This window comes from Microbacterium sp. 01T413_2 (genome assembly GCF_056398985.1).
Genome location: NZ_JBFTQL010000004.1, coordinates 1 through 115,343, shown reverse-complemented (window position 1 = coordinate 115,343; position 115,343 = coordinate 1). Strand labels below are relative to the sequence as shown.

The 115,343-nt window shown below is 70.4% G+C and carries 97 protein-coding genes, 1 tRNA gene and 1 pseudogene (1 of these 99 running past the window's edge); 55 read left to right on the top strand and 44 right to left on the bottom strand.

The features are described 5' to 3' along the window. The 6 genes in view from AC1DMN_RS04485 to AC1DMN_RS04460 are tightly spaced (at most 48 nt apart) and all read left to right on the top strand, a layout consistent with a single transcriptional unit that may run on beyond the window. Positions 1–166, top strand: the 3' portion of a protein-coding gene (locus AC1DMN_RS04485; RefSeq protein WP_477383918.1) for a sodium:solute symporter family protein. It extends 1,280 nt beyond the left edge of the window; 166 of the gene's 1,446 nt are visible here — the last part of the coding sequence; its start codon lies beyond the left edge, outside the window; its stop codon occupies positions 164–166. Positions 167–183: 17 nt separating this feature from the next. Beyond that, positions 184–1,329: a CaiB/BaiF CoA transferase family protein gene (locus AC1DMN_RS04480; RefSeq protein ID WP_477231114.1), complete on the top strand. Its 1,146-nt coding sequence runs from the start codon at positions 184–186 to the stop codon at positions 1,327–1,329. Beyond that, positions 1,326–2,840: a carboxyl transferase domain-containing protein gene (locus tag AC1DMN_RS04475; protein ID WP_477231060.1), complete on the top strand. Its 1,515-nt coding sequence runs from the start codon at positions 1,326–1,328 to the stop codon at positions 2,838–2,840. Before AC1DMN_RS04480 ends, AC1DMN_RS04475 begins: the two co-directional genes overlap by 4 nt. Before the next feature lie 48 nt (positions 2,841–2,888). Next, complete coding sequence (locus AC1DMN_RS04470) at positions 2,889–3,359, top strand: FAS1-like dehydratase domain-containing protein (RefSeq protein ID WP_477231059.1); 471 nt, start codon at positions 2,889–2,891, stop codon at positions 3,357–3,359. Continuing rightward, entirely contained in the window at positions 3,356–3,757 is a 402-nt protein-coding gene (locus tag AC1DMN_RS04465) for a MaoC/PaaZ C-terminal domain-containing protein (protein WP_477231058.1), read from the top strand. Before AC1DMN_RS04470 ends, AC1DMN_RS04465 begins: the two co-directional genes overlap by 4 nt. 1 nt (position 3,758) lies before the next feature. After that, a complete protein-coding gene (locus AC1DMN_RS04460) occupies positions 3,759–4,895 on the top strand; it encodes a UDP-N-acetylmuramate dehydrogenase (RefSeq protein WP_477231057.1) in 1,137 nt (378 codons plus the stop codon). A 69-nt stretch (positions 4,896–4,964) separates the two neighbouring features. Here the strand turns inward: AC1DMN_RS04460 and AC1DMN_RS04455 are convergent, their stop codons facing one another. From AC1DMN_RS04455 to AC1DMN_RS04440, 4 genes are read right to left on the bottom strand one after another with little or no spacing between them, the layout of a single operon-like run. Continuing rightward, positions 4,965–6,662 (bottom strand): glycoside hydrolase family 36 protein, encoded by a 1,698-nt coding sequence (locus AC1DMN_RS04455; protein ID WP_477383916.1) that lies wholly within the window; start codon positions 6,660–6,662, stop codon positions 4,965–4,967. A gap of 8 nt (positions 6,663–6,670) precedes the next feature. Beyond that, the gene (locus tag AC1DMN_RS04450; RefSeq protein WP_477231055.1) at positions 6,671–7,513 is read right to left on the bottom strand and encodes a carbohydrate ABC transporter permease; all 843 of its coding nucleotides are present in this window, start codon (positions 7,511–7,513) and stop codon (positions 6,671–6,673) included. Continuing rightward, on the bottom strand, positions 7,510–8,436 hold the full coding sequence (locus AC1DMN_RS04445) for a carbohydrate ABC transporter permease (RefSeq protein ID WP_477231054.1): 927 nt from the start codon (positions 8,434–8,436) through the stop codon (positions 7,510–7,512). The genes AC1DMN_RS04450 and AC1DMN_RS04445 overlap by 4 nt, the downstream gene beginning before the upstream one ends. Positions 8,437–8,487: 51 nt before the next feature. Next, positions 8,488–9,834 carry an ABC transporter substrate-binding protein gene (locus AC1DMN_RS04440; protein ID WP_477383914.1) on the bottom strand — a complete coding sequence of 449 codons (1,347 nt, stop codon included), beginning with the start codon at positions 9,832–9,834 and terminating at the stop codon, positions 8,488–8,490. Positions 9,835–9,963: 129 nt separating this feature from the next. Between AC1DMN_RS04440 and AC1DMN_RS04435 the strand changes: the two genes are divergently transcribed. Further along, positions 9,964–12,087: an alpha-galactosidase gene (locus tag AC1DMN_RS04435; protein WP_477231052.1), complete on the top strand. Its 2,124-nt coding sequence runs from the start codon at positions 9,964–9,966 to the stop codon at positions 12,085–12,087. Between the two features lie 2 nt (positions 12,088–12,089). After that, positions 12,090–13,475: a hypothetical protein gene (locus AC1DMN_RS04430; protein ID WP_477231051.1), complete on the top strand. Its 1,386-nt coding sequence runs from the start codon at positions 12,090–12,092 to the stop codon at positions 13,473–13,475. A 70-nt stretch (positions 13,476–13,545) separates the two neighbouring features. Here AC1DMN_RS04430 and AC1DMN_RS04425 read toward each other — a convergent pair whose 3' ends face one another. The 3 genes from AC1DMN_RS04425 to AC1DMN_RS04415 form a co-directional block, all read right to left on the bottom strand. Beyond that, positions 13,546–14,595: a LacI family DNA-binding transcriptional regulator gene (locus tag AC1DMN_RS04425; RefSeq protein ID WP_477231050.1), complete on the bottom strand. Its 1,050-nt coding sequence runs from the start codon at positions 14,593–14,595 to the stop codon at positions 13,546–13,548. Between the two features lie 81 nt (positions 14,596–14,676). Continuing rightward, a complete protein-coding gene (locus AC1DMN_RS04420) occupies positions 14,677–15,621 on the bottom strand; it encodes an aldose 1-epimerase family protein (RefSeq protein ID WP_477231049.1) in 945 nt (314 codons plus the stop codon). After that, the gene (locus AC1DMN_RS04415; RefSeq protein WP_477231048.1) at positions 15,618–18,536 is read right to left on the bottom strand and encodes a DUF5107 domain-containing protein; all 2,919 of its coding nucleotides are present in this window, start codon (positions 18,534–18,536) and stop codon (positions 15,618–15,620) included. The genes AC1DMN_RS04420 and AC1DMN_RS04415 overlap by 4 nt, the downstream gene beginning before the upstream one ends. A gap of 85 nt (positions 18,537–18,621) precedes the next feature. On the opposite strand from AC1DMN_RS04415, the gene AC1DMN_RS04410 reads away from it, so the two are divergent. Together AC1DMN_RS04410 and AC1DMN_RS04405 are read left to right on the top strand one after the other, a co-directional pair. After that, the gene (locus AC1DMN_RS04410) at positions 18,622–19,509 is read left to right on the top strand and encodes an AraC family transcriptional regulator (protein ID WP_477231047.1); all 888 of its coding nucleotides are present in this window, start codon (positions 18,622–18,624) and stop codon (positions 19,507–19,509) included. 47 nt (positions 19,510–19,556) lie between these two features. Next, complete coding sequence (locus AC1DMN_RS04405) at positions 19,557–19,955, top strand: VOC family protein (protein ID WP_477231046.1); 399 nt, start codon at positions 19,557–19,559, stop codon at positions 19,953–19,955. Positions 19,956–20,104: 149 nt separating this feature from the next. Here AC1DMN_RS04405 and AC1DMN_RS04400 read toward each other — a convergent pair whose 3' ends face one another. From AC1DMN_RS04400 to kynU, 3 genes are all read right to left on the bottom strand, one after another. Next, on the bottom strand, positions 20,105–21,307 hold the full coding sequence (locus tag AC1DMN_RS04400) for a pyridoxal phosphate-dependent aminotransferase (RefSeq protein ID WP_477383912.1): 1,203 nt from the start codon (positions 21,305–21,307) through the stop codon (positions 20,105–20,107). A gap of 164 nt (positions 21,308–21,471) precedes the next feature. Then, entirely contained in the window at positions 21,472–21,921 is a 450-nt protein-coding gene (locus tag AC1DMN_RS04395; RefSeq protein ID WP_477231044.1) for a hypothetical protein, read from the bottom strand. A gap of 114 nt (positions 21,922–22,035) precedes the next feature. Continuing rightward, entirely contained in the window at positions 22,036–23,364 is a 1,329-nt protein-coding gene (gene kynU / locus AC1DMN_RS04390; protein WP_477383911.1) for a kynureninase, read from the bottom strand. Between the two features lie 101 nt (positions 23,365–23,465). On the opposite strand from kynU, the gene AC1DMN_RS04385 reads away from it, so the two are divergent. Next, complete coding sequence (locus tag AC1DMN_RS04385; RefSeq protein ID WP_477231042.1) at positions 23,466–23,936, top strand: Lrp/AsnC family transcriptional regulator; 471 nt, start codon at positions 23,466–23,468, stop codon at positions 23,934–23,936. Here the strand turns inward: AC1DMN_RS04385 and AC1DMN_RS04380 are convergent. From AC1DMN_RS04380 to aceB, 6 genes are all read right to left on the bottom strand, one after another. Continuing rightward, positions 23,923–24,678 (bottom strand): methyltransferase family protein, encoded by a 756-nt coding sequence (locus AC1DMN_RS04380; RefSeq protein WP_477231041.1) that lies wholly within the window; start codon positions 24,676–24,678, stop codon positions 23,923–23,925. The two genes, AC1DMN_RS04385 and AC1DMN_RS04380, sit on opposite strands and share 14 nt — an antisense overlap. Before the next feature lie 22 nt (positions 24,679–24,700). Continuing rightward, positions 24,701–26,308 (bottom strand): HD domain-containing phosphohydrolase, encoded by a 1,608-nt coding sequence (locus AC1DMN_RS04375; protein ID WP_477231040.1) that lies wholly within the window; start codon positions 26,306–26,308, stop codon positions 24,701–24,703. After that, positions 26,308–27,072: a hypothetical protein gene (locus AC1DMN_RS04370; RefSeq protein ID WP_477383909.1), complete on the bottom strand. Its 765-nt coding sequence runs from the start codon at positions 27,070–27,072 to the stop codon at positions 26,308–26,310. The genes AC1DMN_RS04375 and AC1DMN_RS04370 overlap by 1 nt, the downstream gene beginning before the upstream one ends. Before the next feature lie 88 nt (positions 27,073–27,160). Continuing rightward, positions 27,161–27,625 carry a ribonuclease E activity regulator RraA gene (rraA, locus tag AC1DMN_RS04365; protein WP_477231038.1) on the bottom strand — a complete coding sequence of 155 codons (465 nt, stop codon included), beginning with the start codon at positions 27,623–27,625 and terminating at the stop codon, positions 27,161–27,163. Between the two features lie 109 nt (positions 27,626–27,734). Further along, positions 27,735–29,330 carry an isocitrate lyase gene (locus AC1DMN_RS04360; RefSeq protein ID WP_477231037.1) on the bottom strand — a complete coding sequence of 532 codons (1,596 nt, stop codon included), beginning with the start codon at positions 29,328–29,330 and terminating at the stop codon, positions 27,735–27,737. Between the two features lie 44 nt (positions 29,331–29,374). Beyond that, entirely contained in the window at positions 29,375–31,060 is a 1,686-nt protein-coding gene (aceB, locus tag AC1DMN_RS04355) for a malate synthase A (protein WP_477383907.1), read from the bottom strand. Between the two features lie 162 nt (positions 31,061–31,222). Here aceB and AC1DMN_RS04350 point away from each other — a divergent pair, with 162 nt between their 5' ends. From AC1DMN_RS04350 to AC1DMN_RS04320, 7 genes are all read left to right on the top strand, one after another. After that, positions 31,223–32,674 (top strand): helix-turn-helix domain-containing protein, encoded by a 1,452-nt coding sequence (locus AC1DMN_RS04350; protein ID WP_477231035.1) that lies wholly within the window; start codon positions 31,223–31,225, stop codon positions 32,672–32,674. 479 nt (positions 32,675–33,153) lie between these two features. Then, positions 33,154–34,134: an ABC transporter substrate-binding protein gene (locus tag AC1DMN_RS04345; protein ID WP_440733554.1), complete on the top strand. Its 981-nt coding sequence runs from the start codon at positions 33,154–33,156 to the stop codon at positions 34,132–34,134. A 55-nt stretch (positions 34,135–34,189) separates the two neighbouring features. Further along, complete coding sequence (locus tag AC1DMN_RS04340) at positions 34,190–35,755, top strand: sugar ABC transporter ATP-binding protein (RefSeq protein WP_477231034.1); 1,566 nt, start codon at positions 34,190–34,192, stop codon at positions 35,753–35,755. After that, positions 35,752–36,852 carry an ABC transporter permease gene (locus tag AC1DMN_RS04335; protein WP_440733552.1) on the top strand — a complete coding sequence of 367 codons (1,101 nt, stop codon included), beginning with the start codon at positions 35,752–35,754 and terminating at the stop codon, positions 36,850–36,852. Before AC1DMN_RS04340 ends, AC1DMN_RS04335 begins: the two co-directional genes overlap by 4 nt. After that, positions 36,852–37,871: an ABC transporter permease subunit gene (locus AC1DMN_RS04330; RefSeq protein WP_477231033.1), complete on the top strand. Its 1,020-nt coding sequence runs from the start codon at positions 36,852–36,854 to the stop codon at positions 37,869–37,871. The genes AC1DMN_RS04335 and AC1DMN_RS04330 overlap by 1 nt, the downstream gene beginning before the upstream one ends. Before the next feature lie 45 nt (positions 37,872–37,916). After that, positions 37,917–39,431 carry a sugar ABC transporter ATP-binding protein gene (locus AC1DMN_RS04325; RefSeq protein ID WP_477231032.1) on the top strand — a complete coding sequence of 505 codons (1,515 nt, stop codon included), beginning with the start codon at positions 37,917–37,919 and terminating at the stop codon, positions 39,429–39,431. 1 nt (position 39,432) lies between these two features. After that, the gene (locus AC1DMN_RS04320) at positions 39,433–40,458 is read left to right on the top strand and encodes a LacI family DNA-binding transcriptional regulator (protein ID WP_440733549.1); all 1,026 of its coding nucleotides are present in this window, start codon (positions 39,433–39,435) and stop codon (positions 40,456–40,458) included. A 91-nt stretch (positions 40,459–40,549) separates the two neighbouring features. Here the strand turns inward: AC1DMN_RS04320 and phoA are convergent, their stop codons facing one another. The 3 genes from phoA to AC1DMN_RS04305 all read right to left on the bottom strand — a co-directional run bounded on the left by phoA (position 40,550) and on the right by AC1DMN_RS04305 (position 43,901). After that, the gene (phoA, locus tag AC1DMN_RS04315; protein ID WP_477231031.1) at positions 40,550–42,427 is read right to left on the bottom strand and encodes an alkaline phosphatase; all 1,878 of its coding nucleotides are present in this window, start codon (positions 42,425–42,427) and stop codon (positions 40,550–40,552) included. Between the two features lie 190 nt (positions 42,428–42,617). Next, positions 42,618–43,274 (bottom strand): amino acid deaminase, encoded by a 657-nt coding sequence (locus AC1DMN_RS04310; protein ID WP_477231030.1) that lies wholly within the window; start codon positions 43,272–43,274, stop codon positions 42,618–42,620. 63 nt (positions 43,275–43,337) lie between these two features. Beyond that, on the bottom strand, positions 43,338–43,901 hold the full coding sequence (locus tag AC1DMN_RS04305) for a TetR-like C-terminal domain-containing protein (RefSeq protein WP_477231029.1): 564 nt from the start codon (positions 43,899–43,901) through the stop codon (positions 43,338–43,340). Between the two features lie 95 nt (positions 43,902–43,996). Here AC1DMN_RS04305 and AC1DMN_RS04300 point away from each other — a divergent pair, with 95 nt between their 5' ends. Next, a complete protein-coding gene (locus AC1DMN_RS04300) occupies positions 43,997–44,695 on the top strand; it encodes an MBL fold metallo-hydrolase (RefSeq protein ID WP_477231028.1) in 699 nt (232 codons plus the stop codon). 433 nt (positions 44,696–45,128) lie between these two features. Here the strand turns inward: AC1DMN_RS04300 and AC1DMN_RS04295 are convergent, their stop codons facing one another. Then, the gene (locus AC1DMN_RS04295) at positions 45,129–46,622 is read right to left on the bottom strand and encodes a helix-turn-helix domain-containing protein (RefSeq protein WP_477231027.1); all 1,494 of its coding nucleotides are present in this window, start codon (positions 46,620–46,622) and stop codon (positions 45,129–45,131) included. Positions 46,623–46,731: 109 nt separating this feature from the next. Between AC1DMN_RS04295 and gabT the strand changes: the two genes are divergently transcribed. From gabT to AC1DMN_RS04270, 5 genes are all read left to right on the top strand, one after another. Continuing rightward, positions 46,732–48,105, top strand: a complete 1,374-nt coding sequence (gene gabT, locus AC1DMN_RS04290) for a 4-aminobutyrate--2-oxoglutarate transaminase (protein WP_440733543.1) — start codon at positions 46,732–46,734, stop codon at positions 48,103–48,105. A gap of 123 nt (positions 48,106–48,228) precedes the next feature. Beyond that, a complete protein-coding gene (locus AC1DMN_RS04285; RefSeq protein ID WP_477231026.1) occupies positions 48,229–49,629 on the top strand; it encodes a flavin monoamine oxidase family protein in 1,401 nt (466 codons plus the stop codon). Further along, positions 49,629–50,513, top strand: coding sequence for a universal stress protein (locus tag AC1DMN_RS04280; protein ID WP_477231025.1), 885 nt, complete (start codon positions 49,629–49,631; stop codon positions 50,511–50,513). Before AC1DMN_RS04285 ends, AC1DMN_RS04280 begins: the two co-directional genes overlap by 1 nt. A gap of 56 nt (positions 50,514–50,569) precedes the next feature. Further along, positions 50,570–52,033 carry an NAD-dependent succinate-semialdehyde dehydrogenase gene (locus AC1DMN_RS04275; protein WP_477231024.1) on the top strand — a complete coding sequence of 488 codons (1,464 nt, stop codon included), beginning with the start codon at positions 50,570–50,572 and terminating at the stop codon, positions 52,031–52,033. Positions 52,034–52,118: 85 nt separating this feature from the next. Continuing rightward, entirely contained in the window at positions 52,119–53,480 is a 1,362-nt protein-coding gene (locus tag AC1DMN_RS04270) for an NAD-dependent succinate-semialdehyde dehydrogenase (protein ID WP_477383905.1), read from the top strand. 110 nt (positions 53,481–53,590) lie between these two features. Here the strand turns inward: AC1DMN_RS04270 and AC1DMN_RS04265 are convergent, their stop codons facing one another. After that, positions 53,591–54,238, bottom strand: coding sequence for a hypothetical protein (locus AC1DMN_RS04265; RefSeq protein WP_477231023.1), 648 nt, complete (start codon positions 54,236–54,238; stop codon positions 53,591–53,593). Positions 54,239–54,298: 60 nt separating this feature from the next. Continuing rightward, positions 54,299–54,901 carry a TetR/AcrR family transcriptional regulator gene (locus AC1DMN_RS04260; protein WP_477231022.1) on the bottom strand — a complete coding sequence of 201 codons (603 nt, stop codon included), beginning with the start codon at positions 54,899–54,901 and terminating at the stop codon, positions 54,299–54,301. A gap of 52 nt (positions 54,902–54,953) precedes the next feature. Here AC1DMN_RS04260 and AC1DMN_RS04255 point away from each other — a divergent pair, with 52 nt between their 5' ends. Beyond that, a complete protein-coding gene (locus tag AC1DMN_RS04255) occupies positions 54,954–55,577 on the top strand; it encodes an NAD(P)-dependent oxidoreductase (protein ID WP_477231021.1) in 624 nt (207 codons plus the stop codon). Between the two features lie 68 nt (positions 55,578–55,645). Then, entirely contained in the window at positions 55,646–57,370 is a 1,725-nt protein-coding gene (gene poxB, locus AC1DMN_RS04250) for a ubiquinone-dependent pyruvate dehydrogenase (protein WP_477231020.1), read from the top strand. Positions 57,371–57,418: 48 nt separating this feature from the next. On the opposite strand, the gene AC1DMN_RS04245 is transcribed toward poxB, so the two are convergent. Together AC1DMN_RS04245 and AC1DMN_RS04240 are read right to left on the bottom strand one after the other, a co-directional pair. After that, on the bottom strand, positions 57,419–60,241 hold the full coding sequence (locus AC1DMN_RS04245) for a hypothetical protein (RefSeq protein ID WP_477231019.1): 2,823 nt from the start codon (positions 60,239–60,241) through the stop codon (positions 57,419–57,421). An 81-nt stretch (positions 60,242–60,322) separates the two neighbouring features. Next, complete coding sequence (locus AC1DMN_RS04240; protein ID WP_477231113.1) at positions 60,323–62,185, bottom strand: HSP90 family protein; 1,863 nt, start codon at positions 62,183–62,185, stop codon at positions 60,323–60,325. A 257-nt stretch (positions 62,186–62,442) separates the two neighbouring features. On the opposite strand from AC1DMN_RS04240, the gene AC1DMN_RS04235 reads away from it, so the two are divergent. From AC1DMN_RS04235 to rplA, 5 genes are all read left to right on the top strand, one after another. Beyond that, positions 62,443–62,515, top strand: a tRNA-Trp gene (locus tag AC1DMN_RS04235). A 39-nt stretch (positions 62,516–62,554) separates the two neighbouring features. Then, complete coding sequence (secE, locus tag AC1DMN_RS04230) at positions 62,555–62,830, top strand: preprotein translocase subunit SecE (RefSeq protein ID WP_045250801.1); 276 nt, start codon at positions 62,555–62,557, stop codon at positions 62,828–62,830. Between the two features lie 55 nt (positions 62,831–62,885). Continuing rightward, complete coding sequence (gene nusG / locus AC1DMN_RS04225) at positions 62,886–64,007, top strand: transcription termination/antitermination protein NusG (protein WP_477231018.1); 1,122 nt, start codon at positions 62,886–62,888, stop codon at positions 64,005–64,007. A gap of 258 nt (positions 64,008–64,265) precedes the next feature. Further along, entirely contained in the window at positions 64,266–64,697 is a 432-nt protein-coding gene (gene rplK / locus AC1DMN_RS04220) for a 50S ribosomal protein L11 (protein WP_477383903.1), read from the top strand. A gap of 11 nt (positions 64,698–64,708) precedes the next feature. Continuing rightward, positions 64,709–65,398, top strand: a complete 690-nt coding sequence (gene rplA / locus AC1DMN_RS04215; RefSeq protein ID WP_440733532.1) for a 50S ribosomal protein L1 — start codon at positions 64,709–64,711, stop codon at positions 65,396–65,398. A gap of 96 nt (positions 65,399–65,494) precedes the next feature. Here the strand turns inward: rplA and AC1DMN_RS04210 are convergent, their stop codons facing one another. Further along, complete coding sequence (locus AC1DMN_RS04210) at positions 65,495–65,968, bottom strand: DUF1772 domain-containing protein (protein WP_477231017.1); 474 nt, start codon at positions 65,966–65,968, stop codon at positions 65,495–65,497. A 56-nt stretch (positions 65,969–66,024) separates the two neighbouring features. On the opposite strand from AC1DMN_RS04210, the gene AC1DMN_RS04205 reads away from it, so the two are divergent. Further along, on the top strand, positions 66,025–66,591 hold the full coding sequence (locus AC1DMN_RS04205; protein ID WP_477231016.1) for a TetR/AcrR family transcriptional regulator: 567 nt from the start codon (positions 66,025–66,027) through the stop codon (positions 66,589–66,591). An 18-nt stretch (positions 66,592–66,609) separates the two neighbouring features. Here the strand turns inward: AC1DMN_RS04205 and AC1DMN_RS04200 are convergent, their stop codons facing one another. The 7 genes from AC1DMN_RS04200 to idi are packed head-to-tail and all read right to left on the bottom strand — an operon-like array spanning position 66,610 to position 72,216. After that, positions 66,610–67,503, bottom strand: a complete 894-nt coding sequence (locus tag AC1DMN_RS04200) for a prenyltransferase (RefSeq protein ID WP_477231015.1) — start codon at positions 67,501–67,503, stop codon at positions 66,610–66,612. Then, on the bottom strand, positions 67,500–67,865 hold the full coding sequence (locus tag AC1DMN_RS04195) for a lycopene cyclase domain-containing protein (protein WP_441977179.1): 366 nt from the start codon (positions 67,863–67,865) through the stop codon (positions 67,500–67,502). Before AC1DMN_RS04195 ends, AC1DMN_RS04200 begins: the two co-directional genes overlap by 4 nt. After that, a complete protein-coding gene (locus AC1DMN_RS04190) occupies positions 67,862–68,191 on the bottom strand; it encodes a lycopene cyclase domain-containing protein (RefSeq protein ID WP_441977180.1) in 330 nt (109 codons plus the stop codon). Before AC1DMN_RS04190 ends, AC1DMN_RS04195 begins: the two co-directional genes overlap by 4 nt. After that, positions 68,191–69,738 carry a phytoene desaturase family protein gene (gene crtI / locus AC1DMN_RS04185; RefSeq protein ID WP_477231014.1) on the bottom strand — a complete coding sequence of 516 codons (1,548 nt, stop codon included), beginning with the start codon at positions 69,736–69,738 and terminating at the stop codon, positions 68,191–68,193. Before crtI ends, AC1DMN_RS04190 begins: the two co-directional genes overlap by 1 nt. After that, the gene (locus tag AC1DMN_RS04180) at positions 69,735–70,613 is read right to left on the bottom strand and encodes a phytoene/squalene synthase family protein (protein ID WP_477231013.1); all 879 of its coding nucleotides are present in this window, start codon (positions 70,611–70,613) and stop codon (positions 69,735–69,737) included. The genes crtI and AC1DMN_RS04180 overlap by 4 nt, the downstream gene beginning before the upstream one ends. Further along, complete coding sequence (locus AC1DMN_RS04175) at positions 70,610–71,665, bottom strand: polyprenyl synthetase family protein (RefSeq protein WP_477231012.1); 1,056 nt, start codon at positions 71,663–71,665, stop codon at positions 70,610–70,612. The genes AC1DMN_RS04180 and AC1DMN_RS04175 overlap by 4 nt, the downstream gene beginning before the upstream one ends. Continuing rightward, a complete protein-coding gene (idi, locus tag AC1DMN_RS04170; RefSeq protein ID WP_441977205.1) occupies positions 71,662–72,216 on the bottom strand; it encodes an isopentenyl-diphosphate Delta-isomerase in 555 nt (184 codons plus the stop codon). The genes AC1DMN_RS04175 and idi overlap by 4 nt, the downstream gene beginning before the upstream one ends. Positions 72,217–72,289: 73 nt before the next feature. On the opposite strand from idi, the gene AC1DMN_RS04165 reads away from it, so the two are divergent. Then, positions 72,290–72,850 (top strand): MarR family winged helix-turn-helix transcriptional regulator, encoded by a 561-nt coding sequence (locus tag AC1DMN_RS04165; RefSeq protein ID WP_477231011.1) that lies wholly within the window; start codon positions 72,290–72,292, stop codon positions 72,848–72,850. A gap of 53 nt (positions 72,851–72,903) precedes the next feature. On the opposite strand, the gene AC1DMN_RS04160 is transcribed toward AC1DMN_RS04165, so the two are convergent. Beyond that, positions 72,904–73,584 carry a LysE/ArgO family amino acid transporter gene (locus AC1DMN_RS04160; protein ID WP_477231010.1) on the bottom strand — a complete coding sequence of 227 codons (681 nt, stop codon included), beginning with the start codon at positions 73,582–73,584 and terminating at the stop codon, positions 72,904–72,906. 71 nt (positions 73,585–73,655) lie between these two features. On the opposite strand from AC1DMN_RS04160, the gene AC1DMN_RS04155 reads away from it, so the two are divergent. Together AC1DMN_RS04155 and ligD are read left to right on the top strand one after the other, a co-directional pair. Continuing rightward, on the top strand, positions 73,656–74,546 hold the full coding sequence (locus tag AC1DMN_RS04155; protein ID WP_477383901.1) for a LysR family transcriptional regulator ArgP: 891 nt from the start codon (positions 73,656–73,658) through the stop codon (positions 74,544–74,546). A 68-nt stretch (positions 74,547–74,614) separates the two neighbouring features. Beyond that, positions 74,615–75,676: a non-homologous end-joining DNA ligase gene (gene ligD / locus AC1DMN_RS04150; protein WP_477231008.1), complete on the top strand. Its 1,062-nt coding sequence runs from the start codon at positions 74,615–74,617 to the stop codon at positions 75,674–75,676. A gap of 9 nt (positions 75,677–75,685) precedes the next feature. On the opposite strand, the gene AC1DMN_RS04145 is transcribed toward ligD, so the two are convergent. Continuing rightward, on the bottom strand, positions 75,686–76,729 hold the full coding sequence (locus AC1DMN_RS04145) for an ATP-dependent DNA ligase (protein WP_477231007.1): 1,044 nt from the start codon (positions 76,727–76,729) through the stop codon (positions 75,686–75,688). 40 nt (positions 76,730–76,769) lie between these two features. Continuing rightward, positions 76,770–78,233, bottom strand: a complete 1,464-nt coding sequence (locus tag AC1DMN_RS04140; RefSeq protein ID WP_477383899.1) for a phytoene desaturase family protein — start codon at positions 78,231–78,233, stop codon at positions 76,770–76,772. Between the two features lie 60 nt (positions 78,234–78,293). On the opposite strand from AC1DMN_RS04140, the gene AC1DMN_RS04135 reads away from it, so the two are divergent. Further along, positions 78,294–78,797 carry a hypothetical protein gene (locus AC1DMN_RS04135; protein WP_477231005.1) on the top strand — a complete coding sequence of 168 codons (504 nt, stop codon included), beginning with the start codon at positions 78,294–78,296 and terminating at the stop codon, positions 78,795–78,797. Between the two features lie 42 nt (positions 78,798–78,839). On the opposite strand, the gene AC1DMN_RS04130 is transcribed toward AC1DMN_RS04135, so the two are convergent. Further along, on the bottom strand, positions 78,840–80,072 hold the full coding sequence (locus tag AC1DMN_RS04130; RefSeq protein WP_477231004.1) for an acyl-CoA dehydrogenase family protein: 1,233 nt from the start codon (positions 80,070–80,072) through the stop codon (positions 78,840–78,842). 125 nt (positions 80,073–80,197) lie between these two features. Further along, on the bottom strand, positions 80,198–80,869 hold the full coding sequence (locus AC1DMN_RS04125; protein WP_440733516.1) for a TetR/AcrR family transcriptional regulator: 672 nt from the start codon (positions 80,867–80,869) through the stop codon (positions 80,198–80,200). A 198-nt stretch (positions 80,870–81,067) separates the two neighbouring features. Here AC1DMN_RS04125 and sucC point away from each other — a divergent pair, with 198 nt between their 5' ends. Together sucC and sucD are read left to right on the top strand one after the other, a co-directional pair. After that, positions 81,068–82,234 (top strand): ADP-forming succinate--CoA ligase subunit beta, encoded by a 1,167-nt coding sequence (gene sucC, locus AC1DMN_RS04120; RefSeq protein ID WP_477383897.1) that lies wholly within the window; start codon positions 81,068–81,070, stop codon positions 82,232–82,234. Positions 82,235–82,262: 28 nt separating this feature from the next. Continuing rightward, a complete protein-coding gene (gene sucD, locus AC1DMN_RS04115; protein ID WP_477231003.1) occupies positions 82,263–83,165 on the top strand; it encodes a succinate--CoA ligase subunit alpha in 903 nt (300 codons plus the stop codon). A gap of 68 nt (positions 83,166–83,233) precedes the next feature. Here the strand turns inward: sucD and AC1DMN_RS04110 are convergent, their stop codons facing one another. After that, positions 83,234–84,184, bottom strand: a complete 951-nt coding sequence (locus tag AC1DMN_RS04110) for a GlxA family transcriptional regulator (protein WP_477231002.1) — start codon at positions 84,182–84,184, stop codon at positions 83,234–83,236. A gap of 70 nt (positions 84,185–84,254) precedes the next feature. Between AC1DMN_RS04110 and AC1DMN_RS04105 the strand changes: the two genes are divergently transcribed. Continuing rightward, complete coding sequence (locus AC1DMN_RS04105) at positions 84,255–85,010, top strand: MBL fold metallo-hydrolase (RefSeq protein WP_440733512.1); 756 nt, start codon at positions 84,255–84,257, stop codon at positions 85,008–85,010. A gap of 175 nt (positions 85,011–85,185) precedes the next feature. On the opposite strand, the gene AC1DMN_RS04100 is transcribed toward AC1DMN_RS04105, so the two are convergent. Further along, complete coding sequence (locus AC1DMN_RS04100) at positions 85,186–86,607, bottom strand: NCS2 family permease (protein ID WP_441977193.1); 1,422 nt, start codon at positions 86,605–86,607, stop codon at positions 85,186–85,188. A gap of 158 nt (positions 86,608–86,765) precedes the next feature. Between AC1DMN_RS04100 and AC1DMN_RS04095 the strand changes: the two genes are divergently transcribed. From AC1DMN_RS04095 to AC1DMN_RS04035, 13 genes are all read left to right on the top strand, one after another. Next, the gene (locus tag AC1DMN_RS04095) at positions 86,766–88,004 is read left to right on the top strand and encodes a cell division protein PerM (protein ID WP_477231001.1); all 1,239 of its coding nucleotides are present in this window, start codon (positions 86,766–86,768) and stop codon (positions 88,002–88,004) included. Between the two features lie 55 nt (positions 88,005–88,059). After that, positions 88,060–88,689 carry a phosphoribosylglycinamide formyltransferase gene (purN, locus tag AC1DMN_RS04090; RefSeq protein ID WP_441977195.1) on the top strand — a complete coding sequence of 210 codons (630 nt, stop codon included), beginning with the start codon at positions 88,060–88,062 and terminating at the stop codon, positions 88,687–88,689. A 22-nt stretch (positions 88,690–88,711) separates the two neighbouring features. Beyond that, entirely contained in the window at positions 88,712–90,319 is a 1,608-nt protein-coding gene (gene purH / locus AC1DMN_RS04085; RefSeq protein ID WP_441977196.1) for a bifunctional phosphoribosylaminoimidazolecarboxamide formyltransferase/IMP cyclohydrolase, read from the top strand. Positions 90,320–90,409: 90 nt separating this feature from the next. After that, positions 90,410–92,035 carry a DNA-3-methyladenine glycosylase 2 family protein gene (locus AC1DMN_RS04080; protein ID WP_477231000.1) on the top strand — a complete coding sequence of 542 codons (1,626 nt, stop codon included), beginning with the start codon at positions 90,410–90,412 and terminating at the stop codon, positions 92,033–92,035. Further along, complete coding sequence (locus AC1DMN_RS04075; RefSeq protein ID WP_477230999.1) at positions 92,032–92,538, top strand: methylated-DNA--[protein]-cysteine S-methyltransferase; 507 nt, start codon at positions 92,032–92,034, stop codon at positions 92,536–92,538. Before AC1DMN_RS04080 ends, AC1DMN_RS04075 begins: the two co-directional genes overlap by 4 nt. A gap of 107 nt (positions 92,539–92,645) precedes the next feature. Further along, positions 92,646–94,025: a serine hydrolase domain-containing protein gene (locus AC1DMN_RS04070; protein ID WP_477230998.1), complete on the top strand. Its 1,380-nt coding sequence runs from the start codon at positions 92,646–92,648 to the stop codon at positions 94,023–94,025. Continuing rightward, positions 94,022–95,074 carry a dipeptidase gene (locus AC1DMN_RS04065; protein ID WP_477383896.1) on the top strand — a complete coding sequence of 351 codons (1,053 nt, stop codon included), beginning with the start codon at positions 94,022–94,024 and terminating at the stop codon, positions 95,072–95,074. The genes AC1DMN_RS04070 and AC1DMN_RS04065 overlap by 4 nt, the downstream gene beginning before the upstream one ends. Before the next feature lie 149 nt (positions 95,075–95,223). Then, positions 95,224–97,281 carry a dipeptide ABC transporter ATP-binding protein gene (locus AC1DMN_RS04060; protein ID WP_477230996.1) on the top strand — a complete coding sequence of 686 codons (2,058 nt, stop codon included), beginning with the start codon at positions 95,224–95,226 and terminating at the stop codon, positions 97,279–97,281. Beyond that, the gene (locus tag AC1DMN_RS04055; protein WP_477230995.1) at positions 97,278–98,228 is read left to right on the top strand and encodes an ABC transporter permease; all 951 of its coding nucleotides are present in this window, start codon (positions 97,278–97,280) and stop codon (positions 98,226–98,228) included. The genes AC1DMN_RS04060 and AC1DMN_RS04055 overlap by 4 nt, the downstream gene beginning before the upstream one ends. Then, entirely contained in the window at positions 98,225–99,130 is a 906-nt protein-coding gene (locus AC1DMN_RS04050; protein WP_477230994.1) for an ABC transporter permease, read from the top strand. Before AC1DMN_RS04055 ends, AC1DMN_RS04050 begins: the two co-directional genes overlap by 4 nt. 192 nt (positions 99,131–99,322) lie before the next feature. After that, on the top strand, positions 99,323–101,176 hold the full coding sequence (locus AC1DMN_RS04045; RefSeq protein WP_477383894.1) for an ABC transporter substrate-binding protein: 1,854 nt from the start codon (positions 99,323–99,325) through the stop codon (positions 101,174–101,176). A gap of 64 nt (positions 101,177–101,240) precedes the next feature. Beyond that, positions 101,241–102,548 (top strand): erythromycin esterase family protein, encoded by a 1,308-nt coding sequence (locus AC1DMN_RS04040; protein ID WP_477383892.1) that lies wholly within the window; start codon positions 101,241–101,243, stop codon positions 102,546–102,548. Beyond that, positions 102,545–104,605, top strand: coding sequence for a prolyl oligopeptidase family serine peptidase (locus AC1DMN_RS04035; protein WP_477230991.1), 2,061 nt, complete (start codon positions 102,545–102,547; stop codon positions 104,603–104,605). The genes AC1DMN_RS04040 and AC1DMN_RS04035 overlap by 4 nt, the downstream gene beginning before the upstream one ends. 39 nt (positions 104,606–104,644) lie before the next feature. Here AC1DMN_RS04035 and AC1DMN_RS04030 read toward each other — a convergent pair whose 3' ends face one another. From AC1DMN_RS04030 to AC1DMN_RS04015, 4 genes are all read right to left on the bottom strand, one after another. Next, positions 104,645–106,255: a PucR family transcriptional regulator gene (locus AC1DMN_RS04030; protein ID WP_477230990.1), complete on the bottom strand. Its 1,611-nt coding sequence runs from the start codon at positions 106,253–106,255 to the stop codon at positions 104,645–104,647. A 103-nt stretch (positions 106,256–106,358) separates the two neighbouring features. Further along, a complete protein-coding gene (gene menC / locus AC1DMN_RS04025; protein ID WP_477230989.1) occupies positions 106,359–107,468 on the bottom strand; it encodes an o-succinylbenzoate synthase in 1,110 nt (369 codons plus the stop codon). Then, positions 107,465–108,370: a GNAT family N-acetyltransferase gene (locus AC1DMN_RS04020; RefSeq protein ID WP_477230988.1), complete on the bottom strand. Its 906-nt coding sequence runs from the start codon at positions 108,368–108,370 to the stop codon at positions 107,465–107,467. Before AC1DMN_RS04020 ends, menC begins: the two co-directional genes overlap by 4 nt. Continuing rightward, on the bottom strand, positions 108,367–109,524 hold the full coding sequence (locus tag AC1DMN_RS04015) for a M20/M25/M40 family metallo-hydrolase (RefSeq protein ID WP_477230987.1): 1,158 nt from the start codon (positions 109,522–109,524) through the stop codon (positions 108,367–108,369). The genes AC1DMN_RS04020 and AC1DMN_RS04015 overlap by 4 nt, the downstream gene beginning before the upstream one ends. Positions 109,525–110,145: 621 nt before the next feature. Between AC1DMN_RS04015 and AC1DMN_RS04010 the strand changes: the two genes are divergently transcribed. Beyond that, a complete protein-coding gene (locus AC1DMN_RS04010; protein WP_477230986.1) occupies positions 110,146–112,065 on the top strand; it encodes an ABC transporter ATP-binding protein in 1,920 nt (639 codons plus the stop codon). Further along, positions 112,062–113,870: an ABC transporter ATP-binding protein gene (locus tag AC1DMN_RS04005; RefSeq protein WP_477230985.1), complete on the top strand. Its 1,809-nt coding sequence runs from the start codon at positions 112,062–112,064 to the stop codon at positions 113,868–113,870. The genes AC1DMN_RS04010 and AC1DMN_RS04005 overlap by 4 nt, the downstream gene beginning before the upstream one ends. Before the next feature lie 131 nt (positions 113,871–114,001). Here AC1DMN_RS04005 and AC1DMN_RS04000 read toward each other — a convergent pair whose 3' ends face one another. Next, entirely contained in the window at positions 114,002–114,847 is an 846-nt protein-coding gene (locus AC1DMN_RS04000; protein WP_477230984.1) for an endonuclease domain-containing protein, read from the bottom strand. 290 nt (positions 114,848–115,137) lie between these two features. On the opposite strand from AC1DMN_RS04000, the pseudogene AC1DMN_RS03995 reads away from it, so the two are divergent. Next, a pseudogene (locus AC1DMN_RS03995) lies at positions 115,138–115,343 on the top strand (hypothetical protein); the annotation flags it as partial.

Genomic DNA, 115,343 nt, shown 5'->3' with positions numbered 1-115,343 from the left:
GTTCGCGAACATCCCGCTGGGCTCCTGGGACAACGGCTTCCTCGGCCTCGTACTCAACGTCGTCGTGTTCGGCGTCGTCGAGGCGATCGTGCGGATCACTCGTGGGCCAGGTGCGGGCATGGCGACCGACGAGATCCCGGCGGAGGAAGTCGAGGTCGGTTCGTGAGCGGTCCCCTGGACGGGATGCTGGTCGTCGATCTGTCCCGTGCGCTCGCCGGACCGCACGCCGGCATGATGCTCGGCGACCTGGGCGCTCGGGTGATCAAGGTGGAGCGGCCGGACGGCGGCGACGACTCCCGGGCCTGGGGTCCGCCGTTCGTCGCGGCGGGGGAGGAGCAGGTGTCCACTTACTTCCTCTCCTGCAACCGGAACAAGGAGTCGGTGGCCCTCGATCTCAAGGACGACGCCGATCGGGCGATGCTCACCGAGCTGATCCGGCGCGCCGATGTCCTGATCGAGAACTTCCGGCCCGGAACGCTGGACCGGCTCGGCTTCGATCCGGTTCGGCTGGAAGAGCTCAACCCGCGGCTCGTGCTGCTCTCGATCAGCGGATTCGGCCACGACGGCCCCGAGGCGCGTCGTGCCGGGTACGACCAGATCCTGCAGGGGGAGGCGGGACTGATGTCGCTGACCGGTGCAGACGCCGCGGCTCCGCAGAAGGTGGGTGTACCCATCGGAGATCTCCTCGGCGGGATCCACGGCGTGGTCGGCGTACTCGCCGCGCTCGTCGAGCGCGAGCGCACCGGCCGGGGGAGCGTCGTGCGCACCTCGTTGCTGTCGTCGATCGTCGGAGTCCTGGCGTTCCAGGCGACCCGATGGACCGTGGGCGGAGAGTCTCCCCGAGCGATCGGCAACCAGCATCCGTCGATCGCGCCGTACGGCGCCTTCCGCTGCAACGACGGCGTCGTGCAGATCTCGGTCGGCTCGGACGCGCTGTGGCGGGCGTTCGCACCGATCGTCGGCGTGGATCCCGACGAGGAGCGCTGGGGGACGAACGGCCGTCGGGTGGCCGACCGGGACTCCCTGATCGCCCACATCGAGGCCGCGTTCTCGAGCCGCTCGCGTGATGAGCTGCTCGAGACGCTCGGCGCCGCGGGCGTGCCCGCGGGCAAGGTGCGCACGGTCGACGAGGTGTTCGCCTGGGATCAGGCGCTCAGTCAGGGCCTCGCCCTGGGCGTGCACCACGACGTCCTGGGGGACCTCACCCTGCAGGGCGGGCCGTTGCGGATGTTCGACTTCGACGGCACCGAGACCGGGCGCGTTCAGCACGATGCGCCGCCGCTGCTCGGCGAGCACACCCAGTCGATCAGGGAATGGCTCGCGTCGTGAGCACGGCGGACGGCTGGCTCGACGACGTCCTCGACCCCGGGTCGTTCCGCTCCTGGGATATCGCGATCGGCGTGCCGGCCGACGCGGATTACCGCGACGTGCTCGCGCGGGCAGCCACGCGGACCGGCGCGGACGAGGCGGTGCGCACCGGCAGCGGATCCGTCCGGGGCCGCGCGGTCGCGGTGATCGTGAGCGAGTTCGGGTTCCTCGGCGGCTCGATCGGCGTCGCGACGGCCGAGCGCATCGTCGCGCTGTTCGACCGCGCGCGCCGAGAGCGGATCCCGGTGCTCGCCGGGCTCGCGTCGGGTGGCACCCGCATGCAGGAAGGCGCCGCTGCCTTCCTGACCATGCGCACGATCACCACCGCGGTCGGGGCCTACCGCGCCGCAGGCCTGCCCTACCTCGCTCATCTGCGGCACCCCACGACGGGCGGCGTGTACGCATCCTGGGCGTCGCTCGCACACGACGTGAGCGCGGAGCCCGGCGCGCTGGTCGGGCTGCTCGGCCCCAGGGTCGTCGCGGCACTCGCCGAACACGGCGGTGCGCCGCCGATCTCCGAGGGCGTGCAGACCGCGGAGAACCTCCGGGCGCACGAGCGCCTCGACGCGGTTGTGGACGCCGCCCGGTTCCGCGACCGCGCCGCGCGCCTGCTCGCGGTCTTCGAGACCGCGGACGGTGCGGTCGCACCAGACCCTGTCGGCGACGCCGTCTCGCCGGCCGCAGCCACGAGGACAGGGGTCCCGTCCGGCGCGGATTGGGCGGCGGTGCAGAACGCAGCGCGTCCCGGCCGGCCTGCGCTGGGGGAGTTCATCGCGGCTTGCGACGAATTCGTCGGCCGCCGCGGCGGACCGGGTGAACTCATCACCGGGTGGGCGCGATCGGGGAAGGCAGCCTTCCTCCTCATCGGGCAGGATCGCACCCGCCGCACGGCGACCACGGTCGCGGACGTCGTCGCCGCACGCCGGGCCATGGCGCTCGCCGCCGCCCTGGGCGTCCCGGTGGTCGCCGTCGCCGACACATCCGGTGCCGAAGTGTCCACCTCGGCAGAGGAGGAAGGGATCGCCCAGGAGATCGCGCTGACCCTCGCCGCATCCGCATCGCTGCCGGTGCCCTCGGTCACGCTTCTGCTCGGCGAAGGCACAGGGGCGGCCGCCATCGCGCTCTGCGGAACGGATGCGCTGGTGGCCGTCGAGGACTCCTGGCTCGCCCCGCTCCCGCTCACAGGGGCTGCGGCCCTCCTCGCCGGGGACCGGGCAGGCGGTGAGCAGGCCGTGCGTCCGCAGGTCGCCGGGCAGCAGCGGATCGGCGCGGCGTCGCTGTTCGCAGACGGCCTGATCCAGGGGATCGCCGGTCGTGACGGCGTCACGATGTCGGCGCTGCTGGACGGGTGCAGGGCGCGTCCGCTGGCTGCGCGCGTGCTGGCGATCGCGGCCGGTCTCGTCTCGTCCGAGCCTCAGGCCACGCCGCGTGGTGCTCCGATCTCGCCTGCGCTCATCGGCGGCCGCGGCTGAGGCGCCCCTGCTCGGCGAGGGATCAGCCCCGCTCGGTAGGATCGAGGGGTGCCCGTGAATCCTGAACTGGTCGGCCGGGAGTTCCCGCCGACGGCCCCGTATCTCGTCGGTCGTGAGAAGGTGCGCGAGTTCGCGCGCGCCGTGTTCGCCGATGCCCCGCAGCACACCGACGTCGAGGCGGCTCGGGCGCTCGGGTTCGCCGACGTCGTCGCTCCGCCCACCTTCGCGATGGTCATCCAGGACCTCACGCTGCAGCAGCTGCTGGGCCTGGAGGACTCCGGGATCGTGCTGTCCCGCACGATCCACGCCGAGCAGCGCTTCGCCTACACGCGCCCCATCGTGGCCGGGGACGAGCTCACCGCCCAGCTGACCGTCACCGGGATCCGAGCGATGGGCCCCGCGACGATGATCACCAGCGACGCCGAGATCCGCGACGCCGCGGGCGAGCACGTCGTCACCGCCACGTCGGTGCTGCTCGTGAGCGATGCGCCCGCCGAGACCGAGGAGGCCGCCGCGTGAACGTCGGAGACATCATCGCCGAGCGCACCGTGCACCTCACGCGCGAGTCGCTCGTGCGCTACGCCGGGGCATCCGGCGACTTCAACCCGATCCACTACCGTGACGACGTCGCCGCCGAGGTCGGTCTGCCCGGCGTGCTCGCGCACGGCATGCTCACCATGGGCGTCGCCTCGTCCGTCGCGATCGCCGCGCTTCCCGGCACCGCGCGCGTGCTGGACTACGGCGTGCGCTTCGCCCGCCCCGTCGTGGTCGACCCGCAGGAGGGTGCCGACGTCGCGATCACCGCGAAGGTCGGTGCGCGCGACGAGACCGCGGTGCGGATCGACCTCGTGGTCAAGCACGCCGACACCACGGTGCTCGTCAAGGCGCAGCTGCGCGTCGCGGCGGACTCCCTCTGACATGGCGGAGATCTTGTCCGTGCGTCTTGCCGAGCTGACCACGCTGCAGACCGGTGCGGCGCCGGCGCGGATGATCGATGCCGCCACCGAGGACGAACTGGTCGCCGTGCTCCGCGACGTGTGGGCGACCGGTGACGCATGGTTCGTGCTGGGCGGCGGATCGAACCTCTTCGCGGGGGACGCGCCCTTCGACGGCACCGTGATCCGCATCCGCACGAGCGGCATCGAGGAGCTCCCGTCTCCGCATCCCGGTCGGATCCGGCTGCGCGCGCAGGCCGGGCACGACTGGGACGCGCTGGTCGCCTATGCGGTCGAGCACGGCTACGCGGGCGTCGAGGCGATGTCCGGGATTCCCGGCACCGTCGGCGCAGCCCCCGTGCAGAACATCGGCGCGTACGGCCAGGAGATCCAGGAGACCCTCGTCGAGGTCGAGCTGCTCGACGAGCACTCGGGCGAGGTCGTCGTGACTCCGGCCTCCGAGCTCGGTCTCGGCTTCCGCACCTCGGTGCTCAAGCACCACTACGGATCCGTCGCCGAACGCCGCGCCGTGATCCTCTCCGTCACGCTCGATCTCGCGGTCACGGGGGACGCCGGGCGCGTGGTGCGCGGCGAGCAGCTGCGCCGTGCGCTGCAGCTCACGAGCGACGAGCCGGTACCGCTGGCGTGGGTGCGGCAGCGGATCCTCTCCACTCGTGCGGCCAAGGGAATGCTCTTCGACCCCGCGGATCCGGATACCCACGGCGCCGGATCCTTCTTCCAGAACGCGATCGTCTCCGAGGCGACGGCACGCACGCTTCCGCCCGAGTGCCCGCGCTGGCCGGTGACACCCGACCTCGACACGGTCACGGTGATCCCCCTGGACTCGTACTACGGCCTCGCCCCCAAGCCCGAGGCGCCGCCGAGCGACGTGAAGGTGAGCGCGGCCTGGCTCATCGAGCACGCCGGCATCCGCAAGGGATTCAAGCTGCCGCGTTCGCGCGCCGGGGTCTCCACGAAGCACGCGCTCGCGCTCACGAACCGCGGCGGGGCGACGGCGGGGGAGATCGCCGAGCTCGCCCGGTTCATCCAGAACCGGGTGCATTCCGAGTTCGGCCTGCTGCTGCAGCCCGAGCCGGTGCTCGTCGACGTCGAGCTCTAGGCGCGAGGACGCGAGGCTCCGCACAGGTCCCGCCCGTCGCCTCGGCGGGGGACGGGACCTGTGCGCCGCTCAGGGGCGGGTCAGATCGTGCACGTTCCAGGTCGGGAGACGCAGGTATCCGGCGCGGTCGAGGTCGAATCGCGCCGCGTCGCCCGAGCTGACGCGGTACGGCAGGAGATCGTTCGCCGTCGCGTTCACGATGACGAGTCGCTCCACGCCGGCCAGCTCCAGCTCGAGCACGCGCGGCTGATAGGCGGCGACGACGAGCACACCGTCGAGTTCGGCCGTCACGACGGGGTACCCTTCGCCGGGAAGAGCCGCCCGGATCCTGCCTCGCACGAGCACCTCGCGCAGCTCGTGCCAGGCTCTCAGGAGTTCGGCCGCGACGGCGACCTGCTCCGGTGGCAGGGCATCCATCGGCATCGAGAACTGCGGCACCGAGAAGAACGCGTTCAGGATCTGCCGCGCGGCAGCATCGGCACCCGCCCGAGGGTCCCACATCATCGGATCCGAGTGCACGACCTGGGAGGAGTCGAGCAGTCGCAGATCCACGGTCGAACGACGGTTCTGGTCCGCGTYGGCCGGGCAGTCGTTCGCACGGATCACGTCCGCGAAACCGGCGATCTCGGGTGAGACGTAGGGCTGCCGGAACTCGATCAGAGCACCGGGGAGCACCGCGTCGACGGCATCGGCGATCTCGCGCAGGAGGGTCTTCATCGCCTCACCGACGTCGGCGATGTCGCCCGGGGAATCGGTGCCCGCGTAGACCATCGCGTTGTTCAGGAAGTCGATCTTCAACCCATCCAGTGCGTAGTCGGCCATCAGCCGGGCACAGGTGGCGACGATGTGCTCTCTGACGGCAGGGATCCGCGGATCCAGCACGTGCGCGCGCAGCCCCTCGGAGATGAACGGGGCATGGCCGGAGAGCGTCGCGTAGGCCTCGCTCTGCTCGCCGAGCAGGAGAGGCGCGATCCAGGCGATGACCCCGAGCCCGCCCTCGTGCAGCTCGCCCACACTGGCGCRCAGATCCGGGAACTTGGCGGTGTCCGGCACCCAGTCGCCGCAGCCGGCGTACCAGCGGCCGTCGCCGAACGCCTGCCAGCCGTCATCGATGAAGACCGACCGGCAGCCCAGCCTGCGCGCGTCCAGCCCGTGCGACCGCACGATCTCGGCGTCGATCCGCTGCGAGAACGCGTACCACGTCGAGTACACGGGCTCCAGCGCGTAGGACGAGGCGGGACGCACGGGCAGACCCTTGCGCAGCTCGGCGGACAGCAGGCGGATCGCGTCCTCATACGGTTCGCGCTCCGCGACGAGGAGCAGCCGGAACACTCCGTCGCCGGCGTCGAGAAGTGCGTCGTCGACGGCGAACCGTGCCACGTAGGACTTGAACTCCTCCGAGACGCCGTACTCGATCAGGCCCACGGCGGTCATGCAGTCCAAGCCGAACGCGATCTGCGCACTGCCGTCGACATCGCACAGTACGTTCACCGGCAGCGACCAGACAGCACTGAACTGTTCTTTGCCAGCCCAGTCGGCGGGGAGACCGCGGATCGGGTCGTAGCCGGCGTGCCAGACGCCCGACGCGTTGCCCAGGGGGCCGTTCAACAGCACCTGGCCGGGGGCGGAGGCCACGACGGCGACCTCGATCAGGGCGCCGACGCGTTCGACGGAGCGGATAGCGCAACCGCCGCTGACGCCGAGGACGATGTCCCGGCCCAGAGCGGTCCACTGGACCTGGTCGAGCTGATGGTCTTCGAGAAGCACAGGGATCCTTACTGCTTGACGGCGCCGGCGAGGATGCCGGCGACGAACTGGCGCTGGAGGAAGAGGAACAGGATGAGGATCGGCACCATCGACAGCATGGTTCCGGTGAGGAGCTGGCCGTAGTCGGTGGTGCCGACGCCCTGTAGCGTCGCCAGGGCCACCGGCGCCGTGTACGCCTCGGGGGTTCGCAGCACCACGAGCGGGAACACGAACGCGTTCCACTGCGCGAGGAACAGGAAGATCGCGAGAGCGGCGAGCGCAGGCCGAACGGTGGGCACGACGATCCGGGCGAACGCGCGGAACTCACCGGCGCCGTCTACGCGGGCGGCCTGCAGTAGTTCGTCGGGCACCGACATCATGGTCTGGCGCATCAGGAACACCCCGAACGGCAGAGCGAGGCTGGGCAGGATGATGGCCTGATAGGTGTCCAGCCAGCCGAGCCACACCATCATCTGGAACAGCGGCACCAGGGTGACCTGCGAGGGCAGCGCGAGTGTGACCAGCAGGACCGCGAACATGGCCGACTTGCCGCGGAACTCGAACTTCGCGAACGCGTACCCCGCGGCCGTGCACACCACCAGGCCGAGCAGCGTGTAGACGCCGGAGACCACGACCGAGTTCCACAATGCCTGCCCGAATCCGGTGTCGCCGAAGAGACCGCGCACGTTGTCGAGGAACGCGTTGCCTGGGAGCAAGCGGGGCGGGGCGGAGAACATGTCGTTGCCGCGGTAGGTCGACGCGATGATCAGCCAGTAGAACGGCAGCGCCATGAGCACGGCGCCGGCGGCGATCACGGTGGTGAGCACGAGGGAACGGGCGCGCTGAGGCGGGCCTGCGAGGGCGGTGGTCATCGCTTCTCCCGGAAGAGTCGCAGCTGCAGCAGGGAGATCAGGCCGATGATGATGGTCAGGGCGTAGCCGATCGCCGAGGCGTAGCCGAAGTCGAAATACTTGAAGCCGTTCTGGTAGAGGTACATCCCGACCGTCAGGGTCGCGTTGACCGGACCGCCGTTGGTCAGCACGTAGGGCTCGTCGAAGAGCTGCAGCGTGCCGATGGTCGACAGGATCACGGTGAGCACGAGCGCGGGGCGGAGCCCCGGCAGAGTCACGTGCCAGAACCGCTGACGGGCGCCGGCGCCATCGACCGAGGCCGCTTCGTACAGCTCCGTCGGGATCGACTGCAGCTGCGCGAGATAGATGATCGCGCTCTGACCGGTGTAATGCCAGGTCATCGCGATCACGATCGTGATCTTGGCCCAGAACGGATCCGACAGCCACGGGATCGGGCCGATCCCCACGGCGCCGAGGATCTGGTTGACGAAGCCGTCCTCGGAGCTGAACAGGGCGCGGAACAGGATCCCATAGGCGACGAGGCCCATCACGATCGGGACGAAGTAGAGCGTTCGCCAGAGGGCACGGAACTTCAGCAGCACCGAGTTGAACGCCACGGCCAGCAGCACGGCCAGCGCCAGCATGATCGGGACCTGCACGATGAGGATCACGAAGGTGTTCCACAGCGCAGTGTAGAAGAGCGGATCCTGTGCAAGGCGGACGTAGTTGTCGAGTCCGGCGAAGAGGGTCTGCCCGCCCTGCGATCGGGTGAGGCTGAGCCACAGCGCGTACACGTACGGGTAGCACGTGAAGACGGCGAACAGCAGGATCGTGGGCAGCAGGAACAGGTACGGCGTCGCACGCGGGTGCGCGGAGAAGCGCCGACGTGTCGGGGCGGGCCGCGCCGGGGCGCGGGTGGGGTGCGGTTCTGCGATGGCAGTCATGATCGGCTGCGGTCCCGAGGGCCAATCCCTCGGGACCGCGATCCTCTTTCCTCAGTCCTTGGCGATCTTGCGGCCGGTCTGCTGTGCGAGAAGCTTCGCCGCCTCGTCGAGCGCCTTCTTCGGATCCGCGCCCTTCAGCAGTACCTCGGTCTGGGCGTCGGTGTAGACCTTGAGAGCGCGGGCGTAGTCGCTGGTGTAGTTGACGACGGGAGTCTTCTCTTTCAGTTGCGCGATGAAGATGTCGTTGACCTTGGCGTTGTCGTAATAGGGCATCGGCGTCGAGAAGTCTTTGGACCCGATGAACGGCTCAAAGCCGGGGAACATCCCGCCGGCGTCATACGTCGCCTTCTGGCCCTCGACCGTTCCCATCGCGTACTGGACGAACGCGGCTGCGGTCGCCTTGTTCTTGCTCGTGTTCGAGACGGAGAGGTACGTCCCGCCGTTGATCGCGGCCGTGAGCCCGCCGGGCCTGACAGCGGGAGGCTTCTGCACGCCCCACTTCCMGGCCATGTCGGGGGCGTCGTGCGTGATCTCGCCGGCCATCCAGCCGCCCGCGGTGAACGTCGCGACGGGCTTGTCGCCCTTCATCGCGGCGACCAGATTGTCCCAGGTCCCTGGACGGTCCTCCACGATGCCGGCGTCGTTCGCCTTCTTGATGATTTCCAGCGCCGTCACTCCGGCGGCGTTGTTGATCGTGATCTCGCCCTGGGCGTTGAAGTAGAACGAATCCTGCTGGTTGGCGAGCAGCTGCCACAGGCCACCCGAATCGCCCTGGGTCGCGGCCTTGTCCATCGACATCAGCGGGACGCCGGTCTTGTCCTTGATGGTTTTGCCGGCCGCGAGCAGGTCGTCCCAGGTCTTGATGGAGGACGGATCCACCCCTGCCTGCTGGAAGATGTCGGTGCGGTAGAAGAAGCCGGTGGCGTTCACCTCGTAGGGGATTCCGTAGACCTTGCCATCCGCGCCGGTGCCGCTCTTCCACGCGCCCGCGGGGAAGTCCTTCGCGAGCTTGTCCGCGCCGTACTGGCTCAGGTCCACAAGCTGATTCGGGAACTTCTCCACGTAGTTGCCCATGTAGTCGATGCCGATGTTGAGCACGTCGGCGAGGCCTGCGCCGCCCGCGGCCATGCCGGTGGTGATCTTGTCCCAGATCGCGGGGTTGCCGACATCCTGCACGTCGATCTTCACGCCGGGGTGCAGTTTCTCGAAGTCGGTCGCTGCGGCGCGCAGACCCTTGGCGGGAGCGGTCCAGGACCACACGGTGATCTTTCCGTCGATCTTTCCGTTGTCGGCGGCTGTGGACCCGCCGTTCGTGGAGGAGCAGGCACTGAGCGTCAATGCCGCCACGCCGGCGATCGCCAGCGCGGTGAGGCTGCTCTTTCGTGCAGAGAACGTCATCGTTCGAGTTCCTTTCGGGGCGGGGGACATCGCGACATCGCGATGGGTCACACACTACCGGATATCAGCAAATGTGCAAGAATCTATTGCAAGATTGCAGAACGTGCCGTGAAGACTCGAAGGAGAGCAATGAGCGCCGAGACCGTGCACCTGACCGCTGGAGGTGTGAGCGTCGTGCTGGCGCTCGACGTGGACGCGATGCCCGTCGTCGTGCACTGGGGCCGCGCGCTCGGCCCCGTCGATGACGAGATCCTGGCCGCGCTCGCCCGCAACGGGCACCGTCAACGCGTGGTGGACGAGCCCGACGCACCACGGCCCGTCGGTGTGGTTCCCGAAGCGCGGCAGGGATGGCTCGGCTTCCCTGGCGTCGCCGGTCTGCGCGAGGGGCGAGCGCCGTTCGCGGCGTTCGCCCGCGTCGAGGCCACCGTGGCGGGGGAGCGGGCGGTCGTGACCGGGCGCGACGACGCGGCAGGGCTCATGCTGCGGCAGGAGATCGAGCTCACCGGAACAGGGGTGCTCCGAATCCGCGCTGCTCTGCGCAACATCGGCGAGGATGCGTTCACGGTTTCCGGGCTCGACATCGCGGTGCCGATCCCGGCCAGGGCCGCCAGCCTCCTCGACTTCACCGGGCGGCACAGCGCGGAGCGGCGACCGCAGCGTGCGGAGATCGTCGACGGCACGCACCTGCGCGAGAGCCGACACGGGCGGACAGGGCCGGATGCGGTCACGCTGCTCGTCGCGGGTGAACCCGGGTTCGGTCCGGCGCGTGGAGAGGTGTGGGCTGCGCATCTGGCGTGGTCCGGCAACCAGCGGGTCTGGGCTCACCGGACCAACGGCGGGTACTCCTTCCTGGGCGCCGGCGAGCTTCTGGACGCCGGCGAACTCGTGCTCGAGGGCGAGGAGGAGTACACCACCCCGTGGCTGGTGCTCACGTACGGCGAGGGCCTGGACGAGGCGTCGGCGCGGATCCATGAGATGCTGCGGGCCCGTCCCGAGCATCCTGCCGTCGGACGCCCGATCACGCTCAACACCTGGGAGGCGGTGTACTTCGACCACGAACCGGCGCCGTTGTTCGCCCTCGCGGACCTCGCCGCCGGGATCGGCGTGGAGCGGTTCGTGCTGGACGACGGCTGGTTCCGCGGGCGTCGGCACGACCGTGCCGGGCTCGGCGACTGGTACGAGGACGAAACCGTGTGGCCAGAGGGCCTCGCACCTCTGGTTGATCACGTGCGCGCGGCGGGGATGCAGTTCGGGTTGTGGTTCGAGCCGGAGATGGCCAATCCGGACTCGGACCTTGCGCGGGTCCACCCGGAGTGGATCCTCAGCCCGATCGACCGCGACGCTCCGCTCGCGCGCAATCAGCTCGTGGTCAACGTCGCGCATCCCGACGCGTTCGCGTACCTGCGTGAGCGACTCGTCGACATCATCACCCGCCATCGTGTGGACTACGTGAAGTGGGATCACAACCGCGACCTGATCGAGCCCATCGACCGGCGCCTCGATCGCCCAAGGGTGCATCGGCAGACGCAGGCCGTGTACGCGCTCATGCGCGCGGTGAAGGACGCCTGCCCGTGGCTGGAGATCGAGTCGTGCTCCTCGGGCGGCGGCCGCATCGACCTCGGCGTCGTCGAGGTCGCCGACCGATTCTGGACCAGCGACTCCAACGACCCGCTGGAGCGGCAGCGCATCCAGCGCGGCACGAGTCTCCTGGTGCCGCCGGAGATGCTCGGTTCGCACGTGGGTGCGCAGGTCGCGCATGTCACCGGCCGGGCCTCATCGATGACGTTCCGTGCGATCACCGCCCTGACTGGCAGCTTCGGCATCGAGTGGGATCTGCGCGAGGCGACCGATGCCGAGCGGGCGGAGCTCGCCGGATGGATCCGCATCGTGAAGGATGTCCGTCCGGTCGTCGAGCGCGGGCGCCTCCATCGCCTGGAGACCGAGGACGCGTTGATCGCACAGGCCATCGTTGCTCCCGGGAGAGAGCGGGCGATCGCGACGCTCACCGCGATCGACTCGCCCGCGCACGTACCCGGCGGATTCCTGCGGATTCCCGGCCTGGATCCCGCTGCACGCTACCGGGTCAGGCGGATCCTGCCCGACGGCGCGGACGACCCGACGCGGCGCCGCGCGCAGCCGGGATGGTGGACCGAAGGAGCGAAGCTGCCGGGCGGCATCCTCGCCGAGATCGGATTGCCGCTGCCGACACTGCGCCCGCAGGATGCCGCGCTGGTCGAGTTCACGAGGATCTGATCGTGCTCGCCCTGCGCACGGATGACGGGGAACTCCGCGACATCTTCGAGACCGCGCGTGCCGATGCGCTCTCCCACCTCGTGGCGGGCGGGCAGCGCGGTCCGCGCGATGTCTCCGAGCAGTGCCCGGCAGGAGCCGGCACGGTGCTCTACCGGGACTCGTATCGGGCCGGATACGGGCACCGCAGCGGGTACTATCTGCGCGACCTCGCGCATCAAGCCGTCGGCGCACAGATCCTCGGGCTCGGCATGCGCACGGCGGCCATGATCGAGTCCTTCCTGCGCTCGGCCGACGAACGACGGGGTGGCTGGCCGTATTGGGCCGTCAACTTCGACCACGAGACGCCCCTCGCGATCGACTACCGGGGGCCGGACGACTTCGTCCGCGAGCTGCCCGCGGTGTTCGAGCTCGCGGAGACGGTGCAGGTGCTGCACCGCTGGGGCGCCGACCCGCGCTGGGCCGCCGAGGCGGATGCCGTGCGCCGCATCGTCACCGCCTTCGTCGACCGGCACGACCAGGCGCCGCGCAACGGAGTCGCCGAGGCGAGCGGCGCGGGGATCTTCGAAGGCACAGCCAGCTACAACGAGCTCCCCGGGATCGTGCTGCGCGAAGCCGGGGACGGCTTCGCGGCGCAGTATGCGGCGACGCGCCATGTCGCTGCGCTCGCCGGAGGCGCCGGGGCGCCGGATCCCGAACTCGAGCAGCAGGCCCGGCTCCTCCGTCACCACTACCGAGACGTCTGGAGCAGGCATCCTTCGGGCGACGTCGTGTGCGGCTGGACCGCGGAGGGGGAACCGGTGCGCGCCTGGTCGCGGGAGTCGACGTGGTTCCCGCTGCTCAAAGGGCTGCTCGTGGACGAGCGCGCGGGGTACGAGCTGGACCGTGTCGATCGCCTATGCCAGGCGCCCGAAACGGCGCCGAGGAACGTGGAGGCGCTGACGTACCTGCCCGACCTGTATTTCCGGCATGCGCGTCCCGAGCAGGCCTGGGACTGGATGCGCCGGATCCACGCCCTCCGCGGACAGCCCCACGAGGTCTCTGCGCAGGGGACGAACGGCAGCTATCCGGAGGTGCCGTTCACGCTGCTGGCCCAGATCGTGCTCGGCCTGGTCGGGCTCGAGCCCGATGCGCCTCGGCGCACGCTCACCCTGCGTCCCGGGCTGCCGTCCGCCATCGGCGAGATAGAGCTCGCCGATGTACCGTTCGGGGACGGCGCCGTCACGGTCGCGGTGACGCCGGCGGAGTGCCGCGTGATCAACCGGACGTCGACGTACCTGCGTGTCCGGCTCGCGGATGCTCGGGGCTTCCGGGATCCGCACCTCGGCGGCGCGGCGCGCGAGGCCGGTGCGGTCGCGCCGGAGGGCGAGATCCGGATCGCACGGCACTAACTATCGCGAGGAACATGCGCGGCGCCGGTCAGCGGTTGATCGGATGCGTCGGGCGTGCGCCGACGAGTGGTCAGGGCTCCGATCCGGCGGCCCGGACTGGTCCGGTCGACCGGCGCACTCGCAGCTCCGGCTCGACCAGTACTTCCTCGGTGCGGATCGGGCGATCCTGCACCATCGTGACCAGTGTCCTGGTGCAGATCTCGGCGATCGTCTCGATCGGCTGGCGCACGCTGGTGAGGGGCGGGTCGGTGAAGTCGAGCACGTACGAATCGTTGTATCCGATCACCGACACGTCCTGAGGTACGCGCAGCCCGCGTCGGGTGATCGCGCGGTACGCGCCGAGCGCCATGTCGTCGCTCGACGCGATGATCGCGGTCGCGCCTGCGGAGAGCAGCTCGTCGGCGGCGCTGCGCCCGCCTTCGATCGAGTAGTGCACGCGCACCACGAGCTCCTCGGCCGCGGGTATGTCGCGTGCGTCCATCGCGTTGACGAAGCCCTCGACGCGGCGATCGGCGGGGATGTTGCTCGTCGGTCCTGCGATCAGCCCGATCCGACGATGGCCGAGATCGTACAGGTGCGCGACGGACAGCTCGGCCGCGTGCCAGTCGTCGGTGGAGACCGTGGGCGCGTCGGCATCGGCGAACGGGCCGTTCACGGTGAGGAACGGAACTCCGCGGGATTCCAGCAGCTGATGCGCGACCGGATCCGAATTGCGCATCGTGTTGCTGGAGGAGAGGAAGATCGCGCCCGCGATCCCCTTGTCGATCATCATGTCCACGTAGTCCTGCTCCACGATGGAGCCGGGAAAGACGGGGCAGATCACCGCGCGCAGGCCGTACGGCGAGAGATACGTCTCGATCTCGTTGCACATCTCCGCGAAGATCATCCCCTTGAGGCTCGGCACCAGGATGAGGACGATCTCGCCCTTGACGGAGCGTTCGTACCCGACCTCGCGCAGCGCCGCCTCGACCTGCTCACGCGTCTTCTGGGCGACGCCGTACTTTCGGTTCAGGACGCGGCTGACCGTCGCCTCGCTGACTCCCGCGATGGTCGCGATCTCGGACAGCCGCATGGAACCGGCCGGAGAGCGCGTCTTGCGCGCCGCGGAGTCAGAGGACATTCCTCCATCATGCATGAGCGCGACGCGCCGTGCGGTTCTTGGGCGCAAGCGCTGCGGACACGTTCGCGCGTCGGCAGCGGCTCAGCCCACGGCTCGGAGGATGAAGCCGATCCCGGCCGTCTCGCCGCGGGCGAGGACGCGCAGGTCGGTGCCGGAGTTGAACGCATCGGGTGCACAGGTCATCGGCTCCACTGCCACGGCGTCCCGGTGGGCCTCGTCCGTCGACTCGTCGGCCGTGTACACCTGGATCCAGCGCGTCCGCGCATCCCACTCGATCTCCGAACCGCGCCCTTCGGCATCGAGCAGGCGTGCCACGAGACGTCCGTCTGTGCTGGCGCGGAGGGCCGTGAACGCGTTGTTCACGGAGAGGTCGCCGATCCGCCGCGGACGCCGGAAGTCGAATCCTCGCCCCTCGCGCTCGACGGGGACCAGCCGGAACGGCAGCATACGCGGAAGAGAAGTGAGCATGACCTCGTCTGCAGGAAGCTCGAGGAAGCACCCGTCGATCGACCCGCGTCCTGCGTCACCCGCGCGCAGGTAGGGATGCGCGCCGAGGCCGACCGGAGCCGGATCCTCCGACAGGTTCGTGGCGCGGATCTCCTGAGCCAGCCCGTCTGCGGTCAACGCGAAGGAGACGTTGATGCGCAGCCGCCACGGATACCCGGGGCGAGGTTCGACCGTCGCGGAGAGCTCGAGCTCTGCCGGCCCCTGACGCAGGAGGGCGAACCGGGTCCCGGCGATCAGGCCGTGCGCGGCGCACCCCGTCGCGGGCTCGGTGATCGGGAGCTCGTGCACCTCGCCGCCGAACCGATAGCGTCCGTCCGCGAGCCGGTTCGGCCAGGGCGCCAGCACTGCGCCGCTCATCCGGGGCCTCGACTCGTGCGCCGAGTACCCTGCGATGATGTCGCGCCCCCGGTGCCGGAGTTCCCGCAGGGATGCCCCCGTGCTGTCCACGCACGCGGAGTATCCCGCGGCGCTCAGGGCGAACTGCCCTCTCGGTGGTGCAGGGGAAGCGGGAACGATCATCGGTCCTGCATCGAACGGGAGAACAGCTGCATCTCCGGGAGGCTCGTCGCGAAGTAATCGGTCTCGCCGTCCTGGCTGCGCGCGATCGGAGCGACGTACTGCGCGCGCTTCTCGCCGAGGGTCGCCGGCGGGTCCGCGGGGGACAGCCCCATCGCGGCGTGCACCGCATCCCACGCGGCGATCGCGAGCCCCTCTCCGCCCTCCCACGGGTGGAACCGGCGGGTCGTCAGGATCTCGTATGCCCGCGCGGGATCGGATCCGGCGAGCAGCGTCGAATACGCGATCGTGAGGTCGTCGCGCTCGAGCACCACGACCTCCGCCGCACGGAGCCGGTTCAGACGATCCAGGTCGGAATGCCCGAGAAGGGCGGCGAGCTGGTCCTGCTCGTACAGCAGGCGCGCGTCCGCGGGTGCGGCAGCCACGGCGCGGGCGTAGAGCCGCCACGCCTTGGTGTCGTCCTGCTCTGCCGTGTACGCCGCCAGCGCGGCGTTTCGCAGCAGCACGGGGTCGCCTGCGCCGAGCGCGAGCGCGCGATCCCAGTGCACGGCGGCCTCCGCCCGTCGTCCGTTCCCGTACAGCAGCATGCCGAGGAGGGAATGCGCGACGGCGTCATCCGGCTCCGCGGTCAACGCGGCGGTGAGCACGTCGAGCGCATCGAGGCCGGAGGGGAAGACGTAGGTCAGGTCGGCGCGGCGCGCGGCAGCGCGCGCCCTTCGAGCCGCGTCCGCTTCGCCTCGAAGACTATGGATCCCGGCTGCCGCATAGTGCGCGATCGGTGCGAAGCCTCCGCCCTCCGTGGCCGGCGCCGAGGCCGCCTCGGAGAGTAGGCGCAGCGCTTCGTCGAACGCCCCCGCGTCGCGGAAGTCGATGGCGGCGTCGAGGAGCAGTCCGGCATCGGAGAGCGGTCGCCCGGCGAGCACCCGCAGCGCGACGTCCAAGGGATCCTTCTGGAGCGCCGCACGCACGAGTGCGTCCGCTGCGCCCTTCTCGCCGAGTCGCTGCAGCAGGATGGCTCGGAGCGCGATTCGACGGGTGTCGTGTCCCACCGTCGCATCCAGCGAATCCAGAACGCGCAGTGCGGCCCGGTTCTGTCCCCGGAACGCCAGGGACCGCGCGAGAGCGAAGCCTGACGCCGCGGCCCAGGTGCCGTCCCATCCGGCCTTGCCGAACGCGCGCTCGGCCTCGAGGTCGTGGCCGAGCCGCCGGAGCACCAGCCCGAGCAGGTGATAGGCCTCGGCGTCGACCGGATTGGCGTTGCGTCGCGTGAGCCGGTCCAGCGCGCGCCGGACGAACGCGAGTGCGAGATCGTAGCGGCCGGATCGATAATGCCGTGCGGCGACGGCGATGTTGGTCCTGACATCGCCGGAGTCGCGGGACAGCGCTTCGTTCCAGTAATTCATCGGCGACCTCGTCGGGTGCCGATACTGATCGAGATGAACCCCGGTGAGGTAGAGCTCCTCCACCGACTCGATGTCCTGGGGCGCCGGAGGCGCGGTCGCCACCCGGGGCTCCTCGTCGGCGGCGGTCGACGGCGTCCAGCGCACGAGAAGCCGTCCGGAGGCGCTGCGGAGCTCCACGGAGTCGTCTGCGCCGAGATCGGCGGAGGAGTGCAGGCGAGCCACGTCCCCGGGGCGCAGATCCTTCGTCTCGGACGCGACGACGTCGGTTCCGCTCAGGATGCGCAGCACGGCCCCGGACTGCGCGCGGGTGACCGCGAAGGCGGCCGTCGTGCCAGGCCCCCGTTCCACGTGCACCGCCGCGTCCGGCGTTGCCTGATGGGCGACGCCGATGGCCGGGATCGGGAACCAGTGCTGTGTGAACGTCTTCGTCTCGCCGGGCAGGATCCAGCTGAAGTCCGGTTGATTGTCCGTGTAGACACCCGCCATGAGCTCCACATACGGCCCGTCGTCGTCCGTCAGCTGGTCGTCCCAGGCGTGGCCGAACGGTGCGTCTCCCCAGGTCCAGAGCTTCTTGCCCGGAGACACGCGTCGCTCGGCCCAGTGCACGAACCCTGCGCCCGCCGCGTGGTCGTACCCGCCGAAGAAGTCCTGCTGCGAGTCGACGATCATGTAGGACGTCGGAACCGGGATGTTCCGGTACCAGTCGATTCGGTCGGCCCCCGGACTCTTCGCACTGCGCTCCGGGTAGTCGACGCCGTAATACGAGCGATCCGCCGCAGGAAAGGCAGTGAGCGCCCGACGGGCGTGATCGGCGACGTGGCGAACGTCCTCGGGGAAGAACGACTGGTAGTCGTCACCGACCTTCGCGGCGACGTTCGCCCACCAGAGGAAAGACTGCCGCTCATCCGTGCGGTTGTGCAGGCGCACCGCGAGCTCCACTACCGAGCTGCCGGGGCGCAGTCGTACACCGTGCTGGGCGGACATCCGCGTGAACGGGTCGTGGTCGTGGCACCACACGGTCACACTCCCGTCGTCCGCGTACTCGATCGAGGTCTGCACGGGAAGGAAGGTCGCAGGGCGATGGTGCTGCGGCCAGTTGAACTCCACTCCGCCAGAGATCCAGGGGCCCGCGAGCCCGACCAGCGCCGGCTTGATCACGGTGTTGCGGTAGAAGAAGTCATAGCCGGTCGTCTTGTCGTACCCGACGTGGATCCGGCCACCGAGCTCGGGGAGTACCACGAGGCGGAGGAACTCGTTCTCGAGATGGATCGCATCCCAGACCCGTGGCTCCGCGTGGTCCGCGACGCTTTCGATGAACGGCAGCGGGTAGACCTTGCCACTCGACCCCTGATAAACGCGCTGATCCAGGTACATCGGGTACTCGCACGGGGCGCCGGGGGCATAGGTGCGGATCGTGACCGCCTCCCGCCAGGCGACGGCACGTCCCCGACGGATCCTCTCGGCGAGGTCCGCCGGGGCGTCGGGCAGTAGGGGATCGGTGCGGTCGCTTGTCATCGGTCATCCTTCTTCGCAGTGCGTGGGGCGACTCAGACGCTACGGGCCGCCGAGCGGAATGGGTATGGTGAGAACGGGGGGAAACATGGACGAATCGACGGCATCGGGTGAGCCAGCGCGCGCCGAGGGGTTCCCCGGGCAGCGGCTGTGCGTGGTGCCTCGGCCTCTCGTCGCGACGGCGCTGCGCGCACCGGTCACCCGCCGCCTCACGGTCACGGACATCGGCCTGTTCCCGCACGCGGCCGGTCATCGCCGCAGCCGAGATCACGGCGCGGCGGAAACCATCGTCATCCTCTGCATCTCCGGATCCGGCAGCGTACGGATCGGCGACGTGCGCTATCCGATCGGGCCGTCCGACGCGATCGTCATCCCGGCAGGGGCGGAGCATGAATACGGTGCGGATACGGCGGATCCATGGACGATCTGGTGGATGCATGTGCGCGGCGAGGACGTCGCAGAGCTGACTGGACCGGTGCTCGGGGCGCGGTCTCCGCTGCATCGGCTGAGCGCTCCCGACCGGGTCATCGTGCTGTTCGACGAGATCCTGACCCTGCTCGAGCGCAGACTCTCGCCGGGTCACCTCCTTTCGGCGTCCGGCGCCGCGTGGCAGCTTCTCGCGAGGATCGCGGCCGACGCGGCGCTGCCCGTCGACGACTCGCCCCTGGACCGCGCCATGCAGTTCCTCGAGTCACGGGTCGAGGCGGACATATCGGTCTCCGAGCTCGCCGCGATCGTCGGGCTCTCGCCGTCGCACCTCAGTGCGCTGTTCCGCAGAGCGACCGGCAGCGGCCCGGCCGCGTTTCACACGACCCTGAAGCTGGCCCGCGCGCGGGCGCTGCTGGATTCCTCCTCGCGCACCATCGCCCAGGTCGCCGCGGCGGTCGGCTACACGGATCCGTTGTACTTCTCCCGGCAGTTCCGCCGCGTRCACGGCATGAGCCCGTCCGCGTATCGCGCGCTCGACAAGGGGTGAGGTCGTCTCGACCGTGCCTCGCCGGAGCCGGGGCGTACGCTCGCAGCATGACCGGACTCGTTCCTTACATCCTGTTCCCCGGGACCGCCGTCGATGCGCTCCCGTTCTACCAGGCGATCTTCGGCGGTGAGGCGGTGATGCACACCTACGCCGAGTTCGGGCGGGCGGACGGCCCGGGCGATGCGATCGCCCACGGCATGCTCGTCCACGGCCCCGTCGAGCTCGCCGCTGCCGATGCCGCGCCCGATGCGGACGCCCTGCACATGAACGGCATGTTCTTCTCGCTCCTCGGCACGGCGGATCCGGAGACGCTCACGCGCTGGTTCGCGCAGCTCGGCGACGGCGGACGCGTGATCGACCCGCTGCAGGAGCGGCCGTGGGGCGCGCACGACGGCACGCTCGTGGACCGGTTCGGCGTGCACTGGCTCATCGGCTACGAGGACTGACGGTCCGCGCCCGGCCGCGTTCACCGGCCGGATACGCCGACGCCCCCTCTGGCGACCGAGGCCCCCTCTGAATCGCGTTGTTCAGGAGGGGCGCGGACAGCCCGAGGGGGCGTCGACGTAAAGCGGGCCAGCCTCAGAAGCGGACGGGCTCAGGAGGCGAACAGGCGCTGCAGGCGCTGCRCRCCCTCGAGCAGCTGGTCGTCGCCGAGCGCGTACGACATSCGGATGTAGCCGGACGGGCCGAACGCCTCGCCCGGGACCACGGCCACCTCGGCCTGGTCGAGGATGAGGTCGGCGAGCTCGAGCGAGGTCGTCGGCGTCACGCCGCCCCAGGTGCGTCCGAGCAGGCCCTGCACGTCGGGGTAGACGTAGAAGGCGCCGGTCGGGTTCGGCACCACGAGGCCGTCGATCTTCGACAGCTCCGAGACGATGAGCTTGCGGCGGCGGTCGAACGCCTCGCGGAACTGCTCGGCCTCGGTCTGCGGGCCGTTCAGGGCGGCGATCGCGGCGCGCTGGGCGACGTTGTTCACGTTGCTGGTGAGGTGCGACTGCAGGTTGCCGGCGATCTTGATGGCGTCGGCAGGACCCACCATCCAGCCCACGCGCCAGCCGGTCATGGCGTACGTCTTCGCGACGCCGTTGACCAGGATGGTCTGACCGGCGACCTCGGGCAGCGCCTCGACGACGGAGGTCGCCTTGACGCCCTCGTAGGTGAGGTTCTGGTAGATCTCGTCGGAGATGATCCAGATCCCGTGCTCGAGCGCCCAGGCGGCGATCGCCGCGGTCTCCTCGGGGGAGTAGACGGATCCGGTCGGGTTGGACGGCGACACGAACACCAGCACGGTCGTTCGGTCGGTGCGCGCGGCCTCGAGCTGGTCGACGGTGACCTTGTACTCCTGGTCCGCGCCGGCGAAGACCTCGACCGGCACGCCGTCGGCGAGGCGGATCGCCTCGGGGTAGGTCGTCCAGTACGGCGCCGGCAGCAGCACCTCATCGCCGGGGTTCACGACGGCCTGGAACGCCTGGTAGACGGACTGCTTGCCGCCGTTCGTGACGATGACCTGGCTCGGCGAGACTTCGAGGCCGGAGTCGCGCAGCGTCTTCGCGGCGATCGCCTCGCGCAGCTCGGGCAGGCCGGCGGCCGGGGTGTAGCGGTAGTTCGCGGGGTTCGCGAGGGCCTCCGCCGCCGCGTCCACGATGAACTGCGGGGTGGCGAAGTCGGGCTCACCCGCGGCGTACGAGACGACGGGCTTGCCCTCGGCCTTGAGGGCCTTGGCCTTGGCGTCCACCTTCAGCGTGGCGGACTCGGCGATGGCGGAGAGTTTGCGGGAGAGAGGTGCGCGTTCGGTCACGCCACCAGCGTACTCGCGCGCCTGTCGTGAGAAATGGCCATGACGTACAAAGCACAGGCGTCGTTCTCCGTCGTGGCGAACAGGTGCGTATGTCGGATCGGGCATACGTCGGCGACCGCCGGATCCGGCATTCGTCAGCGTCTGCGGGGGCTATCCGGTCGCCGTCACGTCAGGAACGACGGCGGGACGGCGCAGTAGTCGGCCAGGCGCCGGGTGGGCGCTTCGGGATCCGTCACGTCGACCAGCGCGGTGGCCGCCGTATGCGGCACCTCGTCGCGGTCGATGAGCCAGACCGAGAAGTGCCACAGCCCCCGTGTGCGCTCGGCGAGCAGGCCTGTCGTGCCGGAGACGATCTGGACGACGTCCGCCTGCGCGTCACGGAACGGCGTCACGATGTCCGACCGCAGGCCGGCCTCATCGCGATCCTCCTGCGCGACGACGGCCACCTCGATGCCTCGGGTGCGCAGCACATCGGCGAGTTCCTCGGCGAAGGCGGCCGAGCGCTCCGCGGATGGGCTGGCGACCGCGAGCAGCCGCGCTCCACGGGGATAGTCGCGGAGGAACTCTTCGGCGAGGTCGTCGAAGAGGGGGCGCATGGCAGGCCGGGCGGTCATRCCTCCAGCGTAGGCGCGGTCACCGCCCATGCGGCGCGATCCCGGTCTGCGGGCTCCGGCGCTCGGATCCGGGCCCGCACGGAGGATCTCGGCGCGCGGATCCGGCCGGGACGATCAGGTGACGGCGTCGCGCTCCCGGAACTCGGGAGCGCGCCACAGCTCCTCGTCGAGCACGCGGCGCAGGATCTCCACGGCGTCCCACACGTCGGCGTGGCCCAGATACATCGGCGTGACACCGAATCGCAGCACCTCCGGTTCGCGGTAGTCGCCGATCACGCCATTCGCGATGAGGGCCTTCATCACCGCGTAGCCCTCGGGGTGGCGGAAGGAGACGTGGCTGCCGCGCTGGCCGTCGTCGCGCGGCGTGATGAGCGTGAGCGGGTGGTGCGCGAGCCGGGTCTCCACCAGCCGGATGAAGAGCATCGTCAGCGCGAGGGATTTGCGGCGCAACGCCTCCTGGTCGACCTCGAGGTGCATGTCGAGCCCGACCTCCATCGTGGCCATCGACAGGATCGGCTGGGTGCCCACGAGGAAGCGCCGACCACCCGGAGCGGGGGCGTAGGAGTCGGTCATCGCGAACGGGCGATCGTGCCCCCACCAGCCGGTGAGCGGCGTCTCGACCCGGTCGAGGTGGCGTTCGGCGACCCAGAAGAACGCGGGGGAGCCGGGGCCGCCGTTGAGGTACTTGTAGGTGCAGCCGACCGCGAAGTCCGCGCCGGCATCGGCGACGGCGACGGGCACCGCGCCGACCGAGTGGCAGAGGTCCCAGACGGCCAGGGCGCCCGCATCGTGGATCTGCGCCGTCGCCCCCGCCATGTCCCACAGGTGGCCCGTGCGGTAGTTGACCTGGGTGAGCAGCACCACGGCGACGTCCTCGTCGAGCGCCGCGTCGAGGTCCTCGGGCGCGTCGATCAGCCGCAGGGAGTAGCCGCGGTCGAGCAGGGCCATCAGTCCCTCGACGATGTAGAGGTCGGTGGGGAAGTTCTCCCGCTCCGACACGATGACCCGGCGCTCCGGGGCGTCCTGCTGCTGCAGCCGGATCGCGGCCGAGACCGCCTTGAAGACGTTGATCGAGGTGGTGTCGGTCGCGACGCACTCACCTGCGCCACCGCCGATGAGCCGGCCGATCTTCTCTCCGATCCGGAGGGGCAGGGCGAACCAGTGGTTCTTGTTCCAGCTGCCGATGAGGTCCGCGCCCCACTCGCGGCTGACCACGTCGGCTGCACGGGCGACGGCGTCGCGGGGGAGCGCGCCGAGCGAATTGCCGTCGAGGTAGACGATGCCCTCGGGGAGGGCGAAGCGCTCGCGGAGGGATGCCAGTGGGTCGATCCGGTCGGCTTCCTGGCACTGCTCGCGGGTGATCGGCGCGGTATCCGTCATCGTGGAATCCTCCTCGGTCGTGGATCCGGCTCGGGCAGCCGGGATCCGGAGATCACGTTCCATGATGACGAATCGTCGACACAGCGCCTAGGATTCCGACAAATATCCGAGATTCACGTTGAATTGCGATGGATCACCGGATCGATGACGCCTCAGGAGGCACGATGGCGGACGGAATCCGGCTCACTGCGACGGATCGGCGGATCCTCGAGGAGCTGTCCCGTGACGGGCGGCTGTCGAACAAGGAGCTTGCCGCGCGGGTCGGCCTGCCCCGCTCGACCTGCCACGGACGGGTGCGCGCGCTCGAGGAGGCCGGCGTGATCCGGGGCTATCACGCCGAGCTCGACCCCGTGGCGGCCGGCGTCGGCGTCGAGGCGCTCATCATGGTCGCGGTCAAGGAGGACGCGCGGGATCAAGTGCCCGCCATCACGGCCCGCCTCCGCACGATCACCGGTGTGCAGCGCGTCTACCTGATCGGAGGCGTGCACGACCTCGTCATCCACGTCGCCTGCGAGAGCGTCCCGGGGCTGCGCGACTTCCTGCGCACGCATCTCGGATCCGTGCCGGCGCTGGGGCAGACCCAGACCCAGCTCATCTTCGAGCAGCACGCCGGTGCCGCGGTCATTCCGGGGTGAGCAGCGAGCCGCTGCGCCGCCGCACGGCCGGACGCAGCCCCGGCACGAGCGCGGGCGTGCGCTCGGCGTAGCGCGCGTAGGGCTCGCCGAGCTCCGCACGCAGATCGCGCTCCTCGAACCGGATCCCGATCGCGATGTAGCCGCTGAACGCCGCAGCGAACAGCGCGTGGCCCCAGGTCATGATCGGCGTGGCCCAGAACGCCAGGAGCAGGCCCAGCATGAGCGGGTGCCGCACGAGCGCATAGAGCCAGCGAGCCTGGAAGGCGGAGGCGGGCGGACGCCCCGACACGGCCTGACGGAGCCCGACGAAGCCCAGGTGGTCGATCAGGAACGTGGAGCCGATCGCGATGAGCCATCCCAGTGCGCAGACCGCCCACAGCGCGGTGCGCCAGGGCTCGGCGCCCACGTCCCAGATCACCGTCGGGATCGGCCGCCATTGCCACAGCACGAGCGCCAGCAGCGCACTCGCCGCCAGCACGTACGTCGAACGTTCGACTCGCACGGGGAGCATCCGGGCGAACCGTCGCTTGGTCGAGGCGCGGGCGAACACCGAGTGGTGCAGCGCGAACACGGCCACCAGCAGCAGGTCGATGGCCACCGCGATCGGCCAGGCCGTGGCGGGCCCGCGGTCGACGGCGGTGGCGGGTCCGATATCGGAGAGGAACGCGACCGCCCAGACGATCACGGCCAGGAAGGCAAGATAGGCGACGGTGGCGTAGGCCGTGGCGAATACTCGCGTCATGACATCCCCGATCCGCGGTTGCTCACACCGGACGGCCGATGAAGCCGTGATCGATCGCGAACAGGCTCGCCCCGACCCGGTTCGCGACGCCGATCTTCGCGTAGGTGTGCTCGACGTGATTGCGTACGGTCTTCTCGCTGAGCGTCAGAACCGCGGCGATCTCGCGGTTGCTCCGCCCCTGCGCGACGAGCGTCAGGATCTCCGCCTCGCGAGGGGTGAGTCCGGCGGGAAGGGGCGGTCGTGTCCTCCGTGCACCGGTGCCGCCCGTCGCCGCCGCCGCGACCGCGGCGACCGCCTCCCCGTCGAGGTGCCCGGCGGCCACGCGCCGGCGCAGGCGCTCGATCGCCTCACCCGGTTCGAGCGCGGCACGGTACGGGCGCGGCTCGATCGCCGCCCGGAACGCGACGGCGGCGGCGAGCAGGCGGTCGGACCGGGTCAGGCTCGTCCCGGGCACTCCGGCCGGATAGCCGCTGCCGTCCAGGTGCTCGTGATGCGCGCGCACCAGGGCCGATTCGGCAGCGAGGCCCGGGATGCGCGCGAGCACGCGTCCCCCGAGGTACGGATGCATCCGCACCCGCTCCCAGTCGCCGTCGTCGAGCACGTCCGGCTTCGACCAGATCAGGTTCGACACGCCCAGTCGCCCGATGTCGTGCAGATGCGCCGCCCGCCGGAGGGTCGCGACCTCGTCGGCGGGCACGCCGATCTCCCGGGCCGCCACACCCACGATCTCGGCGACCCCGCGCGAGTGCCCCAGCAGGAACGGGCACTTCAGGTCGGCGAAGTCGCCGATGGCGGCGACGGCGGCGTCGAGCGCATCGCCGTGCAGCACGTCGTCCCGATCGGGCGCGCACTCCAGGGCGGCGCGCCACGCGGCGGATCCGTGGGGGATGTCGAGCAGCGCGGCCGCATCGGCGGTGAACGCATCGACGATCAGGGGATCGAACTGTCCGCCTCGGCGCTCGCGGGCCATGCGGACCGCCGCTTCCGCTCCGCCGAGTCGATCGTGCACCTCGGCCGTGTCGGCGAGCTGCGCGATCCGCATCGCGATCGGGATCTCCTCACCTGCGAGCCCGCGCGGCAGGCCACGACCGTCGTATCGTTCGAAGGCCGCGGACACGGCCTCCTGCACCGCTTGCGGGAGGCCGAGCCGCTCGGCCAGCAGCGCGGCCGAAAGGCAGTGCGAGTGCAGCAGCGTGCCGAGGCTGCCACGCGAGTCGATCATGAGCGCGGTGAGCGTCGTCGCGCGCTGAACGAGCGGGCGGCCCTGCGCGACGTGCTCGACCAGGAAGCGCAGGAACGGCAGCCCCGACCAGTCCACCAGGTAGGAGGCGCTGCGCACGGCGATGTCATCGCCGAACCAGCGCGCGTACTCCTGCGAGTCGGCCGTGCAGCCGATCCACATGAGCAGCGTCGCCTGGTAGGCGGTGCCGCGCTGATCATCGTCCAGGCCCAGCCGCGCGGCGAGGCGATCGGCGAGGAGCGCGGCGCGCATCATGTGCTCCGCCGGCTGGCCGAGGCCCAGGTCGATCGCGACGGAGACCGCCGCGATCATCTCGCCCCGGGTCGGAGCACCGGCTGTCGCGCCCACAGATCCATTGTCGGCGACGCGGTCCTGCAGGGCCAGAGACATCAGCGCGGCCGCGCATCCTCGGTGCGGCCGTCCTCGGGCACGATCACGGCCGTGTGCTCCGCGGCATCGAAGGCGCTGAACCGGGCGTCCCCCACGTAGAACAGCCCGTGCTGCGGCATCCAGAAGTCGCCGAGACGGCTCTGCCGGCTCAGCGCCCCGATCGGGCCGAGGTCGCGGCCGTGGATGGACGCCGTGCTCGCCGCGACGCGCCAGAKCCGCGTSGGRACGACCTGGAAGCGCTGCCGRTTGGGGGCGGCGCCGGCCATGCGCATCCGTCCGGTGCGCAGCATCGGACGTGCCAACGGCCCCATGGCGCGCAGCAACGGGTCGCTGCGGCGGGCGGCCGTGGGAAGAGCGGATCCGAGCGCGGACATCGTGCGGGTCGCCGGCGTCGCCCGCAGCGTGAGCTCCCACTCCAGAACCCCGGGGATCCGCACGTGCAGATGCCTCGGATCGGGCCAGTGCAGGTCGATCTCCGGCACGCGCTCGAACGTCGCGGCCGAGCTGAAGTAGCGCGGGCAGCTGTGCACCGGATCGGTGGTGGTGAACATGTGCCAGGCGCCGTCCGGAGCCCGGTGCCAGACCGCTCGGTACGCGGGACCGATGCTGGTCCGGGTCATCACCCGCAGCGCAAAGCAGTCGCCGCCGCGGAACGCCAGGCCGAGCACGCCGAATCCGGTGAACCGCTCGTCGTCGCCCTCGGGAAGGCGAGGGTGGCCCGTCACCTGGACTGAGGCGGCCTGAGGAGTGCTGGTGGTGGACATGGATCCACCTTCGGGCGGCGGGTGCGCCAGCGCATGAGGCATCCGCCCCGACTTCCGGTGCGGATGGAGCCGACCCGCGCGGGACGCGTCAGCGCTCGACGAGCACGCCGTCCTCGTCGGCGTAGAGCCGGGCGCCGGGACAGAACTCCACGTCGCCGAAGCGCAGCATCACGTCGACATGTCCGGTTCCTGTCTTGGCGCTCTTGCGCGGGTTGGTGCCGAGGGCCTTGACGCCCAGAGGGAGCCTGCCGATCGCCGCGCTGTCGCGGATCGCGCCGTGGATCACGACGCCTGCCCAGCCGTTCGCGACCGCGCTGGACGCGATCATGTCGCCCATCAGCGCCGTGCCGAGGGATCCGGATCCGTCGACGACCAGCACGGCGCCGTCGCCCGCGGTCGCGAGCAGGTCCTTCACGAGCTGGTTGTCCTGGAAGCAGCGCACCGTGCGGATCGGGCCTTCGAAAGCGACGTTCCCGCCGAAATCGCGCAGCTGCAGGGCGAGGGACTGCAGGGTGTCTCCGTGCTCGTCGTAGAGGTCGGCGGTGGAGGTCATGGCAAGGATCCTTTCAGACGCGGTCGGCGGGACGTCTGCACGACGCGGGAACACCTGCACGAGCGGATCGGTCATCCGGTCGTGCAGGTGCTCCCCGATCGTGCAGGTGTCAGCTGAACTGGTTCATCGTGTTGTGCTGACCGCCGGCCTTCAGGGCCGCGTCGCCGGCGAAGTACTCCTTGTGGTTGTCGCCGAGGTCGGATCCGGCCATGTTCTGGTGCTTGACCGTGGCGATCCCGCCGCGGATCTCCCGGCGCTGCACACCCTTGACGTAGGCGAGCATGCCCTCGTCGCCGAAGTAGCCCTTCGCGAGGTCATCGGTCGACAGTGCGGCCGTGTGGTAGGTCGGCAGGGTGATGAGGTGATGGAAGATGCCGGCGCGGGCGGATCCGTCGCGCTGGAACGTGCGGATCTTCTCGTCCGCGAGACGCGCCAGCTCGGTGTCGTCGTACTCGACGCTCATCAGCTTGTCGCGATCGTATGCCGAGACGTCGGCACCCTGCGCGGCGAGGAGGTCGTACACCTGCTGACGGAAGTTCAGCGTCCAGTTGAACGACGGGCTGTTGTTGTAGACGAGCTTCGCATTCGGGATCACCTCGCGGATGCGGTCGACCATGCCCGCGATCTGCTCCACATGGGGCTTCTCCGTCTCGATCCACAGCAGGTCTGCACCGTTCTGCAGCGACGTGATGCAGTCCAGTACGCAGCGGTCCTCGCCGGTGCCGGGTCGGAACTGGTACAGGTTGCTCGCCAGGCGCTTCGGGCGCAGCAGCGCGCCGTCGCGCTTGATGACCACGTCGCCGTTGCCGAGCTCGGACTCGGAGATCTCCTCGACATCGAGGAACGAGTTGTACTGGTCGCCGAGGTCGCCCGGCTCGTGCGTGACGGCGAGCTTCTGGGTGAGGCCGGCACCCAGGGAGTCGGTGCGGGCGACGATGATCCCGTTGTCGATGCCGAGCTCGAGGAACGCGTAGCGGACCGCGTTGAGCTTGGCGATGAAGTCCTCGTGCGGCACGGTGACCTTGCCGTCCTGGTGRCCGCACTGCTTCTCRTCCGAGACCTGGTTCTCGATCTGGATGGCGCACGCGCCCGCCTCGATCATCTTCTTGGCGAGCAGGTACGTCGCCTCGGGGTTGCCGAAGCCGGCGTCGATGTCGGCGATGATCGGGACGACGTGGGTCTCGTAGCCGTCGATCTGGGACTGGATGAACTCGGCCGCCGTCTCGTCTTCGGCTGCGCGCGCCGCGTCGAGCTGCGTGAAGAGCAGGTCCAGCTCCCGGGCGTCGGCCTGACGGAGGAACGTGTAGAGCTCCTCGATGAGCGCGGGCACCGCGGTCTTCTCGTGCATCGATTGGTCCGGCAGGGGCCCGAACTCGGAGCGGAGCGCGGCGACCATCCAGCCGGAGAGGTAGAGGTAGCGCTTGTTCGTCGTCTTGAGGTGCTTCTTGATCGAGATCAGCTTCTGCTGCCCGATGAAGCCGTGCCAGACGCCGAGCGACTGCGTGTACAGCGACGAGTCGGCGTCGTACTCCGCCATGTCGCGGCGCATGATGTCGGCGGTGTACTGCGCGATCTCGAGGCCGGTGCGGAAGCGATTCTGCGCCCGCATGCGGGCTGCGGACTCGGGGTCGATGGCGTTCCATCCGGATCCGGCCGCCGCCTTCAGCGCCTGGATGGCGTCGATGTCGTCCTGGTAGCGAGTCATGGTCATTCCTTCGTTCGTGGGCGATGGGTCGGGCGTCGAGGGGATCAGGCGGTCTCGACGAGGAAGCGGGAGTAAGCGGGCAGCGTCAGGAACGCCGGGAACTCGGGCTGCAGCGCCACCTCGCGGAACACCGCCGCGGCGTCCTCGAAGCGGTCGTCGGTCCCAGAGCCCGTCGAAGGGCGGGGGGTCTCGGCGAGCACGTCGGAGATCAGGCCCTCGACGTACTCGGCCGTGATGGGGGTGCCGTCCTGGGTGGACTGGCCCTGGTGGATCCACTGCCACACCTGCGAGCGGCTGATCTCGGCGGTCGCCGCGTCTTCCATGAGGTTGTCGATCGCCACGGCGCCGAGGCCCCGCAGCCATGCCTCGATGTAGCGGATCGCCACGGAGACGTTGTCGCGCACGCCCGAGGCCGTGATCGGCCGGCCGATGTGCACGTCGAGCAGCTGCTCCGCGCGGACCTGCACATCGTCGCGCTGCCGATCGAGCTGGTTGGACCGCTCGCCCAGCACCGCGTCGAACTCGGCCTGCGCCGTGGGGATCAGGTCGGGGTGCGCCACCCAGGTGCCGTCGAAGCCGTCGCCGGCCTCGCGCTTCTTGTCTGCGGCGACCTTCTCGATGGCCCGGGCGGTCACCTCGGGGTCGCGCCGGTTGGGGATGAAGGCGCTCATGCCGCCGATCGCGTAGGCGCCGCGCCTGTGGCAGGTCTGCACGAGCAGCTCGGTGTAGGCCCGCATGAACGGCACGGTCATCGTGACCTCGCTGCGGTCGGGCAGCACGAACCGGGCGCCGCGACCGCGGTAGTTCTTGATGATCGAGAAGATGTAGTCCCAGCGTCCGGCGTTCAGGCCGGCGCAGTGCTCGCGCAGCTCGAACAGGATCTCCTCCATCTCGAACGCGGCCGGCAGCGTCTCGATCAGCACGGTCGCGCGGATCGTGCCGCGGGGGATCCCGAAGTACTCCTCGCTGAACGTGAACACGTCGTTCCAGAGCTTCGCCTCCTCGCTCGACTCGAGCTTGGCGATGTAGAAGTACGGCCCGCGACCGGCTTCGATCAACGCCTGCGCGTTGTGGAAGAAGTAGAGGCCGAAGTCGACCAGCGAGCCCGAGGCGTCCATGCGGCGACCGGTGCGGTCCGTGAACTCGAGGTGCTTCTCGGGCAGGTGCCAGCCGCGGGGGCGCATCACGATAGTGGGGGTCTGCTCGGCGGTGACGCGGTACTCCTTGCCGTCCTCGCTCGTGTGGGTCAGCCGGCCGCGGATCGCGTCGCGCAGCGACAGCTGCCCGCCGATCACGTTGCGCCACGTCGGGCTCGTCGCGTCCTCCTGATCGGCCAGCCACACCTTGGCGCCGGAGTTCAGCGCGTTGATGGTCATCTTCGGATCCGTCGGGCCGGTGATCTCCACGCGGCGGTCCTCGAGGCCGGGGCCGGCGCCGGCCACGCGCCAGTCGGCGTCCTCGCGGATGTGCCGGGTGTCGTCGCGGAAGCGCGGGTCGTGCCCGTTGCCGATCTCGAAGCGGCGGCGCATGCGGTCGGCGAGGCGATCGTGCCGGCGTCCGCCGAAGCGGTGGTGCAGCTCGGTGAGGAAGGCCACGGCAGCGGGGGTGAGGATCTCGCCGWAGCGCTCGTGCATGGGGCCGGTGATGCGGATCGCCGGGCCCTCGGTGCCGGAGACGGCTGCGCCGACGGTCCGGATCGGGGCGGTCGGCGACGCAGTGGGAATGGTCATGATCTGTCTCCTCCGTGAGTGGATCCGGTCCGGCTCGGTTGCTGAGCCTGTCGAAGCAGCCGGGGTGGCTTGAGACCACTCTGAGTGAAGATCTGGATTCGGCCAGACCAAATCGATGGAGAAGTTTGGTCAGATTTCTGTTTTCGTGACAGAATCGGCGCCATGGTCACCGCAGACACGGCAGAAGAGGTCGACGCTCTCACGATCGGGCGCCGCATCCGGCAGCTCCGCACGGCGGCCGGGCTGACCCTCGAGCAGCTCGCGACCGCGATCGACCGGGCGCCGAGCCAGGTGTCCATGATCGAGACCGGCAAGCGCGAGCCGAAGCTCACCCAGCTGCAGCTGATCGCCCGCGCGCTGGATACGACGATCGACCAGATCCTCGCCGAGCAGCCCCTCGATGAGCGCGCTGCGATGGAGATCGCGGTCGAGCGCGCGATGAAGGGGCAGACGTTCCAGGCGCTCGGGATCGCGCCGTTCCGGATCGCGAAGACCGTGCCGGACGAGGCGCTCAAGGCGCTGCTCGCCCTGCACAGCGAGATCGACAAGCTCCGCGACGAGCGTGCGGCGACGCCCGAGGAGGCCCGGCGGGCGAACGTCGAGCTGCGTCACCTCATGCGCCGTCAGGACAACCACTTCGCAGACCTGGAGAAGAAGGCGGCGGAGATCCTCGCCGCCGTGCACCACCCGGGCGGCCCGCTGACGCAGCGCAGCGCGAGCGACATCGCCGCACACCTCGGCTTCACCCTGCACTACGCGCCCGATCTCCCGCAGTCGACGCGCAGCGTGGCCGACCTCGCGCATGGGCGGCTCTACCTGTCCAGTCGCGTGCCGGGGAAGGGCGATGCCCGCACCGCGGTGCTGCAGGCGCTCTCCAGCCGGATCCTCGGCCACTCCGAGCCGCGCAGCTACGCCGAGTTCCTGCGTCAGCGCGTGGAGACGAACTACCTCACCGGCGCGCTGCTGATGCCGGAGGAGCACCTGGTGCCGGCGCTGAAGGATGCGAAAGAGCGCCGGGCGATCTCGATCGAGGACCTCCGCGACGCCTACTCGGTGTCGTACGAGACCGCCGCGCACCGGTTCACGAACCTCGCCACCCGGCACCTGGACATCCCGGTGCACTTCCTCAAGGTGCACGAGTCGGGCACCATCACGAAGGCCTATGAGAACGACGACGTGAACTTCCCGACCGACCGGCTCGGATCCATCGAGGGGCAGATGTGCTGCCGGCGGTGGACCAGCCGAGTCGTGTTCGAGGAGGAGGACCGGTTCAACCCGTACTACCAGTACACCGACACCGGCAACGGCACGTACTGGTGCACCGCCCGCGTGGAGGCGTCGAGCGAGGGCCTGCACTCGGTGAGCGTGGGCGTGCGCTTCGACGACACGAAGTGGTTCATCGGTCGTGACACGCCCAACCGCGGCGTCTCGAAGCACTCGGTCGAGGTGTGCTGCCGGCGCGCTCCGGCGGATCTCGAGAAGCGCTGGCGGGAGCAGTCCTGGCCGAACGTGCGCACGCCGCGCACCCTGCTCGCCACGCTGCCGACCGGAGCGTTCCCCGGTGTCGACACGACCGACGTGTACGAGTTCCTCGAGGCGCACGCCCCGCATTGAGGCGGGCCATCCGCGACGAACAAGCTGCCGGGCATCGCCCAGCGATATCCGGCTGTGTCCGCCGCGAGCTGAGTTGAGCTGAGATGAGATGAGCACCGGGAAGAGTTCACCCTCCGCGAAATCGCCCGTCGTCTCATGCTCCGGCGGTTCGCATCGCAGCGCACGGGAACGGTGGCGAACGCGGGACTCACTCGACTCCCGATCGACCCATCGGCTGCATTCGGAGGGATCCGGTCCCATCCGACGATGCGGCGGCGCGTGCGTCCTCGACGAAGAGGAAGAAATGTTATCGCTCACGGCTTGAAGGCCATGAGGCGACAGCTGCTCGATGCAAAGCACCGATGCTGACAGCCTTGTTATCGAATTGTGATCGCTCACAACGTGGCGCCGGGAGAAATGTGAAGGCTAACATTTCGCACAGGCCTCCCAGGCCCACACGAGACTCCGGCGAGGATGCCGGATTGAACAAGGAGGTTCCAGTGAAGAAGGGCATCATCGCGGGCATCGCGCTGCTCGGCGCCGTGGCCATGGCGGCCACCGGTTGCTCCGGAGGATCTTCGGCCGCATCCGGCGGGTCGAAGGGGGACGGGGTCGTCACGGTCGGCTTCGCGCAGACCGGGTCGGAGAGCGGATGGCGCAGCGCCAACACGGAGTCGATGAAGGACGCGTTCTCCGCCAAGAACGGCTTCAAGCTGATCTTCAACGCCGCCGACAACAAGCCGGAGAACCAGATCGCGGCCGTCCGCAACTTCATCAACCAGGGCGTGGATGCGATCGTCATCGCCCCGGTCGTCACCACCGGATGGGATGACGTGCTCAAGGAGGCGAAGGACGCGAACATCCCGGTCATCCTCGAGGACCGCACGATCGATGGCTCCAGCGATCTGTACAAGGCATGGATCGGCGACGACTTCAAGAAGGAGGGGGAGACCGCGGGCGCCTGGGCGAAGCAGACTCTCGGCGACAAGGCCACCAATATGGTCGTTCTCGAGGGCACCACTGGTTCCGCCCCCGCCATCGATCGCGCCACCGGCTTCGATGACGCGATCAAGGGCAGCCAGATCAAGAAGCTGGACTCGCAGACGGGCAACTTCACGCGCGCCGATGGCAAGACGGTCATGGAGGGGTTCCTGCAGAAGTACGGCAAGAGCATCAACCTGCTCTTCGCGCAGAACGATGACATGGGCCTCGGCGCCCTCGACGCGATCAAGGCCGCGGGCCTCACACCGGGCAAGGACATCCAGATCGTGACGATCGATGCCACCCACGATGGTCTTCAGGCCGCCGCCAACGGCGAGTTCAACTACGTGGTGGAGTGCAACCCGCTGCTCGGTCCGACCGTCGCCAAGACCGTCAAGGACGTGCTGGCCGGCAAGGACGTCGAGAAGAAGCAGACCGCCGTCGACCAGTCGTTCACCCCGGAGCAGGCGAAGACGGCCTTGCCCGACCGCAAGTACTGAGGATCCGAGGGGAGGGCGCCTCGCGTCCTCCCCTCGCGTCGTGAGAAAGGCAATCATGGTCACTGGCGACCACCGCAGCGTCATCGAGATGCGCGGCATCAACATCTCCTTCCCGGGCGTGAAAGCACTGCAAGATGTCGACTTCACCCTCAGGGCCGGCGAGGTGCACACCCTCATGGGCGAGAACGGCGCGGGCAAGTCCACCCTCATCAAGGCGCTCACCGGGGTGTACCGGATCGACACCGGCCTCATCCGGGTCGACGGAACGGACAAGGTGTTCGGCGGCACCGCCGACGCGCAGGACGCGGGTGTGTGGACCGTGTACCAGGAGGTCAACCTCTGCGCGAACCTCTCCGTCGGTGAGAACGTCATGCTGGGGCAGGAGATCCGCGGTCCGTTCGGCATCGACTGGCGGCGCACGCACGATTCAGCGAGCAGGCACCTGCGCAGCCTCGGTCTGACGATCGATCCCCGTTCGCCGTTGTCGTCGCACTCGATCGCCGTGCAGCAGCTGGTCGCGATCAGCAGGGCCATGGTCTCCGACTGCAAGGTTCTCGTGCTGGATGAGCCGACTTCGAGCCTGGACCGCGACGAGGTCGACCAGCTTTTCGCCGTCATGCGCGATCTGCGCGATCGGGGCGTCGCGATCCTCTTCGTCACGCACTTCCTCGATCAGGTATACGAGATCTCCGACCGCCTCACGGTGCTGCGCAACGGTTCGCTCGTGGGCGAGTACGCGGCGTCCGAAGTGGACCGCACCGAGCTCATCGGGCTCATGCTCGGCCGCGAGCTCCAGGAGCTGGAGTCCATCGACACCGCAGAGCGGCATGTGGATCGCTCCGGCATCCCCGTGCTGCGCGCGACCGGCATCGGCCGTCGCGGAGTCATCGAGCCGGTCGACCTCGAGGTGTTCGACGGCGAGGTCGTGGGGCTCGCCGGTTTGCTCGGGTCCGGTCGTACCGAACTAGTGCGACTGCTCTCCGGCGCCGACACCGCCGACAGCGGGCAGATCGCGGTGCACGGCGAACGGGTACGCATCTCCGCGCCCCGCGACGCGATCGACGCGCGCATCGCGTTCACCTCCGAAGACCGCAGGGAGGAAGGGATCGTGGGAGACCTCACGGTCGCCGAGAACATCGTGCTCGGCATCCAGGCGCGCCGCGGCTGGATGCGCAAGGTGCCCCAGGCCGAACAGGACGTCGTGGTGGGCGAATACATCACGGCGCTGGGCATCCGGCCTGCGGACCCGAATGCTCGCGTCCGCAACCTCTCCGGGGGTAACCAGCAGAAGGTCGTCCTGGCGCGCTGGCTCGCCACGGCGCCTGAGCTGCTCATCCTGGACGAGCCCACCCGCGGCATCGACGTGGGTGCCAAAGCGGACATCCAGCGTCTCGTCTCACGGTTGTCCTCGGAGGGGCTGTCGGTCGTCTTCATCTCCTCCGAGCTGGAAGAGGTCCTGCGCCTGTCGCAGCGCATCGTGGTGATGCGCGATCGCCGTAAGATCGGCGAACTGACCACCACCGCCGACACCGAGGTCGACGAACTCGTCGGCATCATCGCCAGGGGATCGACGGACGCCGCGGATGTCCTCGACGAGATCACGAAGGAGCACGCGGCATGACCGATGCGGCACGCGGCATCTCGCTGAAGAAGATCCTGACGCACCGACTCGCGCTGCCCATCGGCGCGTTGCTGGCGCTGGTGCTGCTGAACACCATCGCACGGCCATCCTTCCTGGCCGTCTCCCTGCGGGACGGCCAGCTGTACGGCTCGCTCATCGACATCATCCGCAACAGCGCGCCTCTCATGCTCGTCGCGCTCGGCATGATGATCGTGATCGCCACCCGCGGCATCGATCTTTCGGTCGGCGCGATCATGGCGGTCTCGGGCGCAGTCAGCCTCACCATCATCAAGGGATCGCCGAACCCGAACGACCTCGGCGTCATCGCCCTGGCGATCCTCGCGGGCCTGATCACGACCCTGCTGTTCGGGGCCTGGAACGGATTCCTGGTCGCGGTGCTCGGGATCCAGCCGATCATCGCGACTCTCGTCCTCATGCTGGCCGGGCGAGGCATCGCCTTCCTCATCACGCAGGGCAACATCACCACGATCAACAGCGCGCCGTACCAGTTCATGGCACAGGGCTACGTGATCGGACTTCCCTTCGCGTTCCTCGTCGCGGTCGTGGCGATCGTCGTGGTCGCGCTCGTCGAACGGCGCACCGCCCTCGGCATGCTCACGGAGGCGGTCGGCATCAACCCGACCGCGAGCCGGATCGCCGGCGTGCGAGCGCGCGGCATCATCTGGGGTGCCTACGCGGCCAGCGGGCTCCTCGCCGGCATGGCAGGCGTGCTCTACACGTCCAACATCATGGCGGCTGACGCGAACAACGCCGGCGTGAACATCGAAGTGGACGCGATCCTCGCCGTCGTGCTCGGCGGCGCATCGCTCATGGGCGGGCGCTTCACGATCGCCGGCACGGTGATCGGCGTCTACACGATCCAGACGCTCACCTCGACCATCACCTTCCTCGGCGTCCCGCCGGCTGTCACGCCGGTGTTCAAAGCTGCGGTGATCGTGATCGTCTGCCTGGCGCAGTCCACCCGCATGCGCGCCTGGTTCCGGGGCCGGGCATCCCGATCCGCCGGATCGGGACCGATCCGGCGTGAGTCGGCAGAGACGCCCGCCCTCGTCGGCGCGGGGGAGGGGAAGGCGTGATGAGCGCCACTGTCACGGGGCTGTCCCCCGAAAGCGATCTGACCGGCCGCCTGCGCGCCTTCGCCGTACGACACAGCGGATGGGTGCCGGTGCTGGCCGCAGCCGCGATCTTCGTCGCGATGCTGATCGGCGGGCAGGTGTACTTCGGCACCTTCGTCTCGCCGCGGCTGCTGTCCTCGCTGCTGCTCGACAACGCCTACCTGCTGATCCTCGCGGTCGGCATGACGTTCGTGATCCTCAGCGGCGGRATCGACCTCTCGGTCGGGGCGGTCATGGGCTTCACGGGCATCCTGGGCGCCAAGCTCCTGCTCTCCGGTGTACCGCCGTTCATCGCGGTACCCGTCATGATCGCCGCCGGCGCCGTGATCGGCCTGTTCATCGGGGTGCTCGTGCAGTACTTCGACGTGCAGCCGTTCATCGCGTCTCTGGCCGGGATGTTCCTGGCCCGTGGCCTGGCGTTCGTGGTGAGCCTGGACACCCTGCGCGTGTCGGATCCATTCCTCGGCGCTCTGCAGTCCTCCCGGTTCCGCCTGCCCGGCGGCTGGTACATCACCCCGACCGTCATCATCGCGCTCGTCGCCGTCGTGATCGCGGCGTGGGTGCTGGGCTGGACCCGGTTCGGTCGCACCGTCTACGCGGTGGGCGGCAACGAGCAGTCGGCGCGCCTCATGGGCTTGCCGGTTGCGCGCGCCAAGCTGCTCGTCTACGCCATCAGCGGCACGTGCGCGGGCCTCGCCGGGGTCGTCTTCACCGCCTACACGAGCTCCGGGTACAGCCTCAACGGTATCGGTACCGAGCTCGACACGATCGCGGCGGTGGTCATCGGCGGGACGCTGCTCAGCGGTGGCAGCGGCTATGTGCTCGGCTCGCTGTTCGGTGTGCTCGTCTACGGTCTGATCAAGACCGTGATCAGCTTCCTCGGTGTCGACACCTCCTGGATGCGGATCACGATCGGCGCCCTGCTGCTGGTCTTCGTCGTGGTGCAGCGCTTCCTGGTGATGAGGGCGCGCCGACGGTGAGCCCGAATGCGGAAATCGGGCGACGACATCGGACACGATAGGAACATGTCGAAGCCTGTCGAGCCGCTCGTCGAGATCCGGGGCGCCACCGTGCGCTTCCAGGGCTCGACGGCGCTCGCCGACGTCGATTTCCGGATGTTCCCCGGCGAGGTGCATTCGCTCATGGGGGAGAACGGGGCGGGCAAGTCGACGCTGATCCGCGCGCTCACCGGTGCGCTCGCCCTGGACGCCGGCATCATCCGGCTGGACGGGACCCGGGTTCGCTTCGCCACCCCGGCCGATGCGTTGCGTCACGGGATCAGCACGGTGTACCAGGAGATCGATCTGCTGCCGAACCTGTCCGTCGCAGAGAACATCTGGCTCGGCCGGGAGCCGCGCCGGTTCGGTGGGATCGACTTCCCGCAGATGCGGCGCCGCACGGCGACGGTCCTGGACGACCTGGGGGTGGCGATAGATCCGGCCTCTCCGCTGGGAGCGCATCCGCTCGCCATCCAGCAGCTGGTCGCGATCGCGCGGGCGATCGCGACCGACGTCAGGATCCTGGTACTGGACGAGCCGACCTCGAGTCTGGATCTCGACGAGGTCGCCGAGTTGTTCCGAGTGATCCGCAAACTCAAGAAGCGCGGAGTGGCGATCCTCTTCGTGTCCCATTTCCTCGACCAGGTGTACGAGATCTGCGACCGGGTGACCGTGCTGCGTGGTGGGCGTCTCGTCGGCGAGTATCTGACGACAGAGCTGCTGCGGATCGACCTTGTCGAGAAGATGCTCGGCCGGTCCCTGCCCGCCCACCTCGCGTCCCCGCCGGAAGTGGTGGAAGATGACGAGGTCGCTCTCCTCGCCGCCGAGGGGCTCACGGTCGGCAGAGGCATCGTGGACGCCGACCTGCGCATCGGGGAGGGCGAGGTGCTCGGCGTCGCCGGGCTGCTCGGCTCCGGGCGGACCGAACTTGCCCGGGCGCTCTCCGGCGTCGACCGCCTGGATGCCGGGATTCTGCGCGTCGAGGGCACGGCGAGGACGTGGCGTTCTCCGCGGCAGGCGATCGATCTCGGCATCGTGTACTCGTCCGAGGACCGTCGGACCGAGGGAATCGTGGGCGGCCTCAGCGTCCAGGACAACATCACGCTCGCGGTGCAGGCGCAGCGCGGCATACTGCGCCGTATGCGCCGGTCCCGTCAGCGCGAACTGGCGATGAGCTGGATCGAGGCGCTCGGGATCCGCCCCGCTGATCCGGATCTGCCCGCCGGAATCCTGTCCGGAGGCAATCAGCAGAAGGTGCTGCTCGCGCGCATGCTGGCGCTGTCTCCGCGCGTGCTGGTGCTGGACGAGCCCACCCGCGGCATCGACGTCGGCGCTAAAGTCGAGATACAGAAACTCGTGGGCGAGTTCGCTGACAACGGGCTGTCGGTCGTGTTCATCTCCGCCGAACTGGAGGAGGTGCTGCGCGTGGCCCATCGCGTCGTGATCCTGCGCGGGGGGCGCGTGGTCGACAGCGCCGCCACGGCTGACCTGACGGTGGATTCGCTGCTCGCTCTCGTTGCGCGCCCCGAGGACGAGGAGTGACGTGACCGACGACATTCCCGCCCGCGCTGCGAACATCTTCGACGTCGCGCGGCTTGCCGGCGTCTCGCACCAGACCGTGTCGCGTGTGATCAACGACCTGCCCAATGTGCGGCCTGCGACGAAGGCCCGCGTCGAGCATGCGATCGCGCAGCTGCGCTACAGCCCGTCGCCTGCGGCCAGGGCGCTGGTCACCCGACGCACCAGGACGATCGGGCTGGTGACGCCCGGGGTGCCCGACTTCGGCCCGTCCGCGATCGCGATGCATTTCAACGCCGCCGCCCGAACCGCCCGGTACACGGTGGACTCGGTCAGTCTTCTCGATGAGGACCCGGCGATCGGCGTGCGCTCGGCGGTCGAGGGCCTGCTGCGCCAGCGGGTGGATGCGATCGCCCTCGTGGTCGTCGATCTTGCGGCGTTGGAGACGGTGCGCAGCATCGAGCTGTCCATCCCAATGGTCGCCTCGGCGGCCACGCCTCGCCGGCACGCACGGCTGGTCTCGATCGATCAGTATCGCGGGGCGCGGCAGGCGGTGCGGCATCTCGCCGAACTCGGCTACACCCGGATCCTGCATCTCGCCGGTCCCCAGCAAGCGCCGGACGCCGTGGAGCGGGTGCGGGGCTGGCGTGATGAGCTCGCCGAGCGTCGTCTGGAGATCGTCTCGCCGGTCGCCGGGGACTGGAGCGCCGCGAGTGGATACCGCCTCGGGTCGAACCTGGACATCGCGCAGGGCATGGCCGTGTTCGCCGCGAACGATCAGATGTCGATCGGGCTGCTCTCCGCGCTGCGGGAGCGGGGCCTGCGCGTCCCCGAGGATGTCAGCGTGGTGGGCTACGACGACGTCCCCGAAGCGGCCTTCCTGTATCCGGCGCTGACCACGGTGCGGCAGGACTTCGCGGCCCTCGGCGAACTCATGATGCAGAAGTTGCTTCTCGCGTTCGAGGAGCCCGATCGCATGACCGAGGACACCCCGATCCCGACCAGGCTCATCGTGCGTCAGTCCACCCGCGCGGCGCACGCACCGGACTGAGGCTTCGGGTGGCCGCGGTGCGCTGACCCCGTCCGACACACGGATGGCGCCGGCCCCGAAAGGCCGACGCCGTCCGGCGTTTTCTAGCGCGTTACGCGCGCCGGACCCTGGCGCGCGCGAGTAGCAGGCCGCCCGCGATCAGTGCGAGGGCGACGAGCGCCGCCGCGCCGATCGTGCCACCCGTGAGCGCCAGGCTGCCGCCGTCGTTCCCGCTGCCCGGCGGGAGCGCGACGGCCGGAGCGGTCGGGCCGGGCGACGCGGTCGGGGTGGTCGGTGCGCCCTCGGCGACCGTGAACGTGACGCTCAGGGCCTTGCCGGTCTGCTCACCGGTCACGGCGATCGTGTACTCGCCCGGCTCGGTCGGCGCGGTCAGCGGCACCGCCACGCCCCCGTCGATGACATCCGTGCGGCCGATCGTGGTGGCGGCGGCGCGTGCGGTCGCCCCGGACGCCGAGACGGATCCGTTCACCTGCCGGTCGCCGTTCAGGCCTGCGGCCGTGATGGTGAGCGTGCCGCCGGGGGTGACCTTCTCGGGTGCCGTGAGGGTGGCGCCGGCCGACAGCGCGACGAGGTCCCGGTTCAGTTGCAGGGCGCCCGCGATGGTGAAGAAGTTGTCGGTCTGGTCCGTGAGTCCCACGACGTTCGCCGCCCCCGGACCGTAACCCGCGATGCGCACCTGGGTGCCCGTGTGCTGCTGCGAGCCGCCCGCCCCTGCGGTGCCGTAGGAGACCTTCATCGTGGAGCCCTCGGTGGTCTTCAGCGCGATCGAGAGCGAGGTCGGCGGGGTGCTGTCCACGATCTGCGAGGTGTGCGCGTGATCGGCGGTGACGATCACGAGCGTGTTGCCGTCGGCCTTCGCGAAGTCGAGCGCGACCTGCACGGCCTCGTCGAGATCGATGGTCTCGCCGATCTGGCCGCAGGCGTTGGCGGCGTGGTCCTGCTTGTCGATGGACGCGCCTTCGACCTGCAGGAAGAAGCCCTTGTCGCCCTTGAGCAGGTCGATCGACTTCTGGGTGAGCGCCGCGAGCGAGAGCGACGAGTCCAGGCGGTCGACGCTCTCGGTGCAGGCGACAGGCGCTGCGTCGGCGCCGCCGACGGTGGCGGTGGTCTCGGCGAATCGGGTCGGGAAGTTGCCGGGGGTGAACGTGCCCAGCACCGGCCGGGTCTGGTCCGCGGCGCTGATCGCGGAGAGATCGGCAGCCGTGCGGGCGACCTGGTAGCCGCGGGTCTCCGCCTGCTGGAACAGGGTCGCGCCCGGCCAGGCGCCCGCCTTCGCGATCTGCTCGAAGGATTCGGATCCGCCGCCCAGCGTGACGTCCGCGCGGGTGTCCAGGATCTGCTCGCTGATCGAGCCCTTGCCGCCGTTCTCGAGCAGGTCGGCGCCGCACTGCTTCACCGAGTCGGGTCCGTAGCACTTGCGGCCGGCGACGTGCGCGGCCTGCACGGCCGGGGTGGCATCCTGCAGCTCGGCCGTGGAGACGTTGCCCGTCTTGCGCCCGTTCGCCTTGGCCAGCTCGACCAGGGTGTCGTGCCCCTTGCCCGCGATGTCGACGGAGATCGCGCCGTCGTAGGTCTTGGTGCCGGTCGCCCAGGCGGATCCGGTCGCGGCCGAGTCCGGCACGTAGTCCGCCGAGCCGTCCTTGTTCAGCGAGTACGTCGTGTACGAACCGGTCAGCGGCAGTGCATCGATGCCCGGCAGTTGTCCGCCCGCGCCGTACTGGTAGTCGCGGGCGACCGTGATCTCGGAGTCGCCCATGCCGTCGCCGATGAGCAGGATCACGTTCTTCGCGGGGCCGTCGACGATCGCGTCGCGCAGGGCCGCCGTGCGGTCGCCGTCGTTGCGGGTGGCGCCGCCTGGGGCGGACGGGTCGACGGGCGCGGCCGCGTAGGCGGCAGGTGCGGCCAGCGCGGCGCCGGCGACGAGGGTGAGCGCGATCGCGGAGCGCGCGATCGTGGTTCTGGCAATCATGGCTGTCTCCTCTGGGGAGCGGGGGACGGCCCGGCGGCTCGCTGGTGCGCGTGCCGGATCCGAGCTCCCTCAGCCCACCAGCGCGGGCGGTACGGCGGGTGACGGCCAGGTGACGAATCGATGAATCCGCTGAGTGACGACCATGAGAAAGCTGGATCCGCAATGGATCCGGATCGGTTGGCGCCGTGGATCAGGCGGCGTTCCAGCGCAGGCGCGACGCGGCGTCGTCGAGGTCTCGACGGATCGGCTCGGCCTGTGCCACGGGCAGCAAGGCGACCAGGAGCGGCGACGTCCCCGGGGCTGGCGCCACGGCGTAGGCGAGAGCGCGGGATCCGTCGTGCTCGTGGCTCAGCACGGCGCGGGTCGCCCTGCCCTCGGCGAGCGAGTACCAGGAGAACTCCCCGCCCGAGGCGAGCAGGACGGAGGCGGCGTGCGTCGCGCGGGCGAGCAGCGTGCCGGATCCCTCCCACGGAACGAAGTGCGCGCCGTCGAGACCCAGGCCCCTTGCCAGATCCGCGCCGAGCCAGCGTTCGCGGTTCCGGTCGGCATCGACGGCCGACAGCAGAGATGCGTAGGTCTGCAGCAGGCCGGCGTTGCCGATCGGCCACGCCGCCCTCAGCCCTGCCCGCTCGTGCAGGGCCTCGAACAGCGCCTTCGGGACGAGCGCCTCACCCGTGCGTGCGTCGATCGCGGTGGCCGCACCCCAGCGGCCGAAGAGCCCATTGGTGCGGTCCGCATCGATCGCGGCGATGAGCCAATCGATCGTGGTGAGCGCCTCGGCGGGCGCCTCCTGGGTGGAGCCCGAGGCTGCGGCTGCCGCCCGGTCCAGCTCCTCGATGCGTCCCATGTCGCCACCTTACGCCGGTGCGCGGGGGTGGGACAGAGTGCGCCGGTGTCACCCGGCTGGCCCTCAGCGGAGCGCGGTGAGCGCGTCCACGAGCGTGGTCAGGCCGAACTCGAACGCCTCGTCCACGTCGCCGCCGAGCTGGAACGCCCCGGCCTGCTCCATGGTGCAGAAGCCGTACGCCCAGGCCGTCAGCGTGCGTGTCGCGGGGAGCGGGTCGCCCGGCGCCGCGGCGCGCACGGCGTTCAGTAGCGTCTGGGTCAGCGCGACCATGCCGTCGGACTGTGGCTCGGCGCTGAGCGCGGCGCCCGAGAACAGCAGCGAGGCGGCGTGAGGGGAGCGGGTGCTGAACGCCCGGAACGCGCGGGCGATCGCGGTGAGCGACGCCGCGGAATCGGTCGCGGATCTGGCCAGAGCCGTGACATCCTCGTCGAGCTCGCGGGCGGCGTCGTCGGCGATCAGCCGCAGCAGGTCGTGCCGGTGTGCGACGTGCTTGTACAGGCTCGGTGGGCGCACCCCGACGGCGGTGGCGACCGCGCTGATCGTGACGGCGTCGATGCCCTCGTCCTCAGCGATGGCGCGCGCGGCGGCGGTGAGCGCGACGCGGGTGACGCGTTGCGGTGCGGGCATCGGGTCCTCCTCTGTGTCGACCGCAGATGCGGGTCGGCGCTTTTCGATCGTAAGGCTATTGACAATAGCCATGATAGCTATCTAACGTAGCCATCATGAACGCAGAGCTCATCCGGATCGGCGACGACATCGTCGCCATGCACGCCGTCGGCACCGACGAGGGCATCACGCTGATCGACGCGGGCCTGCCGGGTGACCGGCGGATCCTGCAGCAGGCGCTCGCCGCAGCGGGCCGCCGCCCCGAGGACATCCGCGGCATCGTGCTCACCCACGGCGACAGTGATCACATCGGCATCGCCGAGTGGCTGCGCACCGCCTACGGCGTGCCGACCTTCGTGCACGAGGCGGACGCAGGCAGGGCGCAGGGGGAGAAGACGCCGAGCGCCTCGGGCGGCGCCATGCGGCTCGGACCGGCGTTGCAGTTCTTCGCGGCGGCGCTGCGCCGCGGCGGCCTGCGCACGAAGCACCTCGGCGCCGTGCGCACGATGAAGGACGGGGATGTGCTGGACCTGCCCGGGGCGCCCGAGATCATCGGCCTGCCGGGGCACTCGCCCGGGTCTGTCGCCATCCGCGTCCCCGCGGTCGACGCGATCTTCGTCGGCGACGCCCTCACCACCCGGCACGTGCTGAACGGGTCCACCAACGTGCAGCTCGGCCCGTTCAGCGATGCGCCCGAGGAGACGCTGCAGAGCCTCGAGCGCCTCCGCGCACTGCCCGAGCGCACGATCGTGGTCGGGCACGGGCCGATGTTCCGCGGCACCGCAGCCGAGATGATCGCGGCCCGCACGCGCTGAGCGGCCCGCACGCGCTGACGTCGGTGCGCCGGCACGGACTTCGGCGGGCTGGCTGCCTGTTGCGATGCTCGGGCGACAGCTGCCTTGTTCAGGTCGCAGTTGCCTTCTTCAGGTCGCAGTTTTCGCTGCTTCGGGACTGTTGTCGGAGCACATTCTGCGACCTGAACGGATCCGATCCGCTCGCTGGTCGCGAAATGCGACTTAGGGAGGCCCTTGGCCGCAGTTTGCGACCACTGGGCGGGGATGGGGTGCGCGGGTCCGGCCCGGGGCGGATCCTCCCGGCGCGGATCCGGCCCGGCGCGGATCCGATCCGCTCGCTGGTCGCGAAATGCGACTTAGGGAGGCCCTTGACCGCAATATGCGACCACTGAGCGGGATGGGGTGCGCGGGTCCGGCGGGCGCGGATCCTCCCGGCGCGGATCCGGGCCGGGAGTCAGTCGCCGGCGGTGCGCAGGGCAGCCCAGAGCTCGGCGCGCGCGGGGAAGGATCCCAGGTCCGCGCCGAGGATCGACGCCGCCTGTGAGATCCGGGTCCGCAGCGTGTGCCGGTGCACGCCGAGGACGGCCGCGGCGGATTCCAGGCGGGTGTCGTGCTCGAGCCACACCCGCAGCGATCGCTCCAGCTCCGCGCCCTCCTGTGCGTCGTGCTGGCGCAGCGGGGCCAGCAGGGACTCGGCGATCAGTCGCGCCTCGTCTGTCGCGAACGCCGCCAGAACACTCGACTCCGCGCTGTCCGCGTAGTGGGTCACGCCGTCGTCGCCCCGACGCAGCGCCGTGAGCGCCTGCGCGTGCGCCCGCGAGAATCCGCTGTACTCCTCGGGTGCCGAGACGCCGATGCGCACCTCCGTGCGCGCGGCGACCTCGTCCAGCACCCCCGCGTCGGCGACGCTCAGGCACATGACGAGCCCGTCGTCGGACTCCGCGAGGAACGCCGACGGGGCGGCATCGCCGCGCTGCCGTTCCCACCACTCGATGACCGTGCCCTGGCGCTGTCCCGCGGCGACGGCGACCACCACGGGTGCCGGCGGCAGGGCGCCGAGCACGCGCCGGGCCAGGGTCGGATCGTCCGAGAGCAGGGAGGTGAGCAACTGCCGATGCAGGCGTCGGCGGCTGCGCGCGAGCTGCTCGCTCTGTTCCAGCGACAGCCCGGCCATCGCGATGACCGAGGTCACCACGGTGCGCGTCTCGGGATCCAGTGTGTCGCTCGCGATCGCGACGACCCCGCGCAGGTGCCCCGCGCGCCCCACGGTGAGCAGCGTGTGCGCGGTCTCGCCGTCCTGCACCACGCGGTTCGCGGATCCACCACGGGCGAGGAGATCGGCCGCGGCATCGGCGACGACGGGGGACGCGCCGCCCGCGGGATGCTCGTGCACGAGCTGCCCCGCGGCGTCGTACATGCCCACCCTGCAGCCGAGACGGCGTGACAGCTCGGTGAGCGTCGACTCGAGCCCGTGGGGACGGAGGGCTGCGACCGAGAGTGCGCGCTGGGTCTCCAAGGCCCAGGTGCGCCGGGCGTAGGCCTGTGCGGCGATCGCCTCGGCGTGCGCCCGCGCGACGGCCAGGAACGGCGTGCCGTAGGGCACCTCGAACAGGGGCAGGCTCGCGGCGGCGCAGGCGTCGGCGAGGTCGGCGGGGATGCCGCTGCGATGCACCTCCGTGCCGAAGCCGAGCGCCACCACCCCGCGATCCACGAGCCGGTGCACGTAGGCGCGTACGCCTGCCGCGTCGTCGTCGGCGAACTGCGTGCCGGTCGTCAGCAGGGCCAGGTCGTCGGTGAGGAACGGGGTCGGATCCACGAGGTCGGAGTTGTGCACCCAGCGCAGCGGGTGATCGAGGGATCCCGTGGGCAGCGCCGATTCGTCGCCGACCAGGCGCAGGTGCAGGTCGCGCCGGCGCAGCAGCGTGCCGAGGGTGGGATCCTGGTCCACGGGTGCTCCTTCCGCGCCGGCATCGTCATGGCCGCACCGGCGAAATCGTGATCCAGATTGTACGCCACGGCGAATGCTCTCGAGCGGTCGCCTCCGTAGTCTCGACGCCATGACCACCATCGACGCGCAGGCTGACACCCTTCCCCTCGGCGGCCCCTCCCTTCCCCAGGAGCGCCGCCTCGTCACCGAGCTCCCCGGCCCGCGTTCGGCCGAGATCCTCGCCCGCAAGGCTTCGGCCGTGCCCGCCGGCGTGGGTCACACCGTGCCGGTCGCCGCGGTCGCAGCCGGTGGCGGCGTCGTCGTCGACGCCGATGGCAACTCGCTCATCGACCTGGGCTCCGGCATCGCCGTGACCACGGTCGGCAGTGCGCACCCGAAGGTCGCCGCGGCCATCGCCGCGCAGGCCGCGCAGTTCACGCACACCTGCTTCATGATCTCCCCGTACGAGTCCTACGTGGAGGTGGCCGAGGCCCTCAACCGCCTCACGCCCGGTGCCTTCGCCAAGAAGACCGCGCTGTTCAACTCGGGCGCCGAGGCCGTCGAGAACGCGATCAAGATCGCGCGCAAGCACACCGGTCGTCAGGCCGTCGTCGCCTTCGACCACGGCTACCACGGCCGCACCAACCTGACCATGGCGCTCACGGCCAAGGCCATGCCCTACAAGAGCGGCTTCGGCCCGTTCGCCCCCGAGGTGTACCGCGCGCAGGCCTCCTACCCGTTCCGTGACGGCCTCTCCGGCGCCGAGGCGGCGGCACGCACGATCCTGCAGCTCGAAAAGCAGATCGGCGCCGACAACCTCGCCGCAGTCATCATCGAGCCCATCCAGGGCGAGGGCGGTTTCATCGTCCCGGCCGACGGCTACCTGCCCGCGATCGTCGAGTGGTGCCGCGCGAACGGCGTCGTCTTCATCGCCGATGAGGTGCAGACCGGCTTCGGCCGCACCGGCGCGATGTTCGCCAGCGAGATCTTCGGCATCGAGCCCGACCTCATCACCACCGCCAAGGGTATCGCCGGCGGCATGCCGCTGGCGGCCGTGACCGGCCGTGCCGAGATCATGGACGCCTCGCACTCCGGCGGACTCGGCGGCACCTACGGCGGCAACCCGGTGGCGTGCGCTGCGGCACTCGCCGCGATCGACGCCTACGAGACCGAGGGCCTGCTGGAGCGCGCGGTCGAGATCGGCGCGCTGCTCAAGGACCGCCTCGCCGTCATCCAGGCCGCGGATCCGCGTCTGGGCGACATCCGCGGACACGGCGCGATGATCGCGGCCGAGTTCGTGGACCCGGCCACCGGCGCCCCGGATGCCGCGCTCACCGGTGCGGTCGCCAAGGCTGCGATCGCGCAGGGCGTCATCGTCCTCACCTGCGGCACGTTCGGCAACGTGATCCGCTTCCTCCCGCCGCTGACGATCGGCGACGACCTCCTGAACGAGGGTCTCGACGTCATCGCCGCCGCACTCGCGGCCTACCCCGCCGGGGCCTGATAAACGTCCGGGCGCGATCGGGATCGGGGGATGCTGGATCGCGCCCGGCAACTTTCTGCATGAAAACCGCAGGGGAACCTGCACAGCGCACCAGACGGTGCGAGACCGATGAAGGAGTCGAAATTGGCCGATATCACCCGTGACGTGCTCATCGTGGGAGCGGGCGCCGCTGGCACCACCGCCGCGAACGAATTGCGCAAGGCGGGCTTGTCGGTCGTGGTGCTGGAGGCCCGTGACCGGGTCGGCGGCCGGCTCTGGACCGACGTGATCGACGGCGCCATGCTCGAGATCGGCGGCCAGTGGGTCTCGCCCGACCAGGATGCGCTGATCGAGACCATCGACGAGCTGGGCCTGGAGACCTTCAGCCGGTACCGCGAGGGCGACAGCGTCTACGTCGGACCCGACGGCGCCCTGCACCGCTTCACGGGCGAGATGTTCCCGGTCGCCCCGGAGACCGAGAAGGTCATCGCCGAGATCACCGAGCGTCTCGACGCCATGGTCGCCGAGATCGACCCGGACCACCCCTACGCGCACCCGAAGGCCGCCGAGTGGGACTCGATCACCTGGGATGCATGGCTGCGCGAGCAGAGCGACGACGACGAGGCCGTGCGCAACCTCGCGTTCGCGACCGGATCCGCGATGCTCACCAAGCCGACGCACGCGTTCTCGCTGCTGCAGTCGTTGCTGATGGCGGCATCCGCCGGCTCGTACTCGAACCTCGTCGACGCCGACTTCATCCTCGACAAGCGCGTCGTGGGCGGGCTGCAGCAGGTCCCGCAGCTGCTCGCCGAGCGCCTCGGCGATGATGTGCTGCTGAACCAGCCGGTGCGCACCCTCGAGTGGGACGAGCACGGCGTGACCGCGACCACCGACTCGCTCACCGTGCGCGCACGCTACGCGATCCTCGCGCACGCCCCGGTGCTCTACGACCGGATCTCGTTCGTGCCGTCGCTGCCGCGCCGCCAGCACCAGATGCACCAGCACCTGTCGATGGGCTTCGTGATCAAGGTGCACGCCGTCTACGACCGTCCGTTCTGGCGTGAGCAGGGCCTGTCAGCCACGGCGTTCAGCCCCTACGAGCTCGTGCACGAGGCGTACGACAACACCAACCACGGCGACGAGCGCGGCACCCTGGTCGGCTTCGTGAGCGACCAGAACGCCGACGACGTGTTCGAACTGAGCGCCGAGGAGCGCAAGGAGCGGATCCTGGAGTCCCTCGCGCACTACTACGGCCCCGAGGCGAAGAACACGGTCGTCTACTACGAGAGCGACTGGGGCTCCGAGGAGTGGACCCGCGGCGCCTACGCGGCGAGCTTCGACATGGGCGGTCTGCACCGCTACGGCAAGGACCTGCGCACGCCGGTCGGCCCCATCCACTTCGCCTGCTCCGACCTGGCCGGCGCCGGGTATCAGCACGTCGACGGCGCGATCCGCATGGGTCGCCTCGCCGCGTCGCAGATCCTCGACGCGGACCGCGGCGAGGAGGCCGGCGAGCTCATCGCCGCAGAGGCGGCCGAGGTCTGATGACCACCTCCATCGTCGTCGGCTACACGGCGACGGAGACCGGTTCCGACGCGCTGGCGCTGGGCGTGCGACTCGCCCGTGCCACGCGGCGGCACCTGCACGTGCTCATCGTCCTGCCCGGCCACGGCGAAACCGCCGGCGCGGAGCAGGACAGCCCGGCCCAGGGGCAGGCGGCACAGTGGCTCGACGAGGCGCAGGAGATGATCCCCGCGGACGTCGCGCACACGGCGCACGTGCGCGTGCACGACTCCTTCGCGGAGGGGCTCGTGCTGGCGGGCGAACAGCTCGAGGCTGCTCTGATCGTCGTCGGTGCGGCGAACGGGGCGACCATCGGTCTGCACCGGATGGGCAGTATCGCGCAGGCGCTGCTGCACTCCTCGCCGATCCCGGTGGCGCTGGCGCCGGCCGGCTTCGCGCACAGCGTCGACGTGCAGGCACCGATCTCGCGGATCACCGCCGCGATCGGCAATCGCCCCGGCGCCGACGCACTGCTGGAGACGGCGGTGGCGCTGTCCGGCGCGACCGGCGCGACGCTGCGACTCGTCTCGCTCGTCGCGTTCGACGTGCCGCGCGGGTTCGACCCGAACTCCATCCGCCTGGTGAGCGCGGCGCACGGTGACGACGTGCTCGCCCGTGCGGAGATGGAGCTGCCGCGGGGCGTGCGCGCCGAGCTCGAGCGGGCTCCGGGGGACACGGTCGAGGAGGCCGTGGCGCAGCTGGCATGGCTGCCGGGGGAGCTGATCCTGGTCGGATCCAGCCGGCTCGCGCAGCCGCGGAGGCTGTTCCTCGGCTCGACCGCGGCGAAGATGCTCGACATCATCCCCGTACCCATGATCGTCGTTCCGCGCACACGCCTGGACGACAGCGCAGACTCTGGGTCCTGACCGGACCCGCACCACCCGATTGCATGAGAATCGAAGCATCTGACAAGGAGGATCGTATGACCGATCTGGAGAAGACCCTGCTGGAGAGCGTGCCCACTGGGCTCTACATCGCCGGCGAGTGGATCGCCGCCGAGGGCGACAAGACCTTCGACGTGCGCGACCCCGCCACCAACGAGGTGGTGCGCACGATCGCCGACGCCTCGCCGGCCGACGGCATGCGGGCCCTCGACGCGGCCGTCGCCGCTCAGGACGCCTGGGCCGCGACCCCGCCGCGCACCCGCAGCGACATCCTCCGCCGCGCGTTCGACCTCGTGCAGGCGCACAAGGAGGACCTGGCGCTGCTGATGACCGTCGAGATGGGCAAGCCGCTGGCCGAGGCCCGTGGCGAGGTCGTCTACGGCGGCGAGTTCCTGCGCTGGTTCAGCGAGGAGGCGGTGCGCATCTCCGGCCGCTACGGCCTGAACCCCGAGGGGACCGGCCGCATGGTCGTCTCGCAGCGTCCCGTGGGCCCGTCGTTCTTCGTCACGCCGTGGAACTTCCCGTTCGCGATGGCCACCCGCAAGATCGCGCCCGCGCTCGCCGCCGGCTGCACCGTGGTCATCAAGCCGCCGGCACTGACCCCGCTCACCACGATGTACTTCGTGAAGCTGCTCGAGGAGGCGGGCCTGCCGGCCGGCGTCGTGAACGTCGTTCAGACCTCGCGCTCGTCGGCCCTGTCGGCGCCGATCATCGCCGACCCGCGTCTGCGCAAGCTGTCCTTCACCGGATCCACCGAGGTCGGCCGCAAGCTCATCGCCCAGGCGGCGGAAGGCGTGCTGCGCGTGTCGATGGAGCTCGGCGGCAACGCCCCGTTCGTGGTCTTCGAGGATGCGGATCTGGACAAGGCCGTGGAGGGTGCCCTGGCGGCGAAGTTCCGCAACATCGGCCAGGCGTGCACTGCGGCGAACCGCTTCATCGTGCACCAGGACGTCGCGGACGAGTTCGCCCGCCGCATCACCGAGCGCGTGAACGCGATGAAGATCGGGCGCGGCACCGAGGACGGCGTCTCGATCGGCCCCCTGATCGACCACGACGCTGTGGCCAAGGCCCAGGAACTCGTCGGCGACGCCGTCGAGCGCGGCGCGACGCTGCTCTCCGGCGGCAAGGCGCTGGAGGGTGTCGGATCCTTCTACGAGCCCACCGTTCTCGCGAACGTGCAGGCCGGCAGCGAGATCCTCCGCGAGGAGATCTTCGGCCCGGTGCTCGCGATCGCGACCTTCGCCGACGAGGCCGAGGCCGTGCGCCTCGCGAACGACACCGAGTACGGCCTGGTCTCCTACGTGTTCACGCAGGACCTCGCGCGCGGACACCGGATGATCGACGCTCTCGAGACGGGCATGATGGGTCTGAACGTGGGCGTCGTCTCCAACGCGGCCGCTCCCTTCGGCGGCGTCAAGCAGTCCGGCGTGGGCCGCGAGGGCGGCTTCGAGGGCATTCACGAGTACCTCTCGACCAAGTACACGCTGATCCCGGTCGACTGAACGCCAGCACCGGCGGGCTCGGGTTCCGCACGGATCCCGAGCCCGCCGGGACACCCCACAATGATGTGACACCGAAAGGATCGACATGACCGATTACGCCGTCGTCAACCCGGCAACGGGCGAGACCGTCGCCACCTACGAGACCTTCACCGATGCGCAGATCGAGGATGCCGTCGCCCGTGCGCACGGCGCCGCGGCGGTCTGGGGGCGCACTCCCGTCGCCGAGCGCGCGGCCGTGATCCGCCGCATCGCCGAGGGGCACCGCGCCCACCGCGACGAGCTCGGCGCGATCATCACACGTGAGATGGGCAAGCCCCTCGCCGCTGCCGTCGGCGAGGTCGACTTCGCCGCCGACATCATCGAGTTCTACGCCGACAACGCCGAGAAGATCAACGCCGACCAGCCTCTGGACATCCTSGGCGASGGCACCGCGGTGATCCGCAAGGCTCCGCTCGGCGTGCTCTTCGGCATCATGCCGTGGAACTTCCCGGCCTATCAGGTCGCGCGATTCGCCGGCCCGAACCTCGCGGTCGGCAACACGATCGTGCTCAAGCACTCCGAGCAGTGCCCGGAGTCGTCGGCCCTGCTCGAGAAGATCTACGAGGAGGCCGGGCTCCCCGACGGCGGCTACGTCAACGTCTACGCATCGATCGAGCAGGCGGCCACCATCGTCGCCGACCCGCGCGTGCAGGGCGTGTCCGTGACCGGATCCGAGCGCGCCGGTGCGGCTGTCGCGGAGAACGCCGGCCGCAACCTGAAGAAGGTCGCGCTCGAGCTCGGCGGCTCCGACCCGTTCATCCTGCTCTCCACCGACGACCTCGACGCGACCGTGCAGGCCGCGGTCGACGCGCGCCTGGACAACAACGGCCAGGCCTGCAACGGCGCCAAGCGATTCATCGTCGTCGACGGGCTCTACGACGCGTTCGTGGAGAAGGCCGTCGCCGCGCTGTCCGCGGTCACGCCGGGCGACCCGACCCAGGAGGACACCGTGTTGGGCCCGCTCGTCTCGGAGGCGGCCGCGGTCAACCTGCAGAATCAGGTCGACACCGCGGTGGCACAGGGAGCGACCCTGCTCACCGGCGGCACCCGCGACGGCGCGTTCTACACGCCGACGCTGCTCGCCGACGTCACGCCCGAGATGGACGTGTACCGCCAGGAGCTGTTCGGCCCCGCCGCCGTGGTCTATCGCGTCGCGGACGAGGACGCGGCGGTCGCGCTCGCGAACGACACCTCCTTCGGTCTCGGCTCGTACGTGTTCACCACCGACGACGCCCAGGCCGAGCGAGTGGCGAACGGCATCGACGCGGGCATGGTCTACGTCAACGTCGTGCTCGCCGACAGCCCGGAGCTGCCCTTCGGTGGCGTGAAGCGCAGCGGCACCTCGCGCGAACTCGGTCTGCTCGCTGCCGACGAGTTCGTGAACAAGAAGCTCGTCCGCGTGGCCTGATTCCGGCAGCTCGGATTCGTCCCGCCGCACTCAGCGGGAGAGAAGGGGCGGGCGTCGCATATCCTGCGGCGCCCGCCCCTTCGTCATGCCAGGGAAACCCGACGGGAGCGTCAGGATCCGCTCTGCGCGCGGGCGGCGAACACGGTCAGCGCCTCGGCGTAGCGCTCCGGATCCGCCCGCGTCTCGGCCGTCACGAGCAGCGCGGAGGGGCCGGCGATGCGAGTGAACTCGCCGCGGCAGGGGATCTCGATGACCCGGGTCATACCTGCCCTCCACGCCAGGATCAGGGCGTCGAGGGCGCGCCGCTCCGGGTGCTCCTGCACTGGCGCGCGGTATCCGGCGATGCGCTCCTGGACGCGACGCGAGACCCAGTCGGAGAAGGAGGCGTCGAACGCCTCTGCGCCGAAGCGGTCGCGCCACGTGGGGCCTCTCAGCTGCTCGAACAGTGCGCGCCGCTCGTCCGAGCCCGGCGCGGTCGATTCGATCTTGGCGATCGGCGGCAGCGGGTCCAGATCGGCGAGATGAGTTAGGGCCCCGCGCCACAGCTCGGACCACGCGTTCGACGATGCGGTCGCGTCCGTCGGCGAGCGGCGTGCCGTGGGCGGATCCGTCAGCGGGGGCGGCACATCACCCGGCGGTCGCAGCCCATAGACATCACGCACCCAGAGCAGCTCGAGCAGGGCGTGCGGATCGTCCTCCACGCTGATCGACATGTCGTGCGGCCAGGGGTTGCCGGGGATGGGGCTGGCGGAGCGCATGCCCTCAGGGTGCTCGCCGCTCCGGGCCGGGTCAAGGCCGGCTCCGCGGGCGGAGCAGGTTCAGCCCGCCACGGGGAGGAGCCCGGGGAGCACCACGTCCACGATCCCGGTGGCGATCCGCTCGGCGTCGGGCACCCCGTCGAGGCCCTCGAACGCTGCGAGGAACCCCTGATGGAACGCCGCCCCGACGAGCACGCGTGCGGCAGAGGCGGTGTCGGCATCCGCGCGGATGCGCCCCGCGCTCTGCTCTGCGGCGAGGCGGGCGCGGACGCCGTCGATCACGGTCGCGGGACCGCCGCCGTACGAGCCGACCCCTTCGCGGTGCTCAGTCAGCAGCGTCGGTGAGCCGAAGATCGAGGCCGCGATCGGGAAGGTGCGGGTGAAGAACGCCATGAGGTCGGCGACCAGCGCGGCGAGCCCGGCGGCGAGGTTCTCGCCGCCGGCATCCCCCTCGAAGCGGGCGCGCGGAGCGCGCTCCCGCAGCACGCTGAGGAACAGCTGCTGCTTGTCGGCGAAGTGCTTGTAGAGCATCGCCTCGGACAGGCCCGCCTGCACGGCGATCAGCTTCGTCGTGGTGTTGGCGAGTCCGCGTTCGCGCATCACGAGGAGTGCGGCGTCGAGGATCCGCTCGCGGGACGACGCGTGAGGTATGACCGGAGGCATCCTCCGAGTATAGTGAGTGAGTAATCACTAACCCGGGCTGAAGGAGAAGCGGATGCGCGTCGTCATCGTCGGAGCATCGGGTCGATCGGGCAGAGCCGCGGTCGCGCACGCCCTCGCCGCCGGGCTCGAGGCCGTCTCGGTCGTGCGCAGGCCCGCCTCCGCGCCGGAGGGGACGATCGTGGCGACCGCGGACGCGCGGGACGTCGCCGCGCTCACGACGGCCCTGCGCGGCGCCGATGCGGTGATCTCCACGATCGGGCACGTCCGCGCCGACGGCGATGTCGTGCTGCTGCAAGAGGGCATGGCGGCACTCCTCGCGGCGATGGAAGCCGCCGGGGTGTCCCGCGTGATCGCCGTCTCCGCATCCGGGGCGTACGTGGCCCAGGACGATCCGCTCTCCCGCTTCGTCGCGAAGCCCATCCTCGAGCGCGTGCTGAAGGCGAACAACTCCGACACCCGCGCCATGGATGCGGCGCTCGCCGCCAGCGACACGGAATGGACGAGCCTTCGCCCTTCCCGGCTCATCCCCGGAACGGGCGCTGCCGACTACCGTGTGGGCATCGATCGCACGGTGCGCTGGCACTACAGCACCCGCTTCGACACGGTCGGGCGGGCCGCAGTGGAGGCTCTGTCCCGTCCGGAGTGGATCCGGCACGCCGTCTACATCACGGAGTAGCGGGCCGCCCCACCCGCGGCCCGCGGGCGTAGCCTCGAGATGTCCTGTTGCTTTCACGAGAGGCCGCCATGACCACCGTCGCCGAGAACATCGTCAGCACCCTCCGCGCGAACGGGGTGAAGCGCGTGTACGGGATCCCGGGGGACTCCCTGAACGGCTTCACCGACGCCCTGCGCAAGGACGGCGCCATCCGCTGGGTGCACGTTCGTCATGAGGAGACGGCCGCGTTCGCCGCGGCCGCGGAGGCCGCGCTCACCGGAGAACTGGCGGTCGCGGCCGGATCCTGCGGCCCGGGCAACCTGCATCTCATCAACGGGCTCTACGACGCCAACCGTTCGCGTGTGCCGGTGCTCGCGATCGCCGCGCACATCCCGACCAGCGAGATCGGCACCCAGTACTTCCAGGAGACCCATCCGCAGGAGCTGTTCCGCGAGTGCAGCGTCTACGTCGAGTACGTGTCGGATCCGGCCCAGATGCCGCGGTTGCTGCAGATCGCGATGCGTCAGGCGATCGAGAAGCGCGGGGTGGCGGTGCTCGTCATCCCCGGCGACATCGCGCTCGCGCCGGCCGAGGACGACCGCGTCACCGTGATCGAGCGCAGCCGGCCCGTGGTGGTCCCGAGCGGTGCAGAGCTCGAGCGCGCGGCGACCCTGCTGAATGCGGCGTCCAAGGTCACCATCCTCGCCGGCGCCGGAGCGGAGGGCGCACACGACGAGATCGTGGCGCTCGCGGATCGGCTCGCCGCGCCCGTCGTGCACGCCCTCCGCGGCAAGGAGTTCGTGGAGTACGACAACCCCTTCGACGTGGGCATGACCGGCCTGCTCGGCTTCGCGTCCGGCTACCGGGCGATGGACGGTGCCGACGCCCTGCTGATCCTCGGATCCGACTTCCCGTACCCGCAGTTCTACCCGGCGAACGCGACGACGATCCAGGTCGACATCCGCGGCGAGAACCTGGGGCGGCGCCATCCTCTGGATCTGGGTCTGGTCGGAGACGTCGGCGCGACCGCTGCGGCGCTGCTGCCGCGGCTCAAGGCCGACCGTCGGCGCACCCACCTCGACGATGCCACCGCGCACTACCGCAAGACGCGCGCCAAGCTCGACGAGCTCGCGGTGCCCTCGCGCGGCAAGGCGCCGATCCACCCGCAGTACCTGGCCCGGCTGCTCGACGAGGCCGCCGCGGATGACGCCGTGTTCACCGCCGATGTCGGCTCGCCCACGGTCTGGGCCGCCCGCTATCTGCACATGAATGGCCGGCGCCGGCTCATCGGATCGTTCAACCACGGTTCCATGGCGAACGCCCTGCTGCACGGCATCGGCGCGCAGGCGAGCGAGCCGGAGCGTCAGGTGGTGGCGCTCGCGGGCGACGGCGGGCTCACCATGATGCTCGGCGAGCTCATCTCCCTCACCCAGAACCAGCTTCCGGTGAAGACGATCGTGGTGAACAACTCCTCGCTCAACTTCGTGGAGCTGGAGATGAAGGCGGCCGGTTTCGTGAACTACGGCACCGACCTGCGCAATCCCGACTTCGCCGCCGTCGCGGAGGCGATGGGCATCTTCGGGCGTCGCGTGGAGCGCAGCGAGGATCTTCCCGGCGCGCTCGCCGAGGTGCTCGCGCACGACGGGCCGGCGCTCCTGGACGTCGTGACCGAGCGGCAGGAGCTGTCCATGCCCCCGGCCGTCAACGCCGAGCAGGTCAAGGGCTTCGCGCTGTACGCGATCCGCACCGTGCTCTCCGGACGCGGCGACGAACTGCTCGACCTGGCGAAGGCCAACTGGCGTCAGCTGTTCTGACCGGTGCCGGATCCGGTCCCGTGCCGTGCCGCCGGGACCGGATCCGTCTCAGTCCTCGGCGAGCCGACGCACCTCGGCGGCCTCGGCATCGCGCCCGAGGCCCTGCAGCACGTCGCCGAGTTCGAGGGCCGCGATCTGGCGCAGAGGTGGGATGTCCGCAGCCTGGTCGAGCACCGCGCGGTAGGCGGCGACGGCATCGGCCGAGCGCTCTGCGCCATTGAGCGCCCTCGCGGCGAGCAGCGCGGAGCCGCCCGCCGACTGCGCATCGCCGACGGCGGCGAAGGCATCCGAGGCGGTGAGCGCCGCAGCGACGCCCTCGTCCACCCGCTCGGCCGATAGCAGCGCACGCGCGCGGGAGTCCGCCACATCGGCGATCACCCAGTCCGCGTCGTTCGCCCGCGCGACGGCCTCCACTTCGTCGAACAGTGCGAAGGCGCGAGGATCCTGCTGCGCGCCGTACGACTGGCCGAGGTTGTGCAGCACCTCGACCACCGCGGCCGGCGCATCCTCGGCCGTGCGGACGATCGCCGCGGCCTCCTCGAGCGTCTCGACGGCCTGGTCCCGCTCGTCGTACTGGGCGAGGATCTGCGCTCTGTTCATCAGGGCGAGCGCCTGATCGGCGGGGTTCTCGGCCTCGCCGAACAGCTCGGCCGCATAGCCGAAGGCGCCGTACGCCTGCCCGCCCTCGCCCGCGGCTCGCAGCGACCGCGCCAGCATCAGCGCGGTCATCGCCCTGCTGCCCGCGGGGACCTCGTCCGCCTCCTCGAGCTGCAGCACCTCGCCAAACAGCTCCGCCGCCTCCTCCACGGCTCCGGAGTTCAGCATGCTGCGCGCCACGCGGTACTTCGCGCCCGGGACGTCGCCGCCGATCTGCTCCAGCAGCCGAGCGCCGACGCGGTAGCGCGCGAGCGCCTGCTCCGGCTCCTCCGCGTCCTCCCAGAGTGCGCCGGCGAGCATCTGCGCCCCCGCGAAGCCCGACCTGCTGCCGAGCTCGGCCAGGATGCGGCCGGCCTCGTCGGCGTCGGCCGCGCCTTCGGCGAACGCGCCGCGTCCGCCGTGGACGCGTGCCCGCATCTCGAGCGTCCGCGCACGCACGCCGCGGGTGATCGCCGCGTCGGCCAGCAGGGCGTCGATCCGTGCGAGCGCCTCGTCGCCGCGGTCCGCCCGCAGCAGCGCCATGGCCGCCGCGATCTCCGCGCCGTGCCCGAGGCGGGCGTCTCCTGCCTCTGCGAACAGGGTGGCTGCCTGCTCCGAGAGCGCGAGGGCAGCGGCCGGGTCGTCGCCGAGATCGAACGCCAGCGTCAGCGCGATGTCGCCGCGGGTCGCAGGCGGCAGCGCGCGGGGGCCGGACGGATCCGCGGACGCCGCGAGCAGGTCGGCGAGGGCCGCGTTGTCGGCCTCGGTCGCGGTGCCGAACAGAGCCAGCCCGAATCGCTCCTCGACGCCGGCCTGAGCATCGAGGCCGGCGGCGCGCAGGGCCTGGATCCGGTCGGGCAGGAGCGCCGTCGCCTCGTCGATGCGCTCGAGGTTCACCAGCGCGGCGAGCCGCTGGCCGGTGAGCACCGCGCGGCGTTCGGCGTCGACGCGGTCGATCACGTGGGCCAGCGCATCCAGTGTGTCGGCGGCGGCGCCGTAGCCGGCGAGATCGAGCACACGGCGGTACCAGCCGTCGTCGTCGGTCGGGGCGGTGTCGACTACCGGCGCGGCGAACACGTCGCTGCGGATCGGCACGTCGTARCGCTCCGCGGCGGTCTGCCGGGCGAGGCGCAGGCGCTGCGCATGGTTGTCGGTGCCGTCGCGCTCGTCGAAGCGCGCCCCGATCCGCTCGGCCGCGGCCCAGGCCGCCGCCGCGAGCCCGCCGGCGGACCACGACCCGCCGTCCGCGCCGTCGCGCACGCCGAAGAAGCGCTCGAGATCGGGGGAGTCGGCCCCGCGCACCGGCGTGGCTCCGTGACCTGCCGCCGTGACTGCGTCGAGAGCCGTGCCGATCGCGGTGAGCATGCGGAAGTGGCCCTGTGCGTTGAGCGCGTCGTGGGCGAGCCAGGGCAGATGCCGCTCGACGAGCGCGAGCGCGCGGGCCTCGTTGCCGCTCAGGGCGCAGAACCGGATGCTGTTCGCGATCGCCGTGAGCAGATCCGGGTTGTCCTTCGCCAGCCGGTAACTGCGCAGATGGGCCGCACGAGCCTGCTCGCCGCGGCCGAGGCGCAGGTACGGCAGCAGGGACACCGACAGCGCGTGCTCCGGCTCCTCGCCGCAGGAGAAGCCGCCCTCGAGCATCTCCTCGACGAGGCGGATCGCGTCCTCGTCGCGGTCCGTGTCGGCGAAGAACCCGGCGATCTGGCTCCGGCCGCAGGCATCGCAATGGCTGTGCGAGTCGCGCGGCGTGGCTTCCAGCTGCACGCGCAGCCGCTCCGCGTCGTCCATCCGCCCCGCCGCGTGCGCATCCTCGAACCGCGCCATCAGCACGCCGCTCATGCCGAGCCCTGCGGTGCGGTAGTGCGCCTCCATGTCGTCCAGCACCGCCGCGATCTGCTCCGGCGCGAAGGCGGGCGAGCTGCGCAGCGAGGAAGCCATCCACTTGAACTGCCACATCAGATCGGCCGCGCCGTTGTCGATGTCGGCGGGGAACCGGACCGGATCCGCGTCGTGGTGCGCGAGGCACCAGGCGAACGAGCTCAGCATCAGGTCGGTGAGCCCGCCCATGTTCGCAGAGGCGGTCTGCCGCATGCGGGCCTGGTACTCGAGCTGCGCGTCGCCGATCTCCTGTGCGAGCGCGACGGCCTCGGCGACGAGGGCGCGCTCCTGGGGCCCCCAGGGGGTGCGATCGATCTCCTCGAAGAGACGGTCCAGCTGCTTCTTCGGTCCTGCCATGTCGTCCTCCGGGTGTGTGCGGCCCCGCGGTCTCCGCGAGGGAAGTGCTCCCGCCGTCGTGCGGGATCCTGGCCCCCGTCGTCAGGACGGGGTGAGGGGATCGGGTTCGTCGGCCAATGGGGGCAGCTCGAGGCCGGTCACTCCGGCCGACAGCGCGACGAGATCGGACAGTGCGCCGGTCATCAGGGCCCGGTCGGCGTCGCCGAGCGGACGGTGCCCGGCGAGCAGCGCCTGGATGTACAGCAGCTGCACGGTGCGCGCGAACACCGCGTCGTCGGCGACCGCGCTCAGCGAGCGCACCACACGATTGCCCCAGTTCAGGCACAGCCGGGCCGTGAGGTCGTCGTTCCGGTCCTCGCCCACCGCGCCGTCGATGCGGTCCAGCACGCCGCCCCAGAGGGAGCCCGTGATGCCCTTGGTCCTGGTGCGGTCGATGCGCCGCAGGACGGCGGGGTCCGCGACGTACAGCGAGGGCAGCTCTGGCTGGTCGATGGTGCGCACCACGACGGCGCACCCGACGTCGGCCAGCACGGCGCCCGCACGATCCTCCAGCGCGACCGCGGCGGCCCTGTCGTCCAGCGGAGGCGGGTCCAGCCGGTCCAGTTCGCTCACGACGTCGACCCGCTCGACGGTGACCGCCGGAAACAGCTCCGGGAGGCGGCGGATCAGATCCGCGTCGTACAGATAGCCGCCGTTCACCAGGATCTGCTCGGCCCGGCTGATGCCGGCGACCTGGCGGAATTCGTCCACGGTCTCCGCGTAGCGGATCCGCTCGTAGCGTTCGACGAGGTCTCCGACGCTCAGCGTGCCGTGCGTCGTCTCCACGGTGAGCCAGCGCGTGATGAACCGGGCGAGCTCGTCGTCGTGCCGGATGAGCGACTTGAGCCCCACCTCGTGCACCGCAACGAACTGCGCGAGCCGGTGCGGTTCGCGCAGTCCCAGCTCCAGCACCCAGCGCCGCAGCGCCGCGCCGAGCTGCTCCCGCACGAGGGCGAGCGCCTCGTCGTCGACCAGCGACTCGCGGCTGGCCGTGGGGTTCAGGCCGCTGGAGTCGATCACGGCGCGCACGAAGAACGCCCAGTCCGGCAGCACGTCGTCCGCGCGCTCGGACAGCAGCATGCGGCCGAGGTACATCCGCGTCGCCTGCCGGGCGCCGGGCGGGGGAGCGAAGGGCAGCACATAGGCGACACCGCGCGTCCCGGTGGCGGGCTCGGTGAGCTCGATGATGTCGAGCGGAGCGGATCCGATGATCTCGCGGCCGTAGGCGGCCGTCGCGGCCGGATCCTGCCGCGGGTCGAGGAACGGCGCCTCGTGCGTGATCCGCACATCGCCGCCGGGCAGGTCCAGCAGCACGGTCGTGGGCAGGAACTCGGCGAAGGTCGTGGCGAGCTCGCGCACGGCATCCGCGCGCAGCAGGTCGCCGGCGTCGAAGCGCGGCACCAGGTGCACGCTGGTTCCGATGGGCAGGTCCTCGTCGAGCTCGCGTACCCGGAATGTGCCGTCGGCGGATCCGATCCACTCGACCGCCCGACCGCCACGGGCGCTGCGGGARCGGATCACGATCTCGTCCGCCACCATGAAGCAGCTGAGCAGCCCGATGCCGAACTGGCCCAGGTAGTCGCTGCGGGGCAGGTCGAAGATGTCGCGCTTGGAGCTGCGTCCGACCGTCGCGAGCAACTCGGCGACCTCGTCGGCGGTGAGGCCGACGCCGTCGTCGCTGAGCACGAACTCGCCGCCCTCGGCAGGGAGCGGACGGATCCGGATGGTGCCGCCGAGCCCGTCGACCTCGCGCCGCGCGGCGAGGGCGTCCCGGGCGTTCTGCAGCAGCTCGCGCAGGTAGACCCGGGGTCCGGAGTAGATGTGGCGGCTGAGCAGGTCCACGACGCCGCGCAGGTCCACCTGGAACTGCTGCGCGTCCGCGGGTGCCGGATCCTCCGCCGCCATCGACTCTCCCTCCGCGGGCGCCGATCCGTGGAGGTTCGTCGACCGCATGCCGAGCCTAACAAGCACCGCTCGGGTCGACGGGCGGCCGCCGCGCGGGGGAGTCCGGTGCCCATGTGCCGCGCCCGGGATGCAGCCCCGGTTCGGAGGGCCGGTGCGGATGCCGTACACTGGACGAGCAGTTGTTGTCTGCATTCTTTCGCCGTGCCCCGGGTCTCCCGGAACGCGGAGAAGATGCGGACAGAGATCCTCGGATCTCTAGGGCGGTAGCTCAATTGGCAGAGCAGCGGTCTCCAAAACCGCAGGTTGCAGGTTCGATTCCTGTCCGCCCTGCGCGTCGGCGCGCAGCCGGCACACGAAAGGTACTCCAGGATGGTTCAAGACGCATCGGGCGCCGTGGTTCCCACGGCGAACGGCGGCGCGAGCCGCGACAAGAAGCTGGGCTTCTTCGGTCGCATCGCGCTGTTCTTCCGTCAGGTGATCGCCGAGCTCCGCAAGGTGGTCACCCCCACGCGCAAGGAGCTCGTCAAGTACACCCTGGTCGTACTGGGCTTCGTGATCGTGATGATGGCCCTCGTGTACGGGCTCGACATGGCCTTCTCGTGGCTGACGACGCAAGTCTTCGGGGTTCCCGGGAAAACCGCGTGATCCCGCGGCCCGGTGGCAACTGACCCCGGGCCGAACCTGAAGGAGAGAAGAACCAGTGTCCGAACGCGAACGATACCTCGGAGACGACGTCGACTGGGCGACCGCCGCCGAGCAGTCCAGTGAGGACGACGAGGCCCAGGAGGGCGACGTGCTCGCCTCCGAGGAGCGCGCCGTCACCGCCGCCGAGCGGGTCGCCCTGCACATCGAGGGCGACGAGGACGACGAAGACATCGAATTCGAAGATGACCCGGAGGCAGACGCGATCGTGAACGACGCTCTCAACCTGGACCAGGCGGCCGAGTCCGAGGCCGCCGCAGAGGTCCTCAACGACTCGGTGGCCGAAGAGGCCGCAGACCGCAAGGCCGCTGCTGCTGACGAGGTCACGCCGTACGACGGCCCCGACGTGAACGGCGAGGAAGACGCCCCCGTCCTCGACCCCGAGGAGGTCGCAGAGATCGACGCGGCCGCCGGTGTCGTGGACGCGGTCGAGTCCGAACTCGATCCTGCCGACGCAGCGAGCGCGCCGAGCGACGTCGACGAGGCCGACGCGGAGGAGGACCCGTACGAGGCCTTCCGCATGGACCTGCGGATGCTCCCCGGCAAGTGGTACGTGATCCACTCCTACGCCGGCTTCGAGCGCAAGGTGAAGGCCAACATCGAGCAGCGCAAGTCGACGCTCGAGGTCGAGGACGACATCTACCAGATCGAGGTCCCGATGGAGGACGTCGTCGAGATCAAGAACGGCCAGCGCAAGATGGTCACGCGCGTCCGGATCCCCGGCTACGTGCTCGTGCGCATGGAGCTCAACGAGGACACCTGGTCCGTCGTGCGGCACACGCCCGGCGTCACCGGCTTCGTCGGCAACGCGCACAACCCGACTCCGCTGCGCTTCGAAGAGGCCTTCAACATGCTGAAGTCCCTCGTCGAGGTCAAGGACGTCCCGACCGCCAAGGCCGTCGCAGCCAAGGGCGGTGTCGCCGTGGCCCGCCCCCTCGCGGCCGAGGTCGACTTCGAGATCGGCGAGACCATCACGATCAAGGAGGGCTCGTTCGCGGGTCTTCCCGGTTCGATCTCCGAGATCAAGCCGGAGAGCGGCAAGCTCACCGTGCTCGTCTCGCTGTTCGAGCGCGAGACCCCGGTCGAGCTGTCGTTCGACCAGGTCACCAAGATGATCTGACGTTTCCCCGGAAGCGCACGCGGAACGGCCGTCCCCTCGGGACGGCCGTTCTCGCGTGCGGCGCCGGCGTGGTCGCGGGCGCCGGATCGTGCAGGCGTCCTGGCTCGGGGGCTACCTGTGCGCGGACGCGCCCGGGATCCGGTAGACTTCTATGGTTTGTGCGCCGCCTCGTCGTGCGCGCGAACGCCACCGCGCTCCGGAGATGCCGGATTCGCGGGAGAGGGATGCCTCCGGCATCCGCTCGAGAAAGGAATCACTATGGCACCGAAGAAGAAGGTGACCGGCCTGATCAAGCTTCAGATCAACGCCGGTGCCGCCAACCCGGCGCCGCCGATCGGCCCCGCGCTCGGTCAGCATGGCGTCAACATCATGGAGTTCTGCAAGGCGTACAACGCCGCGACCGAGTCGCAGCGCGGCAACGTCATCCCCGTCGAGATCACCGTCTACGAGGACCGCAGCTTCACGTTCATCCTGAAGACCCCGCCGGCCGCCGAGCTGATCAAGAAGGCTGCGGGCGTGCAGAAGGGCTCYGCCACTCCGCACACCGTCAAGGTCGCGAAGATCASCGCCGAGCAGGTCCGTCAGATCGCCGAGCAGAAGCAGGCCGACCTGAACGCGAACGACATCGACGCCGCGTCGAAGATCATCGCCGGAACCGCCCGTTCCATGGGCATCACGGTCGAGGGCTGAGGGAGATAACAATGGCTACCAAGTCCAAGGCTTACAACGCTGCTGCCGCGAAGATCGAGGCAGACCGCTTCTACACCCCGACCGAGGCCGTGGTCCTCGCGAAGGAGACCGGCTCCGCGAAGTTCGACTCGACCGTCGAGGTCGCGCTGAAGCTCTCGGTCGACCCGCGCAAGGCGGACCAGATGGTGCGCGGCACCGTCATCCTCCCGCACGGCACCGGCAAGACCGCCCGCGTCATCGTGTTCGCGACGGGCCCGGCCGCTGAGGCCGCGATCGCCGCGGGTGCGGATGAGGTCGGCGGCGCCGAGCTCATCGAGAAGGTCGCCGGCGGCTGGACCAACTTCGACGCCGCGGTCTCCACCCCGGAGCTCATGGGCCAGGTCGGCCGTCTCGGCAAGGTGCTCGGCCCGCGTGGCCTGATGCCGAACCCGAAGACCGGCACCGTGACCCCGAACCCGGCCAAGGCCGTCGAGGAGATCAAGGGCGGAAAGATCGAGTTCCGCGTCGACAAGCACGCCAACGTGCACTTCGTCGTCGGCAAGGCATCGTTCTCGGCCGAGCAGCTCGACGAGAACATGAAGGCCGCGCTCGAGGAGATCGTTCGCCTCAAGCCGTCCAGCTCGAAGGGCCGCTACATCCAGAAGGGTGCGGTGTCGACCACGTTCGGCCCCGGCATCCCGCTGGACGTCAACGCCATCTGAGCCTGACGCTCACAGGAAGACCCTCGCCCCTCGGGACGGGGGTCTTCTGCGTTGCTGATCGTTTCGCGGGTGGCGCTGACTCAGCGCGGTCGCCGTTCAGCGCACCACCAGCGCGACGCACAGCAGCACCAGGGCGAGTCCCTGCAGCGTGGCCCGCAGGGGGATGATCGACTCCCACCGATCCTGCAGCGCCCGGACGTCGGCCGGGGCGGTGCCTCCGAGTGCGGCGGCGGTGAGCGTCGCGTTGATCGGCTTCGCGATCGTGCTGAAGAGCACGAGCCAGAGCAGCAGGGCTGCGAGCGCGACAGTCGCGAGGACGGCGGCAGCGGGGCTGCCCCAGAATGCCGAGAGCGCGGCGGTCGCCGCAGTGAGCACGACGCCCGCGATGCCGACCACCGGCAGCCGGCGATCCCCGTAGTAGTGGCCGCGGCCGACCACCTGTACGAGGGTCGGTTCATCGACCTCGGCGTAGACGGCGCGCAGCACGACGGCGGCGAGCACGTCGGTGCCGAAGATGACGGCGACGGCGGTGATGGCGCCGATGGCGGTGGTGATGATCGCAAGGGGCATGGCTTCTCCTTCTCCTGGTTAGCGGTGCTAACAGTTAGCGATGCTAACATCGTGCCATGACCCCGTCAACGCCCCCGCGCGCCGATCCCGCGGAGCGCTCCCGTGCCATCGTCGACGCCGCCCGACGCGTCGCCGAGACGGAGGGGTGGTCGGCCGTGACCGTCCGACGGCTGGCGGCCGAGATCGGCTTCAGCCAGCCGATCCTCTACCGCAGCTTCCCCGGCGGGAGGGACGAGATCGTCGAGCGGGTGATGATCGAGGGGTTCGCCGCGATGGCGGACGAGCTTGCGGACCCAGTCGGCGAGGGCGACCGTCTCGCGCATGTGGTGCGTACGTATCTTGCGTTCGCCCAAACGCATCCGGCGCTCTACGAGGCGATGTTCGAGGCACGCACCCGCATCGTCTTCGCGACCGTGCAGACCCCGGAGCCGTTGCGTGCGGCGTTCGGGGCGTTCCTCCGCGCGGTGTCGGCCGCGGGCATGGCCGAGCAGGAGGCCGTGGTGCGTGCGGAGCTGCTGTGGAGCACGCTCCACGGTGTGGCGAGGCTGGCGGCGTCGGAGAGGCTCGACCCTGCGCTGGAACAGGCGCGTCTCGGCGCGATCATCGCGCTGTTCGTGTCCTGACGCCTGAAGCGGCCCCGCTCAGAACGCCGCACCGCCCTGGGCCGCCCACCAGATGAGCAGCATGGTGGCGAGGAAGCCGCACACGTAGTTCAGCAGGAGGAAACGGCGCCATCCTCGGTTCGTCGCTCCCGATCCCTCGTCCGAGACCGAGCGGAACGGCCAGACGGCGCCGATGTACGGCAGCACGAGGACGGCCCCGAGCGGGCCCGGCCACGACGTGAAGAGCATGAGCGCGCCAGCGAGCGCCCACATCGCCGACGCGAAGCGCACGGTCCGCGTCGCGCCCAGCACGGTCGCGATCGAGGCGATCCCTGCATCTCGGTCCGGGACGACGTCCTGCACCGCGCCGAACGCGTGGCTCGCGACGCCCCACGCGAAGAAGGCGAGTAACAGCATCACGAGCGCCGGCGTCGGCGTCGCGCGCGCCAGCACGAGCCCGTAGACAGCGGGAGAGACGAAGTGGACGCTCGACGTCGCCGAGTCCAGGAAGGGGATCTCCTTGAACCGCAGCCCTGGCACGGAGTAGGCGATCACGGCGAACAGGCTGAACGCCAGTACCAGCCAGGACACCGGATCCCCGAGCGCGACGAGGAAGACGATGAACGGCACCGGGAGCAGCAGTGACCATGCCATCACCGCGCGGTGCAGTGTCGGAGAGAGCACGGCGCCCTCCGCACCGCCCTTGCGCGGATTCGCGAGGTCCGACGCATAGTCGAAGACGTCGTTGATGCCGTACATCGTGAGGTTGTACGGCACGAGGAAGAACAGCGTGCCGACCGCGAGGGCAGCGTCCACGCGGCCGGTCGTCAGGATGTAGGCGGCCGCGAAACCGAAGGCGGTGTTGATCCAGCTCAGCGGGCGCGAGGTCAGCAGCAGATCGAGTGGCAGGGATCGYGCTGTGGTCATGCTCATCGTGGTCGGTCCTCAGGGGTGCGGGCGTCGGGATCCGGTTCAGCCCTCTGCAGCCGCTCCTCGGGTGACGAGCGGCGCAGGTTCCACGCGGCCGAGCCGAGCAGAGCGGCCGCGATGGGATACGCGAGGTCCTCGATCGGGGCCAGGCCGATCCTGATCCCGCTGATCAGGCGCGGCGCGTACGTGAACAGGCCTGCGGCGATCATGAGCGAATCGAAGACGGCGGTGAGCAAGACGAGGCCGAAGGTCGCGAGGACGAGCGCCGCGCCGTGACCTGCAGGCGCCCGACGCCAGGTGAGCCACTGCATCACGATGCAGGGGACGAGGAAGGTCGCGTCGACCATCAGATACGTGCCGTTCATCGACGGTGCTCCTCGCGTGCACGCAGGATCCGCAGTGCGCCCGTGTAGAGCACCATGGTCAGCTGTATCAGGAACACGAGGAACACCGGCTCCTCGATCGGCAGATGAGGCAGGAGCAGGACGCCGGTGGAGAGCGGGTTGGTCTCACGCGTGAATATGCCGGTCGCGATCCCGACGACATCCCAGAGCAGCAGCACGCCGGCGCCTGCGGCCAGGATGAGCAGCGCTCGCCTCGGCTCCGCCCAGAGGAACAGTCGCCAGCGCCGATCGATGACGCCGACGCCGGCGATCGACACCAGCAGCAGCGCGAGATGGAGGAAGCCCATCACGTTTCCGCCGGCACGGGCAGCGGTCCGCTCGTGCGATCGTCGCGGAACGCCTTCAGCACGAGCTCTGCACTGATGAGGCACATGGGCAGACCGATCCCCGGCAGCGTCGTCGCGCCCGCGTAGAACAGTCCGCGGGTCGTGCGGGAACGCGTGCGACCCCGTAGGAAGGCACTCTGCCGCAGCGTGTGCGCGGGGCCGAGCGCCGACCCGCGGTAGGAGTGCAGGTCGCGGGCGAAGTCGGCAGGACCCACGGTGCGCCGTACGACGATGCGCTCCGCGAGATCGGGCGCGCCCGCGTGCGCCGCGAGCTCGGAGATCGCCCGATCGGCGATGCGTTCCACCGCGGCGGCGCCGCGGCCGTCGAGACCTCCCGCACCGATCGCCGGATCCGCGGGCACGGGGACGAGCAGGAACAGGTTCTCGTCACCCTGTGGCGCGACCGTCTCGTCGGTGGCGCTGGGCATGCACGCGTAGAACGACGCCGGTTCCGGCACACGCGGGGCGGATCCGAAGATCGCGTCGAAGTTGGCGTCCCAGTCCTCGGTGAAGACGAGGTTGTGGTGGGCGAGCCCGGGCAGGCGTCCGCGGACGCCCAGCATCGCCAGCACCGCGCCGGTTCCGGGGTTCATCCGCCGCCAGCGCCCGGGCGAGCGTTCGCGGGCCGCCGAGGGCAGCAGTGCCATGTCGCTGTGGTGCATGTCGACCGTGCTCACGACGCGATCGAACAGCTCCTCCCGGACGACGCCGTCCCTGGCCACGGCGATGCCGTGCACGGCCCCGCGTTCGATCAGGATCCGGCGCACCTGTGCACCGGTGTGCAGCCGGGCCCCGGCGGCGCGCGCTCGCCGCGCGAACGCGTCGATGACCGTGGTGAAGCCGCCCTGCGGGTACTGCACGCCGTCCTCCAGATCGAACGTGCTCATCAGATGGAACAGCGCGGGGGCGATCGAGGGCGCCCCGCCGAGGAAGACCGCGGGGTACTGCAGGATCTGCCGCAGCCTCCGGTCCGAGAAGGAGGACTCGACCATGCTCTGCAGCGAGGTGCCCAGCAGCGTGGCCAGGCGCGGCAGCTCGCGGACGTCGCTCCCGGGGAGGAACGCTCGCGGGTGCGAGAAATCGGTGTACAAGAAGCGGTCGGTGGCGATGCGGGCCGTGCGCGCCGCGGAGTCGAGGTGGCGGGCGAGGGCGGCCCCGGCGCCGGGCTCGAGTGATTCGAACAGGGCGAGTGAGCGGTCGCGGGCGGAGTGCATGTCGAGCGGCGCCTCGTCGTCGGAGAACACCCGGTAGGCGGGATCGAGGCGGATGAGATCGAGCTCCTTCTCGGCGCTCGTGCCCAGAAGGCGGAAGCAGTGGTCGAACACCTCGGGCATGAGGTACCACGAGGGGCCCGTGTCGAACCGGAAACCCTCCCTCTCCCAGCTCCCCGCACGTCCGCCGAGTCGGTCGGACTGCTCGAAGAGGGATACGTCGTGGCCGTCCGTGGCGAGCAGCGCCGCCGCCGCGAGGCCGGAGATCCCCCCGCCGAGAACCGCGACGCGGCTCACCGGGCGCCCCCGCCGCGGAGCATCGCGCGGCCGAACAGGGCGGCCTTGCGCGAGCCGGGTACGCGGATCCGTCGGACGACCAGTTCCTGCGCGGGCGTGCGCCGCAGCCGGGTGGAGAGATCCGCATAGAGCAGGTGCGCGGCCGCCACTGCCCGGCGCGAGGACGAGGGCAGCTCGCCGATCACGGCGTCGGCGGTCGAGAGATCCGCGTCCACCCGATCCAGGATGCTGTCGCGCTGCGCGTCAGTGAACGAGTGCGGGTCGACGCCGGGGAAGTAGGCGCGTCCGAGCGCGTCGGCATCCTCGCCGAGGTCGCGGAGGAAGTTCACCCGCTGGAACGCCGATCCGAGGGCGATCGCTCCTCGATCCCAGCGCGCATCGCGCACAGGATCCGGCTCCAGCCCGCGGCGGAACGAAGCCAGGCACATGAGTCCGACCACTTCGGCGGATCCGTACACGTACTCGTCGAGCTCGCGCTCGTGCGTGAAGACGACGGGGGTGAGATCGCGCCGCATCGATGCGAAGAACGGGCGGGTCAGGTCGGTGCCGATCCCGGTCGCGCGCGCGGTGGCGGCGAACGCGTGCACGACGAGGTTCGCGCTGTATCCGGCGCGCAGTGCGGTCTCGAGCTCGCGTTCGAGCCCGTCCAGCACCGCACGGCACTGCGCAGCGGAGAGCCCGGCACCGGCGGCGCAGCCGTCGACGATCTCGTCGGCGACCCGCACCAGCGCGTAGATCGCGGCGAGGTCCGCGCGCACGACGGGTGAGCACAGCCGGCTCGCGAGCCGGAAGGACGTGGAGTAGCTCACCAGGATCTGGGCCGATCCGCGCGCGGCGGCTCGATCGTAGCGGGCCAGCCCCGTGTCTGCGGTCATCGGCGGCGCTCCGTCGCGCCGACGATCAGGTGCTCCAGGTCGTCCCTCAGGCGTGCGGGAAGGTCGGTGAGCAGCATCGAGGCGCGCGCCTCGACGACGAGGCTCGAGATCACCGCTTCGGTGCGGGCGAGCCCGCCCGAGCACTCGATCGCGGTGCGGATCTCGGCCGCACCCCGCTCATCGAGCTCGGGATCGCCGAAGAGATCCGCCACGGCCCGCCATGCCGGATGGGTTCGCGAGTGCGCGATGAGCAGGGTCAGCTTGCCCTCCCGGAGGTCGGAGAGGACGGACTTGCCGGTCTGGCGAGGGTCGCCGAAGACTCCGAGCACATCGTCGCGTGCCTGGAAGGCCAGGCCGATGGTCGTGCCGATGAAGCCGAGCGCCTCCACGGTGGCGGCCGGAGCACCGCCTAGCAGCGCTCCRATCCGCAGGGGTGCGCTGAACGAGTAGCGGGCGGTCTTGTGCTCCATGGTGCGCAGGATCGCCGCCTCGCCCGCCTCGCCCCGGATGCCGAGCCGGATGTCCGCATGCTCGCCGACCGCAGCGGCGTCGATCGCATCGGCCAGGATGCTCGGGAGCGCACCGCGCGGCGCTGCGGAGGCCCCGAGGCCGGCGATGAGACGGTGCGCGGCGGACAGGAGCAGGTCACCCGTCAGGATCGCGCAGCTCTGGCCGTAACGGAGAGCGGTCGCCTCGTCGGCGCCGTCGGCGAGGGCCGCATCACGGCGCAGGGCGATCAGGTTGGGTCCGCCGCGGCGCACGAGGTCGCGGTCGATGACGTCGTCGTGCAGCAGGAACGCCAGATGGAGCAGTTCGACGGCGGCTGCGGCGCGGATCGCGTCGTCGGAGGGCTCGTCGGCGAAGGCGCGATGCGCGGCGAGCACGAGCCGGGGGCGCAACATCTTGCCGCCCTGTGCGCCGCGGCGGGCCTGAGCCCACACCGTGTCGAAACCTTCGATTGCGCCGATGCGCTCGGCAACGTCGTGGAAGCACTCGTCGACGACGGCGCCGACCTCGGCGAGCACGTCCGCCGAGAGCATGCGGTCGCTCACGATGCCAGCTCCTCGAGCCCTCTGCCTCCGCCGAGGAACGGGAGCAGCTCGGCCTGGAGGACGAGCCAGGGGCTGAACGCCCACGGGGTGCGGCGCACGGACGCGGCGAGATCGTCAGGGTCGACCCAGCGGTGCTCGATCACCTCGTCGGGGTGCGCGCGGGGCGGCTGCGTGGTCGTCGCGATGTATACCGGGCAGATCTCGTTCTCGACGATGCCGGACGCGTCCGTCGCGCGATAGCGGAAGAACGGCAGCACCGGTTCCACGGAGTCCAGGTGCAGTCCGAGTTCGTGCTCGGCTCGTCTGCGCACGGCATCCACGAGCCCCTCCTCCGGGGCGGGGTGTCCGCAGAACGAGTTGGTCCAGACGCCCGGCCAGGCGGTTTTCGTCAGCGCGCGGCGGGTGACGAGCAGGCGCCCTCGCGTGTCGAACACGTGGCAGGAGAAGGCGAGGTGGAGCCGGGTGGCGGCACCGTGGATGCTGCTCTTCGGCGCGACGCCGATCCGGGTGCCGTCGGCGTTCAGGAGCACGACCATGTCGGCGTCAGGGATCACGATCATCCTTTTGCTAACTAAGAAACTAACTAACCAAGTTAGCGGTAACTCTATGGCATAGAGTCCTCCCGTGGAAGTCCCCGAATCCGAACCCCGCCTCGATCGAGCGATGATCGATCCTCGGCTCATCGATCCCGCCGCGGAGCTCGTGCGGCGCGACCACCTGGCGGACGGGGAGGTCGACGAGATCGTCGAGCTGATGGCGGCGCTGCGCGCGTGGCACGGCGCGGCCGAGCGCATGAGCGCGGCCTCCCGGCGGTACATGAACCTCAATCAGAACGACATGCGCGCCGTGCGCTTTCTCATCGCGGTGGAGAACGCCGGGCAGGTGGCGACCGCCCGCGCAGTGGCCGACCATCTCGGGGTCAGCACCGCGGCCACGACGAAGATGCTCGATCGACTGGAGCGCGGCGGGCACATCATCCGGCGGCCGCATCCAGCCGACCGGCGATCGATCGTGCTGCAGGTCACCCCTGCGACGCGTCAGGCGGCCCGGGAGGGGGTCGGGCGTCTGCATGCGCGGCGCTTCGACGTCGCTGCCCGGATGTCGTCAGCCGACCGCCGCGTCGTCACCGGCTTCCTGCGTGATCTCGCCGCCACGGAGGGGGAGACCACGGGCGGCGAGGAGTAGCGCCCGGACGTCGCCGTCGCCGACATGTCCCGCGGCCCGACGCGGATCAGCGCTCAGCCGAGGAAGACCGGCAGCACCAGGCTGACCCCCATCACCACCAGCAGCGCGGCGATCACGGTGTCCAGGATCCGCCACGCGCGCGGCGTGCGCAGCCATCGGCCGAGATGGCGCGCGCCGAACCCGAGAGCGAAGAACCAGGTGACGCTCGCGATGATGGCGCCGGCCGCGAACAGCCACCGGCCATCGCCGTGCGTGGCGGCGATGGATCCGATGAGCAGCACCGTGTCGAGGTACACGTTGGGGTTCAGCCAGGTGAAGGCGAGCGTCGCCAGGATCACGGGCGCGAGCGGGGCCGTGCGGGTCAGCGTGGCGGTGCCGCCGGATCCGTTCTCGGGAGAGTCCGCGGGGGCGGCCCGGTCGGTCATGGCGGGTTCGGCGAGCAGCGCCTCGCCGCCGGCCTTCCACGCTCGCCGGGCCGCCAGCACGCCGTACGCCACGAGCGAGATCGCCCCCGCCCAGCGCGCCACCACGATGAGCCAGGGCAGGGTCTTCACGAGGTAGCCGAGCCCCGCGGTGCCCGCAAGCACGAGCGCCGCATCCGAGGTGGCGCAGATCAGTACGACGGGCAGCACGTGTTCGCGGCGCAGTCCCTGGCGCAGCACGTACACGTTCTGCGCGCCGACGGCGATGATGAGCGAGAACATGAGGCCGAGGCCGGAGAGCAGGATGAGCACGGATCGAGACTACGGTTCTACGCGAGTTCAGCGCCAGCGAAGATTCCTTAAGTCAGATTAGAATCGCTCATGTGCAGGTGGACCCGGAATCCGCGCGGACGGTGGCCGCGGTGCTCGACGAGGGAAGCTTCGAGGCGGCAGCCCGTCGGCTGCTGCTGACGCCCTCGGCGGTGAGCCAGCGGATCAAGACCCTGGAGCAGCAGCTCGGCCGGATCCTGCTGGTGCGCAGCAAGCCCGTGAGAGCCACCGAGGCGGGGGAGGCCGTCGCCCGGTTCGGCCGTCAGATCGCTCTCCTCGAGCGCGATGCGATCGCCGGCTTCGGCCTGTCCGCGGAGGGGGAGGGCGCGCGCATCAGAATCCCGCTCGCGGTCAACGCCGACTCGATGGCGACCTGGTTCCTGGCCCCGCTCGCCCGGCTCTCCGAGCGCTACGACGTCGAGTTCGACCTGCATCGCGACGATCAGAACTTCACCGCACGGCTGCTCGAATCGGGCACCGTGATGGCGGCGGTGACGAGCGAGTCGGAGCCGGTCGGCGGGTGCAGGGTCGAGGCGCTCGGCGCGCTGCACTACGTGGCCGCGGCGTCTCCGGGCTTCGCTCGACGCTGGTTCCCTGACGGCGTGACCGCCGAGTCGCTCGCGCACGCGCCGTTCGTCGACTTCGACCGGCGCGACCTGCTGCAGCAGGACTGGCTGCGTGAACGCGGTGTCGACCCGTGGCCGGTTCCACGGCACCATGTGCCGGCCTCTGCGGACTTCTCGGTCGCCGTGGAGCTCGGGCTGGGCTGGGCCCTGCTACCGGTCCCGCATGCGCAGGCGGGCCTCGCGGACGGGCGCCTGGTGCGGCTCGATGACGAGGAGTTCTCCTCGCCGCTGTTCTGGCAGCAGTGGAACCTGCGCTCCGAGCTTCTGGACGCGATCGCGGCGGAGATCCGCGCGGAAGCCGATCGCGTGCTGCGCTGACGGCGAGCTGCTCGCGGTTTCTCACGGATCCGTGGCGCCGCGTCGGCGGCGCACCCTAGGGTCGAGTCATGGCATCCGAGCGCATCACGCTGACCGTTCCCGGACCCGACGGCGACCGGACCCTGGACCTTTCCAGCCCGAATCGCGCGGTCTGGCCGGCTGCGGAGGGCGGCCCGATCACGAAGGGCGAGCTCGCCGACTACGTGCAGACGGTGTCGACGCCGTTCCTCACCTCGACCGGCAACAGGCCCGTCTCGCTCGAGCGCTATCGGGACGGCATCGACGGTGAGAGCTTCTTCTCGAAGAACCCGCCCAAGGGCACGCCCGACTTCGTGCAGAGCGTGATGTGCACGTACAACAGCGGACGCAAGCATCCGCAGATCGTGCTCACCGAGACCGCCGCGATCGTCTGGGCCGTGCAGATGAACACCGTCGTCTTCCACCCATGGGCCTCGCTCGCGTCCGACACCGACAATCCGGTGGAGCTGCGCATCGACCTCGATCCGCAGCCGGGCACGGGCATCGCCGAAGCGATCCCCGCGGCGCATGAGCTGCGCGCCGTGCTCCGTGAGGCAGGACTGGAGGCGTTCATCAAGACCAGCGGCAACCGCGGGCTGCACGTCTTCTGCCCGATCGTGCCGGAATGGGAGTTCCTCACGGTGCGACACGCGGTGATCGCCGCGGGCCGCGAACTGGAGCGGCGGTTGCCCGATCGCGTCACCACGGCGTGGTGGAAGGAAGAGCGCGGGGAGCGCATCTTCGTCGACTTCAACCAGGCCAATCGCGACCGCACGATGGCCGGCGCCTACAGCCCGCGTGCGCTGCCGGCTGCGACGGTCTCGACGCCGATCGAGTGGGACGAGCTGGACGACGTGGATCCCACCCGGTTCACGGTCCGCACCGTGCCGCAGCGTCTTGCCGATCTCGGGGACCCCTGGGCGCGCATGCAGGAGAGCCCCGGACGCATCGACACGCTGCTGAGCTGGTGGGATCGCGACGTGGAGAACGGTCTCGGCGAGATGCCGTTCCCGCCGGAGTTCCCCAAGATGCCCGGGGAGCCCCCGCGCGTGCAGCCCTCGAAGAAGGTCGCCGCGAACTGGGACGAGAACGGCGAGCGCGTCGGGGAGTGAGCCCCGTCGTCAGTCGATGACGTCGGCGAGGTCGTAGCCGGCCACGGTCTCCAGCTGCTCATAGCTGCAGGAGCGCGCATCCCGGTCGTCGCGCCAGCGCTCGAACTGCACGGTGTGCCGGAACCGCCAGCCCTCCAGCTGGTCGTAGCGCACCTCGAGCACGCGCTCCGGACGCAGCCGCACGAACGAGGTGTCCTTCGCGCCGCTGAACCGCGAGCGCTCGCCGTCGCCCGTCAGGGCGGCGCCGGATTCGTCGCGCTCCACGAGAGGCGCGAGGTCCTCGACGAGCTGCTGGCGCATCGCGTCGCTCCACGCGGCGACGCCGCCGACCTGGCGCAGCACGCCGTCGTCGCCGTACAGACCCACGAGCAGGGATCCGACTCCGGATCCGCTCTTGTGGATCCGGTAGCCGAGCGCGACGACGTCGGCGGTGCGGGCGTGCTTGACCTTGATCAGGGTGCGCTTGTTGGGCGCGTAGGGCTGATCCAGCGGCTTGGCGACGATGCCGTCGAGGCCGGCGCCTTCGAACTCGGCGAGCCAGCGCCGGGCGGTGCCGGGATCCGTCGTCGTGCGGGTCAGGTGCAGGGGATGGGGCACTTCGGTGAACAGGCGCTCGAGCCGTGCGCGGCGCTCGCCGAACGGCAGGGCCTGCAGGTCGTCATCGCCCTCCGCGAGCAGGTCGAACGCGATGAACATCGCAGGGGTCTCCGCCGAGAGCTTCTGCACCCGTGAGGCGGCGGGGTGGATGCGCTGGCTCAGAGCCTCCCAGTCCAGGCGCTGCGATCCCGCAGGTCCGGTGGCGACCACGATCTCGCCATCGAGCAGGCACGGACCCGGCAGCAGCCGCGGGATCGCCTCGACGAGCTCCGGGAAGTAGCGGGTCAGCGGCTTCGCCCCGCGAGAGCCGATCTCGACGTTCTCGCCGTTCCACGACACGAGTCCGCGGAAGCCGTCCCACTTCGGCTCGTACAGCAGGCCGTCGGGGAACTTCGCCGGATCCGGCACAGCGGCGGCGGCCTTCGCGAGCATCGGTGCGGGGATCTCGTAGCGCATGGATCCCATCCTGCCGCCCGACGGCCCTCCATGGCCATCGTCAGCCCGCCGGCATGGATCCGAACAGGTCTCCCAGATCGACGCGCTCGCCGGCGTCGGCCAGCGCGGTGCGGGCGGCGTGCCAGCCCGCCATGAAGTTCACTCCGGGCCCTGGCGGTGTCGCGGCCGAGGCGAGGTAGACGCCCGGCATCGGCGTGCGCCACGGCGCGGGGGAGAGTACGGGGCGCACCACGGCCTGGCGCATCGTGAACGCGCCGCCGAAGATGTCGCCGCCGATCTCGGCCGGGTTGAGATGCGCGCGCTGGCGCGGAGTGACCGCGTGGGTGGCGAGGATGCGGTCGCGGAAGCCGGGGGCGTATCGCTCGATCTGCCGCACGACCAACTCGGTCGCGTCGACGTCGGAGTTCGCAGGGGCGTGGATGTAGGCCCACAGCACCTGCTTGCCGGCCGGGGCCCTGGTGTCGTCCAGTACCGAGGGCTGCGCGACGAGCGCGTACGGCCGCTCGGAGACGCGCCCCTGGGCGACGGCATTCTCGCTCGCCCACACCTGAGCGCGGGTTCCGCCGACGTGCACGGTCGGGGCGAGGGCGACCTCGGGATTGGCCCACGGCACCGGCCCGTCGAGGGCGAAGTCCACTTTCGCCGCCGCCGCGCCGTAGCGGTACGCGCGCACCGCCCTCGCGTAGTGCGGCGGCACGTCGCACAGCGTGAGGGCCAGCCGTGGCGACGTGTTCAGCAGCAGCAGATCGCCGCGGTGCGGATCCCCCCAGTCCAGTGCGGAGAGGTCGACCACGCGCGTGCCGGTGCGGATCGTGCCGCCGTGCGCACGCAGATCCTCGGCGAGCACGTCGGCGATCCGCTGCGCACCCCCGCGCGGATACGCCCAGCCGCCGGCGTGCGCCTGGGCCATGAGCAGCAGGCCCGCCGCGGCGCCGCTCAGCGCCGGCAGAGCGGTGTTGGCGTGTGCGACCACGCCGGCCACGAGCGCCGCCGCCTCCGGGGTGCGGAAGGTGCGCGTCGCCATTGCGGAGCCCTGCTCGAGCGCGCGCAGCCCGTAGCGCACCGCGGTGACCGGGTCGCGGGGCAACCGCAGCAGCGAGCCGCCGGTGAAGTCCAGCACACCCTCGATGTGCGAGCTCAGCGGACGCAGCATTGCGCGCCAGGCGCGGGCGTCGGGGCCGAGCCCATCGGCCGTGCGCTCCAGGTCGTGCCAGCCGATCCCCGCCCGCCCGCCGTCGAGGGGATGCGCATATGCCGCTTCGGGAATGATCCAGTCGATCCGGTCGCGGCCGAAGGCGCGCAGGAACGGGGAGGAGTAGGCGGCGGGATGCACCGCCGAGCAGACGTCGTGCACGAAGCCGGGCAGGGTGACCTCGGCGCTGCGCACCCCGCCGCCGATCGTCGCGCCGGCCTCGACCACCTCGACGACGTAGCCGGCCCGGGCGAGCGAGACGGCCGCGGCGAGCCCGTTCGGCCCGCTTCCGATGACGGTGGCGCGGGGCATGCCGCCAGTCTTTCACGCACGCAGGTCGCGCAGAGCAGAACGTGGGATGCTTGGAGCAATATGAATGAAGTCCAGGGTCCCACCCCTACTGGCACCTCCCGTCCTTACAAGTCCCTCGCGGACGCCCTGCGCGCGCACCGCATGGACTCCGCGAACTACGACTTCATCCGTGCGATCGTGGAAGCGGTCGGCATCAGCAGCCTCATCGATCGCGGCCGCTACATCGAGGCGATCCGCCTCGGCGAGGGCGCGGCCCTGCACATCGGGCGCACCTACACCAACGGCTTCGCCGAGGGCGAGCAGGTCGTCGTGGCCGGACGTGTGCTTCCCCTCGCTCCGAGCGAGGGCAGGGCGCCGTACTTCTACGTCACCCACCCCAGCGAGCTGCTCGGTGGACCGGCCGGCGTCTCGCGCCCGGCGCGCTCCGCGGGCACCCGCACCCCGGCGAAGCCGAAGCCGGAGCCGCGCGCCCCGAAGGCGACTTCGCGCGAAGATCGCGACTACGGCATCTGCGACGTGTGCTTCATGGTGAAGACGCCTTCCGGAGGCTGCGGCTGCGACTGAGTCGCAGCGCGGGCCGTGCGTCTGGGACGAACGGCCCGCTCGTCAGGCGAAAGCGCTCATCCCGGTGATGTCGCGGCCGATCAGCAGGGCCTGCACGCTCTCGGTGCCCTCGTAGGTGTGGATCGCTTCGATGTCGGCCATGTGCTGCATGACGCCGTTCTCGAGCAGGATCCCATTGCCGCCGAGCAGATCGCGCGCCGTCGACGCGATACGTCGTGCGGCGCGGGTGTTGTGGAACTTCGCCAGGGACGCCTGCGCGGGGCGGAGCGTGCCGGCCTCGTCCATGTCCGCCATGCGGCGGCAGTACAGCTGCATCGCGGTGAGCTCGTCGAGCATGTGCGTGAGTCGCTCCTGGACCATCTGGAACTTCGCGAGCGGCTTGCCGAACTGCACCCGGGTCTTCGCATAAGCGAGAGCGGCCTCGTAGCAGGCGGTGGCGTGCCCGAGCGCCGACCAGGCGACGCCGGAACGCGTGGCGTACAGCACGATCGAGGCGTCCTTGAAGCTGCGCGTACCGGGCAGCACCGCGTCCAGCGGCACCCGCACGTCGTCGAGGCGGATGTGCGCCTGGTGGATCCCGCGCAGCGACACCTTGCCCGTGATGACCGAGCCGAGGTATCCGGGGCGCTCCTGCTCGACGAGGAAGCACCGCACGGATCCGTGTTCGGCCGCACCCTCGTCGTCGACGCGCGCCCAGACGAAGGTGATGCCGCCGGAGGCGCCGTTGCCGATCCACTTCTTGGCGCCGCGCAGGACCCACGCGTCGCCGTCGCGCCGCGCGACGGTCTCGAGCGAGACGGAATCGGATCCGTGATCGGGCTCCGTGAGCGCGAAGGATCCGAGCGCGGATCCGTCGGCCAGCGGCACGAGCCAGCGGTCCTGCTGCTCGGGGCTGCCGAACAGGGCGAGCGTGCGCAGGGCGAGCCCGCCCTGCACGGCGAGGACGGTGCCGAGGGAGCCGTCGCCGCGGGAGATCTCCATGTTCACGAGCCCCGCCGCGAGAGGGCTCATGCGAGTGAGGGCGGGGTGGACGATGCCGTCCACGACGAGGTCCATCTCGCCCATGCGGCGCGCGACGGCGAGCGGGTACTCGGCACGATCCCACGCGTCCTGCATCTGTGAGCCGACCTCGTCGACGTAGGCCTGCGCCCGCTCCCAGTGCGCACGGTCGGCGGAGGGGATGTCGGAGAAGACCTCGTAATAGTCGGTGCCGCAGCGTCCGGTCACGTCGTAGGAGGTGACGGCTTCGCCGGGGAAGAGGGCGTCGTTGCTCATGGGGTCTCCATCCGGGGAGTGAGACTCAGTCTCAAGATTCATGAGACAGCGTACCGTCTATCGACTGCTTTCGCGCACGCCGACGGCGCCCCGCTGCGGCCGGCGGGAGGTAGGCCGGCTGCGGGTCAGCCCAGCTCGTCGCGCAGGCGACGGGTGATCTCCGCCATGGGCATCGAGCGTGGGAACACGGCGACGACCACCGAGTCCTCACCCGGATCCGCCGCGGCGTCGGGATGCACGCCGTAGCGGCGCAGCACGTCGTCGAGTGCGCGACGCAGAGCTGCGGCCGAGGTACGGGATCCGCGCAGCAGCCGGCGCAGCACGTGGTTGTGCACGGCCGTCACGAGCGCGGCGAACCCGACCGCGTCGAGCGGATCCAGATCCGGCATCGAGCGGCGCAGGTACTCGTCGAACAGGCGCTCGTAACGGAACACCGTCACGATCTCGCGGTCGCGCAGCGTCGGAACGTCGCGGACCACCTGGTAGCGCAGTCGGGCCATCTCCGGGTCGGCGGCGAAGGCGCGGAACACCATCAGCGACCCATCGCACACCGCCGTCCAGGGGTTGGCGTGCGGGCGCTCGAGGTAGCGGCGCAAGCCGTCGAGGAGCTCCTCATGATCGGCGAAGACGACGTCGTCCTTGCCCCCGAACTGCCGGAAGAAGGTGGAGCGTGAGATGCCTGCGGCCTTGGCGATCTGTTCGACCGAGGTCGAATCGAAGCCCTGGGCAGAGAACAGCTCGAGCGCAGCGCGCACCACGGCGGTGCGAGCGGGGGACACGTCGGCGTGCTCGGTCATAGAAGGAGAGCCTAGTTGTCAGGATCCTGCGCCGGGAATGCTGAGTCATCGGACGTCGCGGGGGCCCGACCGATGGCTGGGTGCGCGGTCAAGAAGCGCGATTCCGCGGTAGTAGGCTGGCCTATCGGGTCGACTCACATCGACACCCGACAGAATTCCTGTCGCGTCCCATTCGTCGCAACCAGCGAAGGACTGCACGTGGACCTCTACGAGTACCAGGCACGAGACCTTTTCGAGAAGTACGGGGTGCCGGTTCTCGCCGGCATCGTCGCCGACACCCCTGAGGAGGTGAAGGCAGCAGCGGAGAAGCTCGGTGGCGTGGTCGTCGTCAAGGCGCAGGTCAAGACCGGTGGCCGCGGCAAGGCAGGTGGCGTCAAGGTCGCCAAGAACCCCGACGAGGCGTACGAGGCCGCCAAGGCGATCCTGGGTCTGGACATCAAGGGCCACGTCGTCAAGCGCGTCATGGTCGCCGCCGGCGCCCGCATCGCCCGCGAGTTCTACTTCTCGGTGCTGCTGGACCGCTCCAATCGCTCCTACCTGAGCCTCGCCTCGGTCGAGGGCGGCATGGAGATCGAGCAGCTCGCGGTCGAGAAGCCCGAGGCTCTCGCCCGCGTCGAGGTCAACCCGCTCGAGGGCATCACCCTCGACAAGGCCCTCGAGATCGCCAAGGCCGGGAACTTCGAGCCGGGCCTGGCCGAGAAGGTCGCCGACGTCTTCGTGAAGCTGTWCGAGGTCTACAAGGGCGAGGACGCGACCCTGGTCGAGGTCAACCCSCTCGTGCAGACCGAGGAGGGCGACATCATCGCCCTSGACGGCAAGGTCACSCTYGACGACAACGCCAGCGAGGTGCGCCACCCCGAGCACGAGGAGCTCGCCGACAAGGCGACCGAGAACCCGCTCGAGGCCAAGGCCAAGGAGTCGGGCTTGAACTACGTCAAGCTCGACGGCCAGGTCGGCATCATCGGCAACGGCGCGGGTCTGGTCATGTCGACCCTCGACGTGGTGGCCTACGCCGGCGAGAACCACGGCGGCGTGAAGCCGGCGAACTTCCTGGACATCGGCGGCGGCGCGAACGCGCAGGTCATGGCCAGCGGTCTGGACGTCATCCTGAACGACGAGCAGGTCAAGAGCGTGTTCGTGAACGTCTTCGGCGGCATCACCAGCTGCGTGGCAGTGGCAGAGGGCATCGTCAAGGCGCTCGAGATCCTCGGCGACGCGGCCACCAAGCCGCTCGTCGTGCGCCTCGACGGCAACCAGGTCGAAGAGGGGCGTGCGATCCTCGCCGCCGCCAACCACCCGCTCGTCACGCTCGCCGCCACCATGGACGAGGGCGCGGACAAGGCCGCCGAGCTGGCGAACGCCTGATCCGGCTTCCGAGACAAGGACAACGAACATGTCGATCTACCTCAACAAGGACTCCAAGGTCATCGTCCAGGGCATCACGGGCGGCGAGGGCACCAAGCACACCGCCCTCATGCTGAAGGCAGGCACGAACGTCGTCGGCGGCGTGAACGCGCGCAAGGCCGGCACCACGGTCTCGCACACCGACAAGGACGGCAACGCCGTGGAGCTGCCGGTGTTCGCATCCGTCGCCGAGGCCATCGAGAAGACCGGTGCCAACGTGTCGGTCGCCTTCGTGCCGCCGGCGTTCACGAAGGACGCGATGGTCGAGGCCATCGACAGCGAGATCCCGCTGCTCGTGGTCATCACCGAGGGCGTGCCGGTCGGCGACTCCGCCGAGGCGTGGGCGTACGCGACCGAGAAGGGCAACAAGACCCGCATCATCGGTCCCAACTGCCCCGGCATCATCACTCCGGGCGAGGCTCTCGCGGGCATCACCCCGGCGAACATCACGGGCAAGGGCCCGATCGGTCTCGTCTCGAAGTCGGGCACGCTGACCTACCAGATGATGTTCGAGCTGCGCGACCTGGGCTTCTCCACCGCGATCGGCATCGGCGGCGACCCGATCATCGGCACCACGCACATCGACGCGCTCGCCGCGTTCGAGGCCGACCCCGAGACCAAGGCGATCGTGATGATCGGCGAGATCGGCGGCGACGCCGAGGAGCGCGCGGCCGAGTTCATCAAAGCCAACGTCACCAAGCCGGTCGTCGGTTACGTCGCGGGCTTCACCGCTCCCGAGGGCAAGACGATGGGCCACGCCGGCGCCATCGTCTCCGGCTCCGCGGGCACCGCGCAGGCGAAAAAGGAGGCCCTCGAGGCCGCCGGTGTCAAGGTCGGCAAGACGCCGTCCGAGACGGCCGCCCTGCTCCGCGAGGTCTACGCCGCGCTGTAAGCATCACGACGAGGGGCTCCGGGCGATCTGCCCGGGGCCCCTCGTCGATTCCCGTCGCTCCGCCGGGTTCAGACCGGATCCGCGAACGCGCGCCGGTGCGCGCCCGGGGTGGTGCCGAAGCGCGCCCGGAAGTGATGGCGCAGGGTCACCGCACCGCCGAAGCCCGTGCGCGTCGCGACGGCCTCGATCGGCAGACCGGACGTCTCGAGCAGTCGCCGCGCCTCGTCCAGGCGGCGCTGCAGCAGCCAGTCGCCGGGGCTGGTGCCCGTGCGGTCGCGGAAGCGCCGGGTGAACGTGCGCCGGGAGAGGTGCACGGAGCCGGCCCAGGCGTCGATAGGCGGGGGTTCGGCGATCCGTCCCAGAGCCCAGGTGATGGCCCGGTCGATCTCGTCCCCCTCGGGGTCGGCGGCGAGAGGGCGGGACAGGAACTGGGCCTGCGAACCCTCCCGGTGCGGGGCCATCACGAGTGAGCGTGCGAGGTCGGCGGCGACGGCGCTGCCGAGCTCGGTGCGGACGATGTGCAGGCAGCAGTCCAGCGCCGCCGCCACCCCGGCCGAGGTGACCACGTCGCCGAGGTCGGTCCACAGCGCCTCGCAGCGCACGGTGAGCTCGGGATGCCGGGCGGCGAGCTGAGGCCCCGCCGACCAGTGCGTGGACACCTCCCTGCCGTCGGCGATGCCGCTCGCGGCGACGACGAACGTCCCGAGGCACAGGCCCAGGATCCGCGCGCCGCGGGCGTGCGCTTTGCGGACGGCGTCGAGCAGCGCGGCACTGGGCGCGATCTCCGGATCCCAGCTCGGAATCACGACGAGGTCGGCGGACGCGAACGCCTCGAGCCCCTCCGTCACGACGAGGTCCAGCCCCGCAGCGGTGCGCACCGGACCGGGCGTCTCCGCGACGGTCACCGTGCGATAGGCGGCCTCGACCGAACGCACTCCGACGCCGCCGAAGACCATCAGCGGCACGGACAGATGGAACGGGCTGATCCCGGGGAAGGCGAGGACGGCGGCGCGGCGCATGGCCCGATCTTATCGAAGAGTGTCGTCAGGGCCACTCCCGCGGCCGAACGGACGTCGCCACGATGGATCCATGACCGAGAACTCCGTGACCCTGACCCTGGTCGGTGGGCCGACCGCGATCATCGAATACGCCGGCTTGCGCCTGCTGACCGATCCGACTTTCGACGCACCGCGCAGCTACGACGGCGGCATCGCCCTGCACAAGCTGAGCGGGCCCGCGCTCGGGGCTGATGCGGTGGGCGCGATCGATGCCGTGCTGCTCTCGCACGATCAGCACCCCGACAACCTCGACGAGGCCGGGCGGACCTTCCTGCCGCGCGCGGGCGCCGTGCTGTCCACCCCGGAGGCGGCCGGCCGCATCGACGGCGTGACGGGGCTCTCCGCGTGGCAGACTCATCGCTTCGGCGATGTCGAGGTGACCGCGGTGCCGGCGCTGCATGGACCGGAGGGCGCCGAGGCGCTGTCCGGCACCGTGACCGGTTTCGTGCTGCGTGCGCCGGAGCGACCGGTCGTCTACGTTTCGGGCGACAACGCCTCGGTCGAACTCGTCGCAGACATCGCGGCGAGGATCGGACGGATCGACATCGCCGTGCTCTTCGCCGGAGCGGCCAACGTCGGGCGGTTCGGCGACGCCGACCTCACCCTCAACGCGCGCACCGCGGTCGCCGCCGCGCGCGAGCTGGGCGACGCCGTCATCGTGCCCGTGCACGCCGAGGGCTGGCACCACTTCTCCGAGACCCGCGAGCGCCTGGTGCGCGAGTTCGGCTACGCAGGGCTGGCCGATCGCCTGCGCGTGCCGGAGGCCGGGGTGCCGCTCGTGCTCTGACGGCGTGGCGGTGTTCCGACGGCGCGGCGGCCCGAGACCGTCCAACCACATCGAGACCCCCTCTCAGGATCGAGGCCCCCTCCCCGGAGCGTTCCCGGAAGGGGGCCTCGACGCCGCGAGGGGGCCTCGAGCGGATCTGCGGATCTGGCGGATCCGGCGGGTCCAGAGGGTCCGGTCAGGCGCCGAGCAGCGCCTCGATCGGCCCGCGGGCGAAGAACAGCACGAATCCGACACCGACCACCCACAGCAGCGGGTGGATCGTCTTGATCCGGCCGGTGAGCGCGTTGACGACGATCCAGCTGACGAAACCGGCGCCGATGCCGTTGGCGATCGAGTAGGTCATCGGCATGACCGTGACCGTGAGGAACACCGGCAGCAGCACGCGGAAGTCGCCGAGGTCGATGTTCTTGATCTGTGAGAGCATCATGGCGCCGACGAGCACGAGCGCGGCCGCGGCGACAGCGCTGGGCACGAGGGCGGTGAGCGGCGTGAAGAACATCGCGAGCAGGAACAGCGCGCCCGTGATCGTCGTCGCAAGGCCTGTGCGCGCACCTTCGCCGATGCCCGCGCCGGATTCGACGAACACCGTCGCGGACGAGGACGACGTGCCGCCGCCGACGATCGCGCCGACGCCCTCGACCACCAGGGCCGCCTTGATGCGGGGGAAGTCGCCCTTCTCGTCGGCCAGGTCGGCCTCCTTCGCGAGGCCGGTCATCGTGCCCATCGCATCGAAGAAGTTCGAGAACAGCAGGGTGAAGACGAACATGACCAGGGCGACGCCGCCGACCTTGGCGAGGTCGAAGCCGAAGTCGACCCGGCCGATCAGGCTCAGGTCGGGGATGCTCACGATGCTGCCCGTGAAGCCGAAGTCCTGGCCGAACGGCCAGATGAGGTTCACGATCGCGGCGAGCACGGTGCCGCCCACGAGCGCGATGAGGATGGCCCCCTTGACGCGCAGGGCGATGAGCGCCCCTCCGATCAGGAGGGTGAGGACGAACAGCAGCGTGGGGATCGAGGCCACGGATCCGCCGACGCCGAGGTCGACCGGGGGAGAGGCCTGCTTCGTCGAGGTCACGAAGCCGGCGTTCACGAACCCGATGAAGGCGATGAAGAGGCCGATGCCGACCGTGATGGCGAGCTTGAGCTGCACGGGCACGGCGTCGAAGATCAGCTTGCGCAGGCCGGTCGCGGCGAGCAGGACGATGATGACGCCGTTGATCATGACGAGGGCCATGGCCTCGGGCCAGGTGATCGATTTGACCACCGTGAACGCGAGGAAGGCGTTGATGCCGAGCCCGGCCGCGAATGCGAACGGCAGGCGGGCGATCAGTCCGAACAGGATCGTCATGACGCCGGCGGTCAGCGCCGTGGCGGCCGCGACGGCTGCGCCGGGCAGCGTATGGCCCGCGACATCGGCGGTGGACAGGATGATCGGATTGAGGATCACGATGTAGGCCATCGTCACGAACGTGACGATGCCTCCGCGGATCTCGGTGCCGAGGGTGGATCCGCGCTTGGTGATCTCGAAGAAGCGGTCGACGGCGTTCTTCGGCTCGGTTGCGGTCGGGTCGGACACGGGCGGGGGGACTGTTGTCATGAGAGACCTCCGCGGAAGACCGTATCGCGTCGCGGATGCGGTCCGTGCGCCGCGCGGACGATCTCGGCCGCGGCGGCCGTTCACGGCAGGCGTTCGACGCTCCGTTTCCGCGCGCCCGTCAGGGCCGCCGAGGCGGAGCACGTAGGCTCGAAACCGTCATGCAACGCCTCCTCATCGTGCTCCTGGCGGCGGTCGATGCGATCGTCGCCGCGGCCATCGGCCTCGCCGTGCTGCTCGCTCCGCTCACGGTGATCTGGGCGATCGCATTCGGTGCGAGCGCCGACTGGGGAGCGCTCTGGCCGAGTGCCGCGACGCTCTGGCAGTTCGGGCACGGCGTGCCCCTCGCGGTCGCACTGCCTGATGCGCTGGTGCGGGCGGTCGGGCTGGATCCGTCCGCGGCGTCCTTCGCCCTCTCGGTGCCTCCGCTTCTCTTCCTCGGGTTCACCGCGATCTTCGCAGCGCGCTCGGGGCGCCGAGCAGCGCTCGCCGGATCCTGGCTCACCGGCGTGGCGAGCGGCACGGCGGTCTTCGCCGTGGTCTCTGCGTTCGCGGCGCTGACGGGCGGGCTCGGGGTGCTGAAGGCGCCGCTGTGGCTCGCGATCCTGTTCCCGCCGCTGGTGTTCCTGTGCGGCGCTCTCGCCGGGGCGGTCGCCACGGCGTGGGGCGAGGGCGACGGCGGCCTCGTCGACCGTCTGCAGGACGCGCTGGACCGCTGGCCCGACTGGGCGCACGTCCCCGGTGACATCGTGCGCGGCGCCGCGGCGGCCGTGGCCGGCGTGGTCGGTGCGGCGGGGCTCGCCGTCGCCGTCACGGCGCTGTTCCGCGGCGGTCAGATCGTGGCGCTGTTCGAATCACTGCGTGCCGACCCGCTCGGCGTGGTCGTGATCGGGCTCGCTCAGCTGGCCTACCTGCCGACGCTCGTGGCATGGGCCGTGGCATGGATCGCCGGCCCCGGCTTCGCGATCGGTGCCGGAACCGCGGTCTCACCCGCGGGCACCGTACTGGGCGTGGTGCCCGGTGTGCCCGTGCTGGGCCTCGTGCCCGACTCGTCCTCGCCGTGGCTCCTCATCGTCGTGCTCGTGCCGGTGGCCGCGGGTGCTTTCGCGGGGTGGCTGATCCGCTCGCGGCAGGTGTCGGCGGGGGCGGAGGCCGGGATCGGCTCCCGCCTGGCGACCGCGGTCGGGATCGCCGTGCTCGCGGGCGGCTTCGGCGCGCTGCTGGCGGCGCTGTCCTCCGGATCCCTCGGCCCCGGCCGGCTGGCGGTCGCGGGACCGGATCCGGGTCCGGTCGCGCTCGCCCTCGGGCTGGAGGTGCTGGTCGGTGCCGCGATCCTGCTGCTCGCACCCCGTCGGCACGGCGATGTCGACGCCGCGTGGATCGACGACGATCGGGTCTGAACGGCGGGTGCGTCTCGGGGACGGCGCCCTCTTGGCTCCCGGCTAGACTGTCTGGGTGCTGACGGTCGCCGTTCTCATCTCGGGCACCGGCTCGAATCTTCGTGCCCTCCTCGACGCGGCCGCCGACCCCGGATTTCCGGCTCGCATCATCGTGATCGGCGCCGATCGGGAGGCCGACGGTCTCGCCCACGCCGAGGCGTACGGGATCCCCTCCTTCGTCGTGCCCTGGGAGGCATTCGACAGCCGCGAAGCGTGGGGCGCCGAGCTCGATGCCCAGCTCAAGGTCTGGCGACCGGACCTCATCGTGCTCAGCGGGCTCATGCGGCTGCTGCCGCGCGACGTCGTCGCGGCCTGGTCTCCGAACATCATCAACACGCACCCGGCATTCCTGCCCGAGTTCCCCGGAGCGCACGGCGTGCGCGACGCGCTCGCGGCCGGGGTGAGCGAGAGCGGGGCCAGCGTGATCGTGGTCGACGACGGCGTCGACAGCGGGCCGATCCTGGCGCAGGAGCGCGTACCGGTGCACGAGGGCGACACCGAGTCCGCCCTGCATGAGCGCATCAAGCCCGTCGAGCGGCGCCTGCTGATCGACACCGTCCGCCGTATCGCCGAAGGATCCCTGGATCTCGGCGCCCGCCCCCACGATCTCGGATCCTCATCGGCCCAGGCCGCTGACGAGAACTGACGCCTACCCGGAAGGAACCCCGATGGCCGGTCCCGCCCACGACCCGTCCCTCTACCGCCCCCGTGACGCTGTGCGCATCCGTCGCGCACTGGTCTCGGTCAGCGACAAGACCGGCCTSGTGCCGCTCGCGCAGGCTCTCGCGGCAAGCGGTATCGAGATCGTCTCGACCGGATCCACGGCCCAGACCATTCGTGATGCGGGCCTGGAGGTCACCGACGTCGCGACCGTGACGGGCGTCGCCGAGATGCTCGACGGCCGTGTGAAGACGCTGCACCCGTCCATCCACGGCGCGGTGCTCGCGGATCTCCGCCTGGAGGACCACGAGCGCCAGCTGGCCGAACTGGGGATCAGCCCGTTCGAGCTCGTCGTGGTGAACCTGTACCCGTTCGTGCAGACCGTGGCCTCTGGCGCGGTCGGCGACGACGTGGTCGAGCAGATCGACATCGGCGGCCCCGCCATGGTGCGCGCCGCGGCGAAGAACCACGCCAACGTCGCCATCGTGGTCTCGCCCGAGTCCTACCCCTCGCTCATCCGCTCGATCGACGAGGGCGGCACGACGCTCGTGCAGCGCCGCGAGCTGGCTGCACGCGCGTTCGCGCACACGGCGGCCTACGACACCGCCGTCGCGCAGTGGTTCTCGGACGGCACGCTGTCGAGCGATGGCGAACTGCCCGAGCAGCTCACGATCTCGGCCTCCCGCCTCGCAACGCTGCGCTACGGCGAGAACTCGCACCAGCGCGCCGCGATCTACACGCGCGCCGGCGGGCACGGCATCGCCCAGGCGACGCAGCTGCAAGGCAAGGAGATGTCGTACAACAACTACGTCGACGCCGACGCCGCCCTGCGTGCGGCCTATGACATGGTGCACCCGGCGGTCGCGATCATCAAGCACGCCAACCCCTGCGGGATCGCGACGACGGCACCCAACGCTCTGGATCCGATCGCGAGCGCGCACCTGCGCGCCCACGAATGCGACCCCGTCTCGGCCTACGGCGGCGTGATCGCGGCCAACGGCACTGTGACGCTGAAGATGGCGGAGAACCTCAAGGACATCTTCACCGAGGTCATCGTCGCCCCGGCCTTCGAGCCGGCGGCGCTCGAGGTGTTCAAGGCGAAGAAGAACCTGCGTCTGCTGCAGCTGCCGGACGACTGGCAGCAGGAGCGCATGGACGTGCGCCTCGTCTCGGGCGGCCTGCTGCTGCAGGATGCGGACCGGTTCCCCGACGACATCCAGTCCGTCGCGAACGGCTGGGAGCTGGTCTCCGGCGAGCGCCCCGATGAGCTCGAGATGGAGAACCTCATCTTCGCGTGGAAGGCGTGCCGCGCCGTGAAGTCCAACGCGATCGTGCTGTCGAAGGGCAACGCCACGGTCGGCGTCGGCATGGGCCAGGTCAACCGCGTCGACTCGTGCCGTCTCGCGGTCGAGCGTGCGGGCGACCGTGCGGCCGGATCCGTCGCCGCCTCCGACGCGTTCTTCCCGTTCGCCGACGGCGCGCAGGTGCTCATCGACGCAGGCGTCACCGCGATCGTGCAGCCGGGCGGATCCGTGCGCGATGAGGAGGTCGTGGCCGCTGCCCGCAAGGCCGGCGTCGCGATGTTCTTCACGGGGGAGCGCCACTTCTTCCACTGAGCCCGGGCGGGTCCTGCGGGGCCGACAGGCTCCCACTGTCATGTCCGATTTCCGCGAGCCTGCGGGAATCGGACGTGTCAGAGTGGAGGCATGAGCTTCCTCGGTATGACCTTCGACGAGCGGTATCGCGCGATCGATGCGCGCGACACCCGCTTCGATGGGCAGTTCGTCACGGCCGTGCGCTCGACCGGTATCTATTGCCGTCCGAGCTGCCCGGCCCGCACGCCTAAACCCGAGAACGTCACGTTCTTCCCGACCAGCGCCGCCGCGCACGAGGCCGGCTACCGCGCCTGCAAGCGCTGCCTGCCGGAAGCCGCCCCTGGCTCACCCGAGTGGAACCTGCGCGGCGATGTCGCGGCCCGGGCCATGCGCCTCATCGCGGATGGGGTCGTCGAGCGGGAGAGCGTGCCGGGGCTCGCCGCGCGGCTCGGCTACTCCTCGCGCCACCTCACCCGGCTGCTCGCCGGGGAGCTCGGTGCGGGTCCGCTCGCCCTCGCCCGCGCCCACCGTGCGCACACCGCCCGGATGCTCCTGGTCGGCACCGACCTGCCGATCGCCGACGTCGCATTCTCCGCAGGGTTCGCGAGCGTGCGCCAGTTCAACGACACCGTGCGCGAAGTCTTCGGCCTGGCGCCGGGGGAGTTGCGCGCCCGGCGCCCTTCGACAGGCTCTGGGACCGGACGAGATGCGACGGCTGCGGCGACCGCGGTGCCTGGTGAGATCGACCTGCTGCTGCCGTACCGCAGGCCGTTCGACGCGGAGGGCCTGTTCGCGTGGATGCGTGCACGGGCACTCCCCGGGGTCGAGGAGGTGGGCGAGCGCCGTTTCTCCCGCCACCTGCGATTGGACGGCGGGCCGGGCTGGTTCGAGCTGAGTCTCGATGACGCCGACCGGCTGCACCTGCGCGCCCGGCTGGCGCAGCTCGCCGACCTCGCGCCCGTGGTCGCCCGCGCCCGTCGCCTCTTCGACTTGGACGCGGATCCGCTGGCGGTCGATGCCGCCCTGTCCGCGCATGAGCGGCTTGCCCCGTTGGTGGCGCGCGTCCCGGGCATCAGGGTGCCAGGGGCCGCGGATCCGCATGAGATGCTCATCCGCGCCATGATCGGGCAGCAGATCACGGTCGCCGCCGCGCGCACCGCCCTGACCCTGCTCGCTCAGGAGCTCGGGGAGAGGGTCGGATCCGCCGACGACCCGCAGGGGGAGGGGATCCTGTTCCCCACCATGGCCGCCATCGCCGAGCACGGACACGAGGTGCTGCGCGGACCCGCCGCGCGCATCAAGGCCGTCACGGGAGCCGCGGCGGCCCTCGCCGACGGCTCGCTGTGGCTGACGCTCGGCGATGACGGCGAGGCGCAGCGTGCCGCGCTGCTGGCGATGCCCGGGATCGGGCCGTGGACGGCCGACTACGTGCGGATGCGTGTACTCGGCGATCCCGACGTGTTCCTGCCCGGCGACGTCGCGGCCCGCGCGGGAGCGGGTGCAGCCGGCCTGCCCTCGGAGGCGGGGCCCCTGGACGCGTGGGCCGCTCGCACGGCGCCCTGGCGCAGCTACCTCACCGCGCACCTCTGGCGCGCGGTCCCGCCGAAGGCTGTCAAGAACGCCAGGAACGCCACGACGGCTGCGACCGGCGCCGGCGCATCGAGCGCCGTCGACGCCGTCCGCTCCGACACCACCAAGACCACTCAGACCATCTCGATCACGGAAGGCTCGAAATGACCGCCATCATCCAGACCATCGACACCCCCGACGGCCCGTTCACGATTCTCGCCGACGAGCAGGACCGCGTGCTCGCGTCCGGCTGGACCGCCGATCACGAGGCGATCCTGCACCGCCTCGCGGAGAAGAACCGGCCCGCGGACGTCGTCGAGGGCCCGACTGCGGCGGCCGACGCGGTCGCCGCGTACTACGCCGGCGACGCCACCGCCATCGACGCCGTCGAAGTGCACCAGTTCGGCACCGACATGCAGAGCGCGGGCTGGGAGGCGCTGCGTCGGATCACCCCCGGGGAACCGCTCACCTACACCGAGTTCGCCGTCGCCCTGGGCAAGCCGGGCGCCGTGCGCCCCGCCGCCTCGATCTGCGCGCGCAACGCGCCCGCCCTGTTCGTGCCCTGCCACCGTGTGCTGCGCACCGACGGCACCCTCGGCGGCTTCGCCTGGGGGGAGGACGTCAAGCGCCGCCTGCTGGATCGGGAGGCGGCGCACGCGATCGTCGCGTGAGCGCCTGGTGACTCGGACGATCCGAGGCGGTCGAGCTGGTGGCGATCGACGAATCGGGCGAGCAGGCCGCGTTCTAGCCTCGACGTGAGCCGACGTCGAGGAGGACCATGCCGCAGCTTGCCACTGTCCAGACCTGGGTCGAGGAGCACATCCCTGCGCTGATGGCGCGGCACCGCGTGCCGGCCGTCTCTCTCGCGATCGGCGTCGGCGACGCGACGTTCGCTTACGCCGTCGGGGCCCTCCATCGCGGCACCGGCGTCGCGGCGGACACCGGATCCGTCTTCCAGATCGGATCCGTCACCAAGGTGTTCACCGCGACGCTGATCATGGAGCTCGTCGAGGACGGTCTGCTCGACATGGACGCTCCGGTGCGGCGCGTGCTCCCCGGATTCCGGGTCGCCGACGAGGCCGCGTGCGCTGCCATCACGCCCCGACAGCTGCTCAGCCACACGGCGGGCTTCGAAGGCGACGTCTTCGTCGACACGGGCGAGGGGGACGACGCGCTGGAGCGATACATCGAGCTCCTCGCCGAGACGCCGCAGCTCTTTCCGCCAGGAGAGATGTTCTCGTACAACAACGCAGGGTTCTCCACGCTCGGCCGCATCGTCGAAGTGCTCCGCGGAGCTCCCTACGAGCAGGTGCTGCGCGATCGGCTGCTGGCTCCGCTCGGACTTCGGCACGCGGCCGTGGATGCGTCGGAGGCGATCCTGCAGCGGGCCGCCGTCGGCCACCTGCGGCAGGACGACGGCGAGTTCGCGCCGACGACCGTGTGGGCGATGGAGCGCGCGGGAGGGCCCGCCGGATCGCGGCTGGCCATGAGCGCGGGCGATCTGCTCGCGTTCGCCCGGCTCCATCTCGACGACGGGGTCGCATTCGACGGCTCCCGTGTGCTCTCCCGTGCGACGGTCGAGGCGATGCGCACGGCGCAGATCGGACTGCCGGACATCGATCAGGGCGCCGCCTGGGGGCTTGGCTGGGAGCTGTTCGCCCGGGGCGGGCGCACGATCCCCGGGCATGACGGCAACACGATCGGGCAGTCCGCGTGCCTTCGGGTGCTGCCGGACCAGGGCGCGGCCGTCGCCGCGCTCGCGAACGGCGGAGACCCCCATCCGGTCTTCGCGGCGCTCGTCGACGCCGTACTGGAGGAGATCGCCGGGATCACTGCGGCGCCCGTGCTCATGCCGACCGCCGCTGTGCCTGCTCATGTCGATCGTTTCGTCGGCCGCTACGCGTCGAGCACGGCTCTGACCACGATTAGCCGCACCGCCGACGGTCGGGTCTGGCTCGACCGCGTCCCGCAAGGCGTCGTGGCGGAGCTCGGCGACCTTCCCTTCCGCACCGAGCTCGTCGGCGGGCGGGGTGACGTCCTGCTCCCGGTCGAGGCCGAGGGCGGAGTCCGGCAGCCCATCGCTTTCCTCGGAGACGACGGAGCAGGCAGGGCACTGTTCCTGCACACGGGCCGGGCGGATCGGCGGGTCTCCTCGTGACCGTGCTGCGCTTCGCCGGCGCGCTGCATCGCCGTGCCATCGTCGCGGACGCCCACAACGATCTTCTCTGCGCGGTCGTGGCACGCCCGCCCGAGCGATGGGGCAGCTTCTTCCGAGAGCGCTGGCTTCCGCAGCTCGAGGCGGGCGGGGTGAACCTGCAGGTGCTGCCTGTCTTCGTCGAGGATCCATACCGTCCCGAGGGCGCTCTGCGGCGCACGCTGCGCATGATCGAGGCGGCGCATCACCTCGCTGAGGAGAACGCCGGCCGTGTCGCGCTGTGCCRCTCCGGTGAGGACGTGGACCGCACGATCGCGGACGGGCGGATCGCTCTCGTGCTGGCGCTCGAGGGCATGCCGGGTCTCGATGGCGACGTCGAGCTCATTACGACGATGCACCGTCTCGGAGTGCGCGTCGGGTCGCTCACCCACGTCGGCCGCGGCGCCTTCGGAGACGGATCCGGCGAGGACGCCGCCCGCAGCAGGCTCACCGCCGCAGGCATCTCGGCGGTGCGCGAGATGGAACAGGTCGGCATGCTCGTCGACCTCAGCCACCTCGGCGCCGCGGGCGTTTCCCACATGCTGGAGATCGCGGCCCGGCCGGTGATCGCGACGCACTCCTCGGCGAGGGCGCTGCGCGACCACCATCGGAACCTCTCCGACGAGCACCTCGCCGCGATCGCGGCGGGCGGCGGCGTGATCTGCGTGAACTTCTTCGCGCCGTTCCTCGACGACGAGCCCGCCACGGTCGACCGTCTCGTCGATCATCTCGAGCACATCGCGGCGATCGCGGGGAGCGAGCACCTGGGCCTGGGACCGGACTTCGTCCGCGAGGTCATTGCTGAGACCACCCCGCCGTGCTGCGTGGTCTCCGAGGTGCAGGGGGTCCCGGCCGATATGTACCTGCCGGGTCTGGAAGGGCCGGAGGGCCTGCCCCTGGTCACGGAGGCGCTGCTGCGCCGCGGGTGGGCGGAGGCCGATATCCTCGGCGTGCTCGGCGGGAACGTGCGACGGCTGTTCCGGGAGCAGCTCGGACGTCCCTCGGTCCGCTGAGGCGGCCCTGCCGACCCGAATCGTCCCGAAGAACGAACTCCGACTGCTCCGTTCGACGAAGCGGACGAACGTGGCGTAGGTGCGGTGTCGCAGGATCATGGAAGAACAGGACCCGAGCGCGCGGAGCGACGGGTGCAAGGGAGCGCGCAATGCTGACGATTCGAGACCTCTCGGTCGAGATCCGCACGGGAGAACGGACCGTGCGTCCGATCTCCGGCGTCGACCTCGACCTCGCGCGCGGAGAGACGCTCGGCATCGTCGGCGAGACCGGATCCGGCAAGTCAATGACAGGCCTGTCGATCATGGGGATGCTTCCCCGCGGATCCGTGATCACGAGCGGCTCGATCCGGTTCGACGGCGAGGAGCTCGTCGGCAAGGATCCCCGCCCGTACCGAGCGCTGCGCGGCCGCCGGATCTCGATGGTGTTCCAGGACTCGCTGACGTCGCTGAACCCCACGAAGCGCGTCGGGGAGCAGGTCGCGGAGCCGCTGCTGCTGCACGGGCTGGCGCGTCGCTCCGAGGCGCTCCACCGGGCGGAGGAGATGCTGGCACTCGTCGGCATCCCACAGCCGTCCGAGCGCATGCGCGACTACCCGCACCAGCTCTCCGGCGGTATGCGCCAGCGGGTGATGATCGCGATGGCCCTCATCGCCGAGCCCGATCTGCTCATCGCAGACGAGCCCACCACCGCGCTCGACGTGACGATCCAGGCGGAGATCCTGGACCTGCTCGGCCGGCTCAAGGAGCAGCTCGGCATGGCGATGATCCTGGTCACGCACGACATGGGCGTGGTCGCACGGCATGCCGACCGGGTCGGCGTCATGTACGCCGGACGACTCGTCGAAACCGGTCCGACCCGGTCGCTGTTCCAGCGCACGAGACACCGTTACACCCGCGCCCTGCTCGACTCGATCCCCTCGCTCGAGCAGGATCGCGGCAGCGAGCTGTTCTCGATCCCCGGCTCCCCGCCGGATCCCGCCGAGATGATCCAGGGTTGCCGTTTCGCCCCGCGCTGCGCAGCCGCCACCGATCGCTGCCGCACGGAGCGTCCGTCGCTCGAGGGCGAGGGCGGGCACGTCTTCGCATGCTGGAACCCCGTCACGGGGGAGACATCGGCAGCACCGGGCCGTGCCCTGCCGCTCGCGGCTGCCATGGAGGCGTCGGAGGCGCCCCGGCTCGAGGTCGTCGATCTCGTGCAGGAGCACCCCATCTCCGGATGGGCGCCGAAGGGACGCCGGCGCACCGTGAAGGCTGTCTCCCGTGTGAGCTTCACGGTACGGGCCGGGGAGACCCTCGGCCTCGTCGGGGAATCCGGGTGCGGCAAGTCGTCGCTGGGACGCATGCTCGTCGCGATGGACCGGCCCACGTCGGGGGAGGTGCGGCTCGAAGGCGAGAAGGTCTCGGACGTGAGCCGACGAGCCCTCGGTGCTCGTCGAGCGAAGCTGCAGATGATGTTCCAGGACTCCGGAGCGGCACTCGACCCGAAGATGACGATCGGCACGATCCTGCGCGAGCCCCTCGCGATCCAGGGCATCGGCACTGCGGCCGAGCGCACCGAGCGGGCGGTCGCCCTGCTCGACAGCGTCGGCCTCGGTCGGTCGATCCTGGAGCGGTATCCGCACGAGCTCTCCGGCGGCCAGCGCCAGCGCATCGGACTCGCCAGGGCGCTCGCGCTGGATCCCGACGTCCTCGTCGCCGATGAGCCCGTGAGCGCCCTGGACGTGTCGATCCGCTCTCAGGTGCTGAACCTCATGCGCAGACAACAGCGCGAGCGCGGGCTCAGCAGCGTCGTGATCTCGCATGACCTGTCCGTCATCCGCTACCTCTCCGACCGGGTCGGCGTGATGTACCTCGGCAAGATCGTCGAGGTGGGCGAGACCGACGAGGTCTACGAGCGACCCGCACATCCGTACACTGCCGGGCTGCTCGCCGCCGTGCCGATCGCGGATCCGGATGCTCCGACGCCGGAGGGTGCCGGGCGTGTGCGCGGCGAGTTGCCCAGCCCCCTCGATCCCCCCAGCGGTTGCCGGTTCCGTACGCGGTGCCCGCTCGCGACCGAGCTGTGCGCGACGGTGGAGCCGACGCTGGAGGCGGTCGGCGCCGCCCACGACGTCGCCTGCCACTTCCCGCTGCAGCCCAAGGTCGGTGACGCGCCGGGCGCACAGGCCCCGGCCAGGGGCCGTACCGGGACGGGGGCAGCGGCATGATCTCGTACCTGCTGCGGCGGATCCTGATCTCGCTGCTCGTCCTGATCGGCATCTCGATCGTGATCTTCGTGATGCTGCATCTCATCTCCGACAGCCCGGGCCGGGTGGTGCTGGGCCCGCAGGCGTCTGCCGCCGCGGTCGAGGCGTTCAACCGCGAGAACGGCTTCGACCGCCCGCTCTTCGCGCAATACCTCGACTACGTGGTGCAACTGCTGCACGGCGATCTCGGGCGCTCCTACAAGTTGAACGAGGAGGTCTCGGTGCTGTTCGCGCAGAACGCCGGACGCAGCGCCGTGCTGTCCCTGTCCGGCCTCGTGCTCGCGCTGCTCATCGCGATCCCGCTCGGCATCCTGCAGGCGGTGAAGCGCAACACGCTCGTCGATCGCGCCGCGACCGGCGTCGCGTACCTGCTCTACGCGACGCCGTCGTTCCTCGTAGCGCTGCTGCTGATCGCGCTGCTGAGCCAGCTGGTGCCGCTGTTCCCCGCAGAGGCCTCGCAGTCCACGTCGCCGTGGGTCGTCTTCACCGATCCGCGCGCGATGGTGCTGCCGCTGATCACGCTCGCCCTCACCAACGTCGTCGTGTTCTCGCAGTACCAGCGCTCGGCGGCGCTCGAGCAGCTCGGCATGGACTACATCAAGGTCGCGCGTGCCAAGGGCGCGCCCGAGCGGGTGGTGCTGATGCGGCATCTGCTGCGCAACGCCTGCATCCCGCTGATCACACTCGTCGGCGTCATGATCCCGACGCTGCTGGCGGGCAACCTCATCGTCGAGTCGGTGTTCAACTACCCCGGTCTCGGCCTCCTGTTCCTGAACAGCCTGCACCGCGAGGACTATCCGGTGCTGCTGGCCTACACGCTCATCGGCGGTGCCCTCACCGTGCTGGGCAACCTCCTCGCCGACCTCGTGGTCGCACGCGCGGACCGACGGATCGAGCTGAGCCGATGACCACCGCACACCCCGAGCTGTCCGAGAAGACAGACGTCATCCTCGCCGCCGCCACCGCGGCTCGACCTCTCCCTGCAGCCGCCGTRCTGCGYGCGCTGCGGCGCAGTCCGATGGCCGTGGCAGGGGCATCGATGCTCATGCTGCTCGTGCTGTTCAGCTTCGTGGGGCCGCTGCTGTATCCGACGAACCAGACCGACGTGAACCTGCTCGATGCTCTGCTGCCGCCGGGCGAGGGCTACCCGCTCGGCACCGATCCGAATGGCTTCGACGTGCTCGGCCGGCTCATGCTGGGCGGGCAGGTGTCGCTCGAGATCGGCCTGCTCGCCGCTGTCTTCGCCACGACGCTCGGAACGGTCTACGGTGCCGTCGCGGGCCTCGCGGGCGGCGTCGTGGACGGGATCATGATGCGGTTCGTGGATGTGCTGCTCGCGATACCGTTCCTGTTCTTCGTGCTGATCATCGCGGCTCGCTTCACCGCCACCCCGCTCACCCTGAGCCTCGTCATCGGCGGGTTCTCCTGGCTGGTGTCGGCACGACTCATCCGCGGCGAGGTCCTGTCCCTGCGGGTGCGCGAGTTCGTCCAGGCCGCCCGGCTCATGGGCGCGGGGGACCGCCGGATCATCTTCACCCACCTCATCCCGAACACGTTCGGCGTGATCATCGTGAATCTCACGTTTCAGGTCGCTGACGCGATCCTGGTGATCGCCGCGCTGGGATTCCTCGGTTTCGGGCTGAGCTATCCGGTCACCGACTGGGGAAGCCAGCTCTCCAGCGGTGTCGCCTACATCACCGCAGGCAACTGGTGGCTGATCTATCCGGCTGGTCTGTGCATCGTGCTCGTGGTGCTGGGGCTGAACCTCCTCGGTGACGCCCTCCGCGACGTGCTGGATCGGCGGCGATGAGCACGCGCGAGGGTGTGTCCACCCTGACAGGCGGACCGAGCCGAATCTGTCCGGATCTCTGAACGAGCGGGATCCCGCGTCCTGCACTCTCGAATCAGCAGGATCCGGGACTCGGCGGGATCGCCCGGAACCCAAGAACCCGACGAACCCGCTCGACGAACTCTTACTCGACGAACTCTTGAGGAGCACAGCATGAACCCGCAGGTTCCCCGGAGGCGACGGCGCCTCCTGATCGCGCTCACGATCGCGGCCGCCCTGATCACCACCGGCTGCACCGCCGGCGCCACCAAGGTCGACCCGTCGCAGTACCGCACCATTCCGGCCGCGAACGGCAAGGCCGTCGACGGCGGCGTCATCACGATCGCGATGACGCCCGGCCTCGCCCCGAACTACATCTTCCCGTACCCGCCGGCCGAGGCGAACGGCGCTGTGATCGGGAACGACCTGATGTGGCGCACGCTGTATCGAGCCGATGCCGGCGGCAAGAGCAATGCGGGCACGAGCCTCGCCGAGGCTGCCATGTACAGCGACGACGGCCGTACCGTCACGATCGCCATGAAGAAGAACAGCTGGTCCAACGGCAAGCCCGTCACCGCCGGCGACGTCGTCTTCTCRCTCGACATCCTCAAGGCCGCCGTCGCCCAGAGCGCGGCCAACTGGGCGTTCTACACGCCGGGGCAGTTCCCCGACGGGGTGACCGCGTCCGCGGAGGGATCCGACACCGTCGTCCTCACGCTCGAGAAGGCGTACAACCCCGCGTACCTGGAATCGCTCCTGCAGCAGCTCGTCGTCATGCCGTCCGCGGACTGGAGCGTCGCCGCGACGGGAGGCCCCGTGCTCGACTACACGGATCCGGCGAACGCGAGCGCGATCTACACGTTCCTCACCGGGCAGTCCTCCGACCAGTCCACGTTCGCCACCAATCCGCTGTGGCAGGTCGTGAACGGACCCTACGCGCTGAAGAGCTTCGAACCGACCACCGGATCGTTCTCACTCACGCCCAACAAGGCCTACACGGGCCCGGGGAAACACACGCTCGAGCAGGTGGACTTCAAAGCCTTCACCTCGGCCGCGGCGATCTACAACCAGTACCAGGCGGGCACCATCACGGTCGGGCGTCTTGACTCCAGCTACTCCTCGAAGATCGAGGATCTGCGCAAGAAGGGCTACAACGTCTACGCGGCTCCCGCGCCGGCCCGATCGGATCCGCTCGTGATCAACTTCACCGACACCACTGACGGATTCGACAAGATCATCGCGCAGCCCTATGTGCGTCAGGTGCTGCAGCATCTGATCGATCAGCCCGGCTACATCAAGAGCCGCGGCGTCTACAACGGCGCCGCGAGCGAGAACTACGCCACGGTCGGCCTCGGTTCGGCGTTCCCGCCCGACTTCGGCGACAAGGCCCCCTATCCCTTCGACCCGAAGACGGCCGAGAAGCTGCTCACCGATCACGGCTGGAAGGTGGACACGGCGGGCACGACCTGCGAGCGGGCGGGCACCGGATCAGACCAGTGCGGTGAGGGCATCGAGAAGGGGCAGAAGATCTCGTTCACCCTGGCCTCCGCGAGTTCTCCGAGCTACGTCGGGGCCCGCGACCTCGCGTTCTCCTCTGAGGCGAAGAAGGTCGGGATCGATGTGAAGGTCGTCTCGAAGTCGCTGAACTACATGTACGAGAACTACTCGAACCCGGGCGCACCGGCGAACACGAACGAGTGGGCCATGCAGGACAGCGGCCCGCTGGTCATGACCTCCTACCCGACCGCGAACGGCGCGTTCAACACCGACGGCAGTTTCAACCTCGGTAGCTACAGCAACGCGGAGGCCGACAAGGCGATCGAGGCGAGCGTGTTCGGATCGGATCCGAAGGCGCTGAGCGCAGAGACGACCCTGCTGTCCAAGGACCTGCCGGTGCTCTTCCTGCCCACCCCAGACAACCTCATCGTCTGGAAGAGCACSCTCKCCGGKCCRCCKGACACCTTCGAGGGCCTGCTGAAGTTCATCTACTCCCCGGAGCAGTGGTACTTCACCGAGAAGCAGAAATAGCGGATCCGTGCACGGGGCCGGCCGGATGCGGCCGGTCCCCGTCGTGGTGAGAGGATCATCCCCGATGCGTGAGATCGACCGGACATACGCCCGCCCGCTGGCGGAACCCGGAGAGCCCTGGGACGCTGCGCTGGTGCGTGATCTGGTGGGAGACGCGCGCATCGTGCTGCTCGGCGAGGGCGCGCACGGGGTCGAGGACTTCGCCMGGCTSGSTGACGGGYTGTTCCGYACGCTCGCGACCGMGCTCGGCTTCACGGCGTTCGTGCGGGAGTCGGGCTTCGCGGAGGGGCTGGCCGTGGACGCCTGGGTACAGGGCGGCCCGGGCGAGGTCGCGGAGATCGCCCGCGCCGGCATCACCTACGGTTTCGGCGAGTCCGATGCCGCACGGCGCCAACTGACCTGGATGCGCGCCGAGAACGTCCGCCGCCGGGGTCCGGATCCCGCTGCGGTGCGAGACGTCGCTGGAACGGAGCGGGCGCCCCTGCACTTCTGGGGCATGGATCTGCCCGGATCCGCGACCTCGCCGGGGCCCGCCGTGCGGGTGTGCCTCGCACGGATCCCCGCGCGCGCAGGCGACGATGAGCTTCTCCGGAGCACCGATCTCGGCGCGCGCACCGAGGCCGCGATCGCCTGGGACTGCCTGGACGGCGCGGCGCGGCGCCGGATCCTCGACGGCATCGCCGGTCTGCGCGCGAGGGTCGGGCGGGACGGCGATGATGTCGCTCGACGCAGCATGGCCACGCTCGACGCCTTCGTCGCGGAGCTCTCCTGGGATGGCGAGCCCGGCGCGTACCCCCGAGAGCAGCTCATGGCCGACACCGTCGGTTGGATCGCCGAGCGGGAGGAGCGGATCCTCGTCCTGGCGCACAACGCGCACGTGCGCCGCGAGCCGCTGCACGGCAGGCCCGCCCTGGGCACGCTTCTTCAGGAGAGGTTCGGCGACGCGCTGCGGGTGATCGCCATGACGTACGGGCATGGTCCCGTCGTGTCGTTCGCGGAGCGCTCTGCGCGCCCCTTCGACTGGGAGACGACGCTCGCCGAGCGCGATCCCGCACCGAGTTCCCTCGAGCACGCGCTGGATCCGCTCGGCGACGTGCTCGTCGACCTGCGCACCGCGCCCTCGCACCTGTGGTCGAGTGTCGAGGGCACGCACGCCGGCGTCGGACTCGATCCGCTGGCCGACGCGGCGGTCGCATTCGACGCGATCGCGCACCGGCACCGGGTCGAGCTCGTGCCTGGCCATCTCGACCGGCTGCGGGTCGAGTTCGGCATCGGGCACCAGGGCTCTGGCGGAATCGACGCTGCCCCGTCGGATCCGGGCGATGGCGCGCGGTCCGTCGCGTCGTACGACAGGCTGGAGGGTCTCGAATGAGTGCCGCCCCGACCACCCGCACAGACGACACCGTCGAGCTCGTCGCCGGCATCGCGGTGCCGGATCCCTACCGCTGGCTCGAGGCCGACGCCTCGGTGCCGGGCGAGGTCGCCGACTGGCAGCGCGCGCAGGCTGCCCACGCCGAGGAGACCATCTGGGCCGGCCGAGACCCCGAAGCCGTTCGCGCCGTGATCGAGCGCAGCCACACGGGCGCCCGGCCGGAGCTTCCCCGCAGCGGTGGCGAGCGCTGGTTCCGCACCGAGGGGAGTCAGGTGCTGGTGGCTGACGAACCCTACGGCCCCGGTCGATCCCTCGTGGACCTCACCCGTTTCGACGGACCGGAGAGCACCGCGGTGCTGAGCTGGTTCGACCCGTCGCCCGACGGCACGGTGCTCGCGCTCGGCGTCTGCACCGACGGCAGCGAGCACAACCGGGTCGAACTGATCGACGTGCGCACGGGCATGCTGCGCGACGACGCGCCGCCGGAACTGCTGCACAGCTCTTGGGGCGGCGGGATCTCCTGGTTCCCCGACAGCACGGGCTTCGCCTTCCTCGGTCTCGGCGGCACCGCGCACGACTTCCGCCAGGTCGTGTACCGACGGACGCTCGGTGCGCATGGCCCGTCCGCGATCGAGGACGTGCCAGTGCCGGAGGGCTCCCGGGAGTACACCCGGATCCAGTACTCGTCGGACGGACGCTGGGCGATCGCGAGCCACCGGGTCGGCACTCCGTTCCCCGTCGCGGTGCGCGACCTCGCCGACCCCGATGCTCCCTGGCGTCCCTTCCTCGAGCCGGGAGCGGAGACGGTCGTGGGGCACATCGTGGGGGACCGGTACGTGGCAGTGACGGATCTGGACGCGCCGCGGCGCCGGCTGGTCGCGATCCCGCTGGATGCTGCGGATCCGACGGACGCCTCCGGCTGGACCGAGCTGGTGCCGGAAAGCGACGCAGTGCTGCGTTCGGTTCTGCCCGTGGGCGATGCGCTGTACCTCAGCGAGTTCCACCGCACCGCAGCGCGGGTGCGGATCCTCGATGCGGACGGCGTCGAACGGGGCGTCGTGCCGCTGCCGGGAGAGGGTGCGCTCGCCGCCCCGTTCTTCCCGCTCACGGGGCTCGCCACCGAGAGCCGGGACGGCTCCTTCCTCTTCGCGTTCTCGACGCTCACCTCCTCCTGGGGTGTGTACCGGCATCATCCCGAGCGCTCGCTCGTGGTGCTGCAGGAGCCCCGGATCGTGATCGATGGGACCGTGCAGATGCACGCGGCGACCGCGGCCGACGGCACCGCCATCCCGTACCACGTCGTGCGTCCGAGGGGCGGCGGGGGTCCGGCTCCCGTGCTGATCTCCGCGTACGGTGCGGCGGGCATCCCCACGCTTCCGCAGTATCAGCCGGATCTCGCCGCGGTCCTGGCGTGCGGCGGCACGGTCGTGCAGGCCTATCTGCGCGGGGGCGGGGAGTTCGGCAGTGCCTGGTTCCGGGCCGCGGATCGCGAACGACGCGGCACGCGGGACGGCGACCTGCTCGCGGTCGCCGAGCACGTGCTCGCCGAGGGCATCGCCGCGCCCGGCCGGCTCGCGCTCTCCGGCGGCTCCGACGGCGGGCTCATGTGCGGCAACGCGATCACCGCGCGCCCCGACCTGTGGTGCGCGGTGCTGCCGCGCGCACCGCTGCTCGACCTGGTCGGCGGCTTCCGCAACCCGTACCTGGAGTTCGTGATCCGCAAGGCGTGGGGTGACCCCGACGACCCGGCCGACGTGGCCCGCATGATCGCCCTGTCCCCGTACGAGCGGGTGCGTCCGGCGGAGTATCCGCTGCTCTATGTCGAGGCGGGCGCCAACGATCCGCGCTGCCCGCCGTGGCAGGCGCGCAAGTTCGTGGCGCGCATGCAGGCGGCCCAGCGCGGATCGGCGCCCATCCTGCTGCACGTGTACGAGAACGCCGGGCACGGATCCGGCACGGGTCACGATGTGATCGTCGCGCAGGACGCGGCGTGGCTCGCATGCCTTCTCGGCGCGCTCGTCCTGCCGGACCCCTCTCGGCCGGATCCGCGTCCGTGAGCGGGATCGACCGAGACGAACGCTGACCCGCGGTGCGGGTCAGCGTTCGGGGTTGATGGCCCGCAGCCGCAGCTGCATCATCGCGCCGAAACGGGCGTTCGGGTCGTCGAGGTCGATCCGGCCGACCTCCGCCACGCGTCGCAGGCGGTAGCGGAAGGTGTTGGGGTGGACGAAGCTCGCGGCGGCGGCGACTCCGACGTCTCCGAACGCGTCGAGCCAGGCCGCGAGCGTCTCGGTGAGGCTGCTGCCGTGCGTCTCGTCGTAGGCGAGCAGGCGTGCGAGCGGTCCGGAGGGGATGTCCCGCGCCGGACCGGCCAGCTCCAGCAACAGGGCCTCGGCGTGCACCTCGTCGAGGCGGGCCACCTGCCGGTCCACGATCCCGGCACGCAGCACACGCAGCGCGCGATCCGCGCTCGCACGCGAACGGGGGAGGAGGGCCGTCTCGGCGACCACGATCCCGACGCCGATGAGCGGCCGCAGCGCGGAGCGCATCCGGCCGAGGAACTCCGTCGCCACGCGCACCGCGCTGTCGCCCTCGTCGTCTGTGTCCGCCGCGGACGCGAGTGGCAGCACGCCGTAGGCGACATCGCCGACGAGCCCCGAAACCGAGCGCGGGTGCGCGAACGACAGGTGCACCGCGAACGCGTCCGCCACGCGCTTGCGCTCCGCGGCGAGACGTGCGTGCGGGAGCTGCTCGGCGGCAGGATCGTGCAGGGTCAACGCGAGCACGACGCAGGGTTCCTCGCGCAGACCGAGATTGTGCACGGCCTCGCCCGCGGAGGGACCGCCGCCGAGCGCGGTGCGCAGGAGCTCAGCGCGCAGCCGGCGCTCCACATCCGCGTCCGTGCGCTGCCACACCATGTGCATGGCGACGAGCTTCGCGGCGTCGTGCAGCGACGCGCTCCGCTCGGCGGTGAGCGAGCCCGCCGTCCAGATCGTGCCGAGCACCTCATCCCCTGCACGCACCGCGATCGCGGTGCGCATCTCGTCACCGGCAGAACCCGTGGCGACCTCGACGGGCCATTCGCTCCGGGCGATCTGCGCGAGAGCTCCGCTCTCCTCCAGCGCCCGCACGTCCTGCGGCGGCAGCGGACGTGCACGGATGCCCGGAGCGCGCTGCTGCTCCGGGCCGTTCGAGAAGGCCAGCAGCTGCGCGTTGCGGTCCTCGATCGTGACCGGCGATTCCAGGAGTGCGGCGATCGCATCCGCCACGGCGAACAGATCACCCGCGAGGATTCCCCCGAACGTGACCGGCCGCGCCTCGTCCGGATCACCCGGCGTCATCAGGGAGCGGAGCATGCCGGCCAGGTGCGCCCACGTGGTACCGGTATTCAATGCCAGCACCACGACGCCCGTGGCCTCCGCCTCGGCGCGCAGCGCGTCATCGGCGGTGAACGGCGCGCGCACCACGAGGGCGGTGACCCCGGCCTGCGCGAGCAGCGGGAGCAGATGCCGCACGAGCGCCGGGTCTTCCATACCGACGCCCATTACGAGCGAGTTGCGCGGGGCGTCGGGCTCGTCACGGGGATCGTGGATCACGATCGCCTCGATCGTGCGCTCCGGGGAGGCCATTCCGCAGACGACGGTGAGCAGGGTGGTGTCGAGCGCCTCGAGCACGCGCACCAGGGTGACCTGCGGGCGGTGGTTCATCGACGGCACCTTCGCGACGCTAGCATGCGCCGACGGGGGTCCCGACGGGCCCGGCGCCGGCCTCCGTTCGCTCCCGCACGGGTGCCGACGTCCGCTCCGCCGGTCATGATGCGAGCGGGATCCATGCGCGGGAGACGGTCACCTCGTCGAGCACGGCGGCGTCGGGCGTGACGCCGATGCCGGGTCCCGTGGGCACGGTCATGTGTCCGTCCTCGAGCCGGAACGGCGGCGTCAGATCCGTGGCGTAGTAGCGCTCGGAGGCAGAGGTGTCGCCCGGCAGCGTGAAGCCGGGAAGGGCGGCGAGCGCGAGGTTGGCGGCGCGGCCGATCCCGGTCTCGAGCATTCCGCCGCACCACACCGGCATGCCGTGCGCGGCGCACAGGTCGTGGATCCGGCGGGACTCCAGGTACCCGCCCACGCGACCGGGCTTGATGTTCACGATGCGGCAGGCGCCGAGCTCGATCGCCTGCGCGGCGTGGGCGGCGGACAGGATCGACTCGTCCAGGCAGATCGGCGTGCTGATCCGCTGGGCGAGCATCGCGTGCCCTGCGAGGTCGTCGGCGGCGAGAGGTTGCTCGAGCAGCGACAGGTCGAACGCGTCCAGGTTCGCGAGGTGCTCCAGGTCGGCCCGGCCATAGGCGGCGTTCGCGTCGACCTGCAGCAGGATGTCGCCGAAGCGCTCACGCACGGCGCGCACGGGTTCCAGATCCCAGCCGTGCTCGATCTTGAGTTTGATCCGCACGTACCCGTCGGCGAGGTACCCCTCGACGGCGTCCAGGAGCGCGGGGATGGTCGGAGTGATGCCCACGGAGACGCCGCACGCGACCCGGTCCTTCACCGCGCCGAGGTGATAGGCGAGGGGCACGTCGCGCGCCCGGAGGTCGGCGTCCAGAATCGCCGTCTCGAGTGCGGCCTTGGCCTGACGGTGGCCCTTGAAAGGCGACAGGAGCCCGGCGACGCGATGCGGATCCACGTCGCCGTGCCCGTCGAATGCAGGTACGAGCACGTCGGACAGCACCGCGGCGGCCGCCTGCGTGTACTCCGAGCTGTACAGCGGCAGCGCGCTCGCGCCGCACTCGCCCCAGCCCTCGGCGTCCGTGCCGACTGCTCGCACGAGCACCGCTTCGCGTACGGTCTCGGTGCCGAACGAGGTGCGGAACGGCGATACCAGCGGCATCCGAACCGTCCGGATCTCCACGCCGTCGAGCTTCATGACCTCTCCTGTCTGTCGATGATGTACCAGCCGGCCCGGTCGAAGCCGCGCACGGTGGCCCCGTCCGCGAGCAGCGCGCCCATGACGTCGCGCACCGCGAGGCGCCAGTCGGCGGCGCACCGCGGATCCGTCTCCCGCATGCCCTCGATGTCGGCTGGGATGCCGACCAGCACCGTGTCGGCCCCGAGTGCGCCGAGGCGAGGGGCGTTCGCGTGATCCGGCTGCACCGCGACGACGGCGCCGGCAGCGCGGGCCGCGGCGGCATCGACCAGGAGCGGGCGGTGCTCCGCCGCAGCGACGACCTGTGGGGAGCGCAGTTCCCAGCGCACCAGGATCCGATCGGTCTCGTCGTCGCGGTTGATGCTGTCGTCCAGGGCGCCGTAGAGGCGCGGCAGATAGGTGCCGACTGACGCGGCGAGCTTGCCGAGGTTGAAATGCGCGTTGCGGCGGATGAGGGGATCGTAGGTCCAAGTGATCGTGTCGACGTCGCGATGCAGGGCCCAGGCGCGCTGGTGCAGCTTCAGGGCGAAACCGAGATGCCGTCCCCGCACATGCGGGAGCGTGCCGGCGATATGGCTGTGCAGGGTGCGCGCGCCGGGCGGGCCGAAGAAGCCGAAGCAGGCGCCGACGAGCTCCGGTCCGTCACTGTGGTCGTCGAATGCGCCGGAGACGTAGTTGCCGGCCTGCACGAGGGCGCGCAGCAGGTCCGCGGTGACCGGAGGGTTGGTCGCGCCCGTGCGCCAGATGCCCTCGTACAGGGCGCGCACGGACGCGAGGTCGCGGACGTCGTCGAGCATCCGGATCCTCGCGTCGGCCGAGGCTTCGGCGGCCGTGGCAGCGCGGTCGGCGCTCTCCGTGAGGGTGTCCCGTGCGGCGGTGGCGACGGCGATGGCGTCGTTCATCGGGCGCGAGCGACGATCGGGGCCGCCGCAGACGCGGCGGGGACGGGCCGGCCCGGCGGAGTCATGCGGATGTCGTCGATGAGCCCCGCCAGCAGCCGGACGCGGGGCTCCAGCTCGGCGATCAGCACGTGCTCGTGAGCGGCGTGCGCACCGGCGCCGACCGCGCCGAGGCCATCGAGCGTCGGCGTGCCCACGCCCGCGGTGAAGTTCCCGTCCGACGCCCCGCCGACGCTGATCCCGACGAGCGGCGGCAGGGCGAGTCGGTCTGCGACACGCTGCGCCTGACGGAACAGCTCGGCGGAGGATTCCGCGGCGAGGGGGGAGCGGTTGATTCCGCCATCGACCACGACGCGGGCGCCCTCGATCCGGGGAGCGAGGGCGAGCATCCCGGCGTGCACGCGCCCCTGCTCATCGGCCGAGAGCGCGCGGACGTCCACGGAGAACGACGCCTGGGCCGGCACCGTGTTCGTCGTCGTGCCGGAACTCGTCCGCGTCGGGGTGACGGTGGTCCCGGCGTCGCGATCGCCGAGCAGGGCCACCGTCTGCACCTGATGCGCGAGCTCAAGCGTCGCGTTCACGCCGAGCTCGGGATCGAGTCCGGCGTGCGAGGCTCGTCCCTGCACGGTGACCTCGTAGCGGGAGACCCCTTTGCGCGCGATCTTGAGCGCACCTCCGGGGCCGGCGGCCTCGAGCACGAGGGCCGCGGTCGAGGCGCGCGCCTCCTCCTCGATGAGCGCCCGGGACGTCGCCGATCCCGGTTCCTCGTCCCCCGTCACCAGCAGGGTGATCCCGGCCAGGTCGCCCAGCCGGCCGAGTGCGTGGAACGCGATCACGAGCCCCGCCTTCATGTCGAAGGATCCGGGTCCCGCCAGCGTCTCCTCGTCGGCCTCGGCCGGAAACTCGTCCAGGGAGCCGACGGGCCAGACGGTGTCGTGGTGGCCGAGCACGAGGATCCTCGGCTCGCCGGGGAAGCGCCAGCGCAGGTGGGCACGGCCGTCGATCATGATGCGCTCCGGCGCCGTACCGAGGCGGGTCGTACCCAGTTCGGCCACGGCGTCGGCGCTGCGGGCGACGGCGGCGAGGTCGTCGGACGGCGACTCGCAGCGGACGAGGCGCAGGATCTCCGCGACCATCGTCTCGACGGTTTCCGGCATGGCGGCTCCTTCGGAATCGGATCGTGCTCCCATCCTGCTGAGGCCCGCCGCCCGCCCGACTGTCCGCTCGCCCGAAACCCGATGCCCCGGTTGATCCGATCCGACGATCGCTCCCCGGTCGTCCGGCGTACCGGCGCACCGATCGGGCCGTTGCAGCAGGTCCCGCAGAACCGGATCCGGCGGATCGGGAATGGATGCAGCACGCCGGATGCTGCCCTCAGTACCGGAGAGCCGTGCGAGGGCGACGGCCCGGGATGGGTCCACGGCGACGGTGAGATCGGTTTCGGGAAAACGCTTGCGTTMAGGCGGTTCACAAACATAGGCTGGACGGCTGTCGCGTCAACCGACCGGCGGCCGTCGAACCGAGGAGGACACAATGCCCACGATCACCACTGCATCGTCGATCAGCGCTGTCGCCGGTTCGCCCCTCGCCCCGGCCGAGGACTGACTCGGAACGATCCGCTCACCGCGGAACCTCTGCGTCTTCCCGGACGCCTCGCGGCTCAGAGCCGCTGAAGCGCTCCGACCTCTCCGGCCCACCAGCCGCTCATCGCACGGATGTCTCGCATCCGCCCTTTCTCGTCCCCTGTCGTCCCTCCTGTCACGTAACTGCTGAGAATCATGTCTGAAGAATCCACGTCGTCCTCATCCGCCTCCACACTCTCCACGCCCCGTGCGCTCGCGCGCCTGGCGCCCTTCGTGAAGCCCGTCGCCTGGCGCCTCGTCGGGGGCGGTGCGTCCGCTCTGGCCGCCGCCGTGATCGCGCTGTGCGTGCCGCTGCTGCTGCAGGTCGTGCTCGAAGGCCCCATCGCCACCGGCGAGATCGGCGCCATCATCTGGGGTGCGGTCGCCGTCACGGTGCTCGCCATCGGCGAGGCGATCATGGTGTGGCTGCGTCGCCAGTTCGTGCTGAACCCCGCGACGCAGGTGGAGTACCGCATGCGCACGCAGCTGTACTCGAACCTGCAGCGCCTGCCGGTCGCGTTCCACGACCGCTGGCAGTCGGGCCAGCTGCTCAGCCGCATGATGCAGGACATCGGCCTGATCCGCCGCTGGCTCGCCTTCGGTCTGGTGCTGCTCGTCGTCAACCTGCTCACCATCGTGATCGGCGCGGCGCTGCTGTTCCGCTGGCACTGGCTGCTCGGCACGATCTTCCTGATCACTGCCGTGCCGCTGTGGATCTCGGGCTTCCTGTTCGAGAAGCGCTACGGCGTGCTCACGCGGCGCAGCCAGGACCAGGCCGGCGATCTCGCCACGAGCGTCGAGGAGAGCGTGCACGGCATCCGCGTGCTGAAGGCTTTCGGACGCGGCAAGCACGCGCTCGTCAAGTTCGCGCGCCAGGCCGAGTCGCTCCGCGAGACCGAGCTGAGCAAGGCCCGTTCCGTGGGCTGGATCTGGTTCTGGCTCGTGCTGATGCCCGAGATCGCGTTCGCGCTCAACCTCGTGGCCGGCATCTGGCTGATCGCCCAGGGCGCCCTGAACGCGCCGGAGCTGTTCGCCTACTTCGCGATGGCGACCGTGCTGCGCTGGCCGATCGAGTCGATCGGCTTCCTGTTCTCGTTCATGCTCGACGCGCGCACGGCCACCGATCGCGTGTTCGAGATCTACGACGAGCAGAACACGATCACGGATCCGGAGAGCCCGGTGAGCATCGCCGAGCCCCGGGGCGAGCTCGCGTTCGAGGGCGCCCGCTTCCGCTACCAGGACGCCCGCCCGCACGAACGCGACCTGCTCGACGGCATCGACCTGGTGCTGCGCCCGGGCGAGACGATGGCCCTGGTCGGCATCACCGGATCCGGCAAGACGACGCTCACGACCCTCCCGACGCGTCTGTACGACGTGACGGGCGGGCGGGTGACGCTCGACGGCGTGGACGTGCGCGACCTGACGCTGGCCGAGCTGCGCACGCACATCGCGATGGCGTTCGAGGACGCGACGCTGTTCTCGGCCACCGTGCGCGAGAACGTGCTGCTCGGCCGGGCGGACCTCGACATCCACAGCCCTGAGGCCGAGCGCGTGCTCCGGGAAGCGCTCGATGTGGCGCAGGCCGCCTTCGTCGACACGCTCCCCGAGGGCGTCGAGACGATGATCGGCGAGGAGGGGCTGAGCCTGTCCGGCGGACAGCGTCAGCGCCTCGCACTCGCCCGTGCCGTCGCGGCCAAGCCCAAGGTGCTCGTGCTGGACGATCCGCTCTCCGCGCTCGACGTCGACACCGAGGCGCTCGTCGAGGAGGCGCTGCGCCACGTGCTCGCCGAGACGACGGCGCTCATCGTCGCGCACCGCCCCTCGACCGTCGCCCTCGCCGATCGCGTCGCGCTGCTGCAGAACGGCAGGGTGACGGCCGTGGGCGCGCACTCGGAGCTGCTGCGCACGAGCGCGCATTACCGGCATGTGATCTCGAGCCTCGAGGCCGAGGAGGCCGCGCGCACGGGGGCGATCCCCGTGATCCGGGAGGCGGTCCCGGGGGTTGCGCCCGCCGCCGAGGCGCTCGACGAGATCGCCCCCGATACCCACGCCCAGAACGAGGAGGTGCAGGCATGAGCGTCATCGGAACTCAGGACGAGGACCGCTCCGACCTCACGCACGAGGAGAGCCGCGCGATCCGCCGCCGCTCGCTGCGGCTGTTCGGATCCCTGATCGCGCCGCTGAAGGTGCAGATCACGCTCACCGCGCTGGTGCTGGTGGTCTCGACGGCTGCCCAGGTCGCGGGCCCCGCGCTGATCGCGTACGGGCTCAACACGGCGCTGCCGGCGGTGCTGAAGCACGCGGACTGGGTGCCGACCATCGTGGTCGGCATCGCCTTCCTCGTGATCGGCGCACTCGGATCCGCSCTGATCGGCTGGTACGCGGTGCTCACCGCCCGYATCACGCAGGCGGTRCTGCTCGATCTGCGCAAGCGCATGTTCCTGCACACSCAGCGGCTGAGCCTCGAGTTCCACGAGAGCTACACCTCGGGCCGGATCATCTCGCGTCAGACGAGCGACCTGGACTCCATCCGGGAGCTGCTCGACGGCGGTCTGAACCAGCTCGTGTCCGGGCTGCTCTACGGCCTGTTCACGTTCATCGCGCTCGTCCTCGTGGACTGGGAGTCGGGCGTGGTGCTGGTGCTCGCCGGCATCCCGCTGGTGTACCTGATGCGCTGGTTCTACCAGCGCTCGCAGCTCGTGTACCGCGAGTCGCGCGTGATTAGCGCGAAGGTCATCGTGCAGTTCGTGGAGACGATGACCGGCATCCGCGCCGTGAAGGCGTTCCGCAAGGAGCCCCGCAACGACGTGTCGTTCCAGGAGGTCGCCGGCGACTACCGCGATGTGAACCGCCGTTCGATGCTGCTGTTCGGCACGTTCGAGCCGGGACTCATGGCGGTCGCGGCGCTCACCCTCGGCGTGGTCGTGGTGTGGGGCGGCGCGCGGATGGCGAGCGGCGAGATCCAGGTCGGCATCCTGCTGGCTGCGGTGCTGTACGTGCGCAACTTCTTCGCGCCCATGCAGGAGATCGCGATGTTCCTGAACTCCTTCCAGTCCGCCACGGCGGCGCTGGAGAAGGTGTCGGGAGTGCTCGACGAGGTGCCGACCGTTCCGGACCCGGTCAAGGCCGTCGACCTCTGGGAGTCGAAGGGGCACGTGCGCTTCGACGACGTCGAGTTCGGCTACGCCCAGGACCGGGTGATCCTGCCCGACTTCTCCCTGGACATCCCGGCGGGGCAGACGATCGCGCTGGTCGGCACGACCGGTGCGGGAAAGTCGACCCTGGCGAAGCTCGTGTCGCGCTTCTACGACCCGACCGCGGGCGCGGTGACCCTCGACGGTGTGGATCTGCGTGATCTGCATCCGAAGGACCTGCGTCGGGCGATCGTCATGGTCACGCAGGAGGCCTACCTGTTCAGCGGCACGGTCGCCGACAACATCGCGCTCGGCAAGCCCGACGCGACGATGGAGGAGATCCGGGCCGCCGCGCGGGCCGTGGGCGCCGATGCGTTCATCGACTCGCTTCCCGACGGGTACGAGACCGACGTGAACAAGCGCGGCGGCCGCGTCTCGGCGGGGCAGCGTCAGCTCATCTCGTTCGCGCGGGCCTTCCTCGCCGATCCAGCCGTGCTGATCCTCGACGAGGCGACCGCCTCGCTGGACATCCCGTCGGAGCGGCTGATCCAGGACGCGCTGCAGACGCTGCTCGCCGACCGCACCGCGATCATCATCGCGCACCGCCTGTCGACGGTCGCGATCGCCGATCGAGTGCTGGTCATGGAGCACGGCCGGATCATCGAGGACGACGCCCCGGATGTCCTCATCGCCGGCACGGGCAAGTTCGCGCAGTTGCATGCCGCGTGGCAGCAGACGCTGGTGTAGTCGCTCGAGCGCCGCGACTCTGCAGGACGTCTGCGTCTCTGCAGGACGGATCCGGATGGATTCTCCTGCAGAGACGCAGTCGTCCTTCTTCGTTGTCTGCTGATCGGAGTGCATGGTCGGAGCAATTCGATTCACGCGTGGAACGGGGCGAGATGCGCGCCGCGGGCGATCGCTGCAATGAGGATCCGCTCGACGTTGTGCCAGTCGTACAAGATCTGCGCGTAGGAGAAGCGGAGCACGGTGTAGCCGCGCAGGCGCAGCTCGGCGTCGTGCGCGATGTCGCGTGTGCGGTCCGCCGATGACGAGTGGTACGCCCAGCCATCGACCTGGACCACGAGGTGCGTCCCGATGACGAAGTCCACATCGTGGCCGGCGAGGTGTACTTGGAAGCGCAGGCGTACGCCCCAACCGCTCAGCCGCACGTGGAAGATCGTCTCGAGCGAAGACCCTGTGTCCCCGCGAACGTGCTCGAGGACGCGACGCGCGGCTGAGCTGCGCCAGCCCACCTGTCTCAGCGATTCCAGCGTCATGGCCTCCCTGCGGATCACCGACTCCCAGATGGCCGTCGCGTGGTCGAGGTCGAAGCACTCCGCGGCGTGGGCGAGTGCGTCTTCGAAGGACGCTTCCAATGATCGAGGCCGGCGGGGGCCGAGTGGCTTCGTCCAGTGGGCCCGCAACCCGACATCCCGGATCGATTCATGTGCGGGAAGGTGCAGATGCAGCATCTCCTCGGTGTCGGGCGGCACCCACCATCCCCGTCGTCGTGCAAGGGACACGCACGTGACCGCGCCTCCGGCCGCGGCCGCTCGCACCAGATCCGCCGGAGCCGAGGGGATGGCGATCCACCGGGCGCGGATGCGCTGCACTCCGCCCGCGCGGATGGCGGCTCGCACGCGGGGAGGGGCGAATCCCGCGGCCGCGGCATCGTCACGGTGCCCGATGCCATCACGATGAGAGAGCCAGGTGAGCAGGTCCATGCCGACAGCCTGCAATGCGGCTTCAGTGCGGGAGAGCCGCTCTGCGGAACCGGGGTGGAGATCGCGTCCGCACGCAGTTGTGGAGGATGAGCTCCCACTCGGCAGACGGAGCGAGATCCGCCGCACGTTTTGCAGGACGCCCGCAACTCTGCAGGATGGATCCGGAGGATCTGACCTGTGGAAATGCAAATGCCCTGCGGAGTTGTGAACGCCGCGTTCCCGAGCGGAGAGCTCGGGGCGGCCGGATCCGTGGGCGCCGTGCGCGGATCGCGGATCTGTAGGCTCGAGGCGTGGATCCGTTCTGGGCCTTCGCCGCGGAGTTCTGGTGGACCGCACCGGTCGTCGCCGGGGCGGGGGCGGTGAGCGTGCTCGGTGCACGCCGCGGGGCCGCCGGGGGACGCCGGCTGGGCTATGACGCCGCGCGCCTCGACCTGCAGGCCGCGCAGCGGGTCGCGACGGAAGCGCGCCTCCGGGTGCGGGTCGCGCGGGCCGAGCT

Bases quoted from the DNA above. Each gene is read 5' to 3' on its own strand.
- AC1DMN_RS04190 (WP_441977180.1), bottom strand. From the start codon at position 68,191: ATGGGCTTCCTCCATCTCGCGCTGCTGCTGGTGTCGATCGCCGGCGTC.
- AC1DMN_RS04300 (WP_477231028.1), top strand. From the start codon at position 43,997: ATGAACGCAGAGCTCATCCGGATCGGCGACGACATCGTCGCCATGCAC.
- AC1DMN_RS04435 (WP_477231052.1), top strand. From the start codon at position 9,964: ATGAGCGCCGAGACCGTGCACCTGACCGCTGGAGGTGTGAGCGTCGTG.
- AC1DMN_RS04100 (WP_441977193.1), bottom strand. From the start codon at position 86,607: ATGACAACAGTCCCCCCGCCCGTGTCCGACCCGACCGCAACCGAGCCG.
- AC1DMN_RS04095 (WP_477231001.1), top strand. From the start codon at position 86,766: ATGCAACGCCTCCTCATCGTGCTCCTGGCGGCGGTCGATGCGATCGTC.
- AC1DMN_RS04305 (WP_477231029.1), bottom strand. From the start codon at position 43,901: ATGCCCGCACCGCAACGCGTCACCCGCGTCGCGCTCACCGCCGCCGCG.
- AC1DMN_RS04030 (WP_477230990.1), bottom strand. From the start codon at position 106,255: ATGAACCACCGCCCGCAGGTCACCCTGGTGCGCGTGCTCGAGGCGCTC.
- AC1DMN_RS04125 (WP_440733516.1), bottom strand. From the start codon at position 80,869: ATGACCGAGCACGCCGACGTGTCCCCCGCTCGCACCGCCGTGGTGCGC.
- AC1DMN_RS04020 (WP_477230988.1), bottom strand. From the start codon at position 108,370: ATGAACGACGCCATCGCCGTCGCCACCGCCGCACGGGACACCCTCACG.
- AC1DMN_RS04350 (WP_477231035.1), top strand. From the start codon at position 31,223: ATGGTCACCGCAGACACGGCAGAAGAGGTCGACGCTCTCACGATCGGG.
- gabT (WP_440733543.1), top strand. From the start codon at position 46,732: ATGACCACCATCGACGCGCAGGCTGACACCCTTCCCCTCGGCGGCCCC.
- AC1DMN_RS04000 (WP_477230984.1), bottom strand. From the start codon at position 114,847: ATGGACCTGCTCACCTGGCTCTCTCATCGTGATGGCATCGGGCACCGT.
- AC1DMN_RS04260 (WP_477231022.1), bottom strand. From the start codon at position 54,901: ATGCCTCCGGTCATACCTCACGCGTCGTCCCGCGAGCGGATCCTCGAC.
- kynU (WP_477383911.1), bottom strand. From the start codon at position 23,364: ATGGAACGTGATCTCCGGATCCCGGCTGCCCGAGCCGGATCCACGACC.
- rplA (WP_440733532.1), top strand. From the start codon at position 64,709: ATGGCTACCAAGTCCAAGGCTTACAACGCTGCTGCCGCGAAGATCGAG.
- AC1DMN_RS04425 (WP_477231050.1), bottom strand. From the start codon at position 14,595: ATGTCCTCTGACTCCGCGGCGCGCAAGACGCGCTCTCCGGCCGGTTCC.
- AC1DMN_RS04450 (WP_477231055.1), bottom strand. From the start codon at position 7,513: ATGACCACCGCCCTCGCAGGCCCGCCTCAGCGCGCCCGTTCCCTCGTG.
- AC1DMN_RS04405 (WP_477231046.1), top strand. From the start codon at position 19,557: ATGACCGGACTCGTTCCTTACATCCTGTTCCCCGGGACCGCCGTCGAT.
- AC1DMN_RS04080 (WP_477231000.1), top strand. From the start codon at position 90,410: ATGAGCTTCCTCGGTATGACCTTCGACGAGCGGTATCGCGCGATCGAT.
- AC1DMN_RS04180 (WP_477231013.1), bottom strand. From the start codon at position 70,613: ATGACCGCAGACACGGGGCTGGCCCGCTACGATCGAGCCGCCGCGCGC.
- AC1DMN_RS04060 (WP_477230996.1), top strand. From the start codon at position 95,224: ATGCTGACGATTCGAGACCTCTCGGTCGAGATCCGCACGGGAGAACGG.
- AC1DMN_RS04195 (WP_441977179.1), bottom strand. From the start codon at position 67,865: ATGAACGGCACGTATCTGATGGTCGACGCGACCTTCCTCGTCCCCTGC.
- AC1DMN_RS04445 (WP_477231054.1), bottom strand. From the start codon at position 8,436: ATGACTGCCATCGCAGAACCGCACCCCACCCGCGCCCCGGCGCGGCCC.
- AC1DMN_RS04110 (WP_477231002.1), bottom strand. From the start codon at position 84,184: ATGCGCCGCGCCGCCGTCCTCGCCTTCCCCGGGATCAGCCCGTTCCAT.
- rraA (WP_477231038.1), bottom strand. From the start codon at position 27,625: ATGACCTCCACCGCCGACCTCTACGACGAGCACGGAGACACCCTGCAG.
- AC1DMN_RS04460 (WP_477231057.1), top strand. From the start codon at position 3,759: ATGGCGGAGATCTTGTCCGTGCGTCTTGCCGAGCTGACCACGCTGCAG.
- AC1DMN_RS04105 (WP_440733512.1), top strand. From the start codon at position 84,255: ATGACCGAGAACTCCGTGACCCTGACCCTGGTCGGTGGGCCGACCGCG.
- AC1DMN_RS04070 (WP_477230998.1), top strand. From the start codon at position 92,646: ATGCCGCAGCTTGCCACTGTCCAGACCTGGGTCGAGGAGCACATCCCT.
- AC1DMN_RS04205 (WP_477231016.1), top strand. From the start codon at position 66,025: ATGACCCCGTCAACGCCCCCGCGCGCCGATCCCGCGGAGCGCTCCCGT.
- AC1DMN_RS04335 (WP_440733552.1), top strand. From the start codon at position 35,752: ATGACCGATGCGGCACGCGGCATCTCGCTGAAGAAGATCCTGACGCAC.
- AC1DMN_RS04265 (WP_477231023.1), bottom strand. From the start codon at position 54,238: ATGCGCTCCGCCAGCCCCATCCCCGGCAACCCCTGGCCGCACGACATG.
- ligD (WP_477231008.1), top strand. From the start codon at position 74,615: ATGGCATCCGAGCGCATCACGCTGACCGTTCCCGGACCCGACGGCGAC.
- AC1DMN_RS04015 (WP_477230987.1), bottom strand. From the start codon at position 109,524: ATGCCGGAAACCGTCGAGACGATGGTCGCGGAGATCCTGCGCCTCGTC.
- menC (WP_477230989.1), bottom strand. From the start codon at position 107,468: ATGAAGCTCGACGGCGTGGAGATCCGGACGGTTCGGATGCCGCTGGTA.
- AC1DMN_RS04280 (WP_477231025.1), top strand. From the start codon at position 49,629: ATGACCACCTCCATCGTCGTCGGCTACACGGCGACGGAGACCGGTTCC.
- AC1DMN_RS04275 (WP_477231024.1), top strand. From the start codon at position 50,570: ATGACCGATCTGGAGAAGACCCTGCTGGAGAGCGTGCCCACTGGGCTC.
- AC1DMN_RS04035 (WP_477230991.1), top strand. From the start codon at position 102,545: ATGAGTGCCGCCCCGACCACCCGCACAGACGACACCGTCGAGCTCGTC.
- poxB (WP_477231020.1), top strand. From the start codon at position 55,646: ATGACCACCGTCGCCGAGAACATCGTCAGCACCCTCCGCGCGAACGGG.
- AC1DMN_RS04135 (WP_477231005.1), top strand. From the start codon at position 78,294: ATGAATGAAGTCCAGGGTCCCACCCCTACTGGCACCTCCCGTCCTTAC.
- secE (WP_045250801.1), top strand. From the start codon at position 62,555: ATGGTTCAAGACGCATCGGGCGCCGTGGTTCCCACGGCGAACGGCGGC.
- AC1DMN_RS04395 (WP_477231044.1), bottom strand. From the start codon at position 21,921: ATGACCGCCCGGCCTGCCATGCGCCCCCTCTTCGACGACCTCGCCGAA.
- AC1DMN_RS04145 (WP_477231007.1), bottom strand. From the start codon at position 76,729: ATGCGCTACGAGATCCCCGCACCGATGCTCGCGAAGGCCGCCGCCGCT.
- AC1DMN_RS04385 (WP_477231042.1), top strand. From the start codon at position 23,466: ATGGCGGACGGAATCCGGCTCACTGCGACGGATCGGCGGATCCTCGAG.
- AC1DMN_RS04325 (WP_477231032.1), top strand. From the start codon at position 37,917: ATGTCGAAGCCTGTCGAGCCGCTCGTCGAGATCCGGGGCGCCACCGTG.
- AC1DMN_RS04010 (WP_477230986.1), top strand. From the start codon at position 110,146: ATGTCTGAAGAATCCACGTCGTCCTCATCCGCCTCCACACTCTCCACG.
- AC1DMN_RS04375 (WP_477231040.1), bottom strand. From the start codon at position 26,308: ATGTCTCTGGCCCTGCAGGACCGCGTCGCCGACAATGGATCTGTGGGC.
- AC1DMN_RS04380 (WP_477231041.1), bottom strand. From the start codon at position 24,678: ATGACGCGAGTATTCGCCACGGCCTACGCCACCGTCGCCTATCTTGCC.
- AC1DMN_RS04140 (WP_477383899.1), bottom strand. From the start codon at position 78,233: ATGCCCCGCGCCACCGTCATCGGAAGCGGGCCGAACGGGCTCGCCGCG.
- AC1DMN_RS04420 (WP_477231049.1), bottom strand. From the start codon at position 15,621: ATGATCGTTCCCGCTTCCCCTGCACCACCGAGAGGGCAGTTCGCCCTG.
- AC1DMN_RS04340 (WP_477231034.1), top strand. From the start codon at position 34,190: ATGGTCACTGGCGACCACCGCAGCGTCATCGAGATGCGCGGCATCAAC.
- phoA (WP_477231031.1), bottom strand. From the start codon at position 42,427: ATGATTGCCAGAACCACGATCGCGCGCTCCGCGATCGCGCTCACCCTC.
- AC1DMN_RS04255 (WP_477231021.1), top strand. From the start codon at position 54,954: ATGCGCGTCGTCATCGTCGGAGCATCGGGTCGATCGGGCAGAGCCGCG.
- AC1DMN_RS04310 (WP_477231030.1), bottom strand. From the start codon at position 43,274: ATGGGACGCATCGAGGAGCTGGACCGGGCGGCAGCCGCAGCCTCGGGC.
- AC1DMN_RS04480 (WP_477231114.1), top strand. From the start codon at position 184: ATGCTGGTCGTCGATCTGTCCCGTGCGCTCGCCGGACCGCACGCCGGC.
- sucD (WP_477231003.1), top strand. From the start codon at position 82,263: ATGTCGATCTACCTCAACAAGGACTCCAAGGTCATCGTCCAGGGCATC.
- AC1DMN_RS04055 (WP_477230995.1), top strand. From the start codon at position 97,278: ATGATCTCGTACCTGCTGCGGCGGATCCTGATCTCGCTGCTCGTCCTG.
- AC1DMN_RS04130 (WP_477231004.1), bottom strand. From the start codon at position 80,072: ATGAGCAACGACGCCCTCTTCCCCGGCGAAGCCGTCACCTCCTACGAC.
- AC1DMN_RS04415 (WP_477231048.1), bottom strand. From the start codon at position 18,536: ATGACAAGCGACCGCACCGATCCCCTACTGCCCGACGCCCCGGCGGAC.
- AC1DMN_RS04075 (WP_477230999.1), top strand. From the start codon at position 92,032: ATGACCGCCATCATCCAGACCATCGACACCCCCGACGGCCCGTTCACG.
- AC1DMN_RS04210 (WP_477231017.1), bottom strand. From the start codon at position 65,968: ATGCCCCTTGCGATCATCACCACCGCCATCGGCGCCATCACCGCCGTC.